The 114659-nt window shown below is 72.0% G+C and carries 98 protein-coding genes, 1 tRNA gene, 3 pseudogenes and 1 riboswitch (2 of these 103 running past the window's edge); of the genes and pseudogenes, 35 read left to right on the top strand and 67 right to left on the bottom strand.

Translation table 11 applies throughout. The features are described 5' to 3' along the window. The 3 genes from ACFY6S_RS24785 to ACFY6S_RS24775 form a co-directional block, all read right to left on the bottom strand. Positions 1-4, bottom strand: the start of a protein-coding gene (locus tag ACFY6S_RS24785; protein WP_388814944.1) for an STAS domain-containing protein. Its footprint begins 320 nt before the window's first position; the window shows 4 of its 324 coding nt (coding positions 1-4); the start codon lies at positions 2-4; its stop codon lies beyond the left edge, outside the window. Positions 5-159: 155 nt separating this feature from the next. Further along, positions 160-1008 carry a 3-hydroxyacyl-CoA dehydrogenase family protein gene (locus ACFY6S_RS24780; RefSeq protein ID WP_388814946.1) on the bottom strand — a complete coding sequence of 283 codons (849 nt, stop codon included), beginning with the start codon at positions 1006-1008 and terminating at the stop codon, positions 160-162. Between the two features lie 358 nt (positions 1009-1366). After that, positions 1367-1993, bottom strand: coding sequence for a TetR-like C-terminal domain-containing protein (locus ACFY6S_RS24775; RefSeq protein WP_388814948.1), 627 nt, complete (start codon positions 1991-1993; stop codon positions 1367-1369). Positions 1994-2136: 143 nt separating this feature from the next. Here ACFY6S_RS24775 and ACFY6S_RS24770 point away from each other — a divergent pair, with 143 nt between their 5' ends. The 3 genes from ACFY6S_RS24770 (at position 2137) to ACFY6S_RS24760 (ending at position 4607) form a co-directional block, all read left to right on the top strand. Continuing rightward, complete coding sequence (locus ACFY6S_RS24770) at positions 2137-2886, top strand: SDR family oxidoreductase (protein ID WP_388814950.1); 750 nt, start codon at positions 2137-2139, stop codon at positions 2884-2886. Between the two features lie 100 nt (positions 2887-2986). Next, entirely contained in the window at positions 2987-3889 is a 903-nt protein-coding gene (locus ACFY6S_RS24765) for an alpha/beta hydrolase (protein WP_388814952.1), read from the top strand. A 145-nt stretch (positions 3890-4034) separates the two neighbouring features. Continuing rightward, positions 4035-4607 (top strand): cob(I)yrinic acid a,c-diamide adenosyltransferase, encoded by a 573-nt coding sequence (locus ACFY6S_RS24760; RefSeq protein WP_388814954.1) that lies wholly within the window; start codon positions 4035-4037, stop codon positions 4605-4607. 48 nt (positions 4608-4655) lie between these two features. On the opposite strand, the gene ACFY6S_RS24755 is transcribed toward ACFY6S_RS24760, so the two are convergent. Beyond that, positions 4656-5240, bottom strand: coding sequence for a hypothetical protein (locus tag ACFY6S_RS24755; RefSeq protein WP_388814956.1), 585 nt, complete (start codon positions 5238-5240; stop codon positions 4656-4658). Between the two features lie 157 nt (positions 5241-5397). Between ACFY6S_RS24755 and ACFY6S_RS24750 the strand changes: the two genes are divergently transcribed. From ACFY6S_RS24750 to ACFY6S_RS24740, 3 genes are all read left to right on the top strand, one after another. Further along, positions 5398-6627, top strand: a complete 1230-nt coding sequence (locus tag ACFY6S_RS24750; protein ID WP_388814958.1) for a sensor histidine kinase — start codon at positions 5398-5400, stop codon at positions 6625-6627. Beyond that, positions 6624-7274 carry a response regulator gene (locus tag ACFY6S_RS24745; protein ID WP_388814960.1) on the top strand — a complete coding sequence of 217 codons (651 nt, stop codon included), beginning with the start codon at positions 6624-6626 and terminating at the stop codon, positions 7272-7274. Before ACFY6S_RS24750 ends, ACFY6S_RS24745 begins: the two co-directional genes overlap by 4 nt. 126 nt (positions 7275-7400) lie before the next feature. Then, positions 7401-9257, top strand: coding sequence for a glycosyl hydrolase family 18 protein (locus tag ACFY6S_RS24740; protein ID WP_388814962.1), 1857 nt, complete (start codon positions 7401-7403; stop codon positions 9255-9257). A 70-nt stretch (positions 9258-9327) separates the two neighbouring features. Here ACFY6S_RS24740 and ACFY6S_RS24735 read toward each other — a convergent pair whose 3' ends face one another. From ACFY6S_RS24735 to ACFY6S_RS24675, 13 genes are all read right to left on the bottom strand, one after another. Further along, positions 9328-9774, bottom strand: coding sequence for a DUF2550 domain-containing protein (locus tag ACFY6S_RS24735; protein WP_114624149.1), 447 nt, complete (start codon positions 9772-9774; stop codon positions 9328-9330). A gap of 125 nt (positions 9775-9899) precedes the next feature. Next, positions 9900-10274, bottom strand: coding sequence for a F0F1 ATP synthase subunit epsilon (locus ACFY6S_RS24730; RefSeq protein ID WP_388814964.1), 375 nt, complete (start codon positions 10272-10274; stop codon positions 9900-9902). A gap of 123 nt (positions 10275-10397) precedes the next feature. Then, positions 10398-11846 carry a F0F1 ATP synthase subunit beta gene (gene atpD / locus ACFY6S_RS24725; protein ID WP_388814966.1) on the bottom strand — a complete coding sequence of 483 codons (1449 nt, stop codon included), beginning with the start codon at positions 11844-11846 and terminating at the stop codon, positions 10398-10400. Then, positions 11847-12779 (bottom strand): F0F1 ATP synthase subunit gamma, encoded by a 933-nt coding sequence (locus ACFY6S_RS24720; RefSeq protein ID WP_388814968.1) that lies wholly within the window; start codon positions 12777-12779, stop codon positions 11847-11849. Positions 12780-12799: 20 nt separating this feature from the next. Then, complete coding sequence (gene atpA, locus ACFY6S_RS24715; protein WP_388814970.1) at positions 12800-14395, bottom strand: F0F1 ATP synthase subunit alpha; 1596 nt, start codon at positions 14393-14395, stop codon at positions 12800-12802. A gap of 187 nt (positions 14396-14582) precedes the next feature. Beyond that, positions 14583-15404: a F0F1 ATP synthase subunit delta gene (locus ACFY6S_RS24710; protein WP_388814972.1), complete on the bottom strand. Its 822-nt coding sequence runs from the start codon at positions 15402-15404 to the stop codon at positions 14583-14585. Next, positions 15401-15946, bottom strand: coding sequence for a F0F1 ATP synthase subunit B (locus ACFY6S_RS24705; RefSeq protein ID WP_388814974.1), 546 nt, complete (start codon positions 15944-15946; stop codon positions 15401-15403). The genes ACFY6S_RS24710 and ACFY6S_RS24705 overlap by 4 nt, the downstream gene beginning before the upstream one ends. 44 nt (positions 15947-15990) lie before the next feature. Beyond that, the gene (gene atpE, locus ACFY6S_RS24700; protein WP_329063369.1) at positions 15991-16224 is read right to left on the bottom strand and encodes an ATP synthase F0 subunit C; all 234 of its coding nucleotides are present in this window, start codon (positions 16222-16224) and stop codon (positions 15991-15993) included. 81 nt (positions 16225-16305) lie between these two features. Beyond that, complete coding sequence (atpB, locus tag ACFY6S_RS24695; protein ID WP_388817842.1) at positions 16306-17163, bottom strand: F0F1 ATP synthase subunit A; 858 nt, start codon at positions 17161-17163, stop codon at positions 16306-16308. A gap of 183 nt (positions 17164-17346) precedes the next feature. Continuing rightward, positions 17347-17784 (bottom strand): hypothetical protein, encoded by a 438-nt coding sequence (locus tag ACFY6S_RS24690; protein ID WP_388814976.1) that lies wholly within the window; start codon positions 17782-17784, stop codon positions 17347-17349. Positions 17785-18060: 276 nt separating this feature from the next. After that, positions 18061-19509, bottom strand: a complete 1449-nt coding sequence (locus tag ACFY6S_RS24685) for an MraY family glycosyltransferase (RefSeq protein ID WP_388814978.1) — start codon at positions 19507-19509, stop codon at positions 18061-18063. 145 nt (positions 19510-19654) lie between these two features. Further along, a complete protein-coding gene (gene glyA / locus ACFY6S_RS24680; protein ID WP_388814980.1) occupies positions 19655-20932 on the bottom strand; it encodes a serine hydroxymethyltransferase in 1278 nt (425 codons plus the stop codon). Positions 20933-21220: 288 nt separating this feature from the next. After that, positions 21221-21481, bottom strand: coding sequence for an ATP-binding protein (locus ACFY6S_RS24675; RefSeq protein WP_388814982.1), 261 nt, complete (start codon positions 21479-21481; stop codon positions 21221-21223). A gap of 22 nt (positions 21482-21503) precedes the next feature. On the opposite strand from ACFY6S_RS24675, the pseudogene ACFY6S_RS24670 reads away from it, so the two are divergent. Then, positions 21504-22349: pseudogene (locus ACFY6S_RS24670) on the top strand (transcriptional regulator); the annotation flags it as partial. A 311-nt stretch (positions 22350-22660) separates the two neighbouring features. On the opposite strand, the gene ACFY6S_RS24665 reads toward ACFY6S_RS24670, so the two are convergent. Next, entirely contained in the window at positions 22661-23155 is a 495-nt protein-coding gene (locus tag ACFY6S_RS24665) for an alpha/beta hydrolase (protein WP_389462593.1), read from the bottom strand. Here ACFY6S_RS24665 and ACFY6S_RS24660 point away from each other — a divergent pair. Together ACFY6S_RS24660 and ACFY6S_RS24655 are read left to right on the top strand one after the other, a co-directional pair. Next, positions 23154-23711 carry a GNAT family N-acetyltransferase gene (locus ACFY6S_RS24660; RefSeq protein WP_388814986.1) on the top strand — a complete coding sequence of 186 codons (558 nt, stop codon included), beginning with the start codon at positions 23154-23156 and terminating at the stop codon, positions 23709-23711. The two genes, ACFY6S_RS24665 and ACFY6S_RS24660, sit on opposite strands and share 2 nt — an antisense overlap. A gap of 22 nt (positions 23712-23733) precedes the next feature. Further along, complete coding sequence (locus ACFY6S_RS24655) at positions 23734-24399, top strand: YdcF family protein (RefSeq protein WP_388817845.1); 666 nt, start codon at positions 23734-23736, stop codon at positions 24397-24399. 111 nt (positions 24400-24510) lie between these two features. Here the strand turns inward: ACFY6S_RS24655 and ACFY6S_RS24650 are convergent, their stop codons facing one another. From ACFY6S_RS24650 to ACFY6S_RS24590, 13 genes are all read right to left on the bottom strand, one after another. Then, positions 24511-25161, bottom strand: a complete 651-nt coding sequence (locus ACFY6S_RS24650) for a protein-tyrosine-phosphatase (RefSeq protein WP_388814988.1) — start codon at positions 25159-25161, stop codon at positions 24511-24513. Further along, positions 25158-25805, bottom strand: coding sequence for an L-threonylcarbamoyladenylate synthase (locus ACFY6S_RS24645; RefSeq protein ID WP_388814990.1), 648 nt, complete (start codon positions 25803-25805; stop codon positions 25158-25160). Before ACFY6S_RS24645 ends, ACFY6S_RS24650 begins: the two co-directional genes overlap by 4 nt. A gap of 101 nt (positions 25806-25906) precedes the next feature. After that, positions 25907-26791: a peptide chain release factor N(5)-glutamine methyltransferase gene (gene prmC, locus ACFY6S_RS24640; protein WP_388814992.1), complete on the bottom strand. Its 885-nt coding sequence runs from the start codon at positions 26789-26791 to the stop codon at positions 25907-25909. A 77-nt stretch (positions 26792-26868) separates the two neighbouring features. Next, entirely contained in the window at positions 26869-27948 is a 1080-nt protein-coding gene (gene prfA, locus ACFY6S_RS24635) for a peptide chain release factor 1 (protein ID WP_388814994.1), read from the bottom strand. 138 nt (positions 27949-28086) lie between these two features. Then, the gene (gene rpmE / locus ACFY6S_RS24630; protein ID WP_388814996.1) at positions 28087-28308 is read right to left on the bottom strand and encodes a 50S ribosomal protein L31; all 222 of its coding nucleotides are present in this window, start codon (positions 28306-28308) and stop codon (positions 28087-28089) included. A 155-nt stretch (positions 28309-28463) separates the two neighbouring features. Then, positions 28464-29582, bottom strand: coding sequence for an LCP family protein (locus tag ACFY6S_RS24625; protein ID WP_388814998.1), 1119 nt, complete (start codon positions 29580-29582; stop codon positions 28464-28466). Positions 29583-29961: 379 nt separating this feature from the next. Continuing rightward, positions 29962-32025 carry a transcription termination factor Rho gene (gene rho, locus ACFY6S_RS24620; RefSeq protein ID WP_388815000.1) on the bottom strand — a complete coding sequence of 688 codons (2064 nt, stop codon included), beginning with the start codon at positions 32023-32025 and terminating at the stop codon, positions 29962-29964. A 413-nt stretch (positions 32026-32438) separates the two neighbouring features. Next, entirely contained in the window at positions 32439-33359 is a 921-nt protein-coding gene (gene thrB, locus ACFY6S_RS24615) for a homoserine kinase (protein ID WP_388815002.1), read from the bottom strand. 270 nt (positions 33360-33629) lie between these two features. Beyond that, positions 33630-34715, bottom strand: coding sequence for a threonine synthase (thrC, locus tag ACFY6S_RS24610; protein WP_388815004.1), 1086 nt, complete (start codon positions 34713-34715; stop codon positions 33630-33632). Positions 34716-34722: 7 nt separating this feature from the next. Continuing rightward, complete coding sequence (locus ACFY6S_RS24605) at positions 34723-36024, bottom strand: homoserine dehydrogenase (RefSeq protein WP_329063403.1); 1302 nt, start codon at positions 36022-36024, stop codon at positions 34723-34725. A gap of 133 nt (positions 36025-36157) precedes the next feature. Continuing rightward, entirely contained in the window at positions 36158-37552 is a 1395-nt protein-coding gene (gene lysA / locus ACFY6S_RS24600; protein WP_388815007.1) for a diaminopimelate decarboxylase, read from the bottom strand. 21 nt (positions 37553-37573) lie between these two features. After that, a complete protein-coding gene (gene nrtL / locus ACFY6S_RS24595) occupies positions 37574-38584 on the bottom strand; it encodes an ArgS-related anticodon-binding protein NrtL (protein WP_388815009.1) in 1011 nt (336 codons plus the stop codon). A gap of 170 nt (positions 38585-38754) precedes the next feature. Continuing rightward, positions 38755-39276 (bottom strand): response regulator, encoded by a 522-nt coding sequence (locus ACFY6S_RS24590; protein WP_388815011.1) that lies wholly within the window; start codon positions 39274-39276, stop codon positions 38755-38757. An 11-nt stretch (positions 39277-39287) separates the two neighbouring features. Here ACFY6S_RS24590 and ACFY6S_RS24585 point away from each other — a divergent pair, with 11 nt between their 5' ends. Continuing rightward, positions 39288-39668 carry a hypothetical protein gene (locus tag ACFY6S_RS24585; RefSeq protein ID WP_388815013.1) on the top strand — a complete coding sequence of 127 codons (381 nt, stop codon included), beginning with the start codon at positions 39288-39290 and terminating at the stop codon, positions 39666-39668. 126 nt (positions 39669-39794) lie between these two features. Here ACFY6S_RS24585 and ACFY6S_RS24580 read toward each other — a convergent pair whose 3' ends face one another. Further along, the gene (locus tag ACFY6S_RS24580; RefSeq protein WP_388815015.1) at positions 39795-40166 is read right to left on the bottom strand and encodes a MerR family transcriptional regulator; all 372 of its coding nucleotides are present in this window, start codon (positions 40164-40166) and stop codon (positions 39795-39797) included. 62 nt (positions 40167-40228) lie between these two features. On the opposite strand from ACFY6S_RS24580, the gene ACFY6S_RS24575 reads away from it, so the two are divergent. Next, positions 40229-41443, top strand: a complete 1215-nt coding sequence (locus tag ACFY6S_RS24575; protein ID WP_388815017.1) for an MFS transporter — start codon at positions 40229-40231, stop codon at positions 41441-41443. 47 nt (positions 41444-41490) lie between these two features. On the opposite strand, the pseudogene ACFY6S_RS24570 reads toward ACFY6S_RS24575, so the two are convergent. From ACFY6S_RS24570 to ACFY6S_RS24525, 10 genes and pseudogenes are all read right to left on the bottom strand, one after another. After that, positions 41491-41774: pseudogene (locus tag ACFY6S_RS24570) on the bottom strand (DNA-binding protein); the annotation flags it as partial. Continuing rightward, positions 41771-43069 (bottom strand): MFS transporter, encoded by a 1299-nt coding sequence (locus ACFY6S_RS24565; RefSeq protein WP_388815019.1) that lies wholly within the window; start codon positions 43067-43069, stop codon positions 41771-41773. The gene ACFY6S_RS24565 and the pseudogene ACFY6S_RS24570, both read right to left, overlap by 4 nt. Then, a complete protein-coding gene (locus ACFY6S_RS24560) occupies positions 43066-44889 on the bottom strand; it encodes an ABC transporter permease subunit (protein ID WP_388815020.1) in 1824 nt (607 codons plus the stop codon). The genes ACFY6S_RS24565 and ACFY6S_RS24560 overlap by 4 nt, the downstream gene beginning before the upstream one ends. Before the next feature lie 3 nt (positions 44890-44892). Then, positions 44893-46392 carry an ABC transporter substrate-binding protein gene (locus ACFY6S_RS24555; RefSeq protein WP_388815022.1) on the bottom strand — a complete coding sequence of 500 codons (1500 nt, stop codon included), beginning with the start codon at positions 46390-46392 and terminating at the stop codon, positions 44893-44895. Positions 46393-46503: 111 nt separating this feature from the next. Beyond that, positions 46504-46980, bottom strand: coding sequence for a GNAT family N-acetyltransferase (locus tag ACFY6S_RS24550; RefSeq protein ID WP_388817848.1), 477 nt, complete (start codon positions 46978-46980; stop codon positions 46504-46506). Between the two features lie 125 nt (positions 46981-47105). Further along, entirely contained in the window at positions 47106-47900 is a 795-nt protein-coding gene (locus ACFY6S_RS24545) for an ABC transporter ATP-binding protein (RefSeq protein WP_388815024.1), read from the bottom strand. Further along, positions 47897-48934: a FecCD family ABC transporter permease gene (locus ACFY6S_RS24540; protein ID WP_388817852.1), complete on the bottom strand. Its 1038-nt coding sequence runs from the start codon at positions 48932-48934 to the stop codon at positions 47897-47899. Before ACFY6S_RS24540 ends, ACFY6S_RS24545 begins: the two co-directional genes overlap by 4 nt. Before the next feature lie 80 nt (positions 48935-49014). Next, positions 49015-50091, bottom strand: coding sequence for an ABC transporter substrate-binding protein (locus ACFY6S_RS24535; RefSeq protein ID WP_388815026.1), 1077 nt, complete (start codon positions 50089-50091; stop codon positions 49015-49017). A 65-nt stretch (positions 50092-50156) separates the two neighbouring features. Next, positions 50157-50341, bottom strand: a riboswitch (cobalamin riboswitch). A gap of 355 nt (positions 50342-50696) precedes the next feature. Continuing rightward, a tRNA-Arg gene (locus ACFY6S_RS24530) sits at positions 50697-50768 on the bottom strand. 74 nt (positions 50769-50842) lie between these two features. Continuing rightward, positions 50843-51847: a Ku protein gene (locus ACFY6S_RS24525; RefSeq protein WP_388815028.1), complete on the bottom strand. Its 1005-nt coding sequence runs from the start codon at positions 51845-51847 to the stop codon at positions 50843-50845. Positions 51848-51888: 41 nt separating this feature from the next. Between ACFY6S_RS24525 and ligD the strand changes: the two genes are divergently transcribed. From ligD to ACFY6S_RS24495, 6 genes are all read left to right on the top strand, one after another. Beyond that, a complete protein-coding gene (ligD, locus tag ACFY6S_RS24520; RefSeq protein WP_388815030.1) occupies positions 51889-52773 on the top strand; it encodes a non-homologous end-joining DNA ligase in 885 nt (294 codons plus the stop codon). 217 nt (positions 52774-52990) lie between these two features. Further along, positions 52991-54049, top strand: coding sequence for a hypothetical protein (locus tag ACFY6S_RS24515; RefSeq protein WP_388815032.1), 1059 nt, complete (start codon positions 52991-52993; stop codon positions 54047-54049). Continuing rightward, positions 54046-55347 (top strand): histidine kinase dimerization/phospho-acceptor domain-containing protein, encoded by a 1302-nt coding sequence (locus tag ACFY6S_RS24510; RefSeq protein WP_388815033.1) that lies wholly within the window; start codon positions 54046-54048, stop codon positions 55345-55347. Before ACFY6S_RS24515 ends, ACFY6S_RS24510 begins: the two co-directional genes overlap by 4 nt. Before the next feature lie 161 nt (positions 55348-55508). Beyond that, complete coding sequence (locus ACFY6S_RS24505; protein ID WP_388815035.1) at positions 55509-55892, top strand: SH3 domain-containing protein; 384 nt, start codon at positions 55509-55511, stop codon at positions 55890-55892. Between the two features lie 124 nt (positions 55893-56016). After that, entirely contained in the window at positions 56017-57363 is a 1347-nt protein-coding gene (locus tag ACFY6S_RS24500; RefSeq protein ID WP_388815037.1) for an FtsW/RodA/SpoVE family cell cycle protein, read from the top strand. Continuing rightward, positions 57360-58817, top strand: a complete 1458-nt coding sequence (locus ACFY6S_RS24495; protein WP_388815039.1) for a penicillin-binding transpeptidase domain-containing protein — start codon at positions 57360-57362, stop codon at positions 58815-58817. The genes ACFY6S_RS24500 and ACFY6S_RS24495 overlap by 4 nt, the downstream gene beginning before the upstream one ends. Positions 58818-58992: 175 nt before the next feature. On the opposite strand, the gene ACFY6S_RS24490 is transcribed toward ACFY6S_RS24495, so the two are convergent. Next, complete coding sequence (locus ACFY6S_RS24490; protein WP_388815041.1) at positions 58993-59931, bottom strand: ADP-ribosylglycohydrolase family protein; 939 nt, start codon at positions 59929-59931, stop codon at positions 58993-58995. Positions 59932-60068: 137 nt separating this feature from the next. On the opposite strand from ACFY6S_RS24490, the gene ACFY6S_RS24485 reads away from it, so the two are divergent. Then, complete coding sequence (locus tag ACFY6S_RS24485; protein WP_388815043.1) at positions 60069-61064, top strand: alpha/beta fold hydrolase; 996 nt, start codon at positions 60069-60071, stop codon at positions 61062-61064. Positions 61065-61191: 127 nt separating this feature from the next. Beyond that, complete coding sequence (locus ACFY6S_RS24480; protein WP_388815045.1) at positions 61192-62160, top strand: diiron oxygenase; 969 nt, start codon at positions 61192-61194, stop codon at positions 62158-62160. A 60-nt stretch (positions 62161-62220) separates the two neighbouring features. Here ACFY6S_RS24480 and ACFY6S_RS24475 read toward each other — a convergent pair whose 3' ends face one another. Then, a complete protein-coding gene (locus tag ACFY6S_RS24475; RefSeq protein WP_388815047.1) occupies positions 62221-62433 on the bottom strand; it encodes a helix-turn-helix domain-containing protein in 213 nt (70 codons plus the stop codon). On the opposite strand from ACFY6S_RS24475, the gene ACFY6S_RS24470 reads away from it, so the two are divergent. The 3 genes from ACFY6S_RS24470 to ACFY6S_RS24460 all read left to right on the top strand — a co-directional run bounded on the left by ACFY6S_RS24470 (position 62434) and on the right by ACFY6S_RS24460 (position 65670). After that, a complete protein-coding gene (locus tag ACFY6S_RS24470; RefSeq protein ID WP_388815049.1) occupies positions 62434-62631 on the top strand; it encodes a DUF397 domain-containing protein in 198 nt (65 codons plus the stop codon). It begins immediately after the preceding gene. 1361 nt (positions 62632-63992) lie between these two features. After that, positions 63993-64271, top strand: coding sequence for a hypothetical protein (locus ACFY6S_RS24465; protein ID WP_388815051.1), 279 nt, complete (start codon positions 63993-63995; stop codon positions 64269-64271). Between the two features lie 112 nt (positions 64272-64383). Next, positions 64384-65670 carry an NlpC/P60 family protein gene (locus ACFY6S_RS24460; RefSeq protein ID WP_388815053.1) on the top strand — a complete coding sequence of 429 codons (1287 nt, stop codon included), beginning with the start codon at positions 64384-64386 and terminating at the stop codon, positions 65668-65670. Between the two features lie 59 nt (positions 65671-65729). Here the strand turns inward: ACFY6S_RS24460 and ACFY6S_RS24455 are convergent, their stop codons facing one another. The 5 genes from ACFY6S_RS24455 to ACFY6S_RS24435 all read right to left on the bottom strand — a co-directional run bounded on the left by ACFY6S_RS24455 (position 65730) and on the right by ACFY6S_RS24435 (position 71799). Beyond that, positions 65730-66971, bottom strand: a complete 1242-nt coding sequence (locus tag ACFY6S_RS24455) for a styrene monooxygenase/indole monooxygenase family protein (protein WP_388815055.1) — start codon at positions 66969-66971, stop codon at positions 65730-65732. 65 nt (positions 66972-67036) lie between these two features. Further along, a complete protein-coding gene (locus tag ACFY6S_RS24450; RefSeq protein ID WP_388815057.1) occupies positions 67037-67738 on the bottom strand; it encodes an ATP/GTP-binding protein in 702 nt (233 codons plus the stop codon). Next, positions 67719-68132 carry a DUF742 domain-containing protein gene (locus tag ACFY6S_RS24445; RefSeq protein ID WP_388815059.1) on the bottom strand — a complete coding sequence of 138 codons (414 nt, stop codon included), beginning with the start codon at positions 68130-68132 and terminating at the stop codon, positions 67719-67721. The genes ACFY6S_RS24450 and ACFY6S_RS24445 overlap by 20 nt, the downstream gene beginning before the upstream one ends. Continuing rightward, the gene (locus tag ACFY6S_RS24440; protein ID WP_388815061.1) at positions 68129-68617 is read right to left on the bottom strand and encodes a roadblock/LC7 domain-containing protein; all 489 of its coding nucleotides are present in this window, start codon (positions 68615-68617) and stop codon (positions 68129-68131) included. The genes ACFY6S_RS24445 and ACFY6S_RS24440 overlap by 4 nt, the downstream gene beginning before the upstream one ends. Further along, a complete protein-coding gene (locus tag ACFY6S_RS24435) occupies positions 68614-71799 on the bottom strand; it encodes a nitrate- and nitrite sensing domain-containing protein (RefSeq protein ID WP_388815063.1) in 3186 nt (1061 codons plus the stop codon). The genes ACFY6S_RS24440 and ACFY6S_RS24435 overlap by 4 nt, the downstream gene beginning before the upstream one ends. Before the next feature lie 428 nt (positions 71800-72227). On the opposite strand from ACFY6S_RS24435, the gene ACFY6S_RS24430 reads away from it, so the two are divergent. Beyond that, positions 72228-73010, top strand: a complete 783-nt coding sequence (locus ACFY6S_RS24430; protein ID WP_388815065.1) for a protein phosphatase 2C domain-containing protein — start codon at positions 72228-72230, stop codon at positions 73008-73010. 68 nt (positions 73011-73078) lie between these two features. Here ACFY6S_RS24430 and ACFY6S_RS24425 read toward each other — a convergent pair whose 3' ends face one another. Further along, on the bottom strand, positions 73079-73573 hold the full coding sequence (locus ACFY6S_RS24425) for a MarR family winged helix-turn-helix transcriptional regulator (protein WP_388815067.1): 495 nt from the start codon (positions 73571-73573) through the stop codon (positions 73079-73081). Between the two features lie 289 nt (positions 73574-73862). Here ACFY6S_RS24425 and ACFY6S_RS24420 point away from each other — a divergent pair, with 289 nt between their 5' ends. Next, complete coding sequence (locus tag ACFY6S_RS24420; protein WP_388815069.1) at positions 73863-74870, top strand: GH25 family lysozyme; 1008 nt, start codon at positions 73863-73865, stop codon at positions 74868-74870. A 61-nt stretch (positions 74871-74931) separates the two neighbouring features. On the opposite strand, the gene ACFY6S_RS24415 is transcribed toward ACFY6S_RS24420, so the two are convergent. From ACFY6S_RS24415 to ACFY6S_RS24405, 3 genes are all read right to left on the bottom strand, one after another. Continuing rightward, positions 74932-77028 carry a CDP-glycerol glycerophosphotransferase family protein gene (locus ACFY6S_RS24415; RefSeq protein WP_388815071.1) on the bottom strand — a complete coding sequence of 699 codons (2097 nt, stop codon included), beginning with the start codon at positions 77026-77028 and terminating at the stop codon, positions 74932-74934. Between the two features lie 206 nt (positions 77029-77234). Then, the gene (gene lon, locus ACFY6S_RS24410) at positions 77235-79670 is read right to left on the bottom strand and encodes an endopeptidase La (protein ID WP_388815073.1); all 2436 of its coding nucleotides are present in this window, start codon (positions 79668-79670) and stop codon (positions 77235-77237) included. 201 nt (positions 79671-79871) lie between these two features. Further along, entirely contained in the window at positions 79872-80924 is a 1053-nt protein-coding gene (locus ACFY6S_RS24405) for a sodium:calcium antiporter (protein WP_388817856.1), read from the bottom strand. A gap of 478 nt (positions 80925-81402) precedes the next feature. On the opposite strand from ACFY6S_RS24405, the gene ACFY6S_RS24400 reads away from it, so the two are divergent. The 6 genes from ACFY6S_RS24400 (at position 81403) to ACFY6S_RS24375 (ending at position 90182) form a co-directional block, all read left to right on the top strand. Next, positions 81403-82131, top strand: a complete 729-nt coding sequence (locus tag ACFY6S_RS24400) for a spermidine synthase (protein ID WP_388815074.1) — start codon at positions 81403-81405, stop codon at positions 82129-82131. A gap of 103 nt (positions 82132-82234) precedes the next feature. Further along, positions 82235-82972 (top strand): response regulator transcription factor, encoded by a 738-nt coding sequence (locus ACFY6S_RS24395; protein WP_388815076.1) that lies wholly within the window; start codon positions 82235-82237, stop codon positions 82970-82972. Continuing rightward, positions 82969-84252, top strand: a complete 1284-nt coding sequence (locus tag ACFY6S_RS24390) for an ATP-binding protein (protein ID WP_388815077.1) — start codon at positions 82969-82971, stop codon at positions 84250-84252. The genes ACFY6S_RS24395 and ACFY6S_RS24390 overlap by 4 nt, the downstream gene beginning before the upstream one ends. 279 nt (positions 84253-84531) lie before the next feature. Next, positions 84532-88404 carry a multifunctional oxoglutarate decarboxylase/oxoglutarate dehydrogenase thiamine pyrophosphate-binding subunit/dihydrolipoyllysine-residue succinyltransferase subunit gene (locus ACFY6S_RS24385; RefSeq protein WP_388815079.1) on the top strand — a complete coding sequence of 1291 codons (3873 nt, stop codon included), beginning with the start codon at positions 84532-84534 and terminating at the stop codon, positions 88402-88404. Between the two features lie 456 nt (positions 88405-88860). Further along, on the top strand, positions 88861-89403 hold the full coding sequence (locus ACFY6S_RS24380; protein WP_388815080.1) for a GntR family transcriptional regulator: 543 nt from the start codon (positions 88861-88863) through the stop codon (positions 89401-89403). Then, positions 89403-90182, top strand: coding sequence for a GntR family transcriptional regulator (locus ACFY6S_RS24375; protein WP_388815082.1), 780 nt, complete (start codon positions 89403-89405; stop codon positions 90180-90182). Before ACFY6S_RS24380 ends, ACFY6S_RS24375 begins: the two co-directional genes overlap by 1 nt. 98 nt (positions 90183-90280) lie before the next feature. On the opposite strand, the pseudogene ACFY6S_RS24370 reads toward ACFY6S_RS24375, so the two are convergent. From ACFY6S_RS24370 to ACFY6S_RS24320, 11 genes and pseudogenes are all read right to left on the bottom strand, one after another. Beyond that, positions 90281-90463, bottom strand: a pseudogene (locus ACFY6S_RS24370) (tetratricopeptide repeat protein); the annotation flags it as partial. Positions 90464-90466: 3 nt separating this feature from the next. Next, complete coding sequence (fxsT, locus tag ACFY6S_RS24365; RefSeq protein ID WP_388815084.1) at positions 90467-93484, bottom strand: FxSxx-COOH system tetratricopeptide repeat protein; 3018 nt, start codon at positions 93482-93484, stop codon at positions 90467-90469. Between the two features lie 78 nt (positions 93485-93562). Further along, positions 93563-94966: an aKG-HExxH-type peptide beta-hydroxylase gene (locus ACFY6S_RS24360; RefSeq protein ID WP_388815086.1), complete on the bottom strand. Its 1404-nt coding sequence runs from the start codon at positions 94964-94966 to the stop codon at positions 93563-93565. Beyond that, a complete protein-coding gene (locus tag ACFY6S_RS24355; protein ID WP_388817858.1) occupies positions 94963-96126 on the bottom strand; it encodes an FxsB family cyclophane-forming radical SAM/SPASM peptide maturase in 1164 nt (387 codons plus the stop codon). The genes ACFY6S_RS24360 and ACFY6S_RS24355 overlap by 4 nt, the downstream gene beginning before the upstream one ends. Before the next feature lie 382 nt (positions 96127-96508). Further along, positions 96509-96982 (bottom strand): ATP-binding protein, encoded by a 474-nt coding sequence (locus ACFY6S_RS24350; RefSeq protein ID WP_388815088.1) that lies wholly within the window; start codon positions 96980-96982, stop codon positions 96509-96511. A gap of 437 nt (positions 96983-97419) precedes the next feature. After that, the gene (locus tag ACFY6S_RS24345) at positions 97420-98595 is read right to left on the bottom strand and encodes a helix-turn-helix domain-containing protein (protein ID WP_388815090.1); all 1176 of its coding nucleotides are present in this window, start codon (positions 98593-98595) and stop codon (positions 97420-97422) included. A gap of 286 nt (positions 98596-98881) precedes the next feature. After that, entirely contained in the window at positions 98882-99154 is a 273-nt protein-coding gene (gene fxsA / locus ACFY6S_RS24340) for an FxSxx-COOH cyclophane-containing RiPP peptide (RefSeq protein WP_388815092.1), read from the bottom strand. Between the two features lie 29 nt (positions 99155-99183). Further along, on the bottom strand, positions 99184-102639 hold the full coding sequence (locus ACFY6S_RS24335; RefSeq protein ID WP_388815094.1) for an SAV_2336 N-terminal domain-related protein: 3456 nt from the start codon (positions 102637-102639) through the stop codon (positions 99184-99186). A 7-nt stretch (positions 102640-102646) separates the two neighbouring features. Then, positions 102647-103684 (bottom strand): AAA family ATPase, encoded by a 1038-nt coding sequence (locus ACFY6S_RS24330; protein WP_388815096.1) that lies wholly within the window; start codon positions 103682-103684, stop codon positions 102647-102649. An 85-nt stretch (positions 103685-103769) separates the two neighbouring features. After that, positions 103770-105875 carry a trypsin-like peptidase domain-containing protein gene (locus ACFY6S_RS24325; RefSeq protein WP_388815098.1) on the bottom strand — a complete coding sequence of 702 codons (2106 nt, stop codon included), beginning with the start codon at positions 105873-105875 and terminating at the stop codon, positions 103770-103772. Beyond that, complete coding sequence (locus ACFY6S_RS24320) at positions 105872-106342, bottom strand: CU044_2847 family protein (RefSeq protein ID WP_388815100.1); 471 nt, start codon at positions 106340-106342, stop codon at positions 105872-105874. Before ACFY6S_RS24320 ends, ACFY6S_RS24325 begins: the two co-directional genes overlap by 4 nt. A 163-nt stretch (positions 106343-106505) precedes the next feature. Here ACFY6S_RS24320 and ACFY6S_RS24315 point away from each other — a divergent pair, with 163 nt between their 5' ends. Then, positions 106506-106691: a DUF6104 family protein gene (locus tag ACFY6S_RS24315; RefSeq protein WP_388815102.1), complete on the top strand. Its 186-nt coding sequence runs from the start codon at positions 106506-106508 to the stop codon at positions 106689-106691. Positions 106692-106798: 107 nt separating this feature from the next. Here ACFY6S_RS24315 and ACFY6S_RS24310 read toward each other — a convergent pair whose 3' ends face one another. Then, positions 106799-107605, bottom strand: coding sequence for a hypothetical protein (locus tag ACFY6S_RS24310; RefSeq protein WP_388815104.1), 807 nt, complete (start codon positions 107603-107605; stop codon positions 106799-106801). A 206-nt stretch (positions 107606-107811) separates the two neighbouring features. Here ACFY6S_RS24310 and ACFY6S_RS24305 point away from each other — a divergent pair, with 206 nt between their 5' ends. Together ACFY6S_RS24305 and ACFY6S_RS24300 are read left to right on the top strand one after the other, a co-directional pair. Next, complete coding sequence (locus tag ACFY6S_RS24305) at positions 107812-108765, top strand: DUF4097 domain-containing protein (RefSeq protein ID WP_388815106.1); 954 nt, start codon at positions 107812-107814, stop codon at positions 108763-108765. Between the two features lies 1 nt (position 108766). Continuing rightward, positions 108767-109858 carry a helix-turn-helix transcriptional regulator gene (locus ACFY6S_RS24300; protein WP_388815108.1) on the top strand — a complete coding sequence of 364 codons (1092 nt, stop codon included), beginning with the start codon at positions 108767-108769 and terminating at the stop codon, positions 109856-109858. Between the two features lie 125 nt (positions 109859-109983). Here ACFY6S_RS24300 and ACFY6S_RS24295 read toward each other — a convergent pair whose 3' ends face one another. Both ACFY6S_RS24295 and ACFY6S_RS24290 read right to left on the bottom strand, forming a co-directional pair. After that, positions 109984-110937: a zinc-binding dehydrogenase gene (locus ACFY6S_RS24295; RefSeq protein ID WP_388815110.1), complete on the bottom strand. Its 954-nt coding sequence runs from the start codon at positions 110935-110937 to the stop codon at positions 109984-109986. Between the two features lie 143 nt (positions 110938-111080). Then, the gene (locus ACFY6S_RS24290; protein ID WP_388815112.1) at positions 111081-112394 is read right to left on the bottom strand and encodes an NADP-dependent malic enzyme; all 1314 of its coding nucleotides are present in this window, start codon (positions 112392-112394) and stop codon (positions 111081-111083) included. 563 nt (positions 112395-112957) lie between these two features. On the opposite strand from ACFY6S_RS24290, the gene ACFY6S_RS24285 reads away from it, so the two are divergent. Together ACFY6S_RS24285 and ACFY6S_RS24280 are read left to right on the top strand one after the other, a co-directional pair. Next, positions 112958-113920: an ABC transporter substrate-binding protein gene (locus tag ACFY6S_RS24285; protein WP_388815114.1), complete on the top strand. Its 963-nt coding sequence runs from the start codon at positions 112958-112960 to the stop codon at positions 113918-113920. A gap of 27 nt (positions 113921-113947) precedes the next feature. Next, positions 113948-114659 carry the 5' portion of an amino acid ABC transporter permease gene (locus tag ACFY6S_RS24280; RefSeq protein WP_388815116.1) on the top strand. 227 nt of this gene lie beyond the right edge of the window, so 712 of the gene's 939 nt are visible here — the first part of the coding sequence; it begins with the start codon at positions 113948-113950; its stop codon lies off the right edge, out of view.

Below are 114659 nucleotides of genomic sequence, written 5' to 3'. Positions count from 1 at the left end.
GCATATGCGCTCCCCGAGAGTGCTTTTCCGTGCTCGGTCCCTGAATCCGTCTTTGCCGTACGTCAACAAGTGACTGTCCGACGGCCGCGGAAGTTGCCGTCCGTGAGCCAACCGATACCGAATTCACCCGGTGGGGTGAGAGAAACCGACCGATTCGGCTCAGTGCTTGTAGAAGCCCTGCCCGCTCTTGCGCCCGATGTCACCCGCGTCCACCATCCGGCGCATCAGCTCCGGCGGGGCGAACTTCTCGTCCTGGGACTCGGTGTAGATGTTGTCGGTCGCGTGGAGAAGGATGTCGACACCGGTCAGGTCGGCGGTGGCGAGCGGCCCCATCGCGTGACCGAACCCCAGTTGGCAGGCGACATCGATGTCCTCGGCGGACGCGACGCCCGACTCGTAGAGCTTGGCGGCCTCGACGACGAGTGCGGTGATCAGCCGGGTGGTGACGAAGCCCGCCACGTCGCGGTTGACGACGATACAGGTCTTGCCCACGGACTCGGCGAACCGCCTTGCGGTGGCGAGCGTTTCGTCGCTGGTCTTGTAACCGCGCACCAGCTCGCAGAGCCGCATCATCGGAACGGGTGAGAAGAAGTGTGTACCGACCACCCTTTCGGGGCGCTCGGTGACGGCCGCGATCTTGGTGATGGGGATGGCTGAGGTGTTGGAGGCGAGCACCGCGTCGTCCCGTACGAGTGTGTCGAGCGCGCGGAAGATCTCGTGCTTGACGTCGAGCTGTTCGAAGACGGCCTCGACGACGATGTCCGCTTCGGCCACGGCGTCCAGATCGGTGGTCGTGGTGATCCGGGACAGCGCGGCGTCGGCGTCGGCCTCCTCCAGCTTGCCCTTCGCGACGAACCTGCCGTACGAGGACCTGATCCCGTCCATCCCTCTGGCCAGCGCGGCGTCGGTGACATCCCGCAGCACGACGTCCCAGCCCGCCTGGGCGGACACCTGCGCGATCCCGGATCCCATGAGTCCGGCTCCGACGACGGCGAGCTTCCCTGCCACGACGCACCCCACGATTCTCGAACGGCTTCTGTTCAGCCTCGACATCTGTTTCACGTTTCCGTGCTGTGCCGGAGGTTAGCGGTCGTGGACGGCCGTGCGCCGGTGAAGAGATGCGCGTCACGTCTCACATGACGGACATCACACCGGAGCGGCCGATCAGGCGCCGCAGGGCGCGTACTTGGGCCCCCGGACGCCCGGGGACCCCGGGGCCGGGCTCCGTACGGTGCGACGGTCACGGGGCCGCCCGACGCCTGCGCCCCGACCCCGGGTTCCGGCGACGCGCCGTCAGCGGGGCTTTTCCGGAAGGGGGTTCGCGGTCGCCGAGGCGCGCCACCGGGCCGGACCCGGCTGTCCGTCGCTAAGCGGCGGGGTCCGGAGAGGCCGGGGCGACGCCCTCGAAGAGGTTGGCGAGCAGCTGATCGACGAACTCCGTGGTCAGCGGACGCGCGGGCAGGAGCAGCCGGTGGTAGACGGCGCCCCAGAGTTGGTCGACGATCGCCTCCAGGTCGACTCCCGCCCGGATCTGACCGGCCTGCCGCGCGCGTGTGAGGCGCTCGACGGCGAGGGCGCGGCGCTGGGTGACGTAGTGCGTCGAGAGCGCCTTCGCCAGGTCGGGGTCGCCCTGGGCGGCTCCGATGATCCCGGCTATGACGGAGCCGTTGCGGTTCAGGAGATCGACGAACACGTGCAGCTGTGTGGTCAGATCCCGCCTGATGTCGCCTGTGTCGGGGAAGGCGAGGCTGGCCTGGAAGGCGTTGAAGTAGGCGTCGAAGGCCAGGGCTCCGGGGGAGGGCCACCACTTGTAGAGGGTCATCTTGCTGACGCCCGCGCGGGCGGCGACCTTCGAGAAGGTCAAGGCGCGCACCCCCTCGGCCAGCAGCAGCTCCCCTGCCGCGGCCAGCGTCGCGCGGCGGACGTCCTCCGCCCGGCGGCGCCCACGCCCCGGCTTGAGCGGGCCGGGCCCCTCCGCGTCTGTTCGCTCCATGCGTCCACTCCTCGTCCGGCGCGGCCGGCCCGTTCGGCGCGGCCTCCACGGACAATTATATGGACTCACGGGCCACATATATATGGACGCTCGGTCTACATACTGTTAATGTACTCATCGTCCACAAAACGAGAGAGGTCACCATGACCAGCACTGAGCAGTCCGCCACCCGTGTGGCGATCGTGACCGGGGGCTCGGGCGGGATCGGCGGCGCCGTCGCGCACGTCCTGGCCTCGCGGGGCACGGCGGTCGTCGTGCACTACTCCGGCAGCGCCGGGCGCGCGGAGAAGGTCGTGGCCTCGATCCGGGAGGCGGGCGGCGCGGCCGTCGCCGCGCCCGGCGATGTCGCGGACGAGACGGCGATGACGGCCCTGTTCGACGCCGCCGAGGAACGCTTCGGCCGCGTCGACGTGGTGGTGAACACCGCCGGGATCATGACGCTGGCCCCGCTGGCGGAGATGGACCTCGACGCCTTCGACCGGATGCACCGGGTCAACGTGCGCGGCACGTTCGTCGTCTCGCAGCTCGCGGCCCGGCGGCTGCGCCCCGGCGGCGCGCTGGTCAACTTCTCCACCTCCGTCACCCGGCTCCAGCAGCCGACCTACGCCGCCTACGCGGCGACCAAGGGCGCGGTCGAGGCGATGACCCTGATCCTCGCCCGGGAACTGCGCGGCCGGGACGTCACCGTCAACGCCGTGGCGCCCGGGCCGACCGCCACCCGGCTGTTCCTGGACGGCAAGAGCCCCGACCTGGTCGAGCGGATCGCCGCCGCCTCCCCGCTGGAGCGGCTCGGCACACCCGAGGACATCGCGGGCGCGGTCGCCTTCCTGGCAGGTCCCGACGGCCGGTGGGTCAACGGCCAGGTCCTGTTCGCCAACGGCGGCGTCGCCTGACCGCCTGGAACCGCCGCCCCTCCCCCGTATCTGCCTCTCCCCCCTGCCTCCGCGGACGCCTCCGCGAACGCACCGAGGAAACCGAGAAAGCGAGACCGCCATGGCCGAGTCCCCGCTCGACGCGATCATCGACCTGCTCCGCACCTCCCCGCTCGACATGGGCGGCGACCCGCACAAGATGCGCCTCGTCTTCGACGAGATGATCGGCGCCCACCCCGTCCCCGAGGACGTCCGCGCCATACCCGTCCGGCTCGGCGGCGTCAGCGCCGTCGAGGTCACGGCGGGCAGCGGCGAGGCGCGGGGAGCGGTGCTGTTCCTCCACGGCGGCGGCTACGCCCTCGGGTCCGCCGCGGCCAGCGTCAACCTGGCCGCCGACGTCGCCCGCCGCGCCGGCACCACCGTCCACACCGTGGACTACCGCCTCGCGCCGGAGAACCCGTTCCCGGCGGCGGTCGACGACGCCCTCGCCGCCTACCGGGGGCTGCTCGACCGCGGCGTCCCGGCCGAGGAGATCGCCGTCTGCGGCGAGTCCGCCGGCGGAGGACTCGCGCTGGCCCTGCTGGTCGCGGTCGAGGAGGCCGGACTTCCCCGGCCGGCGGCGGCCGCCGTCCTCTCCCCGTGGGCGGACCTCACCCAGTCCGGCCGCAGTCACGAGACCAGAGCCGCCCTCGACCCGGCCCTCACCCGGCAGGCGCTCTCCACCCGCGCCGACGACTACCTCGCGGGCGCCGACCCCCGCTCCCCCCTCGCCAGCCCCCTCTTCGCCGACCTGCGCGGACTGCCCCCGCTGCTCATCCAGGTCGGGACCTACGAGGTCCTCCTCGACGACGCCGTCCGGCTGGCCGCGAAGGCCGCAGCCGACGACGTGGCGGTCACCCTGCGGACGTTCCCGGGCGCTCCCCACGTCTTCCAGGGATTCGCCGCCGTCCTCGCCGAGGGCGCCCGGGCCCTGGACGAGGTCGGAACCTTCATCCGGACCCACCTCGACCGGCCGGCCGTCTGACGGGACGGCCAGGACCCGGCCGGACGCGTCGGCGCGCCTCGTACCCGTTCCGCCCCGGCACCCCCCGCGACAGCCACCCGGGGTCCTCCGGACGGCGGGTCCGGGCGCACGGCGCGCCCGTCGCCACACGGCCTAGGCTGGCCCCATGGTCAATCTGACGCGCATCTACACCCGCACCGGCGACAAGGGCACCACCGCGCTCGGTGACATGAGCCGGACCGCCAAGACCGACCTGCGGATCTCCGCCTACGCCGACGCCAACGAGGCCAACGCCGTCATCGGTACGGCGATCGCGCTGGGGCAGCTCGCTCCGGAGGTCGTCAAAGTGCTGGTACGGGTGCAGAACGATCTCTTCGACGTCGGCGCCGACCTGTCCACACCGGTCGTGGCCGACCCGGAGTATCCGCCGTTGCGCGTCGAGCAGTCGTACATCGACAAGCTGGAGGGCGACTGCGACCACTTCCTGGAGACGCTGGACAAGCTCCGCAGCTTCATCCTCCCCGGCGGCACCCCCGGCGCCGCCCTGCTGCACCAGGCGTGCACGGTGGTACGACGGGCCGAGCGCTCGACCTGGGCGGCGCTCGAAGCGCACGGCGCGTCCATGAACGCGCTGACGGCGACCTACCTCAACCGCCTCTCCGACCTGCTGTTCATCCTGGCCCGGGTGGCGAACAAGGAGGTCGGGGACGTGCTGTGGGTGCCGGGCGGCGAGCGCTGAGCGACCCCGCCCGTCAACGCCCCGCCAGCGCTCCCGTCAACGCTGCCGTCAGCGCTTCGTCAGTGGCGCGGAGTGCTCCGCGCGGGCGGGTTCACCGTCCCTCGGGGGTTTCTTGGGCCAGAGCAGATACGTCAGCGCGATGACCCCGTGGATCCCGGTGGCCCGGACCGCGGTCAGCTGCCAGTCGGTCAGCGGCCCGGTCCTGGCCGCGTCGCCCACGTACAGGATCGCGAGCTGGAGCAGCGCGACGGCGACCGCTGCCGCCACGGCGGTGCGCAGCCACAGCCCGCCCTCGTAGCGGGCGCGGGCCATCCCGTGGCGCGGCGGTTTCACCGGGGGCGGCCCGCCGGCGAGGCGGTGGGCGGCGTGGGCGTCGATCCGCTGGACCGTGTAGTGGCCGTAGCCGACGGTGAAGCCGATGTAGAGCGCGGCCAGACCGTGCTTCCAGTCCGGCTCGGCGCCGTTCTTGAGGTCGACGACCGTGGCGGTCAGCAGGACGACCTCCAGCAGCGGTTCGAGCAGCAGGACCGCCGCGCCGAGGCGCGGCTTCCCGGCCGGGTGGCGCAGGGCCAGCCCGGCGGCCAGCAGTACCCAGAAGCCGGCCTCGCAGACGACGATCAGTGTGACGATCACGGCGCCTCTCCTTTCGCTCTTCCGCCCTTCCAGCCTCCCGCCCGCGCGGGCGTGTCACCTCGTCGCCGGTGACGAAACGCGGCTGCGTCTTTCGATGTAGCCGCGCTCCCCCGTGGTGCCGACGCCAGGGGCCGGGCCCGCCGTGTTGGATGGTGCGGTGACCGCTTCCCTCCGCTCCCTCCGGCCGCACCGTGACGGCGTACTGCTCGCCGCCGCCGGGCTGCTGGGCGGATTGACGCTGTGGGCCGTCGGCGTAGGCACCCAGGGCACCGCACCGCTGCTGCCCGGGGCGTGGGTGCTGGCGCCGCTCGTCGTCACGGCCGGTCTCGAACTGCTGCGCAGGACGGCGCCACGGACCATCCTGCTGGTCGGCACGGTGGCCCTGATCGCGAATCAGTTCACGACGGGCAGTCCGGCGACGATCCTGATGTACACCGACCTCATGTACGCGGCGGTGCTGTACGGGAGCCCGGCGGCGGCCCGCCGTATCCCGTGGGCGACCGGGCTGTGCACGGTGGGGGCGGCGATCGGGTTCACCGCCTGGCTCCAGCGGGCCGACGGTCTGCTGCTGGGGCTGGCCGTCGGCCTGGTCGGCTTCCTGCCTGCCATCACCGGGGCCCAGGTCCGGGGCCACCGCGACGCCGCCGGGGCCGCGCGGCTGCGGACCGAGCAGATCGCGCTGCTCGCCGAGATGGACCGTGCCCAGGCCGTGACCGCCGAGCGGGCGCGGATGGCCCGTGAGCTGCACGATCTGGTCGCCAACCATCTCTCCGCCATCGCGATCCACTCGACGGCCGCCCTCTCGCTCGACGACGCGCGCACCACCCGCGAGGCGCTCACCGTCATCCGGGAGAACAGCGTCGACGGTCTCGCCGAGATGCGCCGGCTGATCGGTCTGCTGCGGGACGGCGGCGACGAGGCCCGGCGGCCGGACCCCGCCCCGAGTCTCGCCGCGCTGGACGCGCTGCTGGAACAGGCCCGCGCGAACGGCGCTTCCAGCGGACTCGGCTTCACCCTGGACGACCGGCGCGGTACGGCGACGACGCTGCCCGCCCCGGTGGAGCTGGCCGCTTACCGCATCGTCCAGGAGTCGCTGACCAACGCGCTCAAGCACGCGGCCCCCGGTACCGTCGCGGTCGAACTCGGCTCCGCGGCGGGCGCGTTGACGGTACGGGTGACCAGCCCCTACGGCGCCCGGCCCGGCCCGCGCGCCCCCGGCTCCGGCGCCGGGCTCATCGGGATGGGCGAGCGGGCCGCCCTGCTGGACGGGGTGTTCGAGGCGGGCCCGGTCTCCGGTGGCGACGGCGGCCATGAGGTCTGGGCGGTACGGGCGGAGCTGCCCGTGTCGCGGAATCACCGAGGACCGGAAGGAAGCGGTACGTCATGACGATCCGGGTGCTGGTCGCCGAGGACCAGGCGGCGGTCAGGGCGGGGCTGGTACTGATCCTGCGCAGCGCCCCGGACATCGAGATCGTCGGGGAGGCGGCGGACGGCGAGGAGGCGCTCGCGCTGGCCCGCGAGCTGCGCCCCGATCTGGTGCTGATGGACGTGCAGATGCCGCGCCTGGACGGGGTGTCGGCGACCCGCGCGGTGGTCGCCGAGGGGCTGGCGGACGTGCTGGTGCTGACCACCTTCGACCTGGACGCGTATGTCTTCGGCGCGCTGCGGGCGGGCGCGGCCGGGTTCCTGCTGAAGGACGCGGAGGCCGGGGAGCTGCTCACGGCGGTACGCACGGTGGCGCGCGGCGAGGGGTTGATCGCGCCGGCCGTGACCCGCCGGCTGATCGCGGAGTTCGCCGCGCCCGCACCCGGGCGGCCCGACGACGGGGCGGCCCGCGCGGCGCTGGAGACCCTCACGCGCCGGGAGCGCGAGGTGCTCTCCTGCCTCGGCGAGGGACTGTCGAACGCGGAGATCTCCGGCCGGCTGGAGATGGCCGAGGCGACGGTGAAGACGCACGTGAGCAGGGTGCTCGGGAAACTGGAACTGCGCAGTCGGACCCAAGCGGCGGTGCTCGCAAGGGACTTGGGCGTCTGACCCGACGGGTCGGCTTTGGTCTGGACCTATTGACGGGTGGTCCAGACCTTTCTACTCTCACCGCACACACTGCGGTGAGAGCCGTCGCAGGGTGAGCAGTCCCCCACTCACCTCTGAGGAGCACGCGTGAAGACCCGACTCGCCTCCCCCAGACCCCGCTTCAAACACAGAACCGTCGCAGGACTGACCGCGCTGCTGCTGCCGTTCGCCGCGCTCGTCGCCCTCGCCACCCCCGCCCAGGCCGCCGAGTCCGCCACCGCGACCTACACCAAGGTCTCCGACTGGGGCACGGGCTTCGAGGGCAAGTGGACGGTGAAGAACACCGGCACCACGAGCATCTCCGCCTGGTCCGTGGAGTGGGACTTCCCCTCCGGCACGGCCGTCACCTCGGGCTGGGACGCCGACATCACCGGCTCGGCCAACCACTGGACCGCGAAGAGCAAGAGCTGGAACGGCGCACTCGCCGCCGGCGCGTCGATCAGCTTCGGCTTCAACGGCAGCGGCACGGGCTCCCCGTCCGGCTGCAAGATCAACGGCGGCTCGTGCGACGGCGGCCCCAGCGTGCCCGGCGACAACCCGCCCTCCGCGCCCGGCACCCCGACCGCGAGCGACCTCACCAACACCTCGGTCAAGCTGACCTGGTCCGCCGCCACCGACGACAAGGGCATCAAGAACTACGACGTCCTGCGCGGCGGCGCCAAGGTCGCCACGGTCACCGGTACGACGTACACCGACACCGGCCTGAGCGCCGGCACGGACTACTCGTACACCGTCCAGGCCCGCGACACCGCCGACCAGACGGGACCGGTCAGCGGCGCCCTCGCGGTGCGCACCACCGGCGGCGGCACCGACCCGGGCCCCGGCACGGGCGACAAGGTCAAGCTCGGCTACTTCACCGAGTGGGGCGTCTACGACCGCAACTACCACGTCAAGAACCTGGTGACCTCCGGCTCAGCGAGCAAGATCACCCACATCAACTACTCCTTCGGCAACGTCACCGGCGGCAAGTGCGCCATGGGTGACAGCTACGCGGCCACCGACAAGGCGTACACCGCCGACCAGTCCGTCGACGGCGTCGCCGACACCTGGGACCAGCCGCTGCGCGGCAACTTCAACCAGCTGCGCAAGCTCAAGGCGAAGTACCCCGGCATCAAGGTGCTCTGGTCCTTCGGCGGCTGGACCTGGTCCGGTGGCTTCGGCCAGGCCGTCCAGAACCCGGCCGCCTTCGCGCAGTCCTGCTACGACCTGGTGGAGGACCCGCGCTGGGCCGATGTCTTCGACGGCATCGACCTGGACTGGGAGTACCCCAACGCCTGCGGTCTGTCCTGCGACACCAGCGGTCCCGCCGCGTTCAAGAACATGATGCAGGCCATGCGGGCCAAGTTCGGTACGGGCAACCTGGTCACGGCGGCCGTCACGGCGGACGGCTCGGCCGGCGGCAAGATCGACAAGGTCGACTACGCGGGCGCCGCGCAGTACATGGACTGGTTCAACGTCATGACGTACGACTTCTTCGGCGCCTTCTCCGCCCAGGGCCCGACGGCCCCGCACTCCCCGCTCACCTCGTACCCGGGCATCCCGCAGGAGGGCTTCAACTCCGCCGACGCGATCGCCAAGTTCAAGGCGCAGGGGGTACCGGCGAAGAAGCTGCTGCTCGGCATCGGCTTCTACGGGCGCGGCTGGACCGGAGTCACCCAGGCCACGCCGGGCGGCACCGCCACCGGAGCCGCACCCGGGACGTACGAGGCGGGCATCGAGGACTACAAGGTCCTGAAGAACACCTGCCCGCCCACCGGCACCATCGCGGGCACCTCGTACGCCAAGTGCGGTTCGAACTGGTGGAGTTACGACACCCCGGCCACCATCACGTCGAAGATGGCGTGGGCCAAGCAGCAGAGCCTCGGCGGAGCCTTCTTCTGGGACTTCACCGGTGACACGGCCAACGGCGAGCTGGTGACCGCGATCAACAGCGGCCTCGGATAGCCGGCAGCGGACCGACGGAAGGGGCGGCGCCCGCGGGCGCCGCCCCTTCTCGCTGCCGTACGCCGCTCTCTCAGGCCACGTTCACGCGCTGTCCGGGAGGCGCGGCCTCCAGCCAGGCCAGGAAGCCGGTGAGCGCGTCGTCGCTCATCGCCAGCTCCAGCCGGACGCCACCGTGCGTACAGCCCAGGATGACCGCGTCGGAGAGCAGGGCCAGCTCCTCCTCGCCCTCGGGCGCCCGCCGGGCCAGCACCTCGATCGCGGAGCGCTCCAGGGTGCGGCGCGGGCGCGGAGCGTAGGAGAAGACGCGGAACCAGTTGATCCGGTCGCTGTTGTAGCGGGCCACGCCGTACACCCAGCCCTTGCCGGACAGATCGGGCTCCTCCGGCACGTTCCACCGCAGACTGCAGTCGAAGGTGCCGCCCGAGCGCTGGATCAGCCGCCGGCGCAGCCCGAAGACGAAGAGCCCCACCGCAACCAGTACGACGACCAGTCCGCAGACAAGCAGAGCGAGGACCATCAACACCGACCTCCTCGCCTCATCCAGTATCGGAACAACCGCAGCCGCATCGCCTCAGCCGCGACCCGGTCCGGAAGGGTTCCGGAACGAGCCGCGGCTGAGGGTGAATCCGTGGTGGCAGCCCCTTATCGGGCCGCCACCGCGCGCAGTCGGACGTCGGCACGGCGCCCGGCGGCGTCGTCGTCATCCGATTTCGCGCGGTCCAGCGCACGCTCGGCGCGCTGGGGGTCGATCTCATCCGCCAGCTCGGCGGTCTCCGCCAGCAGCGAAAGCTTGTTGTCGGCGAACGAGAGGAAACCACCGTGTACGGCGGCCACCACCGTTCCGCCGTCGCTCGTACGAATGGTCACCGGGCCCGACTCCAGCACACCGAGCAGCGGCTGGTGACCGGGCATGACACCGATGTCGCCGGACGTGATGCGCGCGACGACGAGAGTGGCCTCACCGGACCAGACCCTGCGGTCCGCGGCGACCAGCTCGACATGCAGCTCAGCAGCCATGGGTGGCTCCTCGGGTCACCACCCGGCCGTATCGCCGGGTGTTGGCTTCAATTCTATGGGGTGTCGATGGGAGCGTCGGACGGGGGGCGGGCGGAACCCGCCCCCCGTCCGGAGCCGAACGGCTCAGGAGACGCCCAGCTCCTTGGCGCTGGCCTTGAGGTCGTCCAGGCCACCGCACATGAAGAACGCCTGCTCGGGGAAGTGGTCGTAGTCCCCGTCGATGATCGCGTTGAACGCGGCGATCGACTCGTCCAGCGGCACGTCCGAACCGTCCAGGCCGGTGAACTGCTTGGCGGCGTGGGTGTTCTGCGACAGGAAGCGCTCGACGCGACGGGCCCGGCTGACGACGAGCTTGTCCTCCTCGCCGAGTTCGTCGATACCGAGGATCGCGATGATGTCCTGGAGGTCCTTGTACTTCTGGAGGATCCCCTTGACGCGGCTGGCCGCGTTGTAGTGATCCTGCGAGATGTAGCGCGGGTCCAGGATGCGGGACGTCGAGTCCAGCGGGTCCACCGCCGGGTAGATGCCCTTCTCCGAGATCGGACGCGACAGCACGGTCGTCGCGTCGAGGTGCGCGAAGGTCGTGGCCGGGGCCGGGTCGGTCAGGTCGTCCGCCGGCACGTAGATCGCCTGCATCGAGGTGATCGAGTGACCGCGGGTCGAGGTGATGCGCTCCTGGAGCACACCCATCTCGTCCGCCAGGGTCGGCTGGTAACCCACCGCGGACGGCATACGGCCGAGCAGCGTGGAGACCTCGGAACCGGCCTGGGTGAAGCGGAAGATGTTGTCGATGAAGAGCAGCACGTCCTGCTTCTGCACATCGCGGAAGTACTCCGCCATGGTCAGCGCGGAGAGCGCGACCCGCAGACGCGTGCCCGGCGGCTCGTCCATCTGGCCGAAGACCAGCGCGGTCTTGTCCAGCACGCCCGAGTCGGTCATCTCGTCGATGAGGTCGTTGCCCTCACGGGTGCGCTCACCGACACCGGCGAACACGGAAACACCGTCGTGCAGCTTGGCCACACGCATGATCATTTCCTGGATGAGGACCGTCTTGCCGACGCCCGCACCACCGAACAGACCGATCTTGCCGCCCTTGACATACGGGGTCAGCAGGTCGACGACCTTCAGGCCGGTCTCGAACATCTCGGTCTTCGACTCGAGCTGGTCGAAGGCCGGGGCCTTGCGGTGGATCGGCCAGCGCTCGGTGATCTGCGACTCGGCCTCGGGCTCGTTCAGGATCTGACCGAGGGTGTTGAACACCTTGCCCTTGGTCACGTCCCCGACGGGCACGGTGATACCGGCGCCCGTGTTGACGACCGGGGCCTGGCGGACCAGACCGTCGGTCGGCTGCATCGAGACGGCACGGACCACGCCTTCGCCCAGGTGCTGGGCGACTTCGAGGGTCAGCGTCTTGAGCTTGCCGTCCTCGGCGGGGTCAGCCACCTCGACGTGCAGCGCGTTGTAGATCTCCGGCATCGCGTCGACGGGGAACTCCACGTCGACGACCGGGCCGATGACCCGGGCGACGCGGCCCGTGGCTGCGGCCACAGCGTTCTCGGTAGTCGTCGTCATTTACCTGTCACTCCCCGCGGTCGCGTCGGCCAGGGCGCTGGCGCCACCGACGATCTCGCTGATTTCCTGGGTGATTTCGGCCTGGCGGGCCGCGTTGGCAAGCCGGGAGAGGCTCTTGATGAGATCCCCGGCGTTGTCGGTCGCCGACTTCATCGCGCGGCGGGTGGCAGCGTGCTTGGAAGCGGCGGCCTGGAGCAGCGCGTTGTAGATACGGCTCTCGATGTAGCGCGGCAGCAGGGCGTCGAGGACGTCCTCCGCCGACGGCTCGAAGTCGAACAGCGGCCGGACCTCGCCACCGTTCTTGAAGACCTCGGCCGACTCCTCCGCGCTGCTCGGCGCGAGGGTGAGCGGCAGCAGCCGCCTCTCGACCGGCGTCTGCGTCATCATCGACACGAACTCGGTGAAGACGATGTGGACCTCGTCCACCCCGCCCTCCGCCGTGTCCTTGGTGATCGCCTCGATGAGCGGGGCGGCCACCACCTTCGCGTCGGCGTAGGTGGGGTTGTCGGTGAAGCCCGTCCACGAGTCCGTGACCGGACGGTCACGGAAGCCGTAGTAGGCCAGGCCCTTGCGACCCACGATGTAGGTCACGACGTCCTTGCGCTCACTGCTCAGCTGGCTGGTGAGATGCTCGGCCGCCTTGATGGCGTTCGAGGAGTAGCCCCCGGCCAGACCGCGGTCGCTCGTGATGAGCAGGACCGCGGCCCGGGTCGGGTTCTCGACCTCGGTGGTCAGGGCGTGCTTGGTGGAGGAGCCGGTCGCCACCGCCGTCACCGCGCGGGTGAGTTCGGTCGCGTACGGCTCCGACGCCGCCACCTGGCGCTGCGCCTTGACGATGCGCGAGGCGGCGATCATCTCCATCGCCTTGGTGATCTTCTTGGTCGCGGTGACGGATTTGATGCGACGCTTGTAGACCCGGAGCTGGGCTCCCATGAGTCAGGTCCCTTCCGTCGTCACTTGGAGACGTTGGCGGCCGGGGCGTCGTCTCCGAGGAGCTGGCCGTCCGAGGTCTCGAACTGCTGCTTGAAGGCGGCGATGGCGTCCCCGATGGCCTGGATCGTGTCGTCGTTCATCTTGCCGCCCTCGGCGATGCCGGTGAGCAGCTCCTTGCGCTCGCGGCGCAGGTGCTCCAGCAGTTCGCTCTCGAAGCGGCGGATGTCCTCGACCGGGACGTCGTCCAGCTTGCCGGTGGTGCCGGCCCAGACGGAGACGACCTGCTCCTCCATCGGGAACGGCGCGTACTGCGGCTGCTTCAGCAGCTCGACGAGACGCTTGCCGCGCTCCAGCGACGCCTTGGACGTGGCGTCCAGGTCGGAACCGAAGGACGCGAACGCCTCCAGCTCGCGGTACTGGGCGAGGTCCACGCGCAGTCGGCCGGAGACCTGCTTCATGGCCTTGTGCTGGGCGGAGCCGCCGACTCGGGAGACCGAGATACCGACGTTCAGCGCGGGCCGCTGGCCGGCGTTGAACAGGTCGGACTCCAGGAAGCACTGGCCGTCGGTGATGGAGATGACGTTGGTCGGAATGAACGCCGACACGTCGTTCGCCTTGGTCTCGACGATCGGCAGACCGGTCATCGAACCGGCGCCCAGGTCGTCGGAGAGCTTGGCGCAGCGCTCCAGCAGACGCGAGTGCAGGTAGAAGACGTCACCCGGGTACGCCTCACGGCCCGGCGGGCGGCGCAGCAGCAGGGACACGGCGCGGTAGGCGTCGGCCTGCTTCGAGAGGTCGTCGAAGATGATCAGGACGTGCTTGCCCTGGTACATCCAGTGCTGGCCGATGGCCGAACCGGTGTACGGCGCCAGGTACTTGAAGCCGGCCGGGTCGGACGCGGGGGCGGCGACGATCGTCGTGTACTCCAGCGCGCCGGCCTCCTCCAGCGCACCGCGTACGGACGCGATGGTGGAGCCCTTCTGGCCGATGGCGACGTAGATGCAGCGGACCTGCTTGTTCACGTCGCCCGAGCGCCAGTTGTCGCGCTGGTTGATGATCGTGTCGACGGCCAGCGCGGTCTTGCCGGTCTGCCGGTCGCCGATGATCAGCTGACGCTGACCGCGGCCGATCGGCACCATGGCGTCGACAGCCTTGTAGCCGGTCTGCATCGGCTCGTGGACCGACTTGCGGACCATGACGCCGGGAGCCTGGAGCTCCAGGGCGCGCCGGTCCTCGGTCGCGATCTCGCCGAGGCCGTCGATCGGGTTGCCGAGCGGGTCGACGACACGGCCGAGGTAGCCCTCGCCGACCGCCACGGAGAGGACCTCGCCGGTACGGGTGACCGACTGCCCCTCCTCGATACCGCTGAACTCGCCGAGGACGATCGACCCGATCTCGCGCTCTTCGAGGTTGAGAGCGAGACCGAGGGTGCCGTCCTCGAACTTCAGCAGTTCGTTCGCCATGGCCGAGGGCAGTCCCTCGATCCTGGCGATACCGTCTCCGGCCACGCTGACCGTACCGACCTCCTCGCGCGAGGCCGCGTCCGGCTTGTACGACTGGACAAAGTTCTCCAGCGCATCCCGGATCTCCTCCGGCCGGATCGTGAGCTCCGCCATCTGGGTTCCCTGCTCTCCTTGTTGGGCCCGAAGTTTCTTTGGGGGGCTGCCATGTTCCGGGGGCGGCCCCCAGAAAAATCTTCTGCAATCTCTGCACGGCCCAACCGGGCCGCTGGTCTTGCTCTGTTCTGTTGCCGGCGCCGGCCGGTCTCCCGGCTGGGGCCGGCGGCTGTCCGTCGCGCTGCCGTCAGCCGGCCAGCCGCCGTTCCGCCTCTTCGAGGCGGGCCGCGACCGTACCGTTGATGATCTCGTCGCCGACCCGAACCGTGATCCCGCCGAGGACCTCGGGGTCCACGTCCAGGTTCAGGTGCATGGTGTGCCCGTAGAGCTTCGCCAGGGCGGCGCCGAGGCGCTGCTTCTGTACGTCGGTCAGCGGCACCGCCGAGGTGACCACGGCCACCCTGCGGTCCCGGCGTGCGGCCGCGAGCCGGGAGAGGGTCTGGAGACCCGCTTCCAGGCTACGTCCCCGGGGCCGGGTCACAAGGCGCACTACCAGACGCTCGGTGACCGGATTCGTCCGGCCGCCGAGCAGAGTGCTGAGCAGCTCGGTCTTGGCGGACACCGTCGCCGACCGGTCGGTCAGCGCGGCGCGCAGTCCGGTGCTGGACTCGACGATCCGGCCGAACCGGAACAGCTCGTCCTCCACGTCGTCCAGCGTGCCGGCCCGCTGCGCGGCGGTCAGCTCGGCGAGGGCCGCCAGCTCCTCCACCGCGTCGACCAGGCCGCGCGGGCCCGACCAGCGGGCCCGGACCATGCCGGAGACCAGGTCGGCGGTGGTCCCGCTGACCTGTCCCGCCAGCAGCTGCCCGGCCAGCACGGCCTTGGACTCACCGGTCCGCGCGGGGTCGGTGAGGACCCGGCGCAGCGACGCCTCGCGGTCGAGCAGCGCGGTGACGGCTGCCAGCTCCTCCGCGAGCTTCGCCGCGTCGACCGACGTGGAGTCGGTCAGAGCCTCGAGCCGCTCGCGGGAGGCGGCCAGCGCCGCACGGCTCGCTCCGTGAGCAGTCACCGGCCCGCCTCGGCCTTCACGGCGCCGTCCTCGAGCTCATCGAGGAAGCGGTCGATGGTGCGGCTCTGCCGGGCGCTGTCCTCAAGGGACTCGCCGACGAGCTTGCCGGCCAGGTCGGTGGCGAGCTTGCCCACGTCCTGACGGAGCGAGCTGGCGGCGGCCTTGCGGTCGGCCTCGATCTGGGCGTGACCGGCGGCGATGATCTCTTCGCGCTGCCGCTGGCCTTCCGCCTTCATCTCGGAGATGATCGCGGTGCCCTGCTCGGTCGCCTCCTGGCGGAGACGCGCGGCCTCGTGCCGGGCTTCGGCGAGCTGGGCCTTGTACTGCTCAAGGACGCTCTGCGCCTCGATCTGAGCCGCTTCGGCCTTCTCGATACCGCCTTCGATCGCCGCGTGACGCTCGTCCAGGGCCTTGTTGATGGCCGGGAGAAGCTTCTTGGCGAAGACGAAGTAGATAATGCCGAAACAGATCAGACCGATGACGACCTCGGGCCAGACCGGGAGCAGCGGATTCTGCGGCTCCGTGGATGCCAGGTACATCATGGTGGACCTTTCGTCGAAAACGGCTGTGTCCGGACCCTCAAGGCTTACTTGAGGATGAACGGAACGACGAAGCCGATCAGGGCGAGGGCCTCGACGACCGCGAAGCCGAGCAGCATGTTCTGACGGATCAGACCGGCCGCCTCGGGCTGCCGGGCGATCGCCTGGACACCGTTACCGAAGATGATGCCGACGCCGATGCCGGGGCCGATCGCGGCGAGGCCGTAACCAATGGTGCCGATGTTGCCGCTGATGGCCGCGGTGGTCTCGAGAGCAGACATTGCGTGGTTCCTTCTCTTGGTGGGCCGGTGGGTGGTTGGTCCACCGGACGTGTGGGGTTCCGCGAGGTGGGCCCGTGGGGCTCAGTGAGCCTCTTCGAGCGCCTGGGAGAGGTAGGTGGCGGTCAGCACGGTGAACACGTACGCCTGGAGCGCCTGGATGAACATCTCGAAGACCGTGAGGACGAGAGTCAGGGCGAAGGACGCGGTGGCGTAGACGGTGCCGAGCAGCGTGCCGAGCATGTACCAGGTGGCGGTCGTGAAGATCAGGATCAGCACGTGGCCGGCGAACATGTTCGCGAACAGTCGGACGGCGAGCGTGAACGGCCGCACGAAGATGTTCGAGATGAACTCGATCGGGGTCAGGATGACGTAGATCGGCTTGGGCAGCCCGGACGGGACGCAGAGGTTGCGGATGCCGCCGACGAACCCGTTGGTCTTGAAGGTCACCGTCATGTACGTGATCCAGACCACGACCGCCAGGCCCGCCGGGAAGGCGATCACCGAGCTGACCGGGAACTGGGCGAGCGGGATCAGGGCCCAGAGGTTCAGCATCCAGACGAAGAAGAACAGCGAGACCAGCAGCGGGATGAAGGGCTCGGCCTTCTTGCCGATGACCTCACGGCCGATGCCGCGCCGGACGAAGTCGTAGAGCACCTCGGCGACCATCTGCGTCTTGCCGGGCACGACCTTCGGCTTGGCGAAGGCCAGCCAGAAGAAGACCATGATCAGGATCGAACCGATGACGGCCAGCAGCATCGGCTTGTTGATTTCCACCGGGCCGACTTTGGCGATCGGTTCGAAGATGAACGACCACACGCTCGGTCCCTCGAAACCACACCCCTTGAAGAGGTGGCAGTCGGTCTCGAAAGCGAGCACCTGCGTCGGGTCAGCACTCACCGGGGGCTCCTTCAGCGTGGCGCATAGGTACGGCAACCTCATGGTGTCGGCGCGGCGCGCAGCCACGATTCGGCACTGGACTGGTGAAACGGATGTGGGGACGACGGACGGGCGGTGAGCCTCGCGTGAGAACAGGCGTCAGCTCGGATGCCCGCGTCCGCAATGCCGCAGTTGGCACCGGACGATAGCAGGGTCCCGAACAGGCACTTATCCCGGCCCTACCTCTCACGTCGAGGAACCGCTCTTCCCGGCCTTGTCGGCCGTCGCGGACTCGGGTTCGACATAAAGGGTCTTGGCTGTCATGTACGCACGAGCCTGTGCGGCGATCCAGACGAGGACCGTCGCGACCAGCGTGAACGCGAAAGACTTGGGGTTGAACAGGGTGGTGTCCTTGACCGCCGCCATGAAGACGAACAGCAGGAGCAGCTGCGTGGTGTAGAGCAGCAGTCCCATCCCCTGGAACAGGTGCGGCATTGACTTCGCCACTCGTTCGAGCACCACGAGGCCGATGCCCATGAAGACGATGACCACCGCCGTACCGATGACGGCTCCCAGGACCCCCTTGCCACCAGCGACCACGCCGCTGATCACAGCGGCGACACCGCCGGCCGCGGCGGTGGGCACAACTGTGTGAAGGAGGGTCCGGACGTCATTGGACGGCATGGCGGCAGCTCCGCTGAACTGGGTGGGGCAGATGGTGTCGTCATGGACGAGCGTAAGGCCCGGTTCGAGAGGTGATTTCTCGGGCCAACGGACCGTCGCTCCAAGGTCCTTCGGCTCCGTCGTCGGGCTTAGTGAACAGTATCACAAACTATTTGATGAGGTCTTTACCATGACGGTGTGCTTACTGTCACACGTGAGCGTTAGCGCGCGCGTGTGTGCGGGACAACTGGGCGTCTTGTCTGGTATTGCGCATCGGTACGAAAAATGCCCCGCCGGTCACGGACGGGAACCAGCCTTCCGGGGATCAGTCGAACGCGAACGGGCGCTGAGGGCGGTCGCCCCGTTGACGCCGGCGGGAACAGGCGTACGCCCCTCGGTCGCTCCGGACGGCTCCTGGCCCTCCCCCGGCCCCGGGGCGCCCTGAGCGCCCTCGGGGTCCCGCACCACCTCGTGCTCGGGCTCCGAGGCACCCCGCGCGGGCGCTCCGGCCGCCTCCCCCGGTGCCGTGCCCTCCGATGCCGCGGTCGCCTGCCGCGGCGCCGGCGACTGCCCCCGGCCGCGCCGCCGGTAGCGCGGCGGCACGAAGGACTGCGCCCAGAGCGGTGCACGGGGGGTGAAGCGCGGCAGCAGCAGGAGCACCAGACCCACCGCGCTCAGCCCGACGACGACGAACACGATCCACATCGACGCCGAGTGCACCGAGTACGCCACGACGCCGAACGCGATCAGCGCCGACCAGAAGTACATGATCAGCACGGACCTGCTGTGCGAGTGCCCGATCTCCAGCAGCCGGTGGTGGAGATGGCCCCGGTCGGCGGCGAACGGGGACTTGCCGTTCCAGGCCCGCCGGACCACCGCCAGCACCAGGTCCGTGAACGGGATCGCGATGATCGTCAGCGGCAGCAGCAGCGGGATGAAGACCGGCAGCGCCGCGTGGGTGGCCTGCCGGGTCGAGCCCTCGAAGATCTTCAGCGCGTCCGGGTCCACCTGGCCGGTCACCGAGATCGCGCCCGCCGCCAGCACCAGGCCGATCAGCATCGATCCCGAGTCGCCCATGAAGATCCGGGCGGGATGCATGTTGTGCGGCAGGAAGCCCACGCACATGCCCATCAGGATGGCCGCGAACATGGTCGCGGGGGCGGCGGCCTCGATGCCGTAGCCGTACCACATCCGGTACGCGTACAGGAAGAACGCCGCCGAGGCGATGCAGACCATCCCGGCGGCGAGGCCGTCGAGACCGTCCACGAAGTTGACCGCGTTGATCGTGATGACGACCAGCGCCACGGTCAGCAGCGTCCCCTGCCCGGAGGTCAGCGAGACCGTCCCGACACCGGGCACCGGAATCCACAGGATCGTCAGACCCTGCATCACCATCACACCGGCGGCGATCATCTGCGCGCCGAGCTTGATCAGGGCGTCCAGTTCGAACTTGTCGTCCAGGACACCGATCAGCCAGATCAGCGCCGCCCCGGAGAGCAGGGCGCGCGGCTCGTTCGACAACTCGAAGACCCCGTTGAGGTTCTGGAGGTTGTCGGCCACGAGCAGTCCGGCGCACAGGCCGAAGAACATGGCGATGCCGCCGAGTCTCGGCGTCGGCTCACGGTGAACGTCACGGGCGCGGATCTCCGGCATCGCGCCGGTCGCGATGGCGAACTTCCGCACCGGGCCGGTCAGCAGATAGGTCACCGCAGCCGTCACGCAGAGCGTCAGCAGGTAATCACGCACGGGCTGCCCCACAGGAATCGCTGGCCATCTCAGCCCCACACCCTAGCCCTCGCGGAAGCTTCAGGTGGAAACGGAGTCGGCATATGGGCAAGGACACCTGGGTAGGCCGGTTGGTTGCACTGCCACCCGTCCGTCGTCGTTTCTCCTAGGAAAGCGTCGCATACGGCGGAAACCGGCCCACCAGTTCCCGCACCTCGGCGCGGACCGTACGCGCCCCGTCAGCGCCCTCCCGCAGCACGGAGGCCATCGTGTGCCCGATCCACTCCATCTCGGCCTCCCGCATGCCCTGAGTGGTCACGGCGGCGGTCCCCAGCCGGACGCCGCGCACCTCCCCGTACGGCAGCGCGCAGGCGTCCAGCACCAGCCCCGCCGCGGCGAGCCGACCGCGGGCGGCCCGGCCGTCCGTCCCCAGCGGCGTGGTGTCCGCCGTGATCAGATGGGTGTCCGTACCTTCCGTGATGACCCGGACGCCCTCCGCCGCCAACGTCCCGGCCAGCACACGGGCGTTGGCGACGACCTGACGGGCGTAGCCGGTGAAGCCGGGAGCCGCCGCCTCGCCGAAGGCCACGGCCTTGGCGGCGACGGTGTGCATCTGCGCGCCGCCCTGCGTGAACGGGAACACCGCGCGGTCCACCCGCTCCGCGTACCGGTCGCCGCACAGGATCATCCCGCCGCGCGGCCCCCGCAGCACCTTGTGCGTCGTCGCGCACACGACATCCGCGTACGGCACCGGACTGGGCGCCGCGCCCCCGGCCACCAGCCCGATCGGGTGAGCCGCGTCGGCGATCAGATAGGCACCCACGTCGTCGGCGATCTCCCGGAACGCCGCGTAGTCGATGTGGCGCGGATACGAGATCGACCCGCAGACGATCGCCTTGGGCCGCCGCTCCCGCGCCAGCCTCCGCACCCGCGCGTAGTCGATCAGCCCGCTCGCCTCGTCCACCCCGTACCCGACGAAGTCGAACCAGCGGCCGGAGAAATTGGCCGGCGAGCCATGGGTGAGATGGCCGCCGTACCGCAGCCCCATCGCCAGCACCGTGTCCCCCGGCCGCAGCAGCGCCGCGTACGCCGCGAGCACGGCGGACGAGCCGGAGTGCGGCTGCACATTGGCATGCTCGGCGCCGAACAGCGCCTTCGCCCGCTCCACCGCCATCCGCTCGGCGGCGTCCACCAGCTCACAGCCCCCGTGGTGGCGGGCGCCCGGATACCCCTCGGCGTACTTGTTGGCCAGCGGCGACCCCAGCGCGGCGAGCACGGCGGGCGAGGTGAAGTTCTCGGCGGCGATGAGCTGAAGCCCGTCGCACTGCCGGCGCGCCTCCCCGAGGATCACCTCGGCCATCTCGGGATCCTGGCGGCGCAGGGCGTCGAGCGTGTCGGGCTGCTGCGGATACGCGGTGGGGGTGGGCGTGGGAGTGGCGGGCATGGCGGGCTCCTCGGGCGAGACGTCCCTTCTCCAATGTAGGGCGGAGGGGGGCGGGGAGCGCGGGGGCGGGGGCGGGGCGGGTGTGGGTGCGGGGCGGCGGGCCTTCGGTGGATCGTGGTGCGGGTTCACGACGTCGCTGGTGCGGGGGCCGGGGGCTCCGGAGGCGCATGTCCGGATTCCAGGGGTGGGGGGGGTGGGTGGGGAAGCGTCCGCCGCACTGACCGGTCGAGGCGTTCATGTGCCGAAGTGACCGCTGACGAGCGTCACGAGGACCCTCGGATCAACCGGTCAACGGGCCGGCTCCGCCCAGATCCTCTTGCCGAACGGCCGGTCCTCGACGCCCCACCGCTCGGCCGGCGCCGCCACGATGAACAGCCCCCGCCCACGGACGCATTGACCGGAGGCGGTGGCACGGAAGCGTGGCCGCCGCCGCACCGGATCGTGGACCTCCACCCGAACCAGCGCGGGCAGGACGGCCAGGACGACGAGCACGCTGTCCCCGGGCTCGCTGCCGTACCGGATGGCCTGGGTGACCAGCTCGGAGACCACCAGCTCGATGTCGCTCGCCCGAGTCCTCCAAGGCGGTGGATCGGGCCGCCTGGTCCTCACCGAGTACATGACGCAGCGCGTCTATCCGCTGCTGCGTCGCACCCACGGCTCCGATGTGCGCGGTGCGCTGTGCGACGCCGCGGCCGAGCAGACATATCTGCTCGGATGGATGGCGTACGACAACGGCGAACACGGCACCGCACAGAGGTACCTCATCCAGTCGCTGCGGCTCGCTGAGGAGTCGGGCAACCCGGCGCTCGGCGCCCATGTACTTGCCGGCATGGCCGATCAGGCAACGCTGCTCGGTGACCCCGCCGAAGGGCGCCGCCTCGCCCAGGCCGGGCGCCACGGGCTCTCACGGGTGGACTCACCCGCCTGCCTGGCGGACCTGTGGTGCCTCGAAGCACGGGCCCTCGCCCTGCTCGGGGACAAGACAGGCGCCGCGCACGCGGTGACACAGTCCGAGGAAGCGTTCGAGCGTGCGCGGCCGGAGACGGAACAGGAATGGGCCGCCTTCATCGACCCCGCCTACCTCCACGGCGAGCACGCGAACACCTTCCGCGACCTGGGCGACTCACAGACCGCCGAGGAGCACGCGCGCCACTCCATCGACCACGCGAAAAGGCAGAAGCGCGCGCGACGAGGCGCGATGTCACAGGCCGCGCTCGCGGTCTCGCACCTGCAACGGCAGGACCTCGATTCCGCTCACTCGGCCGGGCTGCACACGCTGGCTCTGGCCCGCCAGGTGAAGTCGTCACGCTGCGTCGAAGCGGTACAGGACCTACAGCAACGCATGCGACCCTTCGGTCGCCACCGCCTTGTGGCGGACTTCAACGAACGCGCCAGGGACCTGGTCAGCGCCGCTTAGAGAGGAATGCCATAGCCGTCTATGGCAGCCCCGAAGCCACGGCCCGCGTGACGGATGATCCAGTCGGCCACCGACTGGATCACATACGCTTGCCACTCCTGAGTCTGTGGCTGCCGGTACTCCGGGTCGTCGTGAACCGCGAATCCGTGCTGTGCCCCAGCGATCTCCAGAAGCTTGGCTTCCGACTCAGGGCGCCGACGGCGGTTCGTGAACTCTCCACCGGAATGAAAGTGTCCAGCGTTCCGTGGGCAAAGAGGGCCGGAGAAGTGATATCGCCCAGGGCTCTATGTGGCTGAAGGTAGAAGAGTTCGTTAAGGAAACCGCGTCCCACCCGAAACGTAGGCGAGTGCTCCAGGAATCCACGGGAGGCCAGCTCCCTGCCAGCTGATTCGTCGATCGTGGCGTTCCTCAAGTACGGCTTCCCCGATGAACCGCTTCTTGTAGTTCAAAAGAGGGTTCATAAGGGTCAGGCTCTTTACCTCCCGCGGGTGGCGTGCCGCGAAGAGGGCACTGATTCCACCGCCGAAACTCGTTCCGATCAGGTGCACAGGACCACAGTCGAACAGCTGGCGGACATGATCTGTGGCGGCCTGAATATCGTTGAGGACTCCCGCGATCGTCAGTTCCTCCTGACGCCCTTCGCTCTCTCCGTGCCCCCGGAGGTCAAAGCGCAACGAGCCGACGCCCACCGTCGCCGGGCCATCGGCAAGACGGCTGAAGAATCCGCCCTCCTCACGTGTCACCTCACCCACCGTGCGGGCGAAGATGCCCGGGAGGAGCACTGGAGCACTAGCATCACGTGGCATGCATCCGGTCAATCGCCACGGCGCACGGCTCTCGCTCCGCGAACTCACCACCGATGACGTGGACGCGGTCCTCTCCATCTACGGCAGCCCCGAAGCGACCGAACATCTCAGTTTCACCCCGCGCTCGCGCGACGACGTCGACGGCATCGTCGCCCGGTCCATGGCGTCGGCGACAGCCTCCCCACGGGACGAGTACGCGCTCGCCCTCACGCGGAAGGACAGCGACGCGCTGATCGGATTCGCCCACCTGGCACTCGACCCGCACCAGCAACGCGCGGCAACGATCGGAGGCGCCCCGCGCGCCGACTCCTGGGGCCTCGGCTACGGCCGGGAGACCGTCCGGCTGCTGCTCGCTCTCGCCTTCGCCGACCTGGACCTCCACCGCGTATGGGCGGCCCGCTCCCCGCTCAACGACGCGGCGGCCAAGACGCTGTCGGCCGCCGGGATGACCGAAGAAGGACGCATCCGGGGGCACGTCCACGTCCGCGGCGCCTGGCGCGACTCCATCACGTACGGGATCCTCCGCGAGGAGTGGGCGGCCGATGGGGACGCATAGCGCGGAACGGGAAGCAGACGCGGTGATCCCGGCACAGGCATGGTCCGACGCCCGGCGGTTGTGGGACTTCCACCAGATGCGCCACGAGGCGCGCCCGTGTTCGGTCGGGGTCGGGCTCGGCAGCCACGATCTCGGGGTGGCCGACGCGGCGGTCGAGTTGTACCGGCGCGGGATGGTGCCGCTGATCGTCTTCACCGGTGCGACCAGCCGGACGACGCGGGAGCGCATGCCGCGTGGGGAGGCCGTCCACTACCGGGAACGGGCACTCGAACTCGGCGTTCCGCGTTCCGCCGTGCTCGTGGAGCCGCGCGCCCGCAATACCGGCGAGAACATCCGCTTCACGCGGGCACTGCTGGAGCGGGCCGGGGTGGACGTGGCGTCCGTGCTGCTGATCAGCAAGCCGTACGAGGAACGTCGCGCCTACGCCACCGCGCGCCGGCTCTGGCCCGGGGCCGAGATCGTCTGCGCGTCCGCGCCGATGCCCTTCGAGACGTACGTGGAGTCCATCGGGAGCCCACGCCTCGTGATCGACATGCTCGTCGGCGCCCTGCAACGGCTGCTGGTCTACCCCGCGCGGGGATTCATGATCAGCCTGCCCGTGCCCGACGATGTCACCGAGGCTTACGAACGGCTGTGTCGCGCGGGCTTCACCAGCCGCCTCGTACCGCCCGCCGGGCCCGTGGCCTGAAGCTGGGGAGGGGTGGCGGCGCGGGTGCTGTTCCCCGGTTCGGCCGTCCTCGCTCGGCCGCCGCGCGCGGACCTGTCGCCGCCGGGCCCCGCGCGGCCCGGCCCGGCGGGGTCAGAGCGCCGCCGGGACGCCCGTCAGGGCCGTCACCACCGGGTCCAGGGCCTGGTTGATCTCCTCGCCGATCGACCGGAAGAAGGTCAGGGGCGCCCCGTACGGGTCGTAGACCTCGTCCGCGTCCGCCGTGGGGGCCAGCAGCCAGCCCCGGAGGGCGGCTGCGGCGCGGACCAGGGCCTGGGCGCGTTCGACCACGCCGTCGTCCAGCGGGTCGGGCAGGGTGGCCGGGTCTATGGCGCGGACCAGCCGGGTGAACTCCTTGAGCGTGAAGGTGCGCAGGCCCGCCGAGTGGCCCATGGAGATCACCTGGGCGCGGTGGTCGCGGGTCGCGGTGAGGACGAGGTCGGCGCGGATGACGTGCTCGTCGAGCAGTTCACGGCCGACGAAGCCGGAGGCGTCCGCGCCGAAGTCGGCGAGGACGGCCTCGGCGTTGGCTTCCATCGGGGCGCCCTCGTGGCCCCAGGTTCCCGCGCTCTCCACGATCAGGCCGCCCGGGAGCCGTTCGCCCAGGCGGACGCTCAGGGCGTGCCGGTTCAGCCGCTCGGTGATGGGTGAGCGGCAGACGTTGCCGGTACTGACGTGGAGGATGCGGAAGGGAGTGCCGGTGTGTGCGGTCTCCGCTATGCCACGCCCCTGCGGGGCGGTCAATTGGCCACCTCAAGGTCGGGTACCACCTTGCGCAGCTCCTCCGCGTCGAGGGCGCCGGCCCGCAGCAGCACCGGGACCGGGCCGGTGACGTCGACGATGGAGGACGGGATGTTGGCGGGCGTGGGGCCGCCGTCGAGGTAGACGGAGACGGAGTCCGCGAGCATCTCCTGCGCCGAGTCGCAGTTCTCGGGAGCCGGGTGTCCCGTCAGGTTGGCGCTGGAGACGGCCATCGGGCCGACCTCGGTGAGCAGTTCGATGGCGACGGGGTGCAGCGGCATCCGGATCGCCACGGTGCCCCGGGTGTCCCCGAGGTCCCACTGGAGGGACGGCTGGTGCTTGGCGACCAGGGTCAGCGCGCCGGGCCAGAAGGCGTCGACCAGTTCCCAGGCGTGCTCGGAGAAGTCCGTGACGAGGCCGTGCAGGGTGTTCGGGGAGCCGATGAGGACCGGAGTGGGCATGGTGCGACCCCGGCCCTTCGCCGCCAGCAGGTCGGCGACCGCGTCGGCGCTGAAGGCGTCCGCGCCGATCCCGTACACCGTGTCGGTGGGCAGCACGACCAGCTCGCCGCGGCGTACGGCCGACGCGGCCTCGCGCAGACCCGTGGCACGGTCGGTCGCGTCGTTGCAGTCGTATCGCCGAGCCATTTAACGGGCCCTCCTCGTGTGTGCTGCCCGGTTCGCCGCCGGGGCGCCTTTCGCCCCTGCCCGCGGCCGACCGTGCTGGATTCGTTCGTTGGGCCGCAACCTCACGGCAGGGCCTTGCGCGCCGTCGCGAAGCGCGGGCGCTTGTTCAGGTCGGGGTGGTCGGCGGCGTCCGCCCAGCCGGATTCCTCGCTGAAGATCCACGGGACCTGTCCGCCCTGGGTGTCGGCGTGCTCGATCACGACGAGACCGCCGGGGCGCAGCAGCCGGTGCGCGGTGCGCTCGATGCCGCGGATGGTGTCGAGGCCGTCCTCGCCGGAGAAGAGGGCCATCTGCGGGTCGTGGTCGCGGGCCTCGGGCGCCACGTACTCCCACTCGGTCAGCGGGATGTACGGCGGGTTGGAGATGACCAGGTCGACCTGGCCGTCCAGCTCGGGCAGGGCGCTCAGGGCGTCCCCCCGGTGCACGGTGACCCTGGACCCCTCGGCGTTCTTCCGTGTCCAGGCGAGGGCGTCCTCGGACAGCTCGACGGCGTGCACGCGCGAGCGCGGCACCTCCTGCGCCATGGCGAGGGCGATCGCGCCGGAGCCCGAGCACAGGTCGACGACGATCGGCTCGACCACGTCCATCGCGCGCACGGCGTCTATCGCCCAGCCGACGACCGACTCGGTCTCCGGACGCGGTACGAACACGCCGGGGCCGACCTGGAGTTCCAGATAGCGGAAGAAGGCGCGTCCGGTGATGTGCTGGAGCGGTTCGCGGGCCTCGCGGCGGGCCACGGCCTCCCAGTAACGGGCGTCGAAGTCGATGTCCTTGACGCGGTGCAGCTCACCTCGTTTGACGCCGTGCACGTACGCGGCGAGTTCCTCGGCGTCGAAGCGCGGTGAGGGCACGCCCGCGTCGGCCAGCCGCTGGGTGGCCTGGGCCACCTCCGCGAGCAGCAGGCTGCGCCGCTGGGAGTCGCTGGTCCCCCCAGAATGTGGCTGCACGGCTGGTTCCTCCGAGTGCGAGAGTGGTTGCTGAGGGAGTGCACGGCCCGGTGCACGATAGCGAGTGGATCAGGCCGTCACTGCGCGGCTGCCAGCTTGGCGGCGGAGTCGGCGTCCACGCATGCCTGGATGACGGCGTCCAGCTCTCCGTCGAGCACCTGGTCCAAGTTGTACGCCTTGAATCCGACCCGGTGGTCCGAGATCCGGTTCTCCGGGAAGTTGTACGTGCGGATCTTCTCGGACCTGTCGACGGTACGGACCTGGCTGCGCCGGGCGTCCGCCGCGTTGCGCTCCGCCTCCTCCTGCGCGGCGGCGAGCAGCCGTGAGCGCAGGATACGCATGGCCTGCTCCTTGTTCTGGAGCTGGCTCTTCTCGTTCTGGCAGGAGGCCACGACGCCGGTCGGCAGGTGGGTGATGCGGACGGCGGAGTCGGTCGTGTTGACGGACTGGCCGCCGGGGCCCGAGGAGCGGTACACGTCGATGCGGAGGTCGTTGGCGTGTATCTCGACATCGACCTCCTCGGCCTCGGGCGTGACGAGCACGCCGGCGGCGGAGGTGTGGATGCGGCCCTGGGACTCGGTGGAGGGCACTCGCTGCACGCGGTGCACGCCGCCCTCGTACTTCAGCCGTGCCCAGACGCCCTGCCCGGGCTCGGTGGCGCCGTTGCCGCCCTTGGTCTTGACCGCGACCTGGACGTCCTTGTAGCCGCCCAGCTCGGACTCGGTGGCGTCGATGATCTCGGTCTTCCAGCCGACGCGCTCGGCGTACCGCAGGTACATGCGCAGCAGGTCGCCGGCGAAGAGGGCGGACTCGTCGCCGCCCGCGCCCGCCTTGACCTCCAGGATCACGTCCTTGTCGTCGCTGGGGTCCCGGGGCACGAGCAGCAGGCGCAGCTTCTCGGTGACCTCTTCGCGCCGCTTCTCCAGCTCCTTGGCCTCGGCCAGGAAGTCGGGGTCGGTGGCGGCGAACTCGCGGGCGGTCGTGATGTCCTCGCCCAGCTGCTTCCAGGAGCGGTACGTGGAGACGATCGGGGTCAGCTCGGCGTAACGCTTGTTGAGCTTGCGCGCGTTGCCCTGGTCGGCGTGGACCGACGGGTCGGCGAGCTTCTTCTCCAGATCGGCGTGCTCACCGATCAGTTCCTCGACCGCCTCGAACATTCGGGGGCTCCTGGTTTCGTACGTAAGAAGTACTGCGAAAGTGCTGCGAAGGTGCTGCGGGACGCCAAAGCGCCGGTCCCGGCGCCCCGGGCCCAGGACGGGCCTGGCGGGGCACCGGAAACCGGCGCGGAAGGCTCGCTACTTCTTGGCCGCGGCGGCCTTGCCGAAGCGGGCCTCGAAGCGGGCCACGCGGCCACCGGTGTCGAGGATCTTCTGCTTGCCCGTGTAGAACGGGTGGCACTCGGAGCACAGGTCGGCGCGGATGCGGCCGCTCTCGATGGTGCTGCGGGTGACGAACGACGCGCCGCAGGTGCAGCTGACCTCGGTCTCGACGTACGTGGGGTGGATGTCGCGCTTCAAGGGGTTCTCCTAGATTCGGGAGGGCGCCGGGTCGTACGCGCGGATTGCTCGTACGTGAACCGGGGCCGACGTACCAGTCTGCCAGGACCGGCCGCATCTGCCCAAACCGGGGTGCGGCCGAAAGTATTCCGGGGCCCGGTTCCGGGGCGCCGGGCTCAGCCGCCGCCGGCCGTGCCGCCGTCCGGGACCACGCTGTGCGCGGCGCCCTTGTCGCCGGCGGAGTCCCTGGTCGCGGCGGCGGGGATCGGCTGGTCCTGCTTGAGTGCCGTCCAGACCTGCCGGGCGGCGGCGGGCAGGGGCAGGACGCGGTTCGGGTCGGCGGGGTCGTACCGCACCGGCAGCGTGATCATGTCGACGTCCCGGGAGCCGAGGTCCTTCAGGCCGTCGGCGAAGTCGACCAGCTCGTTGACGGAGTCGAGCTGCGAGTCCGGGGTGATCGCCTTGGTGGCGGCGTCGGCCAGGTCGTAGAGCTTCTTGGGGTTGCTGAACACGCCGACGCTCTTGACCTGCTCGATCAGCGCTTTGATGAACGCCTGCTGGAGCTGTATCCGGCCCAGGTCGCTGCCGTCGCCGACGCCGTGGCGGGTGCGCACCAGGCCGAGGGACTGCTCGCCGTCGAGGGTGTGGGTGCCGGGCGCCAGCGTGAGATGGCTCTTGGGGTCGTCGATGGCCTGGCTGGTGGTGATCCTGACGCCGCCCAGTTCGTCGACGAGTTTCTTGAAGCCGGTGAAATCGACCTCGATGTAGTGGTCCATCCGGATGCCGGACATCCGCTCCACGGTCTTGACCGCGCAGGCGGGCCCGCCGACCTCGTACGCCGTGTTGAACATCGCGAGACGCTCCCCGGCGACCCGGCCCCCGTCGGCGTCGGTGCAGTCGGGCCGGTCGACCAGGGTGTCACGCGGTACGGAGACGACGCTGGCCTTCTTGTGGCCCTTGTAGACGTGCACGACCATCGCCGTGTCGGAGCGGCCGGCGCCGTCGTCCTTGCCGTACGAGGAGTTCGCGCCCGCGCGGGAGTCCGAGCCGAGTACGAGGATGTCCTCGGAGCCGTTGTCGGGGTTGGCCGGGCGGTCCCTGCCCAGCTGGGAATTGATGTCGATTCCCCTGATGTTGCCGTCGAGCTTGAAATAGACGTATCCGAGCCCGGATCCGCCGACGAGCACCAGTCCGGCGACCGACCAGGCCGCGACGGTCGTCGCCCGGCGCCGCTTGCCCGCCGTCGTGCGGCGCTTGCCGCCGCCGCGTATTCGGCCGCTGATCCGGTCGCCCATGTCCGTCCCTCTGTCCGTCTTCTTCGTCCCTGGCCCCCGGCTGCCTCCTGCCGTGGTGACGAGGCGCGCTATGTCGCCACTTGTACAGACAGTGAAGCATCCGGAAGGGTCGCACACCATGCCGTGCCGGGCACCCGCGGCGGACGCGCGCGGGCACAGGCCCGGTACGGGCCGCTGCCCGGCCTCCCCCGCCCCGACCTGCGGCTCGGCCGTGCCGGGCCGCTCAGCGGGCACTCAGGGACCGGCGTGCGGGGTGTGGCGAAGGTCTCCGGGCGACGGTCTCCGGGCGACGGTCGCGGGCGGGGCACGAAAAATCCGCCCCGTCGCCGTGGCGGCGGGGCGGATCTCGCGTATCTCCGGGGTGCGCGGTCGGCGCCGGTCAGTCGTTCCCGTTGCCCGATCCGGGGGTGGTCTTCTGGATCTGGAGCAGGAACTCGGCGTTCGACTTCGTCTTCTTCATCTTGTCGACGAGCAGTTCGATCGCCTGCTGCTGGTCGAGCGCGTGCAGCACCCGGCGCAGCTTCCAGACGACGGCGAGTTCGTCGCTGCCGAGCAGGATCTCTTCCTTACGGGTGGAGGACGCGTCCACGTCCACCGCCGGGAAGATGCGCTTGTCCGAGAGCTTCCGGTCGAGCCGCAGCTCCATGTTGCCGGTGCCCTTGAACTCCTCGAAGATGACCTCGTCCATGCGCGAACCGGTCTCGACCAGCGCGGTGGCCAGGATGGTCAGCGAACCGCCGTCCTCGATGTTGCGCGCCGCGCCGAAGAAGCGCTTCGGCGGGTAGAGCGCGGTCGAGTCGACACCACCGGACAGGATGCGGCCGGAGGCGGGGGCGGCGAGGTTGTACGCGCGGCCCAGACGGGTGATCGAGTCGAGCAGGACGACCACGTCGTGGCCCAGCTCCACCAGGCGCTTGGCGCGCTCGATGGCCAGCTCGGCGACGGTGGTGTGGTCCTCGGCCGGACGGTCGAAGGTCGAGGAGATGACCTCGCCCTTGACCGACCGCTGCATGTCGGTGACCTCTTCGGGACGCTCGTCGACGAGGACGACCATCAGGTGGCACTCGGGGCTGTTGACCGTGATCGCGTTGGCGATGGCCTGGAGGATCATGGTCTTGCCGGTCTTCGGCGGGGCCACGATCAGACCGCGCTGGCCCTTGCCGATAGGGGCGACCAGGTCGATGATGCGGGTGGTCGTCACCCCCGGGTCGGTCTCCAGGCGGAGCCGGTCCTGCGGGTAGAGCGGGGTCAGCTTCTGGAACTCGGGACGGCCCCGGCCCGAGTCCGCGCCCATGCCGTTGGCGGAGTCCAGCCGGACCAGCGCGTTGAACTTCTCGCGGCGCTCGCCGTCCTTGGGCTGGCGCACGGCGCCGGTGACGTGGTCGCCCTTGCGCAGACCGTTCTTGCGGACCTGGGCGAGCGAGACGTACACGTCGTTGGGGCCCGGCAGGTAGCCGGAGGTCCTGATGAACGCGTAGTTGTCGAGGATGTCGAGGATGCCCGCGACGGGGATCAGCACATCGTCGTCGGCGACCTGCGGCTCACCGGGGCCGAACTCGTCGCGCCCACGGCGTCCGCGGCGGTCGCGGTAGCGACCGCGCCGGCCGCGACGGCCGCCCGCCTCGTCGTCGAAGTCGTCCTGCGGACCGTTGTTCGGGGCGTTCTGACCGCTGTTCTGGCCGCTGTTCTGGCCGCCGCCGCGGTTGTCGCGCTGCTGGCGGCCGCCGCCCTGCTGGCCGCCCTGACCGCCCTGCTCGTCGCCCTTGCCCCGGCGGTCGCGCTGGCGGTCCCTGCGGTCGCCCCGGTCGCGCTCGCCGCGCTCACCGCGCTGGCCGCGGTCCTGGCGGTCGCCGCGGCGGCCCTCGGTCTCGCTCTGGGCGGTGCCGGAGGCGGAGACGGCGGCCTCGGTCTTGGTGTCGGGCTGTGCCTCGACCTTGACGTCGGCCGGCGCGTCGGCCTTGGCCTCCGTCTTGGTCTCGGGGCTGCCGGCCTGTGCGGTGGCCCTGCGACGGCGGCGCTCGCCCGCGGGCTGGTCGTCACTGGCGGGCTGGCCGGGAATGTCGATCTGCTGCTGGGCCACGGCCTGCTCGGCCTTGCCGGCCTTCGCCTCGGCGGCGGCCTCGCCCGTACGGGCCTTGGAGGTCGCGCGGCGCTTGGGCTTGGTCTCGGCGCCGTCGGCGCTGTCGGCGGCCTTGGCGGCGGGCGAGGAGCCGGCCTGCGCCTCCTTGATGACCTCGATCAGCTGGCTCTTGCGCATCCGCGCCGTGCCCCTGATCCCGAGGCCGGACGCGACCTGCTGCAACTCGGCCAGGACCATGCCGTCGAGGCCGGTGCCGGAGCGGCGGCGCCGCGCGGTGGTGCCAGTGGCAGCACCTTCGGCGGGCGCGTTGGTGTCGACACTGCTGTCGGCAGTCACGCCCATCAGATCGGTGGTGTCGCTCACGAAGGGTCCTTCCCTGGAGCGGACGTCGGCCTTCTGGCTCGGCGACCGGTTGTGCTGTCCGGCTGCGGTCCCATCTTGTGGACCGGGCCGGGGCGGTGGTCCCGCCGGGTGCGGCGGAGAAATCTGCATACGTGCATACGTGCTGTCTGCGAACGTGCATACGTGCCATGGGTCCGGCCCGAGGTCCCCCTGCTCGCCCACCGTGGGGAAAGACGGGGGGTGTCGTGCCGGTTCCGGTGCGTGCTCAAAACTGCTCAGGCAGGCTGCTCAGGCAGTTGGGGAGGCTCCCGGAAGAAGGGTGGTCCCGAAGCGGGACACGAAGCACCGCGCCTCAAAGACGTCGGTTGCAGACTTGAGGTTAACACTACCGGCTCCAACAAACATTCCCCCTCTCACTCACCGGCAATCACTTGTCACTGCGAGCCGAGCGGCAGAACGCTCGTACCCCCGGCGTCGAGAGAGAGCCGGTTCGCCGCCCATCCCTCACCCGCCAGCCGCGCGACCTTGTCGGCCGCACCGTCCTCGACCAGCGCCAGGACCGTGGGTCCCGCGCCGGAGATGACCGCCGGGACGCCGTCCGCGCGCAGCCGGTTGACCAGGGCGACGCTCTGCGGCATCGCCGGTGCCCGGTAGTCCTGGTGGAGCCGGTCCTCGGTGGCCGGCAGGAGCAGTTCGGGACGCCGGGTGACGGCTTCCACGAGCAGCGCCGCGCGACCCGCGTTGGCGGCCGCGTCCACATGGGGGACGGTGCGCGGCAGCAGCCCGCGCGCGGTCTCCGTGAGCACCGGCCTGCCGGGGACGAAAACCACCGGAACGATGGAACCGGCGGGATTCATCCGGATCGCCCGCGCCGCTCCCCCGTCCATCCAGGCGAGGGTGAAGCCGCCGAGCAGACAGGCCGCGACATTGTCGGGGTGTCCCTCGATCTCGGTCGCCAGCTCCAGCAGCGCGGCGTCGTCGAGCCGCGCGTCGCCGCCTATGGTGACCGCCCGCGCGGCGACGATCCCGGCGCAGATCGCGGCCGAGGACGAGCCGAGGCCACGCCCGTGCGGGATGCGGTTCGCGCAGACGACCTCCAGGCCGCGCGGCTGACCGCCGAGCAGGTCGAAGGCGATGCGCAGGGACCGTACGAGCAGATGGTTCTCGTCGCGGGGCAGCGTCCCGGCGCCCTCGCCCGCGATGTCGACGTGCAGCCCGGAGTCGGCGACCCGGACGACCACGTCGTCGTAGAGGCCCAGCGAGAGTCCCAGGGCGTCGAAGCCCGGACCGAGATTGGCGCTGGTGGCGGGGGTGCGCACCCGTACGGCGGCGGCGCGGAACGCGGGACCGGCCATCGCTTCGACGACTCTCCTTGACTGCGGGTTGGATTCCCGCGCGGGGTGCGGGACATACGGAACGCCCGGGGGCGGACAGAGGCATCAACACCACGCGGCATATGCGGCGGGCGGGATTGAGTACAGCCTATCGAAGGTTGGTTCCGCCGCGACATAGGGCGCACAGGAGGCGCACGATGCGTGTCGCGGGACCTCCTGTGCGCCTTTGTCGCTCTTGCCGTACTTCGGGGGCCGCCGCCGGGCCGCTCCCAGGGCGGGCGGCCCCCTGTGTCAGGACGTGAGCCCGAGCCGCTGCGCCGCGGCGACCGCGTCGATCGGCACGGTGACCGGCTGCGGCGCGCCCGCGACCGCCCAGTCCGGGTCCTTGAGGCCGTTGCCGGTGACGGTGCAGACGATGCGCTGACCGGGGTCGACCTTGCCCTCCTCGGCCGCCTTGAGCAGCCCAGCCACGGAGGCGGCCGAGGCGGGCTCCACGAAGACGCCCTCCTGGGCGGCCAACAGCCGGTAAGCGGAGAGGATCTGCCGGTCCGTCACCTCGTCGATGAAGCCGCCGGACTCGTCACGGGCGGCCAGCGCGTACTGCCAGGAGGCCGGGTTGCCGATCCGGATCGCGGTGGCGACGGTGTGCGGGTCCTTGACGATCTCGCCGCGCACGATCGGCGCGGAGCCGGACGCCTGGAAGCCCCACATGCGCGGCGCGCGTCCCGCGACGCCGTCGGCGGCGTACTCGGTGTAGCCCTTCCAGTAGGCCGTGATGTTGCCGGCGTTGCCGACGGGCAGCACATGGATGTCGGGGGCGTCGCCCAGCGCGTCCACGATCTCGAAGGCCGCGGTCTTCTGCCCCTCGATACGTGCCGGATTGACCGAATTGACCAGCGCCACCGGGTAGTTGTCGGAGAGCGAGCGGGCCAGCGTCAGGCAGTCGTCGAAGTTCCCCTCGACCTGGAGGATCTTCGCGCCGTGGACCAGCGCCTGGCCCATCTTGCCCAGCGCGATCTTGCCCTGGGGCACGAGGACAGCGCAGACCATCCCGGCGCGCACCGCGTAGGCGGCGGCCGAGGCGGAGGTGTTGCCGGTGGAGGCGCAGATGACCGCCTTGGCGCCCTCCTCCTTGGCCCGGGTGATGGCCATGGTCATGCCGCGGTCCTTGAAGGATCCGGTCGGGTTGGCGCCCTCGACCTTGAGATGCACCTCACAGCCGGTCCGCTCGGAGAGCACCTGCGCGGGTACGAGCGGCGTACCGCCCTCGCGGAGTGTGACGACCGGCGTCGTGTCCGTCACCGGCAGGCGGTGCCGGTACTCCTCGATGATGCCGCGCCACTGGTGGGTGCCCTCGCGGGTGCCATTGCTGGTCATGGGTCCCTTACTCCCCTTCAACACGCATGATGCTGGCGACACCGCGCACGGTGTCGAGCTTGCGCAGCGCTTCGACGGTCCCCGAGAGGGCGGCGTCGCGCGCGCGATGGGTGACGACGACGAGGGAAGCCTCGCCGTCTCCGTCCGGCCGGCCTTTCTGCCGGACGGTGTCGATGGATACGCCGTGCTCGGCGAAGACCGCCGCGACCTGGGCGAGCACACCCGGTTTGTCGGCCACGTCGAGGCTGATGTGATACCGCGTCACCACGTCGCCCATGGGGCTGACCGGCAGCCGGGTGTACGCGGACTCACCGGGGCCCGTCGCCCCGGCCAGCTTGTTGCGGCAGACGGCCACCAGGTCGCCGAGGACGGCCGAGGCGGTGGGTGAACCGCCCGCGCCGGGACCGTAGAACATCAGCTGTCCGGCCGCCGCCGCCTCGACGAAGACCGCGTTGTACGCCTCGCGCACGGAGGCCAGCGGATGGCTGAGCGGGATCATCGCCGGGTGGACGCGGGCGGTGACGGACCGGCCGTCGGCGGCGCGCTCGCAGATCGCGAGGAGTTTGACCGTACAGCCCATGCGTTTGGCGGAGGCGAGGTCGGCGGAGGTCACCTCGGTGATGCCCTCGCGGTGGACGTCGTCCAGCCGCACCCGGGTGTGGAAGGCGATCCCGGCGAGGATGGCGGCCTTGGCGGCGGCGTCGAAGCCCTCGACGTCCGCCGTCGGGTCGGCCTCCGCGTAGCCGAGGGCGGTGGCCTCGTCGAGCGCCTCGGAGTAGCCGGCGCCCGCGGTGTCCATCCGGTCGAGGATGAAGTTGGTCGTGCCGTTGACGATGCCGAGGACGCGGTTGACGGTGTCCCCGGCGAGGGACTCGCGCAGCGGCCTGATCAGCGGGATCGCCCCCGCGACGGCCGCCTCGAAGTACAGGTCACGGCCGTGCCGCTCGGCGGCCTCGTAGAGGGTGGTGCCGTCCTCGGCGAGCAGCGCCTTGTTGGCGGAGACCACGGAGGAGCCGTGTTCGAACGCGGTGGTGATGAGCGTACGGGCGGGCTCGACGCCGCCGATCACCTCGACCACCACGTCGATGTCCCCGCGCTTGACCAGGGCGGTGGCGTCGGTGGTGATCAGCGCGGGGTCGATACCCTCGCGCACCTTGGCGGGGCGCCTGACCGCGACCCCGGCCAGCTCGACCGGGGCCCCGATCCGCGCGGCGAGGTCGTCGGCGTGCGTCGTCATGATGCGCGCCACCTCTGAGCCGACCACACCACAGCCCAGCAGCGCCACCTTCAGCGGACGCGTACGCATCATCCGACCTACGCCTTTCATCCAACACAGCCGTTCGAGCACGAGAGATACAGCAAGCGGTACAGGATCAGTGCGATCCAGTCTCACTCACCGGACGGGACTTTCTGTCCTTCGTCCAGATTGCGAGATGTTTATTTCATTCTCCGACATCCAGACGCAGAAGATCTTCCTCCGTCTCGCGCCGGACGATCACCCGCGCCGCACCGTCCACGACGGCCACGACGGGCGGGCGCAGGGCGTGGTTGTAGTTGCTCGCCATGGCGCGGCAGTACGCGCCGGTGGCGGGGACGGCGATCAGGTCGCCGGGCGCCAGGTCGGCGGGCAGGAACGCGTCCCGTACGACGATGTCACCGCTCTCGCAGTGCTTGCCGACGACGCGGGTGAGCATCGCCTCGGCGTCGGAGCTGCGGGAGACGAGCGCGACGCTGTACTCGGCGTCGTACAGCGCGGTACGGATGTTGTCGGACATGCCACCGTCCACACTGACATACGTACGGAGTCCTTCGAGCGGCTTGATGGTGCCGACCTCGTACAGCGTGAACGCCGTGGGTCCGACGATCGCGCGCCCCGGCTCGACGGAGATCCGGGGGGTGCGCAGCCCGGCCGACTCGCACTCGCGGGTGACGATGTCGCTGAGCGCCTTGGCGATCTCGTGCGGTTCGCGCGGGGTGTCCTGCGGGGTGTACGCGATGCCGAGGCCGCCGCCGAGGTCGATCTCGGGCAGCTCGACGCCGTGCTCGTCGCGCACTTCGGCGAGCAGCCCCACGACGCGGCGGGCGGAGACCTCGAAGCCGGCCATGTCGAAGATCTGCGACCCGATGTGCGAGTGGATGCCGATCAGTTCCAGCCCGTCGAGCTGGAGGGCCCGCCGGACGGCTTCGGCGGCCTGGCCGTCGGCGAGCGCGATGCCGAACTTCTGGTCCTCGTGCGCCGTCGCGATGAACTCGTGCGTGTGCGCCTCGACGCCGACGGTGACCCGGATCTGGACGGGCTGGCGCTTGCCGAGGCGCCGCGCGACATGGGCGACCTGGACGATCTCCTGGAAGGAGTCGAGGACGATCCGGCCGACTCCGGCGTCGACGGCGCGCTCGATCTCGTCGGCGGACTTGTTGTTGCCGTGGAAGGCGATGCGCGAGGCGGGCATCCCGGCGGCCAGCGCGGTCGCCAGCTCGCCGCCCGAGCAGACGTCGAGGTTGAGGCCCTCCTCGTGCAGCCAGCGGACGACGGCGCGGGAGAGGAACGCCTTGCCGGCGTAGAACACGTCGGCGCCGGGGCCGAAGGCGTCCGCCCAGGCGCGGCAGCGGGCCCGGAAGTCGGCCTCGTCGAGGAAGTAGGCGGGGGTGCCGAACTCCTCGGCCAGCCGCGTCACCTCGATGCCGGCGACGGTCGCCACCCCGTCCTCGTTCCGGCGGACCGTGCGCGACCAGACCTTCGGGTCGAGGACGTTGAGGTCGGCGGCGGGGGCGGTGTAGTGGCCCTCGGGCAGCACGTCTCCGTGGCGGGGGCCTGCGGGGTGTGCGGAACGGCTCATGTTCGTGGCTCTCTTGCTTGTTCAGAGGTGTTCTGGGGCGTCGATGCCGAGCAGGGACAGGCCGCCGGCCAGCACGGCCCCGGCGGCGACGGCGAGCGCGAGCCGGGAGCGGTGGGCGGCCGAGGGTTTCTCGTCACCGAGCGGCAGCGGACGGGCGGTCTCCTGGAAGCGCAGGAAAGCCTCCGCGGTGTGTTCGAGATGGCGGGCGAGCCGGTCGGGCGCGCGGAGCCGGGCGGCGGCCTCAAGGACGCCGGGGTGGTCGTCGAGGGCCGTGAGCAGATCGGTGTGCGCGGGCTCGCTCCCCTCGTAACCGGGGGTGAGACGGAGCTGCCGCGCGCCCCGTTCGAGGGCCCGGGCGCGGGCGTACGCGTAGCGCACCCGGAAGAGGGGGTTGCTCTCGCGCTGGACGAGCAGCTCGGGGCCGGTGTACGGGCGGTCGTGCGCGGCGGGCCGCAGCAGCGCCCAGCGGGCGGCGTCGGGCCCGAGCCGGAGGAAGAGGTCGCGGCCGGCGGGGGCGTGGGTCACCCGGAGCGTCTCGGCGGCTCCTGGTACGACGTCCGCGTCGGCGCCCTGGGAGTGGAGCAGCGCGACGACGGTACGGGTCCAGAGGTCGGCGCGCTCCTCGGCGGCGGGCGCGAAGCGCGCGGTCGTACCGGCGAGGGCGTCGCCGTGACCGTAGCGCCTGCCCTCGCGCAGGACCGTACGGACCAGCCCGACACGCGGCCGTTCGCGGCTGCCGGGGGCCAGGGTGAAGTTCAGGAAGCCGGGGCCGGTGATCTCGACGCGTTCGACGGCCCCTTCGGCTCCGGGGGCCGAAGCGACGCGGGCGCGCAGGATCTCGGCGACCTCGCGGGGCGGTCGCCCGGCCGGGCCGGCCAGTCGCAGCGCGATGCCGGTGGCGTAGTCCCCGCTGCCGCCGGGGCGTGGCCGTTCGATCTCGACCCGGTCGGGCACGGGCCCGGGCAGGGCGTCGTCCTCGACGGCGCGGCGCACGGCGTGCCGCACGGTCCGGGAGAGTTCTGCGGGGGTCACGGGTCCAGCGTATGGGAGGGGGGTGGGCTCTTGGCGAACCGGTTTCGCGATACGGGCAGCCGCGGGCGGTCGGCTCCCGGTACGACCGGATGGGCCGGCGTCGCGTCGGGGTCGCGTCGGGGTCGGCCGCGGGCGCTTCGGGACGGCTGCGCGCGGTCGGCTGCGGGCGGTCAGCTCCGGGCTGAGCCGGCCCGCCCGGCGCCGTACCGCTCGTCGCGCGCGGGCGGTGCCTCCTGGCGGGTCAGCCGCCGCACGAGTCCGACCAGCTCCGACGGCTCGAAGGGCTTGGAGAGGAAGGCGTTCGCCCCGGCGGCGAGGCCCGCCTCCACCTCGTAGAGCGTGCAGGCGCTGACGATGGCGATGGGCAGCCTGCGGGTGCGGGGATCGGCGCGCAGCCGGGCGGCGGTGCGCACCCCGTCGAGCCGGGGCATCCTCATGTCGAGGGTGATGGCGTCGGGCCGTACGTCGTGCACCACGTCCAGGCATTCGGCACCGTCGGCCGCGGTCACGACCTCGAACCCCTCCAGTTCAAGGTTGACCCTGATCAGCTGCCGGATGACTCTGTTGTCGTCGACGACGAGCACCCGGCCCGATGCCCCGGACACCATTCGAGAGTAGGTCCGAACGCGGTGCCGCGTCCGGGTTTTGCCCACTTCCACCCGGCGCGGACGGCGGGTGTGCGCCCCGGGCATAGTCTCTGCGGATGGAGCAGAACGAAGTTGTCCTCAGAGCCATCGGGATCCTGACGCAGTCGGCGGAGTGGGTCAGGACGGCGGGCTCGGAGGCCCCGGAAGCGGCGGGCGCCGCCGGGGGCCCGGAGCCGGACGGCACGCCGGGAGCCGGGCAGATCGGTTCGCTGCTCGCCGAGGTCTTCCCCTCCTTCACGGTCTCCCCCGAGGCGACCCCGCTGGAGGCGGCGCACGCGGTGACCGAGGCGGCGCTGCCCGCCGTGATGCGGCTGATCGGCGCGTTCTCGTACATCTACGCGGAGCTGGCGCGGGTCCATGACAGCGGGCGTACGGACATCACGTCGGAGGAGCTGCTGCGGGAGCTGGCGCTGCGGATGTCGCGGCCGGGCGAGTAGGCGGCGCGCCGGGGCGCGGGCGCCCGGGCCGACGGATGGCCCCTCGCGGCGTGCGGCCGGGCCGACGGATGGCCGCTCGCGGCGTGCGGCCGGGCCGACGGATGGCCGCTCGCGGCGTGCGGCCGGTCAGCTGTGGCCGGGCCGGACGGCTTCCAGGTAGGCGTAGATGGCGTCCCGGTTGCGGGCCAGGCACTCGACGCGGCGGTGGATGCGCTCCGCCTCCTCGCGCAGCAGGGCGGCCGTCTCCGGGGTCAGGCACTCCGGGTGGAGATGGATCTGGTCCGGCCTGTTCAGGAAGGGGAGAATCCGGCGGATGATCTCGGTGGTGAGGCCGGAGTCGAGCAGACCGCGGATCTGCTGGACGCGGTGGACCGCCGCTTCGTCGTAGGCGCGGTAGCCGTTGTCGGCCCGCTCGGGGTGGAGCAGGTCCTGCTCCTCGTAGTAGCGCAGCATGCGGGTCGGGACGCCGGTGCGGCGGGACAGTTCACCGATGCGCATCGCTCACTCCCCGCTGGGACAGGCTTGCCTTCACACTGATGTGAAGGTCTCACGATGGTCGCATGTCCACCGCGTCGAGCGACAGCGGCACAGCCCTGTCCACTCCGTCCCCCGCCCCCGCCCGGTCGACGAGGCTGCCCCTGGCGGGGCTGCTGGCCCTGTTCACGGCCGCGTTCACCGCCGTCATGACCGAACTGCTGCCCGCCGGGCTGCTGCCCGGGATGAGCCGGAGCCTCCAGGTGTCCGAGGGGCGGGTGGGATTTCTGGTGACGGGATACGCCGCCGCCTCGTTCGTCGCCGCGATCCCGCTGACGGCGGCGCTGCGCGGGGTGCGGCGGCGTCCGGTGCTCATCGGGGCGCTGGCCGGTTTCGCGCTCTGCAACGCCGTGACCGCTCTCTCCTCCGCGTACTGGCCGACGTTCGGCGCCCGGCTGCTGGCCGGGGTGATGGGCGGCACGCTGTGGGCGATGCTCGCGGGGTACGCGGCGCGGATGGTCCCGGCGGAGCGGCGGGGGCGGGCCATCGCGATCGTGCTGGCGGGGATCACCGTCGCGCTCTCCCTCGGCATCCCGGCGGGCACGGCGCTGGCGTCGCTGGCCGGCTGGCGTGCGGCCTTCGGGACGGTGGCGGTACTGGCGGGCGCGCTGGTGCCGTGGGTGGTCCGGCGGGTCCCGGACTTCCCGGGCGAACCGGCCGCCGAGCGGGTGCCGTTGCGTGCCATCGCCGCCGTACCGGGCATCGCCGCGGTGCTGGCCACCACGCTGCTGCTGCTCCTGGGGCACCAGACGATGTACACGTACATGGCGCCCTTCTCCGCGCACGCGGGCTTCGGCCGTACGGGACTGCTCCTGCTCGTCTTCGGCGCCGCCACGGTGGCCGGGATCTGGCTCACCGGGGCCCTCATCGACCGCCACCCGCGCGCGACGCTGCTGGCCGCGCTGGCCGCCATCGCGGCGGCACAGCTCGCGCTGGGCCTCTTCGGCGCGCGTCCGGCGGTCCTGCCGACCGCCGTCGCGGCCTGGGGGGTCGCCTTCGGCGGGGCGCCGACCCTGATCCAGACGGCCCTGGTCCGGATCTCCGGCCCGTCCCGCGCGGACGTGGCGACGGCGATGCAGACGACCGTGTACAACGCGGGTATCGCGGCGGGCTCCCTGGCGGGCGGTCTGGTCCTGGAGTCCACCGGCGCCGGCGCCCTCCCCTGGACGGCGCTGCCGCTGATCGCGGCGGCGCTGGTGGTGGTCGGGACGGCGCGGCGGCACGCGTATCCGGGGCGCTGAGAGGGCGTTACCGAGCGGTACGGGGCGCGGGGTGGGCGAGCGGATCGGACCTTGGCGACCATCGCGCGCGTTCCGCACAGGGCGGCGATGTCATCGGGCTCCGAGGTGAGCACGGTGACCGGGCCGGGGGCCGGGAGGACGGTCGCGGAGCGTACGGCGTCGATGGCGTATCTGTGGCCGTGCGGGTTCGCGGCGGCCGGAAGCGCGGCTGCCCGGCGGGCGATCTCTTCGGGGACAGGCGCGATGGCCGAGCGGGACAGTGTCCGTTCGAGGGCGGGACGCTTCATCTGCGCGTGGACGACCTCGACGAGATGGCCGCGCTCGTGATCACGTCCCCCGGCCCCGCCCCGGCAGCACCCCGATCGCCGCCACCGGGATCGCCGCCAGGGCCAGCCACACCAGCGGCCCCGGCAGCCCCGCGTCCGCCAGCGCCCCCGTCGCCGCGCTGCCCGCCAGGACGATCAGGCCGGAGGCGGAGGACAGCGCGCCCGTGTAGAGGCCGAGGCGGCCGGGGGCGGCGAGGTCGGGGAGCCAGGCGCGGGCGGCGGGGGCGATGAGCATCTGGCCGAGGGTGAGCAGCGCCACGAAGCCCGCCGCCGGGAGGAGGCCCGCCGGGCCCGTGCGGTCCGCCGGGAGCGTGGCGGCCACCAGCGCGAAGCCCGCCGACAGGAGCAGCAGCCCGGCGGCCAGCGAGCGGCGCAGGCCGAGGCGGTCCGCCGCCCAGCGGGTGACCGGGAGCTGGGTGGTGACGACGAGCAGCGAGGAGAGGGCGAACAGCCAGGCCAGCGGCGCCTGGGAGCCCGCGGCGCGCTCCACCTCCGCGGGGAGGGCGAGGTAGAGCTGGTTGTACGCCAGCAGGTAGGTCCCGTACACGGCGCACAGCGCGAGAAAGGGCCGGTCGCCGAGCATGCGCCGCACTCCGCCCCGCCCGCTCGCCCGGAGGCGGCCGGGGATGTGCTGCGGCAGCAGCCACGCGTGTCCGGCCAGGACCAGGACGAAGATCCCCGCCCCGGCGAGGCAGACCGTACGGAAGTCCACCGCCAGCAGCAGCGCCCCCAGCAGCGGTCCCACGAACGCGCCCGCCTGCCCGGCCGCGGTGAACAGCGCCAGGACCCCGGTGCGCGGCCCGCCGCCCGCCTCCTCGCGGGCCACCGCCTGCCGGGCCACCTCGGACTCGACCGCGGGCGAGAACAGCGCGGCGGCGAAGCCGATCAGCAGGACGGCGCCGATGACCGATCCCGTACGGTCCGCGTAGCCGAGCCACGCGAACCCGCCGATCCGCAGCGCGCAGCCCGCCAGCACCACGGGCCGTACGCCGTACCGGTCGGTCAGCGCGCCGCCGACCACGAACAGTCCCTGCTGGCTGAACGTCCGCAGCCCCAGGACCAGACCGACCAGCCAGCCGGCCATGCCGATCCCCGCGCCGAGGTGGTCGGCCAGGAACGGCAGTACGGCGAAGAAGCCGATGTTGAAGGCGAGTTGGGTCAGGATGAGCAGCCGCAGCAGCGGGGACAGTTCGCCCCGGAGCCCCGAGCGGGCCGGCCGCAGCGACCACGGCCACGGCCTCGGCCGGGACGCGCGGGCGCCCTCGGCCTCGCCGTCCGTCACCGCCCGGGGGCCGGTCATCCGGCGCTCCTGGGGGCCGCCGTCCCGTAGCCGCGCGGGGAGGGCTCCGGGCGCCGGTCCGGCCGCCGGCGCCACGGCCGGCCGCTGCCCGCTCGTACCCCGCCCGCCGCCGAGACCGCCAGCGCGCCCAGCAGCGCCAGTACGGCGGCCGGCGCCAGCACCGCCCAGGGCGCGCGTTCCGCGTAGGGGAGGTTCTCGGCGAGCAGCAGTCCCCACTCCGGCGACGGCGGCTGCGCGCCCAGGCCCAGGAAGCCCAGGGAGGCCAGCGCGAGCGCCACGGCGGGCAGCCGCACCAGCGCGTGCCGGGTGACGGGCGGGACGACGGCGGGCAGCAGTTCGTACCGCAGCAGATACAGCGGGCCGGCGCCGAGCGCGCGGGTGGCGCTGAGATGGGTGGTGGCGCGTTCCTGCACCAGCAGCCCGGCGGTGTGCGCGGTCAGCGGCGCCCAGGCGACGGCGGCGACCGCCAGCGCCGGGGTGTACGGGCCGCTGCCCGCGACCCCGGCGACGAGGAGTCCGGCGAGCACGGGCGGCACGGCGTTCACCGTGTCGACGGCCGCGCCCGACACCCTCGGCACCAGCCCGAGCACCACGCCGACCAGCAGCGCGGCGGCGCTCACCGCGAGGGCCACGGCCAGCGTGGTGAGCGCGCCGTGCCCCACCCGGGCCAGTACGTCGCGGCCCAGCGCGTCCGTGCCGAAGGGGTGCGCCCAGGACGGCGGGCGCAGCCGGGCCCCGGTGTCCAGCGCCAGCGGATCGCGGGTCAGCCCCGCGACGACGACGCCGAGCAGCGGCATCCCGTACCAGAAGGGCAGCAGGGAGCGGGCCGGCGCCGCCGGCCGGTGCGGTGAGGTGAGCGCGCCGTCGCGCAGGACGGGGCCCAGCAGCAGCCGGGCCGCGCCCCTGGTGGCACCGCCCGCGGCGGCGGCGAGCAGCAGGAGGGCCAGCGTGCCCGTCTGGAGCACCGGCAGGTCCTGGGCGACCGCCGCCTGGAGTGTGAGCCGGCCGAGGCCGGGAATGTCGAAGATCCGCTCCACGGCGACCGACCCGCCGGTCAGGCCGACGACGAACAGCCCGAGGTTCGGCAGCAGTCCGGGGAAGCAGCGCCGCAGCGCCTGGCGGGCGATCCGCCGTCCCGGCAGGCCGCGCGCCCGCGCCGCCAGCGCCCACGGTTCGGCGAACGCGCCGGGCAGCGCGTCGTCGACCAGCCGGCCGAGCAGCGCTCCGGCGGGCACACCGAGCGCGAGCGCGGGCAGCACGAGCCAGCGGGGCCCGTACCAGCCGAGCGCGGGCAGCCAGCCCAGCTGTACGCCGACCACGGTGGCCAGCACGGACGCCGTCAGGAACTCGGGGAGCGCGGCCAGCATCGCGGCCACACCGCCGGCGCGCGGCCCGACCGGCCGCCCCGCGGCGCCGCGCCGCAGTGTCCGGGCGCACACCAGCGCGGCCGTCACCAGCGCCGCCACCATCGCCACGCCCATGAGCAGCAGCGATACGCCGAGGGCCTGGCCGACGGCGGGCAGTACGGCGCTCCCGGAGATCCAGGAGTGGCCGGCGTCGCCGTGGGCCAGGTCGCCGAGCCACTGCCCGAGCAGCCGCAACGGCCCGGCGTCCAGGCCGAGTTGGTCGCGCACCGCCGCCAGCGCCTCGGGGCTGGGGTCGCGGTCGGCGGACCGTGCCCGCAGGACGGTCAGCGCGGGGTCGGTGCGCGCGAGCCACGGCAGCAGGCCGATGGCGCACAGCAGCCCGCCCGCGAGCACGGCGCGCCACAGGGCCGCAGCGCCCGGCCGGGATATGCGGGCCCGGGAGGTACGGGACACGGCTCAGCGCCGGGTGCCGGTGGCGACGACGGTGCGCTCGTACGGGTCGAGGAGGACACCGCTCACCGCGGCGGAGACGCCGAGGATGTTGCGCTGGTGCACGAGCGGGACGACCGCGTCCGTGCCCAGGATGGTGGCCTCGGCCGCCATCGCGGCGTCCTGCCGCTTCTCCGGGTCGGCGATGGCTGCGGCGGTGGCGACGGCCTTGTCGACGGCCTTGTCGCAGAGCCGCGCCAGGTTGTACGTGCCGTCGCAGGTGTAGTCGCCGGCGAGGACGGAGACGGGGTCGCCCGTGTCGAGCATGGTGTTGCGCGCGCCGACGAACGCGTCGAACTTCCCGGCCAGCGCGTCGCCCTCGATGCGTGAGGACTCCCGTACGGTCAGCGTCACCTTGAAGCCGGCCTTCTCCAGTTGCTGCTGGAGCACCTGCGCGACCTCGGGCAGTTCCGGCCGGTTGTCGTAGGTGGCGAGCCGGACGGTGGTGCCGTCGGCCCGGGCGGCCGAGGCGCGTCCGGTGGGCGGCAGACGCTTGGCCGCCGCCCAGTTCAGCGCGGGTCCGAAGATGCCCTGGCCGGGGTCGGCGTATCCCTCGTAGACGTTCTCGGCGAGGACGGAGGTGTCGATCGCGGCGCGGGCGGCGGCCCGCAGCTTCGGATCGGTGAAGGGGCCGGAGGCGGTGTTGAGATGGAGGCTGGTGGTGCGGGCGGTGGGGATTTCCCGGCCGGTGCCCTTGGCGAGGGAGGAAGCCTGCGCGACCGGGAGCGCCTCGGCTATGTCCTGCTCGCCGGTGCGCAGCGCGTTGGCGCGGGCGGTGCCGTCGGCGATGAACGTGGCGTCGATGCCGGACGCCAGGGCCAGGCCGCCCCAGTAGTCGTCGTAGCGGTCCAGGGTGGCGGAGGAGGAGCCGTTCACCCGGGTGAGGGTGAAGGGGCCGGTGGCGTGGCCGACCGGGTCGGCGGCGCCCTTCGCGCCGTACGCCTTCGGGGACAGGACGGCGAGGCTGGGCCCGGCCAGCCGCAGCGGCAGTACGGGGTCGGGCTGCGCGGTCGTGACCCGGATCCGGCGGTCGCCGTCCGCGCGGGCGGTCAGGGTGGTCCCGGCGAGCGCGGCGGGCGCGGGGCCGGCCTGCGCGGCGTGGGTGAGGGCGGTGGCCGCGGCGGACGCGGTGACCGGCGTCCCGTCCTGGAAGCGGGCGTCGCGCAGCGTGAACAGCCAGGTGCGGGCGGACTGCTTGGTCCAGGACTCGGCGAGCGCGGGGGCGGCGGCGCCGTTCCCGTCGAGCTTCGTCAGCCCCTCGGTGACGCCGAGCCGGCTGAGGAGGGTCGCGTCGGCTCCGTACGGGGAGAAGGACTCGGCGGGCGGGAAGGCCAGCGCGACCCGCAGCCGTTTGCCGCCGGCGGAGTCCGCCGCGGGGTCCGAGGAGCCGCCGGAGGCGAAGCAGCCGGAGAGCAGCGGGGCGAGCAGCAGGCCGGCGGCCCACCGGTGGCGTCGGACGGAGCGCATGATCCTCGTTCTCTGTTCTCTGCGGGTCTGTGCGTGACACACCGGCCACGGGAGCGTGGCGCGAGCGGCCACCGGCGGAACGAACGAGAGATTACATGGCAACCGTTTTCATCAGCTGATCGGTACCTCGAAGTGCACGATCCCCTGCCCGCCGCCCGCGATCTCCTCGCGCTCATCACACACCGCCTTGCCCATCGAGCGCCAGAACGCCTCGGCGCCGGGCACCGCCGGATCGGTGTGCAGATAGACCGAGCGGTATCCGCCGTCCGCCGCCGCGAACGCCACCAGTTCACGCACCAGCGCCCGGGCGAGACCCTGGCGGCGATGGCCGGGACGGGTGTAGACGCGGCGCAGCTGAGCCGTCTCGCCGGACGGGTAACGCTCGGCCATCCAGGGCGGGTTGGGGGGATGGACCGGTCCGCGGGAATCGAGCGCGGCGACGGCGGCGACTTCGCCGTCGCTCTCGTCGAGGGCGACGAGCAGGGTGTGCCGGGGCGGGGTCAGATACGCGCCGGCCAGGTCGATGATGTCGGCGTGCCAGCGCGGCACGTAGCCGGTTTTGAAGTCGCGGTAGACGGTGTCGAGCATGACGGCGCGCGCGGCGTCGATGTGGTCGGCGGCGGCCGTACAAATGCGGTAGCTGGGCACTTGCGCATCATACGCATTAAGCCTCGGATGCCTGCGGGTGCCCTCGGCCGGACGGCGCGGAGCCGTCAGCCGGCCGCCCGGACCGTGCCGAGGAAGCGGACGTGCGGCCGGCCGTCGGGACCGTCCGGGGTGACGGTGGCGCGTACGCCGTAGACGGCCGCGATGAGCTGCTCGGTGAGGGTCTCCCGTGGCGTGCCGCCGGCCACGACGCGGCCGTGCTGGAGCACCACGACCTGGTCGCAGTACATCGCCGCGAGATTCAGGTCGTGCAGGGCGATGACGGTGGTGACGGGGAGCGTGGCGACCAGGTTCAGCAGGTCCAGCTGGTGCTGGATGTCGAGGTGGTTGGTCGGCTCGTCCAGCAGCAGTTCCCGGGGCTCCTGGGCGAGCGCGCGGGCGATCTGCACGCGCTGGCGCTCGCCGCCGGACAGGGTGTGCCAGGACTGGCCGGCCCGGTCGGTGAGTCCGGTCCGTTCCAGGGCCGTACGCACCGCCTCGTCGTCACCGGCCGACGCCGGCGTCCACGCGCGGCGGTGCGGGACACGGCCGAGGCGTACGACTTCACGCACGGTCAGCTCGACCTGCGTACCGGCCTGCTGCTCGACGACCGCGACCTGGCGGGCGATCGCCCTGCGGCCGATGTCGGGGAGCGGGCGGCCGTCCAGGGTGACGACGCCGGAGGCGGGGGCGAGGACTCCGGCGAGCAGCCGCAGGAGGGTGGACTTGCCGGAGCCGTTCGGCCCGAGCAGCCCGAAGGTGGAGCCGGGCGCGGGCGCGAGGCCGACGCCGTCGAGGATGAGCCGGCCGCCGGCGGTACGGGAGACGCGCTCGGCGCGCAGACCACTGCGCGGGGCGTTCATGACGCGACGCGCCGCCCTCGGTAGAGGACCAGTACGAACGCCGGTACGCCGATCAGGGACGTCACCACGCCCACCGGTACCTCCTGCGGGTCGAGCACGGTACGGGCCAGGGTGTCGACCCAGACCAGGAACACCGCCCCGGCCAGGGCCGTCACCGGCAGCAGCCTGCCGTGTCCCGGGCCGACCAGCGCGCGGGCGGCGTGCGGCAGCACGAGACCGACGAAGCCGATCGCCCCCGCCGAGCTGACCAGCGCCGCCGTCAGCAGGGCCGTCACGCAGAGCAGCACCAGGCGGGTACGGGCGACGGAGACGCCGAGTGTGGCGGCGGCCTCCTGCCCGAACGCGAACGCGTCGAGGGTCCTGGCGTACCCGCCGCACACCAGCAGCGCGAACGCGAGCACCGCCGAGCAGACCCACACATCGGTCCAGCCCGCGCCGCTGAGCGAGCCGAGCAGCCAGAACAGCACGCCGCGCGTGGTCTCCGCGCTGGCCGACGTCATGACGACGAAGGAGGTGAGCGCGGAGAACAGCTGCATCGCCGCGACCCCGGAGAGCACCACCCGGTCCGTCGTCCCGCCGAGCGTGTGGCTGAGCACCAGCACCATCGCGAACGAGCAGAGGGCGCCCAGGAACGCGCCGCCGGAGACGGACAGCGCGCCGCCGCCCGTCCCGAGGACGACGACGAGCACGGCGCCGGTGGAGGCGCCCGAGGAGACGCCGAGGACGAACGGGTCGGCGAGCGGGTTGCGCAGCAGCGCCTGCATGACCGCCCCGCACACCGCGAGCCCGGCGCCGCACACGGCCGCGAGCAGGGTGCGCGGCAGCCGCAGGTTCCATACGATCCCGTCGCGGATCGGGGAGAGCCGGGACTCGCCCCAGCCGAGATGCCCGGCCACCACGGACCAGACGTCACCGACGCGGATCTGCGCCGGACCGATGGTGATGGCGACCGCGACGGAGGCGACCAGCGCGGCGAGCCCGCCGAAGCACAGGAGCAGCGCGCGCGGGCTCCCCGGCCCCCACAGGCTCCGCAGGCCGCGCGCGGGCACGCCGGTCACGGCCGTACCGGCGCCGGGGTCCAGGACGGCGTCCCGCTCCCGCTCCCGCTGGGCGGTCACTTCGCGGGCACGTACGAGCGCAGGGCGGCGGCGACCTTCTCGACGCCTTCGACCGTGCGGATGCTCGGGTTCATGGCCTGGCCGCTGAGCAGCACGTACCGCTTGTTCCTGACCGCGTCCATCTCCTTGGTGACCGGATTGGACTCCAGGAACTCGATCTTCTTGGCGGCCGTCTCCGCGGTCTGCGACTTGCGCGTGAGGTCGCCGATCACCAGGAAGTCGGGGTCGCGGTCGGCCACCGTCTCCCAGTTGATCTGCGGCCACTCGTCGTGGGTGTCGTCGAAGACGTTCTTCGCGCCGACGGCGTCGGTGATGATGCCGGGGGCGCCGCAGCAGCCGGCCATGTACGGGGAGTCGGAGTTGGCGAACCAGTAGAGCAGGGTGACCTTCCCGGTCTTCGCCGCGTCCAGCCCCGCCGTCGCCTTCGCCATCCGGGCCTCAAGACCGGCGACGACCTTCTCGCCGCGCTCCTCGACGCCGAAGACCTCGGCCAGGTCCCGTACCTCGCCGTAGATGCTCTCCATGGCCAGCGGGGTGGACCGGGCGCCGTCGGTGCCCACGGTCTTGTCGTTCTTGGTGCAGTCGGCGGGCGAGATGTACGTGGGCACCCCGAGCTTCTCGAACTGCTCCCGGGTGGCCACGCCGCCCTTGCCCAGCGTGGACAGGAACGAGGAGGCGACGAAGTCGGGCTCGGTGTCGAGGACCTTCTCGAAGGAGGGGTTGTTCTCCGCGATCCTGGGGACCTCGGCGTTGGCCTTCTCCAGCCCCTTCATCAGCGGGTCGGTCCAGGTGGCGGTCCCGGCCATACGGTCCGCCAGGCCGAGGGAGAGCATGATCTCCGTCGTGCCCTGGTTGAGCGAGACGGCACGGCTGGGCGGCGCGTCGATCCGTACCTGCTGTCCGCAGTTCTCGACGGTACGCGGATACCCGGCCGCCTCGCCCTTGGCGCCCTTCCCCGTGGCCGCCGCTTCGCCCTGTCCCTGACCGCCTCCCCCGCAGGCGGTCAGGGACAGGGCTCCGGCGAGGAGCAGGGCGCTGAGAGCGACGGGACGGAGCGGGCGCGCGATCGGCACGGTGGTTCCTCTGCGTTCGAGGGCCCATGCGCGGAGCCCGTTCGTACGGTGCTCCCCCGCCACCTGAAAGGACGGGGGTGGCCAGCAGGTCTTCGGACTCGGGTTCCCCCGGACGCGACGCCTTCCCGGACGGCTGCCGCCCAGTGGCCGATGCCACGCCCGTCACCCTCACCGCTGCGCGTCAGCTCCGGATTCCCACCGGATTCCCTGACCCACGTACATGGGTTCGACTGGCCTCGGCAAGCTATCACAGCCGAAAAACACCCCCGCCGAGCCTGTTTCCACAGGTGATCCGGGTTGCCGGGCGCCTCCGGCCGCCGCCCGTCGGAGGCGTGGCCGAACGCGGGCCCCTCTGTCGGAGGACCCGGCGTCTCCCCCGGCCGGACTGTGGATGACGGACGTGGGCGCCGGGCCCTGCCGCAAGTTCTCGCCGCCGCAGCCGAGTTGACGGCGCCGCGCCCGCGTCGGCGCTCCAGGGCCGCGCCCGCGCCCGCCCGCGGAACCTGGCGCGCGGTCACTCGCGGCCACACCCGCCCGCGCATACGCGAAGACCCCGGCCTCAGCGTTTCCGCTGGTGACGGGGTCTTTGGGCACCTCATACAAGGTGCCCCCGGCAGGATTCGAACCTGCGCACACGGCTCCGGAGGCCGTTGCTCTATCCCCTGAGCTACGGGGGCGCTTCGCCGTCTTGCCTGGCGACGTGGGAAACCTTACCAGCTTCGACGGGGTGGCCGTGAACAGGTATTTCGGCTCAGGCGGAGGCGCGTTTGGCGCGGGTGGTGGGGGCCTTCTTCGACGTGGTGTTCTTCTTGGCCGCAGCCGTCTTCCCGGTGGACTTGGCGGCGGTCTTGCCCGCCGTGCGCTTGGCGGACGCCGTCTTCTTCGCGGGGGTCTTCTTCGCCGCCGCCTTCTTGGCCGGCCCCCGCTCGCGGTCCGTGAGGTGGGTGACCTCGGCCTCGGCGGATCCGCCGTCCTCGCCACGGGACTTCTGGGCCGCGCGGACGCTGTTCTCCAGGGCGGCCATCAGGTCGATGACCTTGCCGCCCCCGTCGTCCGCCGGAGCGCGGCGCGGGGCCGGTTCGCCTTCGGACTTGGCCGCGATGAGTTCTTCCACGGCCTCGCGGTAGTCGTCGTGCAGGGAATCGAGGTCGACCGAGCCGAGGGTGTCCATCAGGGCGTCGGCCAGGTCGAGTTCGGCGTCGCGCACGGTCACGTCGGTCTCGGGGGCGACGCCCTCGGGGGCGCGGATCTCGTCCGGCCAGAGCAGGCCGTGCATGACGATGACGTCGTCGACCACCCGGAGCATGCCGAGCCGCTCGCGCCCGCGCAGCGCGAACTTGGCGATCGCGACCTTCTCGCCGCGCTTCAGCGCCTCCCGCAGCAGCGTGTACGGCTTGGCCGCGGGCACACCGCTCGCCGAGAGGTAGTACGCCGTGTCCATCTGGAGGGGGTCGATCTCGCTCGCGGGGACGAACGCGACGATCTCGATCGTCTTCGCCGTGGGCAGCGGCAGGGCGGCGAGGTCCTCGTCGGTGATCGGGATCATGACGCCGCCCGCGTCCTCGTACGCCTTGCCGATCTCCGGCGCCGTCACCTCCTCCCCGTCCAGTTCGCAGACCTTGCGGTAGCGGATCCGGCCGCCGTCCTCCTTGTGGATCTGGCGGAAGGAGATCGAGTGGTTCTCGGTGGCGTTGACCAGCTTGATCGGGATGCTGACCAGCCCGAAGGAGATCGCGCCGTTCCATATGGATCGCACGTTCCATCCCTTTCCTCACGTAATCATGGGATTCTCATCGTATGACGCCTATCACAGAGGTGGCGGGGCGAAGCCTGGCGCTCAGCAATCTGGAGAAGGTCCTGTACGCCGCCACCGGCACCACCAAGGGCGAGGTCCTGCACTATTACGCCCGTACGGCGGCCCCTCTGCTGGCCCATCTCGCGGACCGGCCCGTCTCCTTCCTGCGCTACCCCGACGGCCCCGACGGCCAGCGTTTCTTCACCAAGAACCCGCCGCCCGGCACCCCCGGCTGGGTACGGATCGCGGAGGTGCCCAGGAAGTCGGCGGACACCGGCAGACAAGTGGTGGTGGCGGATCTGGCGACGCTGATGTGGGCGGCCAACCTGGTGGTGGAGTTCCACACCCCGCAGTGGCTCGCGGACGCGCCGGGCGTCGCCGACCGGCTGGTCCTCGATCTGGACCCCGGCGCGCCCGCCGATGTCGTCGAGTGCTGTGCGGTGGCCCGCTGGCTGCGCGGGCGGCTGGGCGAGGACGGCCTGAGCGCGTATGTGAAGACGTCGGGCTCGAAGGGGCTGCATGTGCTCGTACCGCTGGTGGGGACGCCGTCCCCGGAGGTCTCCGCGTACGCGAGGGAGCTGGCCGTCGAGGCACAGGAGGCGATGCCGGAGCTGGTCGTGCACCGGATGAAACGGGCGCTGCGACCGGGGAAGGTCTTCGTCGACCACAGCCAGAACGCGGCCGCGAAGACGACGGCGGCGCCCTACACCCTGCGCGCCGGGCCGGAACCGACCGTCTCCACCCCTCTGACCTGGGACGAGATCGAAGGCTGCACGGACGCCCGGCAGCTGGTCTTCGGGCCTGCGGAACTCGCGGACCGGCTGGAACGGTACGGGGACCTCCTCGCCCCGCTCCTCGCCCCCGACCGGGCCGGGCGGCTGCCCTGACGCGTCACCCGCCCGGCGACCGGGAGCGCGAGCGCGGCGCACCCGGCGGCGCGGCGGGGCCCCGGGCGCGGTGGCGGGCCCGGAGGCGGGGCCCCTGGGCACAGGGCGGGCACCGGGGCACGACTGTGCGACTACCACCGGCCATGAAATGCGACTTAATGCAAGTTTCTCACCATAAAGTGACAGAACTGCATAGATCGTTCGGCCCAGGAGCGTCTTGCCCCCTCGCCTCGTCGTAGCCGGAACAGCGCTGGCCGCCACCGCCGCGCTGGCCCTGGCCCTGTCCGCGTGCGCCGGGCAGAGCGGCCTGCTCAGCGCGGGTCCGACGCCGACCGCGATCGGACCGGTACGGCTGTGGCCCGCGCTGCCCCCCATCTCGGCGCCGCCCCTCGACTTCGGGGAGAGCACCCGCGAGCGCGTCCCGGGCGTCACGGTCGCCCACCAGGACATCGGCGCCGTGAGCCCGGTCGCCGTCGTACGGGCGGAGGCCGCCGCCCACCCGGACGACCTCACGGGCGTCGACGGGCTCCCCCGGGAGACCGTCGCGCGGCTGGCCGACTGCGCGGAGGACCGGGAGAACGCGCGGGCCGGGGAGGGGGCGCGACGCGGGAAGGGGTGCCCGGTCCTGCGGGCCTACCACCACGATCTGACGGGGGACGGCCGCGACGAGCTGATCGTCGGGATCGAGCTGCCCTACCAGCAGCTCGCCGTGCGCTGCTACACCGCCGAGAAGGGCGGGCTCATCCGGATCATGTCCACCTCCGACCAGGTCGTGGGCGCCGAACTGGCCGGCCGGGACCTGGTCCTGCGCGTCGTCTCGGCGGGCATCCCCGGGTACGAGTACCGGACGGCCTGGTCCTGGGACGGACACCGGGGGACGATGCTGCCCACCCGGGACGAGATCGTCCCGGCCGCGACTCCCGTGCCCCGGCGCGGGGGCGGTCGGCCGGGGCCGTCCCGGTCGGCAGGACCGGGGGATCGCCCGGCCGGGCCGGGCCAGAGCACGGCACCTTCCGGGCCGGGAGCCCACGCGGCACCACCAGGACCACCAGGACCACCAGGACGGCCCGGGCGGCCCGGACGGCCCGGACCCGGCGGACCGCCCGGACCCGCTGGACCCACAGCCCCCGCAGGACTCGCCACGCCCACAGCCCCCACAGCGCCCACGGATCGGCAGGGCACGGCCCAAGGCCGGCCCAGCGTCGGTGGCCCCCCGCTGAGCCATGTGGGCCACCACGCCCTCCTCGCCGGCTCCGACCACGTGAGCCGCCCATGAGGCCCCGGCCGCGCGTCCGGCTGCCCGCCTGGAGCGCCACCCTCACCTGGAAGGCCGCCGTGTTCATCACGGTGATGTGCTGCGCGCTGGCGGCGCTGCTCGGCGCGCTCGTCCATGTCTCCGTCACCCGTCAGACCGTCAGTTCCGCGCGCGACAAAGCTCTCTCCCGGCTGAACCTGGTCACACAGACGTACGAGGCCGGTGAGCCGCTCCCCCGCTTCGCCGGGCTGGACGCGCCGGGGCTGCCCCGGCCGCTGCGCGCGCTCGCCCTGAAGGGCCGGCGCGGCACGATGGTCGCGGAGTTCGACGGGCACCCCACCATGTGGGCGGCCGGGCCGGCCGACGGCAGGGCGCTCGCCGCCCGGGTCGACTACACACTCAGCCAGAGCACCATCACCAACCTGGACCGGGCGATCCTCGGCTCCTCCGCCCTCGCCATCGGCGCCACGCTCCTCGTCGGCGCCTTCGCCGTCACCCGGGTGACCCGGCGGCTGCACCTGACGGCGCGGGTGGCGCGGCGGATCGGCGCGGGCGATCTCGACGCACGGGTCAACGACCCTCGCGCGAAGGGCCGTTCACGCCAGGACGAGGTGACCACGGTCGCGGTGGCGCTGGACACGATGGCCTCGACGCTCCAGGACAAGCTGCTCAGTGAGCAGCGCTTCACCGCCGATGTCGCCCACGAGCTGCGCACCCCGCTGACCGGGCTCTCGGCCGCCGCCGAACTGCTGCCCGAGGGCCGGCCGACCGAGATGGTGCGGGAACGGGTACGGACCATGCGCACGCTCACCGAGGACCTGCTGGAGATCTCGCGCCTGGACGCCCGTACGGAGCAGGTGGATCTCGCCGTCCACCCGCTCGGGCCGCTGGTCGAGGGGGTGGTGCGGGCCTCGGGCGCGCGGTGCGAGGTACGGATCGTGCGCGACGCCTCGGTGGAGACCGACCGGCGGCGGCTGGAGCGGGTGCTCGGCAACCTCGTCGCCAACGCGGACCGGCACGGCAGGCCGCCGGTGGTGCTGACCGTGGACGGGCCGACCGTGACCGTACGCGATCACGGCGCGGGCTATCCGCCGTATCTGCTGGAGCACGGGCCGCAGCGGTTCCGCACGGAGGGCGGCGCCAAGGGGCACGGGCTGGGGCTGACCATCGCGGTCGGCCAGTCGGCGGTGATCGGGGCCGAGCTGGTGCTCGGCAACGCGCCGGACGGCGGGGCGCTGGCGCGGCTGACGCTGCCCGAGTACGCGTCCGGTCGCGGTGGCGCGCGGGACCCGGCCGGGCCGGGGGACCACCCGCCGTAAAAAATGCGGACCTTGGACACCCGACCTAGCGTGAACCCGCGAGGTCGGCCCACCGCACGGCCGTCGTCCCGCACCGCAGGTCCCAGACACACAGACACACAAACACACAGGCACTCAGGCACACAGGCAACCCAGGACACACCAAGGACACAGGAGTCCCCATGCACGTGCGTTCCCTCGGCCGCACCGCCGCCACCCTCGCCGTCACCACCCTCGCGGCGACGGCTCTCGGCCTCACCGCCGTCGCCCCCGCGAACGCCGCCCCCGCGAACGCCGCACCCGCCACGTCCGTCCGGGCGGCGGCGCCCGGCGAGTACCTGGGCGAGGTCACGGCCAGGACCGGACTGCTGCTCCACGACAAGCCGTACCGCAGCGCCCGGATCGTCGGCTCGGTCGAGTACGGCCAGATCGTCCACATCTTCTGCCGGGTCCAGGCCGACGACGTCGAGGGCAACAGCAACTGGTACCTCCTCGCGGACGGCCGCTGGGCCTGGGCGTCGGCCAAGTACATCCGCAGCATCGGCGCGGTCCCGCACCTCTGCTGACCGCGCTCCTCCCCACCCGCACCAGCACCCCGCGCCCGCCGGGGCGGCATGCCTTACGCGCCCACGCGACCGGAAAGCCCGCATAGCCGGGCATAAGGCATGCCGCCTTGCTACGTTGCCGGACATGACCGCAACGACGGCGGACGCTCCCCCGCCCGCGCCACGCCTGCGCAAGCGTCGCGGCGTCGAACTCTCGCTCCTCGTCTGCGCCGTCCTCATCTCCGTCTTCGGCTACATCAGCGTCGGTCTCGGCGCGAACCACGCCCTGCCGCCCGACGCGGCCGCGTACGGCGCTGGCCTCGGGGCGCTGGCCCTCCTCGCGCATCTCGCGGTCCGGCTGCGCGCCCCCTACGCGGATCCGCTCCTGCTGCCCATCGCGCTCCTGCTCAACGGCCTTGGCCTGGTGCTCATCTACCGGCTCGACCTGGCGACCCCGGGCGACCGGGCCGCGCCCACCCAGCTGATCTGGTCGACGCTGGGGGCCGCGCTGTTCATCGCCGCCGTCGTCTTCCTGCGCGACCACCGGGTCCTCCAGCGCTACGCCTACCTCTCGGTGGCCACCGCGCTGGTCCTGCTGATCGTGCCGATCTTCTTCCCCGCCGTGAACGGCGCGAAGATCTGGATCAGGGTCGGTGGATTCTCCATCCAGCCGGGCGAGTTCGCCAAGGTGCTGCTCGCGGTCTTCTTCGCGGCCTATCTCGCCGCCAACCGCAACGCGCTGGCGCACACCGGCCGCAGGATCTGGCGGCTGCAACTGCCCACGGGGCGGGTGCTCGGCCCGCTCGTGGCCATCTGGGCGCTCAGTGTCGTCGTCCTCGTGCTCGAACGCGACCTGGGCACCTCGCTGCTCTTCTTCGGACTCTTCGTGATCATGCTGTACGTCGCGACCGGCCGCACCGGGTGGATCGCGGTCGGGCTGCTGCTCGCGGCCGTCGGGGCGTTCGCCGTCGGCTCGCTCGAACCGCATGTGCACAGCAGGGTCGAGGACTGGCTCGACCCGTTCGCCTCCATCGAGGCGGGGCGCGGGCCCGGTCAGCTCGCCCAGTCCCTCTTCGCGTTCGCGGCCGGCGGGATGCTCGGCACCGGTCTGGGCCTCGGCCGGTCGATCCTGATCGGCTTCGCCGCCAAGTCGGACTTCATCCTGGCGACAGCGGGCGAGGAGCTGGGGCTGGTCGGGCTGACCGCGATCTTCATGCTGTACGCGCTGCTCGTCGCGCGCGGCTTCCGTACCGGGCTCTCCCTGCGCGATCCGTTCGGCCGGCTGCTGGCGATCGGCCTCTCCTCGATCCTCGGCCTCCAGGTCTTCGTCATCGCGGGCGGGGTGATGGGGCTGATCCCGCTCACCGGCATGGCGATGCCCTTCCTGGCGCAGGGCGGCTCGTCCGTCGTCACCAACTGGGTGATGGTGGCGCTGCTCATCCGGCTCAGCGATTCGGCGCGCAGACCGTGCCCGCAGGAGGACGCGCGATGACCCGATACATCCGGCGGACCGCCGTCTTCTTCCTGCTCCTGCTGGCCGCCCTGCTGGTCAACTCGGCCCGGATCCAGGTGCTCGACGCGGACTCGCTCGACCACAACCAGGGCAACCGCCGCGACACCGTGGCCCGTTACGCGCGACCGCGCGGCCCGATCCTGGTGGACGGCGAGCCGGTCACCGGCTCCCGGGACACCGGACAGCCGCTGCGCTACGAGCGCACGTACCGGCACGGCCCGCTGTACGCGCCGGTCACCGGCTACGCCTCCCAGACGTACGGCACGACGCTGCTGGAGTACGCCGAGGACCCCGTCCTGTCCGGTACGGACCCGCTGCTCGCCCCGTTCCCCTTCTGGAACGACCTCACCCGCGGCCGCAGCCCCGGCGGCAAGGTCGCCACCACCATCAGGGCGTCGGCGCAGCGCGCCGGATACGAGGGGCTCGCGGGGCGGCGCGGCGCGGTCGTGGCGATCGAGCCGTTCAGCGGCCGGATCCTGGCTCTGGTGAGCAGTCCGTCGTACGACCCGGAACTGATCTCGGGTACGGGTACGGCGGTCACCGACGCGTGGACCGGGCTGAACGACGAGGCCGCGCAGCCGATGCTCAACCGGGCGATCCGGCAGACGTATCCGCCCGGCTCGGCCTTCAAGATCGTGACGGCGGCGGCGGCGCTGGACGCCGGGACGGTCACCGATGTCGACGCCCCGACCGGCATCCCGGAGCCGTACGTCCTGCCCGGGACCGGCACCACCCTGCCCAACGAGGCGGAGGGGTGCGACGAGGCGTCGCTGGAGTACGCGATCAGATGGTCCTGCAACACGGTGCTGGCCGGGCTCGGGGTGGAGACCGGGCTCTCCGCGATGGTGAAGTCGGCGGAGAGGTTCGGCTTCAACGACTCCGGGATCAGGATCCCGTCCGGAGTGGCGGCCTCGAACTTCGACACGAAGATGAGCGACGACCAGCTGGCGCTGTCCTCGATCGGGCAGTTCGACACCCGGGCCACCCCGCTCCAGATGGCGATGGTCGCCTCGGCCGTCGCCAACGGCGGGGAGCTGAAGTACCCCTTCCTGGTGGACCGCACGCTCGCCTCGGACGGCGACACACTGACCCGCACCGGGGAGCGGACCTACCGGCGGGCGATGAACCCGCTGACCGCGAACCGGCTGCGGCGGATGATGATCGACGTCGTCGAGAACGGCACGGGTGCCAACGCGGCGATCGACGGCGCGACGGTGGGTGGCAAGACGGGGACGGCGCAGCACGGGGTGAGCAACTCCGGTACGCCGTACGCCTGGTTCATCGCCTGGGCGCAGGCGGGCGACTCGGGCCGGCCCGCCGTGGCGGTGGCGGTGGTCGTGGAGGACGCGGAGGCGGACCGGGCGGACATCAGCGGCGGCGGCGACGCGGCGCCGATCGCGCGGGCGGTGATGGAGGCGGCGCTGGACGGCTGATGCGGGCGGGGGGGTGTACGGGGACGGGGGCGGAGGGGTGTACGGGGGCGGGGGTACGGGGGGGCGGGGGTACGGGGGTACGGGGGTACGGGCACGGTCGTGGGCGCGGACACAGTGGTGTGCGGCCGGGCGCGGGCACGGCCGCCGGGGCGTGGTCGGCCGGTTCCCGGGTCGCCTACCCCAGCGGCTCGCGGCGGGCGCGCCATATCGCCGGGACACCGCCCAGCCCGGTGCGGGCCGCGACGATGCCCCCCGTGATGGCGCAGGTGGTGTCGGTGTCGCCCCCGCCCTCCGCCGTGGCCCAGAGCGCCGCCGCGAGGTCGTCGCGGTGCCTGGCCGCCGTCCACACCGCGAAGGGGACGGTGTCGTCGGCGCGGATGCGGCTTCCGCTGCCGAGGAGTTCGGCGGCGGCTCGGGGCTCGGTGGTGAAGGGGAGTTCCGCGGCGCGTGCCAGACCGTCCCGTACCGGCCCCTCCGGGGTGGCCTCGGCGACCGCCGCGACGGTCAGCGCGGACCGTACGGACAGGGCGGCGGCCGTCGCGACCGCGACCGCGCCCGCGACGGCCTGCGGGTGGGCGTGGGTCACCTCGGCCGAGCGCGCGGCCTGTTCGGCGACGAGGCCGAGGTCGGCGGCGAACCGGGCCCCGAGGGGCGCGACCCGCATGGCGGCGCCGTTGCCGAGGCTGCCCTCGCCGTCGAACAGCCCACCGGCGAGGGTGCGCCAGCTCTCCGGTTCCCCGAGGAGCGCGGGCAGCAGCAGGTGCATGCCGTATCCGTAGCCACGGCCCGGATCGGCCTCGAAGGTGAGGGCGAAGGCGAGCGCCAGCCGGTCCTGATCGATGGCGCCGCACTCGTCGAGGACCCGGTGGACCGCGAGGGCCATGGCGGTGTCGTCCGTCCAGGGCCACTCACCCTCCGGCGGGGTCTTCCTGGCTCTGATCTCGGCGTACGCGCGCTCGGGCGTACGGAAAAGGGGGAACCAGCGTTCGCCGAAGGCGTCGCCCAGCGCGAGCCCTTCGAGGCTGCGCAGGGCGGCGGCGCGGTCGGCCGGATGGCCACCGTGGCGGTGGCCGTGGCCGGAGGCGCTGTGGGGGTCCGGGTTTCGGGCGGTCATACCGGCCATCGTGTCGCGTACCGACGTCTCCGTGCCGCACCATTCCCTCGCATATCCAGTGTAGGGGTGCGGAAGGGCCGATTCCGTCCTCCTGGTGGACGATTTCCCGCCGTGCGGGGGCAGTTACCTTGTCTTCCATGCCAACTCCCCTCTCCTTTCCCTCACTTCTTCATGCCCGCGACCACGGCGGCGACGGCCCGCCGCTCGTCCTCCTGCACGGTGCGGGCCGCTCGCTCGCCGACTGGGACGCGGTGGCGCCTCTCCTCACGCGCCGGCACCGGGTGCTCGCGGTCGACCTGCCGGGCCACGGGGGCTCCGAACACGCCGAGGGGCCCTGGTCGTTCGATACCACCGTCGCCGCGATCGAGCGGCTGCTCGTCGCGTACGGCGTGCCGGAGGCCGTCCCCGTGGGTCACTCCCTGGGCGGCCTGGTCGCGCTGCGGTACGCGGCCCGGCACGGCATCGGCAGTGAGCAGTCCGGAGGCAGTGAGCGGTCCGGGGACGGCGAGCGGTCCGGGGACAGCGAGCGGTCCGGGGACAGCGGCGGCTGCGGCGGCTCCGGCGTGTCCCCGGGCGCGGTCGATCTGGACGGCTACTGGTGGGGCCGGCCCGAGCAGTACCCGGAGCAGGACCGGGAGACGGTGACCGCCGGCCTCGCCCGGGTCGGGGAGATGGTCCGGGCCGCCGCCGGGCAGGTCGCCGAAGCCGACCACATCGCACAACAGGCTGCTTACGCGGTCCTGTTCGGCATTCCGTACGCCCGCGCGGAGGCCGCGGCGCGCGGTGCGGTCCGGGAGCTGCCCGACGGCCGCTTCCAGACCCTGCCCGTACGCCAACGGGCGCTGGAGATGTACGCGGCGATGGACGACCTGGACCTGATGGCGCTGATACGGAGCGTGCCGTGTCCGGTCCTGTGCGTACGGGGCCGCCGGGCGCAGCCGCCGACGCCGGGCCTGGAGTGGTTCGAGGAGCTGACCGACGCCCACGCGAAGATGCTGGACCGGGGGCTGGCGGCGGCGCGGGCCGAGCGGGACTCGCTGACCGTCGAGGACATCGACGCCACCCACGCGATGCTGCTGGAGGAGCCCGAGGAGGTCGCCGCGCTGGTGCTCGCCTTCACGCGCACCCTGTGACGGCGGTATCCGCGAGGGCTGTTGGACAAGGAGTCAACAACTGTCGCTGCGGGGATTGACGTCCCTACTGACGCGCAGTCTCATAGGGAGTGACCGCCGGTAACCCAGCCATGAGGTGCACTCGTCCATGACGCCGCCGCTCCCGCCTCCAGCCACATCGCCGACACCTGTCACCCCCGACGACATACAGCTGCTCCGCGACGCGCTCGGTCCGCTCCGGGACCGTGAGCAGGTCGCCGCCCGGCTGCTCGAATCCTCCGCCAAGCACTCGTTCGACCCGGACACGGAACTCGACTGGGACGCGCCCTTCGAGGACGGGAAGTGGTTCTGGCCGCCGGAGCTGGTCTCGCTCTACGACACCCCGCTCTGGGAGAGGATGTCCGAGGAACAGCGGATGGACCTGGCCAGGCACGAGGCCGCGTCACTCGCCTCGCTCGGCATCTGGTTCGAGATCATCCTGATGCAGCTGCTGGTGCGGCACATCTACGACAAGCCGGTGACCAGCAATCACGTCCGTTACGCGCTCACGGAGATAGCGGACGAGTGTCGGCACTCGATGATGTTCGCCCGGCTGATCCAGCGGGGCGGCACATCCTCGTACCCGGTGCCGAGTCGCTACCACAACCTCGCACGCGTCCTGAAGACCGTCTCGACCACTCCGGGCTCCTTCGCCGCGACTCTCCTCGGCGAGGAGATCCTCGACTGGATGCAGCGGCTCACCTTCCCCGACGAGCGCGTCCAGCCGCTCGTGCGCGGTGTGACCCGTATCCACGTCATCGAGGAGTCACGCCATGTCCGGTACGCACGGGAGGAGTTGCGGCGCCAGATGGTCACCGCGCCGCGCTGGGAGCGGGAGTTCACCCGGCTCAGCTCCGGCCAGGCGGCGAAGGTCTTCTCCGTCTGCTTCGTCAACCCGCAGGTGTACGAGGACATCGGCCTCGACCGTCGCGAAGCCGTCGCGCAGGTACAGGCCAGCGGGCACCGGCGAGAGGTGATGCAGTCGGGCGCGAAGCGGCTGACGGACTTCCTGGACGACATCGGCGTGCTCCAGGGCGCCGGGCGCCGGCTCTGGCGGGCTTCGGGGCTGCTCGCCTGACGAGGTGGGCGGGGCGCCTCGCCCCGCCGCCCGGGGCCCGGCGGCCTCCCGCCGCCCGGGCTACGCCGCGTTCAGGTGGGCCGCGTGCCGGTAGTCGGCGGGCGGTACGCCGTAGGCGGCGCGGAAGGCACGGCTGAACGCGGCCGGGTGGCCGAAGCCCCAGCGGGCGGCGATGCCGTGGACAGGCACGGTCCGCAGCGCGGGGTCGGCCAGGTCGTGGCGCGCGCGTTCCAGGCGCTGGTGCCGGATGGTGGCGGAGACAAGGGAAGGCACGTGTCCGCCTTCCACTGGCAGAAGTCCTCATACAGCGGCGACGGAAACGGCTGCGTCCACCTCGCCGCCGCCGATGACGGCACCATCAAGCTCGTCGAGAGCGACGACCCCAACCTCATCGTCACCACCACCCCCGCCAAACTCCACGCCTTCATCCAAGGCGTCAAAGCCGGAGAGTTCGACCACTTCGTCGCCTAAGCGTGGCGGTACGTGGACAGCGTCCGGGCGTCCGCCCCGATCACCGCGAGCGGAGGGGGCACGGAACTCTGCCCGGTGGGTGGTGCGCACACTTTGCATGGGGTGGCCCGGCCCCGGTTCGGCGGCTGACGGTCTGCTGCTAGCCGGGATTCATGCCCCGCTGGTCGCCATCCGCACCACTCTGCGGGTCAGTACCGAGAGGTAGGCGTGGTGGACGGGGCCGTTGATGGCGGGTGGGGGCCGCCCCTCTCGGTGTGAGTTTCGCACCTCCGGACCGGGTGTAAAGGGCGCTCCTTCGTCGCGTCGGCTGCGCCGATTACGCTGCGCTCCACCCTTGACACCCGCCCCTGCGGCGCAAGTGCGGGTACTCGGGAGGGGCGGCCCGGGGGAAGGGTTCCCAGGGACGCAAGGATCGCTGCGCGGGCCGGTCCCTGGCCGCCGGGTCGGCTTGCCCTGCGGGGCGCGCGACAGTGGTGTGGGGCGGCCCGGCCCCGGTTCGGCGGCTGACCATCCGCCGCTGGCTGGGATTCATGCCCCGCTGGTCACTGAGGCGGGGTGGGTGGGGTTACTGGGGTTGGCGTGACTCCAGTGGGCATCCGCCGAGGGGTCGTGTGTGGTGCGGTGCGTTCTTCGCACTCCAGGACGCAAGAGCTGAGTGAGAGGGGCTTCAACCACCCCCCATACATGGACATATGGGGCATTTTGGCAGGAGTGTGGGCCTTGATTCTTCGGCATCGACGCTATGGCCACTCGGCCTCCTCGTCATGGCTCTCATGTCGCACTCGACAGCCCGAGCCCCCTGGCCGGGCCGCCAGGACTCCCCTGGGCGCCGGGACCCCGGGACGGCAGTGACCAGCGGGGCATGATTCCCCGCACACACCCGGTCGACGGACGCTTGACGAAACGCGCCACCACCCCACACCACTGTCGCGCGCCCCGCAGGGCGGGCCGACCCGGCGGCCAGGGACCGGCCCGCGCAGCGATCCTTGCGTCCCTGGGAACCCTTCCCCCGGGCCGCCCCTCCCGAGTACCCGCACTTGCGCCGCAGGGGCGGGTGTCAAGGGTGGAGCGCAGCGTAATCGGCGCAGCCGACGCGACGAAGGAGCGCCCTTTACACCCGGTCCGGAGGCGCGAAACTCACACCGAGAGGGGCGGCCCCCACCCGCCATCAACGGCCCCGTCCACCACGCCTACCTCTCGGTACTGACCCGCAGCCCCTGGAACTCCTCGGACAGGCCGCCCGGACCAGGACATGGCCGCTCGCAGTGTCATGGTGGGCTCACCGGCGAGCCCACCGAAACGCCACACCCGCGTACCCCGGCCATCCGCACCCCCTCCCGAACTGCGCGAGACTGTGACGCGTGAGAAGCGAAGACACACCTTTTGTCGGCGGGCCGCTGGACGGGCGCGTGCTGCCCGTGCTGACCGGGCCCACCGGGCATCCGCCCAAGTGGTACGAGGTGCCCGTGCCGGACGCGGACGGCGGGCCGCCGACCGTGTTCGCGTACCGGCGCGTGCCCGCCGGGTTCAGCAAGCGGCTCGGGATCCAGCGCGGCTGGAAGTACGAGTACGCGCCCGAGGGGCGGGTACGGGAGCCGCTGAGGTGGCCGTGGTCGAAGCCGAATCGCCCGGAGGAGTGACACCGCTGGGCCAGTCCGCCCATTAGTGCGTTATTCAGACGGGCGATCACCTTCCGCCGCCGCATCATCCCGTAGGGCTGGAACCGCCAGTCCGCGACACGGAGGTGATGGCATGTCAGGCACAGTGCTGCGGGCCGTCTGCACCAGGGCGGCGGTGCTGACCGCCGCGGTTGTCCTCGCCGGGGTGCCGCTCGCTCCGTACGCCACGGCGGAGCCCGCCCCACCCGAGACCGCCACCGCGCCGGCCGCCGAACCCGAACCCGGCGTCGCACCCGCGCCCGCCTCCGAGCCGGAGATCGCGACCGCAGCCACCAGCGTCTCCTCCCTCCTCTCCCGCCTCCAGCTCCTCTACCAGCAGACCGAGGAAGCCACCGAGACGTACAACGCCACCGCCGTCGACCTGGCCCGGCAGCGCGCCGAGACCAAGAAGCTGACCGCCGGCCTCGACCGGGCACGCAAAGCCCTCACCCTCAGCCGCGGCGACGCCGGGGAGCTGGCGCGCGCCCAGTACCGGGGACAGTCGGAACTCTCCGGCTATCTAAGGCTGTTGCTCGCCCGCGACCCGCTGAGCGCCATGGACGAGAGCTATCTGCTGGAGCGCGTGGCACGCGACCGGGCGGCCGCGCTGACCCGGCTGACGGGCGGCGAGAAGCGCGCCGCCGCCCTGACCGAAGCCGCCCGCGCCGCGCTCGACCAGCAGCAGGCCCTGGCCACCAAGCAGAAGAAGCAGCGCGACATGGTCACCTCCCGGCTCCGGGAGGTCGAGAAGCTGCTCGCCTCCCTCAGCGGTGCGCAGATCGCGGCGGTGACCGCGCTGGAGCGGGACGGTACGGACAGGGCCCAGCGCGAACTGATCGAGTCCGGCGCCCTCGGCCCGACCGGTACGGCGGGCGCACCCGGCGCCGCGGGCGCACCCGGCGCACCCGCGACCGGGGTGCGGAGCGCCGTTCCCTCGGCCGCCGGTTCCACCGCCCTCGCCTACGCCGTCGCGCAGATCGGCAAGCCGTACGAGTGGGGCGCCGTGGGCCCCGGCTCCTTCGACTGCTCGGGGCTCACCTCGCGCGCGTGGGCGAGCGCCGGCCGCACCATCCCGCGTACCAGCCAGGAACAGTGGAGCGAACTCCCCCGGGTCTCGCTGCGCGAGCTGCGCCCCGGCGATCTGGTCGTCTACTTCCCCAAGGCCACCCATGTCGCGATCTACCTCGGCGACGGCCTGGTGGTCCAGGCGCCCCGGCCGGGCAGCCAGGTCAAGGTCTCCCCCATCGCGGCCAACCCGCTGCTGGGTGCCGTACGGCCGGACCCGGAGGCCGCCGCGCTGGACCCGGCCGCGTACGAGCCGCCCGAGCTGCCCCGGGGCGCGAGCGACGGCTCGGACGCAGGCAACGACGAGGAGGGCTGACGAGGGCGGGGACGGCGGGTCGGCCGGCGGGTCGGCCGGCCGGTCAGGCGATCAGGTGCTCAGGCCGTCGCCGCCACGTCCGCCAGATAGGCCGCCGTCCGTTCCGGTTCGAAGAAGTAGTTCCCGAAGTCGCCCGGATTGTCGAAGCCGTTGGCGATCCGGTCGGCGACCGGCTGGAGCTTCTCCGCCGCGCCGAGCAGGCCGAGGATGTGCGGGGGCGGCGTGGGCGCGAGCATCGCGTTCGTCCATCTGGTGGCGTGCTGCGCCGTGTGCCAGTAGCGGTCGAATGCCGAGCGCATCCACGTCTCGTCGAAGGGCCGGTCGCCGTGGTCGAGGATGGCGGTGAGATACGCGGCGGCGCACTTGGCGGCCGAGTTGGAGCCCTGCCCGGTGACCGGGTCGTTGGCGACGACGACATCCGCGACACCGAGGGCCAGCCCGCCGCCCGGCAGCCGCCCGACCGGGTCGCGCACCGTCGGCGTGTACCGCCCGGACAGGGTGGCGCCCGCGTCCGTCAGCTCGACCTTCGTGGCGCGGGCGTACTCCCAGGGCGTGAAGCGCTCCATCAGTTCCAGCGTGAGCGAGAGATGCTCGTCGGGGTCCCGGACGCCCCGGAAGACATCGAGGGGGCCGCCGGGCACGCCCTCCCAGAAGAGGATGTCCGCGCGGCCGGAGGTGGTGAGGACCGGCATCACGAACAGCTCGCCCACGCCCGGCACCAGATTGCAGCGGATCGCGTCGAAGTGCGGGTGCTCCGGGCGCGGGGCCAGGCCGTACACGTACGCGACGGCGAGGGAACGCCGCGGGGTGTCGTACGGGGAGCGCGTGGCGTCGCGGGCGAACATCTCGACCAGTTCGCCCTTGCCCGCCGAGACCAGGACCAGGTCGTAGGTGCGGGAGAAGTAGTCCAGGTCGGAGACCGCCGTGCCGTGGATCACCAGCCGGCCGCCGCGCTGCGCGAACGTGTCCATCCAGCCGGCCATCTTGACGCGCTGGTCCACGGACTGGGCGTAGCCGTCCAGCCTGCCCACCCAGTCGACGGCACGGGTCGAGTCGGGCGCGGCGACGGAGATGCCCACGCCCTCTATGCGCGGCGCCTGGGACTCCCAGAAGCCCAGCTTGAGGTCGCGCTCGTGCTGGAGCGCGGTGCGGAACATGCACTGCGTGGACATCACCCGCCCGGACCGGATCTCGTCCGCCGTGCGGTTCGCCATCAGGGTGACCCCGTACCCGTGCGACTGGAGCCCCAGGGCGAGCTGGAGCCCGGACTGGCCGGCTCCGACGATGAGTATCTTCCGCATGGGCGGGGCTCTCCGTTTGCGTACGTGGTACGGCCCGGGGCCGGCCCGCCCGGGGCCGGCCCGTTCTACTCGGGGGTGACGTCGAGGGCGTGCCGCACGAGCGTGAGCAGCGAGTCGACGGCCTTGATCTTCTGCCGGGCGTCCATGATCAGCACCGGGATCTCCGGCGGGATCGTCAGGGCGTCCCGTACGTCCTCCGGGCCGAACGCGGGGGTGCCCTCGAAGTGGTTGACGGCGACCACGTACGGCAGTCCGCAGCTCTCGAAGTAGTCGAGTGCGGGGAAGCAGTCCGGCAGCCGGCGGGTGTCCACCAGGACGACCGCCCCGATCGCGCCGCGCACCAGGTCGTCCCACATGAACCAGAAGCGCTGCTGGCCGGGGGTGCCGAAGATGTACAGCACGAGGTCGTCGTCGAGCGTGATCCGGCCGTAGTCCATCGCGACGGTCGTGGTGACCTTGTCGGGGGTCGCGCTCAGGTCGTCGGTGCCCTCGCTCGCCTCGGTCATCATGGCCTCGGTCTGGAGCGGCGGGATCTCGGAGACGGCCCCGACGAAGGTCGTCTTGCCGACGCCGAAGCCGCCCGCGACCACGATCTTGGTGGCGATGGGCGCCCGCGTGCGGTCCATCTGCCAGGGCTTCAGCTCCTCTTCGGGCTCGGCCGGGGGCCATGTCCCGGCCGGGCGACCTGCCCCGGCCGGGGGGTGGCCGGTCGCGGCCCGGACGGCCGTCACCGGCGCTTCGGTGACGTCAGAGACGGCGGAGTCCACTCAGCACCCTTTCCAACAGTGCGTGGTCGGGCTGGCCGGTGCCGTGCCCGGTCCCGTACACACGGATCTTTCCCTGGTCGGCCAGGTCGCTGAGCAGCACCCGGACCACACCCAGTGGCATCTTGAGCAGCGCCGAGACCTCGGCGACGGTACGCATGCGGCGGCACAGCTCGACGATGGCCCGCATCTCCGGCATGCCGCGCGGCGCGGTTCCCCCGTCCGTCAGCTCCCTGGGCTGCTCACCGGCTTCGAGGGCGGCGACGAACGTCTCGACCAGCAGGACGTGCCCGGAGCGGGTACGGCCGCCGGTGAGCGAGTACGGCCGGACCCGGGCGGGTCTGCGGTCCGCGCCCCGTAGGGGGAGCCTGCGGGCCGGCTCGACGGCCGGCGTCACCGCGGGCTCTCCATCGAGGTGCGCAACTCGTCGCGCAGTTCGGGGGTGAGCAGATGTCCGGCGCGGCCGACGAAGAGGGCCATGTGGTAGGCGACCACGCTCATGTCACAGTCCGCCGTGGCGTGCACGCCGAGGAGCGAGCCGTCGCTGATCGACATGACGAAGACGCTGCCGTCGTCCATGGCGACCATGGTCTGCTTGACCGCGCCGCCGTCGATCAGCTTGGACGCGCCGCGGGCGAGGCTGCCGATGCCCGAGACGATGGCCGCGAGGTCGGCGCCCGCACCGCGCGGGCCTTCCCTGGGGGCGGTGGCGGGCTCGGCGGCCTCGGCGTTCCGCTCCGGGTCGGAGGAGAGCAGCAGGAGTCCGTCCGACGAGACGACGGCCACCGCGTGGACTCCTGGCACCTCCTCGACGAGGTTGCTCAACAGCCAGTGCAGGTTACGGGCTTCGCTGCTCAGTCCGAATGTGCCGGTCGCAGTCAACTGCGTGCCTCCTCCACTGTGTCCCCCGTCTCTCCGGTCTCCGGTTCCGACCGGCGCGGGGGTGCCGTCCGCCCCGGAGGGTCGGTGTTCTCCCGCTGCTCGCCTTCCCGCTGATCGCGCTGATCGCGCGGGTCCGGGGCAGCGGTTCCGTCCTGCTTTGCGTGTCTGTCGCGTGCTCCGCCTCTGCCGTGCTCGTCGCGTCTGCTGTCTTCGTCGCGTCTGTCGTGCTCGTCGCGTACGTCGCCCGCTTCGTGTTCCTCGCGTACGGCGTGTTCCTCGCGCTCGGTCAGCTCGGCCTCGACATCGCGGCGGCCCTCGATGGCTCCCTGGTGGAAGCCGCCGAGCCGGCGGCGCAGGGCTTCCGCGTCGACGCTGCCGGTGCGCCCGGTGGGCGCCTCGGTGGGCTTGAGGATTCTGGGGGTGCGCTTGGGAAGACCCTTGTCGGTGACGCGTTCCCCGGCGGGGGACTCGGCGGCTTCGGCGGGCTCGGCGGGCTCGGCCGCCGGCGCGGGCCGGGCCGCCGCGAGCGGCTCAGCGGGGTCGGGGGACGCGGCGGGGCTCACGGCCTCGGCCGTCCCGGCGGGCTCGGCGGGGAGCCGCATCACGAAGGTGTCCTGGTCGGTGCCGGTGGTCTCCGGCGCTCCGTCGTCGGCCCGGTCGTGCCGGTCCGGCTCGGCCCCGGCGGGCCCGGCCGCCGGGGCCGGCGCCGCCTCCGCCCGCGCGGCTTCCGCCTCGGTCTCGGCCTTGAGGATCGCGGCCTCGGCGGCGACCACCATCGGGTCGACGTCCGGACGTCCGGGCAGCGCGTTGGAGTTGGCCTCCGCCGCCGACCCCGGCAGGGTGATGGCGGGCGCGGCCCCCGCCGGCCGGGTCTGGTGCGGTACGGCGGGCGGTGTGGCCGTGGGGAGCAGCGCGGACGGCAGGACGACGACGGCCGCCACCCCGCCCTGCTGGTGTTCCCGCAGCTCGACCTCCACGCCGTGGCGCGCGGCGAGCAGCGCGGCGACCCGCAGCCCGAGCCCCTCGCCGTCCACGGCACCGGGACCGGCGGCGCCGCCCGTACCGGCGCCGTACGCCCGCGCCCCGGCGTCGCGCGGCAGCTTGTCGTACGTCTCGGCGCCCTCCGGTTCGGCGAGCCGCGCGTTGAGCTGGGCGAGCCGCTCGGCGGACATGCCGATGCCCTGGTCCTGTACGGAGAGCACCACCTCGCCGCTCTCCAGCGTCCAGCCGGAGAGCTGCACCTCGGCGTCCGGCGGCGAGAACGCCGTGGCGTTCTCCAGCAGCTCGGCGACGAGATGGCTGAGGTCGTCGGCGGCGAAGCCCGCCACCTGGGCGTGGGCGGGCAGGGACTGGATGGTGACCCGCTCGTACCGCTCGATCTCGCTGACCGCCGCGCGCAGCACGTCCACCAGCGGCACGGGGCCGGTGGAGCCGTGGCCGTGCTCGTGGCCGGCGAGCACCAGCAGGTTCTCGCTGTGCCGGCGCATCACCGTGGCCAGGTGGTCGAGCTTGAAGAGGGTGGCGAGCCGCTCCGGGTCCTGCTCGCGGTCCTCCAGACCTTCGATGACGCCGAGCTGACGCTCCACGAGACCGAGGTTGCGCAGGGAGAGGTTGACGAAGGTGTGGTGGACGGTGTGCCGCAGCCGCTGGAGCTGGGCGGCGAGTTCGCCCGTGCGTTCCTGGAGTTCGGCGCGCTGGGAGGCGACCTTCTCGCGTGCGCCGATCAGGTCGGTGCGGTCGCCGGACAGTTCCTCGGCGCGGGAGGAGAGGTCGAGCAACTGGCCGTGCAGCTGGTTGACGGAGCGTACGACCTGGGCGAATTCGTCGTTGCGGCCGGTGAAGCGGAGCGGCTCCTCGGTCGCGGGGGCCGTGGCGATCCTGGCGGCGCCGATGCGTACGACGGCGAGCGGCCGGGTGAGCGTCCGGGCGACGGCGGTGGAGACGCCGACGGCGATCACCAGGCAGCCGCCGAGCAGGGCGAGGCTCAGTTCGAGGGCGGTGACCTCGTCGTCGCGCAGCTTCTCCAGGCGCTCGACCTGGCTGGAGCCGAGGCCGGACTGGACGCCGCGCATCTGGTCGATCCGGGAGGAGAGCGCGGACTCGACTTTCTCCGGGTCGGCCTCGCGGTCGGAGTCGGACAGCTCGGGCCGGTCGGTGAGCCGGGTCAGATACGCCTCGGCGGTCTTGACCTCGGGGCCGGTGACGGTCGCGGTGAGGGACTCGCGGGCGGCGGCGTTCGCGCTCTGGTCGAAGTCGGCGAGGGCCGCGAGTTCGCGGACCCGGGACTTCTGGGCCTCGGCGCTGAGTTCGTCGCGGAGCTGCTCGTACTTCTTGCTGTCGGCGTCGGCCCCCGACTCGACGGGCAGGCCCGTGATCGGGTCGTACGCCGGCCCCGCGTCGCTGGGCTTCGGTACGGCGAGCGCGGCGAGCAGCAGGCCCCGGGTGGCGGACGCCTGCTCGACGGCGCGGCCGAGCGCCGCGGGCGCGCGGGTGCTGTCGGCGGCCTCGGCCGGGGTCCGCTCGGCGAGCTGGTCGGCGAGGGCCTGGAGCTTGGCGATGACCTCGGAGTACGCGCGGTACGCCTCCAGCGCTGAGCCCTTGCCGGTGAGGGCGGTACGGCGGATGGAGGGGACGGTGGCGAGGTCGCGCAGCAGACCGGCGGAGGCGGTGGAACCGGCGCGGATCTCCTCGATCTGCCGGTCCACGCGGGCGCTGCGGGTCTTGGTGATCTCGTACCTGCCCTTGCCGCCCTTCCCTCCGCCGCCGCCTGCGGAGCCCTCGTCGGCGGGCTGCTCGTCGCGGCCCGCAGCGATGTGGACGACGACCTCGTCGCGCTCGTCCGCGAGGGACTGGGAGAGGGTGATCGCCTGCTGGTCGAGTGCGGCGAGGTTGGCCAGGTTCTGGGCGTCGTTGAGGTCCTCGGAGGCGCGCAGGATCGCGGGGGATCCGGCCGCGACGACGGTGACGCCGACCAGGGCGACTCCCAGGACGAGCCGGTTGCGTACCCGGGCCCGGCGTCCTCTGCCTTCCTCGGGGGGCGTCGTGCCCTTGTCGGGGCGGGCCGTGCCTTCCCCTGGCACGACGGCGCCGCCGGAGCCGGCCGGCGTCTTCACCGCTTCACCGGCCTCACCCGGGGATCCGCTCTGTGTGCCGCCATTGCCCCGAGGCCGCTTCTTCTGCACCGGTGCTCACATTCTTGACTCGTCCGCCCATGAAGCAGAGGTGACAACCGGTCACTAACGAGAGAACCCCCACCCCTGGTACGGCGTTCGACCATTCCAGCGCTTCCTGGAGAGAGGCGCACATCGGCCGTCCCGCCACTTGAACGAGTGAACATCACGAAGGAGTTGACGAACAACTCTTCCCTCATGGCCCGGAGCTTGAACATGGCGTGCCAGGTGGACCTTCGGGTCGGCCTTTGGGAAGATGCCCGCCCGCAGCTCCCGGGCGCCGTGGACGGCCGTTCGCGCACGGTTGCGCTCCGGCCGTCCCCCGGCGGGATTCTGACCGAATGACAGCGGTTGACCTGGGCGTACGGCAGGATGACACGGTATGGAGGCTCGGTGAAGGAGCCATGTCGACGGTTGGCCGTTCGGGCACACTGAGCCCTATGCGCATCGAACTCACCACCGTCCCCGGCAGCCCTTCCCGCCCCAATGAGGACTGGACCTCCGTGGCCGTCCCCGCAGGCGGCACGGGCGGAGTTCTGGTGGCCCTGGACGGGGTGACCCCGCCGGCGGGTGACGACGGATGTGCGCACGGTGTGCCCTGGTTCACGACGAGACTGGGCGGGGCGCTCGCGGAACTGTCCGGTTCACGACGGGATATGACTCTGGCCGATGTCCTGGCGGTGTCGATCTCGCGGACGGCGGACGCCCATCGCGACACATGTGACCTTTCTCACGTACGCACACCCCAGGCCACGGTCGTCCTGGCGCGCTGGGACGCGGACGAGGTGGAGCATCTGGTGCTCTCCGACTCCACGCTGCTGCTGGAGTCCCCCGAAGGGGAGGTACGGGCGGTCCTCGACGACCGGCTCGACCGCGTCCCGCGCGAGGTGCTGCGCTCGGTCGCCGCGACGGACGCGCTGCGCAACGCGAAGGGCGGCTTCTTCACCGCGGCGGCGGACCCGTCCGTCGCCGCGCGGGCCGTGACGGGCCGCACGCCCACCGCGCGGGTCCGCTCCCTGCTGGCCATGACGGACGGCGCGACCCGCTGGGTGGAGGTCTTCCGGGAGGGCGGCTGGGCCGACTGCCCGGCGCTGGTACGGAAGAACGGCGCGCGGGAGCTGATCGACCGGGTGCGGGCGGCGGAGTCGGCTGATCCGGACGGCGTGGCCTTCCCCCGGGGGAAGGCCAGGGACGACGCGACGGTGACCTACGTGGAGCTGTGAGGCCGTACGGGGAGCGATGAGCGGCCCTGCGCGGAACGGGCGCCGCGGTCGGCCCCGCTGTCGCCCCGTCAGCTCTCGGCGGTGACGTTGAGCTGCCGCAGCAGCCGGGCCAGTTCCGCGATCTCGGCGCGGTCCCAGTCGGCCATCCTCCGTACGTACCGCTCGCGGCGCGCGTCACGCACCCGGCGGAAGCGGGCCCGGCCTTCGTCGGTGATGCGGACGAGAGAGGCGCGGCCGTCGGCGGGGTCCGGCTCGCGGACCAGCAGCCCCAGCTCCTCCAGCGCGCGCAGCTGACGGCTCATCGTCGCCTTGCCGACGCCGAAGTAGGCGGCCAGTTCGGTGGCCCGCTGGGAACCGCTCTCCTCCAGCCGTACGAGCAGTCCGTACGCGGCGGGTTCCAGCTCGGGATGGACCTCGCGGGCCATCTCGCCGGAATTGGCGCGGGCGCGGCGCAGAAAGACCGCCAGTTCCCGTTCCAGGGCCAGGAACTCGTGGTCCACACCACTTCCCCGGTTCGGCTCGGAGTCATTCGTCGTACCGCTCCTGTGCACGTCAGCACCCATCGCGCGCTTTCCCGCTCCTGAAAGTTTCTTTCGCAGGCGGCCATTGCCGCAGCTCGGTCAGTATTTCGCAGGTTTATACCAACGGCGGCAGCGTGGCTCTCTTCCCTGGTGCGGGTCTACGTGCGTAGCGTCGGTGTGGGCAGCTCTTTCGTATCCCCACTCCTGCCCGGCTCCCGCCCCACGCTCCCCCTCGCGGGCCCCCCGGTCATCCCCTGCACGGCCAACACGCCGGACACACCCGCGGGGCACGTCATGAGTTCCCCCCACCGAGGTCTTCGGAGGCACGCCAATGCCCGCGCACAGATCCGGACCGTACCGCCGCCGCCCGCTCGTCGCGGCGGCCACCGCTCTCTCCGCCACCCTCGCGCTGCTGCTCACCCACCCGGGAGCCGCGAGCGCGTCCGACACTCCCGCCGACCCGGACCCCACGGTCGGCGCCCCCGCCGACCCGGACCCGACCGCCGGCCTCCCCGCCGACCCGGACCCGACCGCCGGCCTCCCCGCCGACCCGGACCCGGTGCCCGGCGCCCCCGCCGACCCCGACCCCGTCAAAGGCACCCCCGCCGACATCGACCTGCCTGCCGGTACCCCCGCACGCGGCACCGCCCACATGGGCATGGGCGTCATCGAACACGACGGCCAGGGGGGTACGCCCCGCTCCGAGCGCGTCGCGCAGACGGAAGGCGTGGACGTCTCCAGCCACCAGGGCAACGTCGACTGGGCGGCCCTGTGGAGCAGCGGGGTGAAGTGGTCGTACAACAAGGCCACCGAGGGGACCTCCTACAAGAACCCCTACTTCGCGCAGCAGTACAACGGCGCCTACAACATCGGCATGATCCGGGGCGCCTATCACTTCGCGACCCCGAACGACTCCAGCGGCACCAGCCAGGCCAACTACTTCGTCGACGGCGGCGGCGGCTGGTCGCGGGACGGCAAAACCCTGCCGGGGGTGCTGGACATCGAGTGGAACCCGTACGGCGCGTCCTGCTACGGCAAGACGCAGGCCCAGATGGTGCAGTGGATCCGGGACTTCCTCGGCACGTACAGGTCCCGTACCGGCCGCGATGCCGTGATCTACACCGCGACCAGCTGGTGGAAGGACTGCACCGGCAACTACACGGGCTTCGGCGCGACCAACCCGCTCTGGATCGCCCGCTACGACACGACGGTCGGCGAACTGCCGGCGGGCTGGGACTTCCAGACGATCTGGCAGTACACCTCGACCGGGCCACTCGTCGGTGACCACGACCGGTTCAACGGCGCCCTGGACCGGGTCCTCGCGCTGGCGAACGGCTGATACCGCCCGTCTCGCCGATACCGGCCCGGACGGCGCTCGTACGCGCCGTCCGGGCCCTCGTTCAGCCCGCGTGGACCTCCAGCGGCTCGACCGCTGGCGGCGCCACGCGCTGCGCGGGAAGGGCGGCCAGCGCCGCCGCCGCGGCGTCCTCGGCCCGCTCCGCATCGGCCTTCGCGGCCAGCGCCCGCACGGCCGTGTTGAACCGCTCCATGGAGCTGGGCCGGTCGGTCCCGAGCACGTACTCCTTGAGGATCTGGCGGTCCGGGGCCATCGGGTCGTGGCGCGGCTCGCGCACCGACCGCAGGATCTCCGGCAGCCGGGTGCAGTCCCGGTCCAGCAGGTAGGCCCCGCCCGCCGTGGTGTAGGCGGCCCGGAACTCGTCGTCGGGGAGGTCGTGGGCGTTGGTCAGGACATACGGCTTGAGGCTGGCCACGAAGTCGGCGACCACCGAGGAGACATCGCTGACCAGCATGTCCGCCTCGTTGAAGCAGCTGTACAGCGTCGGCATCCGGCCCGTGATCACCTGGTGCCCGGCGTCCTGCCGGCTCGCCCAGAACTCCCGGTGCCACGCGTCGTGCAGCTCCTGCCACGCGTCCCCGCCGGTGTCGCCGGGCACCCGCGCCTCCCGCATCCGCCGGGCGTCGTCGCCCTCCTGCTTCCCGGACAGCGCGTCCATCTGCTCCCGGATGTCCCGCAGCAGCGGCTCGGCCGCCGACATGGCGGCGCGGGCGCCGGCCGCCGCGCGGCGTTCGTTGTCCTCCTGGAGCAGTTCCCGGACGACGCGGTCCGCCTCCGCCGCCTCAGCCGAGCGCTTCCCGGTGAGCGGGTGCGGCTTGTAGAGGACGCGTACGTCCTGCTCCAGCAGTCCCTTGACGAGGGTCGGGCCCATCGGGATCAGGGACGTGTGGCAGTCGTCGTCGCTCCAGCCCTCCCAGGTGGGCGCGTACAGGACGACCGGGCGCCGGCCGGGGACGCGCTCGGCGTGCGGGCGGATCGGCGCCAGCTGCGGCCGGCCCACCTCCACGATGGCGCTGTCGCTGATGGCGTGCCGGACCCGCTGGTAGCGGTCGCGCCCGGCGCGGCCCGCCACCCAGATCTCGTCGTACACCTTGCTGACCCGGTTGCTGCTGGCGAGCTTGTCGCTGTCGCCGTGGCCGATGAAGACGTGCTTGGCCTCGGCCACCCGCAGCATGTGCACGTTCTTGCCGGCGTTGCCGGGGTAGAGGACCACGCGGACGTCGGACAGTTCCAGTTCGGCCAGGTCGTCGGCCTTGGGGACGCAGACCACGGGGAGCCGGGTGCGGGCCAGGTAGCGGAACGAGGGCCGCTCGCGCAGCAGGATGACCGGGCGCAGGTCGAGCCGCTCCAGGGTCTCGATCCACATGTTGACCTGGTACATGAAGTCACGGGAGACCGCGGCGAAGCTGAAGTACAGGGCGACCTGCGGCCGGTGGGCGGCCAGCTGGCGGTTGACCTCGGCGAACACCTGCTCGCGCGACGGCATCCGGCGGGCCCGCCGGTACTGCCAGGCCAGGGCCAGCACCGCGAGCACCGCGAGGGCGCCGGTGAGGGCGAGACCGGCGTACGCGGGGGCCCAGTTGTCGCCCGAGGACCACGTGCCGGTCGTCACCGCGGCGAGCAGCCCCAGGTGCGCGGGCAGGTCGAGGTGGAGCAGCTTGCGCAGGGCGCGCCGGTAGAGCAGCGTGGGCGGCTCCGCGGGGATGCCGAGCGCGCTCATGTCGAGGTTGCGTACCACCAGGGGGAGCGTCCGGTGGGACCGGACGGCGTGGCGCAGCGCCATGTAGAGGGCGACCAGCACGAGATGGGTGGCGAGGACGGCCACCGCGGTGACGATCAGCGTCTCGGGCGCGCCGCTGCGGGCGGCCAGGGCCAGCAGCAGGACCGAGCGGACCGCGAAGCGCAGGGTGCGGTCGAGCTGGAGCGTGGCCAGTCGGCGCACGAACCTCGGTGCCCGGGAGTGCAGCAGCTCGTCCAGCAGGTACGTCAGGGCGGAGGCGGCGACGAAGCCCCAGACCGACGGCAGCAGTGCGAAGACGGGCAGCGCGAAGAATGACGCCCCGAACAGGAGCACGAGGATCAGGTCGGTCGCCGCGCGCACGCGCAGCGTTCCCGACAACCGACGGATGAGGTCAGGCAAGACGTTCCCCCATGGGACGACAGGTGCGGACGGCCACAAGGCCGCGATTCACCTGTTCGACTCGGAACACGGGGTGAGGGTTGTACACGTTCACACATGAAATATTCACCTACGATTCACCTCCGCGCGCGAAAAGGTCACAGGGGCCGTGGGTGTGACCCACGGCCCCTGTGACCGTCTCTCCGGCCGCGCTCCGGCGGCGTCCGTCACGCCGCCGCCGGAACCTCCGGCGCCTCGGCGGCGGTGGCCGGGGCGAGTGCCAGCTCCAGCACCTGCCGTACATCGGTGACGGCGTGCACGTCGAGCCCGGCCAGCACCTCGGCCGGGACGTCGTCCAGGTCGGGTTCGTTGCGCTTGGGGATGACCACGGTGGTCACCCCGGCCCGGTGCGCGGCCAGCAGCTTCTGCTTCAGGCCGCCGATGGGCAGGACCCGTCCGGTGAGGGAGACCTCGCCGGTCATGGCCACATCCGTACGGACCAGCCTGCCGCTGAGCAGGGAGGCCAGCGCCGTCGTCATGGTGATGCCGGCGCTCGGACCGTCCTTCGGGACCGCGCCCGCCGGGAAGTGGATGTGGATGCCCCGTTCCTTGAGGTCGGCGACCGGGAGTTCCAGCTCGGCGCCGCGCGAGCGCAGGAACGAGAGCGCGATCCGCGCCGACTCCTTCATGACGTCACCGAGCTGTCCGGTCAGGGTGAGTCCGGAACCACCCGTCTCGGCGTCGGCGAGGGACGCCTCCACGTAGAGGACGTCGCCGCCCGCGCCGGTGACCGCGAGGCCGGTGGCCACGCCCGGCACCGCCGTGCGCCGCTCGGCCGGGTCCTGTGCGGACTCCGGCACGTGGTGCGGCCGGCCGATCAGCCCGCGCAGGTCGTCGGCGCCGAGGGTGAACGGCAGCTCCCGCCGGCCGAGTTCGTGCTCGGCCGCGACCTTGCGCAGCAGCCGGGCGACGGACCGCTCCAGGTTCCGTACGCCCGCCTCGCGGGTGTACTCGCCGGCGAGCTTGCGCAGGGCGTCGTCCGCCAGGGTGACCTCGCCGGGCTCCAGGCCCGCGCGCTCCAGCTGCCGGGGCAGCAGGTGGTCCCGGGCGATGACGACCTTCTCGTCCTCGGTGTAGCCGTCCAGCCGGACCAGCTCCATCCGGTCGAGGAGCGCCTCGGGGATGGATTCCAGCACATTGGCGGTGGCGAGGAACACCACGTCGGACAGGTCGAGTTCCACCTCCAGATAATGATCGCGGAAGGTGTGGTTCTGTGCCGGGTCGAGGACTTCGAGCAGCGCGGCGGCCGGGTCGCCCCGGAAGTCGGAGCCGACCTTGTCGATCTCGTCGAGCAGGACGACCGGGTTCATCGAGCCGGCCTCCTTGATCGCCCGGACGATACGGCCCGGCAGCGCGCCGACGTACGTACGCCGGTGGCCGCGGATCTCCGCCTCGTCCCGTACGCCGCCGAGCGCGACCCGGACGAACTCGCGGCCCATGGCGTGCGCGACGCTCTCGCCCAGCGAGGTCTTCCCGACGCCGGGCGGACCGACGAGGGCGAGCACGGCGCCGCCGCGCCTGCCGCCGACCACGCCGAGGCCACGCTCGGCCCGGCGCTTGCGCACCGCCAGATACTCGGTGATGCGCTCCTTCACGTCCTCCAGTCCCGAGTGCTCGGCGTCCAGGACGGCGCGCGCGCCGCTGATGTCGTACCGGTCCTCGGTCCGCTCGTTCCACGGCAGTTCGAGGACGGTGTCCAGCCAGGTGCGGATCCAGGAGCCCTCGGGGCTCTGGTCGGACGAGCGCTCCAGCTTGTCGACCTCCTTGAGGGCGGCCTCGCGCACCTTCCCCGGCAGGTCGGCGGCTTCGACGCGGGTGCGGTAGTCGGCGGACTCGTCCTCCTCGCCCTCCCCGTTCAGCTCGCGCAGCTCCTTGCGCACGGCGTCGAGCTGGCGCCGCAGCAGGAATTCGCGCTGCTGCTTGTCGACGCCCTCCTGGACGTCCTTGGCGATGGACTCGGCGACGTCCTGCTCGGCGAGGTGCTCGCGCAGCTGGTCGGTGGCGAGCTTGAGGCGGGCGACCGGGTCGGCCGTCTCCAGCAGCTCGGCCTTCTGGGCGGTGGAGAGGAACGGTGAGTACCCGGAGTTGTCCGCGAGCGCGGAGACGTCGTCCATCTGCTGCACCCGGTCGACCACCTGCCAGGCGCCGCGCTTCTTCAGCCAGTCGGTGGCGAGCGCCTTGTACTCCTTGACCAGCTCGGTGACGGAGCCGGGCAGCGGCTCGGGCGTGACTTCGTCGACGCCGGTGCCCTCCACCCAGAGGGCCGCGCCGGGCCCGCTCGTACCGGCACCGATCCGGACCCTGCGCCGCCCGCGGATCAGCGCGCCGGGGTCGCCGTCGGAGAGCCGGCCGACCTGCTCGACGGTGCCCAGCACGCCGGTGGCGGCGTAGGTCCCGTCGATCCGCGGCACGAGCAGCACCTCGGGCTTGCGCGCACCGGCCTCGCCGCCGTCCCCGTGGCCGCGCACGGCGGCCTGCGCGGCCTCCACGGCGGCGCGGACCTCGGCGTCGGACAGGTCGAGGGGCACCACCATGCCGGGCAGGACGACCTCGTCGTCGAGCGGCAGCACGGGAAGCGTGAGCGATGTGGACGTGACAGCCATGGTCTCCCCTTCGGCAAAGCAATCGGCATCAAGCAAGTTGAGCTATACCGACTCAATGCTTATGAGCCTCCGGATGTTCCCCCGGTCGCGTTCGCTCTGAGCGATCAGCGGCGGGCGGGGTACGGGCCCCCCGCCGCGCCCGCCGTCCCGGTCAACGCTCGGGGGTGGCGGCGTCATCCCTCCTGGGCGGGCCGGGACGGATCAGCCGAGGAGGGGAACGAGTCCGGCGGCGAACACCACGTAGAACAGGCCGGCCACCGCCAGCCGGGCCGGGGTCAGCCGGCGGGCGCGCATGGTCAGCAGCAGATAGATGATCGCGGCCATCGTGATGATCCCGGACCACAGGAGGGCGCCGTCGAAGTGCCAGCGGGTGAAGATCAGCCCGATGCCGCTGGGGACGGTGGCCTGGATCATCATCGAGCCGGAGATATTGGCGAGCGCCAGCCTGGTCTTGCCCTGCCGGACCCAGATCACCGCGTTCATGATCTCGGGCAGTTCGGTGGCGATCGGTGAGAGCAGCAGCGCGGTGACCGTCGTGGACAGGCCGAGCGTCGGACCGATCACATCCAGCTGCTTCACGAAGAGGTCCGCGGCGAAGAAGATCACACCGAGGGTGACCAGGGTCTGGACGACCACGGCCCAGGTGGCCGGCGAGGCGGCCCGGGGCTGGAGCTTCAGCGGCTCCAGCCGCTCCTCGTCGTCCGGGTCGTCGGCCGCCCGGCTGCTGCGGATCTCGCGCCAGAAGTAGACCGCGTACGCGGCGAAGAACAGCACCCCGAGCGCGGGCTTGAACGCGAAGGCGACCAGGCCGAGCGCGACCTTGACGGTGAAGATCGGCAGGAACCACTTCTGGTCCTTGGCCAGCCGTTTCATGTCCCGCGCGTCGCCCAGCGCCTCGCCCGCGGGGGCGCTGGGCGCCGCGCCGACAGCGGCCAGGGCCTCTCGGCGTTCCCTGCGGCGCTTGAGCAGCAGCATCGTGCCGGTCACGCCGTAGGCGACGGTGGCGAGGGCGAGCGGTCCGCCCATCGCGGCGCCGACGCCGATGTCCTTGGCCTCGTCGGTGGCGCCGGTGGTCACCGCGACGAGGGTCACCACGGATTCGGGCAGGGCGGTACCGAAGGCGGCCAGGATCGTGCCGACCGCCATCCTCCCGACCCGGAGGCGCTCACCCAGCCACTCCACGGCGTTGACGAACCACTCGCAGGAGAGGTAGATCGCCACCGCGCACACGATGAGCAGTACGAAATGGATCACGGGAACCGTCCGGCTTTCCCACACCGGCGGGGCTTCGAGGACGACCGGCGCGAGGGGCGGCGGCAGCTTCGACCCCGCCGACGCGAACTCAGTGTCGTCGACAAATGGGCCGAAGGTCTCGCCCGCCCACATCCTCATCGGAGGCGGGCCCGGCCACCGGGAACCCGAGGGCTCCAGTGTGTCGACGACCGGTATCGCGGGGCTACTCCCCTTCGCAGCGGCTCAGTGTAGCCGCGCACGTCACGGGCCCGGCCGCGGGCGCGCACGGGCCCGGCCTACGCGACGTGGTTCAAGGCGGCCGGCTTCGGCCCGGCCGCGGGCGCGCACGGGCCCGAGCGGACCGGGGGCCGCCCCCGTACCGTCGACCCGGCCGGGAAACGGGTTGGCCCGGCCGATCCGGCGCGGCCAGGATGGCGTCGGCATCCGCCGACATCAGCCACCAGCGACATCAGCCACCAGACGGAGAGGCCCCGACACCATGTCCGCACCCGCGTCCGCGTCCCCGACCCCGACCGGCCACCCCGACGATCCCGGCGCCGGGCCCGTCACGCTGGACCGCCGCGACGGTCCGTACGGCGAGGTCGTGCTGCGCCGCCGGGGCGCGCGTCTGGAGATCATCGCCAACGGCTGCTTCCTGATGGACACCTCGGACGGGCGCTCCGAACGGCTGCTGATCGACGCCGCGCTGCACGCCCTGCCCGGCGCCGGGACCGGGACGCGGCCGTCCGTGCTGGTCGGCGGCCTCGGCGTCGGTTTCTCCCTCGCGCACGCCGCCGCCGACCCGCGGTGGGGGCCGATCGTGGTCGTGGAGCGCGAGGAGGCGGTGATCGACTGGCACCGCGAGGGGCCGCTCGGCGAGATCTCGGGGGCGGCGCTGGCCGACGCGCGCACTGTGATCCTGCACACCGATCTCGTGGAGCATCTGCGGACGACCACGGACCGTTACGACGCGCTCTGTCTGGATATCGACAACGGGCCCGAGTGGACCGTCACCGAGGACAACGGGGACCTCTACTCGGCGGCCGGACTCGCCGCGTGCCGGGCGCGGTTGAATCCGGGCGGTGTCCTCGCCGTGTGGTCGGCGAACCCCTCGCCCGCCTTCGGCGAAGCGTTGCGGAATGCCGGGTTCACCGGGGTAAGGGCGGAAGAGGTGCCGGTTGCCCGAGGCGTACCCGACGTGGTCCATCTCGCCGTTCGCACTGCGTAGCCGTAAGGCTCCCGGTGCATCTACGCTGCTCCCGACACATGTATCTGCATACTTCGTGCAGATCGCGGAACAAGGATCGCGGAACGCGTACCAGGGGCGGGCGATGGAGCAGACACAGACCAGCCACAGCGGAGTCGCCGCGACGCCCGGCGCGCAGCGCCGGATTCTCGTCGTCGAGGACGACCCGACGATCGTGGACGCCATCGCCGCGCGGCTGCGGGCCGAGGGCTTTCTCGTGCAGACGGCGGTGGACGGCCCCGCGGCCGTCGACGCGGCCGAGGGATGGCAGCCGGACCTGATGGTCCTCGACATCATGCTGCCGGGCTTCGACGGTCTGGAGGTCTGCCGGCGTGTCCAGGCGCAGCGCCCGGTGCCGGTGCTGATGCTCACGGCGCGGGACGACGAGACCGACATGCTGGTCGGGCTCGGCGTCGGGGCCGACGACTACATGACCAAGCCGTTCTCCATGCGGGAGCTGGCGGCCCGGGTGCATGTGCTGCTGCGCCGGGTGGAGCGGGCGGCGCTCGCCGCGGTGACGCCGCGCAGCGGCATCCTGCGGCTGGGCGAGCTGGAGATCGACCACGCGCAGCGCCGGGTACGGGTGCGCGGCGAGGACGTCCATCTGACGCCCACCGAGTTCGATCTGCTGGTCTGCCTGGCGAACACGCCGCGCGCGGTCCTCTCCAGGGAGCAGCTGCTCGCCGAGGTGTGGGACTGGGCGGACGCCTCCGGCACCCGTACCGTCGACAGCCACATCAAGGCGCTGCGCCGGAAGATCGGCGCGGAGCGCATCCGTACGGTGCACGGCGTGGGGTACGCGCTGGAGACGCCCGCTCCATGACCAGGCCGGCGTCCGAGCGGCTCCCGACCGACCAGAACCCGCCCGACCGGCCCGAACACCGGCGACCCCGCTCCGCCCCGCCCGCGCGCGGGCGGGGCGGGGCGGCCACGCGCTGGGAGGACCGCCGCCGTCAGCGCGCCGGGGCGGCCCCGCGTTCCGGCGCGCGTCTCGCGGCCCGTGCCGGAGCGCTGCTGGGCCTCGACCCGGGCGGCGCCCGGCTCCGGCTCTCCATCAAGGCCAAACTCGGCGCCCTCGTCGTCATCTCCGTCCTCATCACCACCGGCCTGCTGCTGGTGGCGCTGCGCACGGAGACCGAGCTGCGTTTCATCACGGTCTTCTCGATGATCGCCACGCTGCTGATCACCCAGTTCGTGGCGCACGGGCTGACCGCGCCCCTGGACGAGATGAGCACGGTCGCCAAGAGCATCTCGCACGGGGACTACACCCGCCGGGTGAGCGGCTCCGACCGCCGCGACGAGCTGGGCGACCTCGCCGCGACGATCAACCGCATGGCCGACGACCTGGAGGCCGAGAACCTGCACCGCAAGGCGCTGATCGCCAATGTGTCGCACGAGCTGCGCACGCCCATCGCGGCCCTGCGCGCCCTGCTGGAGAACGTGGTCGACGGGGTGACGGCCGCCGATCCCGAGGTGATGCTGACGGCGCTGCGGCAGAGCGAGCGGCTCGGCCGGCTGACCGGGACGCTGCTCGACCTGTCCCGGCTGGACAACGGGGTCGTGCCGCTGCGGGCGGGCCGTTTCGAGGTGTGGCCGTACCTGTCCGGGGTGCTCAAGGAGGCCAATCTGGCGGCCTCGCAGCGCCGGCCGGTCTCGGGGGTGTCAGGTGCGGTCAGTCACACCCGTACGGACGTCCATCTGCATCTGGACGTCTCGCCGCCCGAGCTGACCGCGCACGCGGACGCCGAACGCCTCCACCAGGTCGTCGCCAACCTCATCGACAACGCCGTCAAGCACAGCCCGCCGCACGGCCGGGTCACCGTGCGCGCCCGGCGCGGCCCGGAGCCCGAGTCGCTGGAGCTGGAGATCCAGGACGAGGGGCCCGGCATCCCTGAGCAGGAGCGGCACCAGGTCTTCGAGCGGTTCAACCGGGGTACGGCGCCCTCGGCGCAGGGTCCCGCCAGCGACGGCGGTACGGGGCTGGGCCTGGCGATCGCCCGCTGGGCCGTCGATCTGCACGGCGGGGACATCGGCGTGGCCGAATCGGAGCGCGGCTGTCTGATCCGGGTCACGCTGCCGGGAGCACCCCGGCCGCGCGGTTGACGTAGAGTTCGAAGAGTTCGAAGCGAAAACGCACGATCTCCGGGTACGGAGTCGGGGACCGGCGGGGCTACGGGCCGTGTACCGGCCGTGGCCGGGACGAGTTGTCTTCCCGGCACAGCGGAACCTGGCTTGTTTCCCGCCAATTCATACGCTGAAACCCGCCGTCCGATGTGACTTGCACGACGATGGCACGCCCGGTCTGCATGTGTCGGCCCGGTAGGCGTAGCCTTGATTCCCGCTGTCCATCACCTTGTGAAGCGGAAGAGGGCGGTTCACGCCGTGTCGTCTCAGTCCCCCAGTAACGCGAGCATCTCGACCGACGAAGACGGGCAGGGCAAGAACCCTGCCGCGGCCTTCGGAGCCAATGAGTGGCTTGTCGACGAGATCTACCAGCAGTACCTCCAGGATCCGAATTCGGTCGACCGTGCCTGGTGGGACTTCTTCGCCGACTACAAGCCGGGCACCTCCGGCACGGCGGAAAAGTCCGGCGACGCGTCCGCGGCCGCGGGGGCCGCGGCACCCGCCTCGCCGGCCGCTCCGGCCCAGGCACCGGCCGCACCCGCCGCGAAGCCCGCCGCCGCCGCACCGGCCCCGGCGCGGGCCGCCGCTCCGGCGCCCGCCCAGGCGCCGGCCCCGGCCGCGGCGCCCGCGCAGGCGGCCCCGGCGAAGGCGGCTCCGGCGCAGGCCGCCCCGGCGCCCGCCGCGAAGCCCGCGGCCGCCGCTCCGGCACCGGCCAAGGCGAAGCCCGCCGCCGGCGGCGGTGACGCCGCCGAGGCGCCCGCCGGTCCGGAGTTCCTGACGCTGCGCGGCCCGTCCGCCGCCGTCGCGAAGAACATGAGCGCCTCCCTGGAGGTGCCCACCGCCACGTCGGTGCGCGCCGTCCCGGTGAAGCTCCTCTTCGACAACCGCATCGTCATCAACAACCACCTGAAGCGCGCGCGGGGCGGGAAGATCTCCTTCACGCACCTCATCGGGTACGCGATGGTGCAGGCGATCAAGGCCATGCCGTCGATGAACCACTCCTTCGCGGAGAAGGACGGCAAGCCGACCCTGGTCAAGCCGGAGCACATCAACTTCGGTCTCGCCATCGACCTGGTGAAGGCCAACGGCGACCGTCAGCTCGTCGTCGCCGGCATCAAGAAGGCCGAGACGCTCAACTTCTTCGAGTTCTGGCAGGCGTACGAGGACATCGTCCGCCGCGCCCGCGGCAACAAGCTGACGATGGACGACTTCACCGGCGTCACCGTCTCGCTGACCAACCCCGGCGGCCTCGGCACCGTCCACTCCGTGCCGCGTCTGATGCCCGGTCAGTCGGTCATCATGGGCGTCGGATCGATGGACTACCCGGCCGAGTTCCAGGGCACCTCGCAGGACACCCTGAACAAGCTGGGCATCTCCAAGGTCATGACGCTGACGTCGACCTACGACCACCGGGTCATCCAGGGCGCCGCCTCGGGCGAGTTCCTGCGGATCGTCAGTCAGCTGCTGCTCGGCGAGAACGAGTTCTACGACGAGATCTTCAAGGCGCTGCGCATCCCCTACGAGCCGGTCCGCTGGCTCAAGGACATCGACGCGTCGCACGACGAGGACGTCACGAAGCCCGCCCGGGTCTTCGAGCTGATCCACTCCTACCGGGTGCGCGGCCACGTCATGGCCGACACGGACCCGCTGGACTACCTCCAGCGCAAGCACCCCGACCTCGACATCACCGAGCACGGGCTCACGCTGTGGGACCTGGAGCGCGAGTTCGCGGTCGGCGGCTTCGCCGGCAAGTCGATGATGAAGCTGCGCGACATCCTCGGGGTGCTGCGCGACTCGTACTGCCGCACCACCGGCATCGAGTTCATGCACATCCAGGACCCGAAGCAGCGCAAGTGGCTCCAGGACCGCATCGAGCGCGGCGCGCACGCCAAGCCGGAGCGCGAGGAGCAGCTGCGGATCCTGCGCAGGCTCAACGCGGCCGAGGCGTTCGAGACGTTCCTCCAGACGAAGTACGTCGGCCAGAAGCGCTTCTCGCTGGAGGGCGGCGAGTCCGTCATCCCGCTGCTCGACGCGGTGATCGACTCCGCCGCCGAGTCGCGTCTCGACGAGGTCGTCATCGGCATGGCCCACCGCGGCCGGCTGAACGTGCTGGCGAACATCGTGGGCAAGTCGTACGCCCAGATCTTCCGCGAGTTCGAGGGCAACCTCGACCCGAAGTCGATGCACGGCTCCGGCGACGTCAAGTACCACCTGGGCGCCGAGGGCACCTTCACCGGTCTGGACGGCGAGCAGATCAAGGTCTCGCTGGCCGCGAACCCCTCGCACCTGGAGGCGGTCGACCCGGTCCTGGAGGGCATCGCCCGCGCCAAGCAGGACATCATCAACAAGGGCGGTACGGACTTCACGGTCCTGCCGCTGGCGCTCCACGGCGACGCGGCCTTCGCGGGCCAGGGCGTCGTCGCCGAGACGCTCAACATGTCGCAGCTGCGCGGCTACCGCACCGGCGGCACCGTCCACATCGTGATCAACAACCAGGTCGGCTTCACCGCCGCCCCGGAGGCGTCCCGCTCCTCCATGTACGCCACCGACGTGGCCCGCATGATCGAGGCGCCGATCATCCATGTGAACGGTGACGACCCGGAGGCCGTCGTCCGCGTCGGACGGCTCGCCTTCGAGTTCCGCCAGACGTTCAACAAGGACGTCGTGATCGACCTCATCTGCTACCGCCGCCGCGGTCACAACGAGGGCGACAACCCGCAGTTCACCAACCCGCAGATGGTCCGCCTGATCGATAAGAAGCGCTCGGTGCGCAAGCTCTACACCGAGTCGCTGATCGGCCGCGGCGACATCACGCTGGAAGAGGCGGAGCAGGCGCTCCAGGACTTCCAGGGCCAGCTGGAGAAGGTCTTCGCCGAGGTCCGCGAGGCCACCTCGCACGCCGGTCCGACCCATATCGCCGATGTCCAGGCGGAGTTCCCGGTCGCGGTGGTCACGGCGGTCTCCCAGGAGGTCGTCAAGCGGATCGCCGAGTCGCAGGTCAACATCCCCGACACGGTCACCGTCCACCCCCGGCTGATGCCGCAGCTGCTGCGCCGCGCCTCCTCCGTGGAGGACGGCACGATCGACTGGGGCATGGGCGAGACCCTCGCCATCGGCTCGCTGCTGATGGAGGGCACCCCGGTCCGGCTCTCCGGCCAGGACACCCGCCGCGGCACGTTCGGCCAGCGCCACGCGGTCCTGGTCGACCAGGGCACCGGTGAGGACTACACCCCGCTCCAGTACCTGACGGAGGAGCAGGCCCGTTACAACGTCTACGACTCGCTGCTCAGCGAGTACGCGGCGATGGGCTTCGAGTACGGCTACTCGCTGGCCAGGCCGGACGCGCTGGTCATGTGGGAGGCGCAGTTCGGTGACTTCGTCAACGGCGCGCAGTCCGTCGTGGACGAGTTCATCTCGTCGGCCGAGCAGAAGTGGGGCCAGACCTCCGGCGTCACCCTGCTGCTGCCGCACGGCTACGAGGGCCAGGGCCCGGACCACTCGTCCGCGCGCCCCGAGCGCTTCCTCCAGATGTGCGCGCAGAACAACATGACGGTCGCCGTGCCGACCCTGCCGTCGAACTACTTCCACCTGCTGCGCTGGCAGGTCCACAACCCGCACCACAAGCCGCTCGTCGTCTTCACCCCGAAGTCGATGCTGCGTCTGAAGGCGGCGGCGTCGAAGGCGGAGGAGTTCACCACCGGCGGCTTCCGCCCGGTGATCGGCGACGAGGGCGTGGACCCGAACGCGGTCCGCAAGGTCGTCTTCTGCACCGGCAAGGTCTACTACGACCTGGACGCCGAGCGGCAGAAGCGCGGGATCACGGACACCGCGATCCTGCGTCTTGAGCGGCTGTACCCGCTGCCGGGTACGGAGCTCCAGGCCGAGATCGCCAAGTTCCCGAACGCCGAGAAGTACCTGTGGGCGCAGGAGGAGCCGGCGAACCAGGGTGCGTGGCCGTTCATCGCGCTCAACCTGATCGACCACCTGGACCTGGCGGTCGGCGCCGACATCCCGCACGGCGAGCGGCTGCGGCGCATCTCGCGCCCGCACTCCTCGTCGCCCGCGGTCGGCTCGGCCAAGCGTCACCAGGCGGAGCAGCAGCAGCTGGTCAGCGAGGTCTTCGACGCCTGACCCGCGCCCGTACGACCGGAGGGCCCGGCCCCGCGAACTGTTCGCGGGGCCGGGCCCTCCGGCGTACAGCGCGTTTACCGGCCCCTGTACGGAACGGAGCAAGCCGCCTGTACCAGGCGACAGCCTCCCGCCCCGGCGGCACATGGGCGTGCCGTACGGCGTTGGTGACCAGCTCGGAGAGGACAGCACCGCCGACTCTTCCAACACGCCCGGCCCCCAACCCTCCAGCGCCTTACGCAACTCCGACCGCGCCGACCCCACCGAGGCGGCATGTCGTTTCCACCGCGGCACCACAGCGCCACTCACCTGCTCCGGAACCCGGCTCATCGAGCCGCCTCAGCGATCCACAGCTCGCGCCGACGCTGCCGACGACGGCACTGCGCGACACGCTCGGAGCGCTCGAATACCGTGAAAAGCAGCAAGGCCGGAACAGCACCGGCAGCACAGGAGGACGTCATGAGCAGCGACGCATGGGTCAGCACCTCGATGCCGTATCTGACACCGCGACGCGAAGGCCAACCCGACGCATGGGCAGCGGAGTTGGCTGCACAAGGAAGGCGGGGCGGCCAGCGCGTCGTCCACGCGGGCGAGGTCGGGGCACCGGCCGAGGTGGCGGAGGCCCTCGGCATCGCCGAGGGGGACACGGTCGTCGTACGGCGGCGGGTGATGTATCTGGAGGACCGGCCCTGCGAGCTGACCGACACGTACTATCCCGCCTCCATCGCACGCGGCACGCCCCTCGCCCGGACGGCGAAGATCCCCGGCGGAGCCGTCACCCTGCTGACCGAAATGGGTCACGCCGGAACGCGCGTACAGGAGAATGTGACCGCCGCGATGCCCGACGGGGCGGAGCGCGAGGCCCTGGACATGGGGGCGGGCGAGCCGGTGCTCCGACTGACCCGCGTCACTTTCGACGGCGGGGACCGGCCCGTCCAGGTGGACAGCATGACCATGCCCGCCGACCGCCAGCGGTTGCGCTACGAACTCAGGATTCGGTGATGACCGTGGACGCGGCCCAAGAGGACACGTACGACCGGCGGTCCCTCCACGAGCGGATCGCCGCCGATCTGCGCGACGAGATCATGACCGGCGACCTCGCGCCGGGCGCGGCGCTGCCGTCCACCGTGCGGCTCAAGGAGCGGTTCGGCGCCTCGAACGCCACCATCCAGAAGGCGCTCCAACTCCGCAAGGACGAACGGCTGGTCATCGGCCGCGCGGGCGCCGCTGTGACCGTACGGGAACACCGCCGGCGGACGGTACGGCCCGCGTCGTCCTTGGCGACGGGCGGTCCCGGGGAGCCGTACCCCTGGCTGGCCGATGTCGCGGAGCACGGCGCGCGGGCCCGCGGCGAGCTGCTCGCCGTCGGCGAGACCGCGCCGCCCGCCGACGTCGCGACGGCGCTGCGGCTGCCCGTCGGCGGTACGGCGCTGCTCCGCCACCAACCGCTCACCCTCGACGGCGAACCGGTGGAACTGGTCCACTCCTACTACCCGCTGGACATCGCCCGGGGCACCACCCTCATGGAGCACCGGAAGATCCAGGGCGGCACACCCACGCTCCTGAGCGCACTGGGCCACCCTCCCCGTACCGGCGTCGACCACGTCTCCGCGCGCGTACCCACCCGGGAGCGGTACGAGGCGCTGCGCCTGCCGGGCAGTCTGCCCGTACTCCGGACACTACGCGTGGTGTACGGCGCCGGCGAGCGGCCGATCGAGGCCACGGTGATGGCGAAGGCGGGCCATCTGTACGAGCTGCGCTACGCGTTCACCCCGGAGTAGGAAGGGGAGCTATGCCGGAGCCGTCCTCGCCTTCAGGGAAATCTCCCGGGAGCGTTCGTAAACCTGACGCGCAATCGGGTTGACCAAAACTGATCGGGCGACGAGGGAAAGCCCGCCTCAGCGTGCGTGACGGGTCGTCGCAGCCTTCGGGCGAACGCTTCCAGGATCAGGGGGCGAACGGATTCCTTGGGTAACTGCCCGTTCAGCCACTGACTGACGGATGGTTGCTGGTACTTGAGAGGGGTTCCCCGTTCGGTTCCGATGCGATTGACCTCCTGGGCGAGTCAGACGATGGGCGGTTCGAAGTCCCAGTACGGCCGGTTGCGGGAGCGGGCCGAGACCGTGTGGGCGTGCTGCGCGCCCAGCGTCGCCGCCAGGTCGTCCAGCGCCTCCCCCTCGGTCTTCTCGGCGCGCTGCGTGTCCCGCAGCGCCCGCAGGTCCGCCGCGTGGGCGATCCGGGCGGAGAGCGTCAGCGGATGGGTGCGGCCGAGGGTCTCGGTGGCGCGGGCGATGGTGTCGCCGGTCAGGGTGGCGGCGCCCTCCGGATCGCCCACGATGTTGCGCAGCGCCGAGGCGTTGATGGCGCAGCCCAGCGTCCAGGGGTGGCGCTCCCCCACCGCCCGCTCCATGTCGGTCAGGGAGTTCTCCATCAGGACATGGGCCTGGCCGCGTTCGCCGACGTTGCGCAGGATCAGCGCGTGGTTGGCACGGGCGCCGGCCAGGAAGGGATGTCCTTCGCCGAGCATGTCCAGATAGCCGGAGACGACCTTCTCGCTTATCTCCCTGGCCCGGTCGATGTCGCCGTGCTCGCGGGCGAAGCAGCTCTGGGAGGAGGCGAACATCATGGTGAGCGGGTCGTGTTCGCCCAGGACCCGTTCGCAGCTCTCCAGGACCTGGGTGAACAGCGCGGCGGCCCTGCCGCGTTCACCGGAGCGGTAGTGGCACAGCGCGAGGTTGTACTCGGCGCGCAGCGTCTGCGGGTTGTCCCGGCCCATCACGATGCGGTGCACCCGGACGCTCTGCGACTGGAGCGACTCGGCTTCGCTGTAGCGGCCGAGGAGCCGCAGGTCGGTGGCGTAGTTGATCTCCGAGAAGAGGGTCCAGCTGTGGCGCGGGCGCAGCAGCGCCCGACGGGCCTCCAGGGTGCGCCGGTTGAGGTCGAGGGACTCCGCGTAGCGGCCGAACAGCCGCAGGGTGACGGCCAGGTTGTTCTGCGCGTTGAGGGTGCGGGAGTCCTGCTCGCCGAGGAGTTCGCGGTACGAGGCGACGAGCCGGCCGGAGATCTCGTACGCCTCGTCGTAGCGGCCGAGGCCGCGCAGGTCGGCGGCGAGTCCGCCCGCCGCGCGCAGGTACTCCAGGTCCTGCGCGCCGCGTTCGGCGCGCAGATGTTCGACGGCGGCGCGTTCGATGGCCTCGGTGCCCGCGTAGTCGCCGACGGCGCGCATCAGATTGGCGTAGTGGTAGCTGAGGTCCCAGATCCTCGGATGGGTGTCGCCGAGAAGTGGCTTCCACGCCGTCATGGCGCGCCTGCCGAGGTTGATCCCGGCCCGGTACTCGCCGGAGAGATACATGTAGCGCAGGCAGTTGAGGACCAGGGTGTGCACCCCGGGGTCGGCGCTCTTGAGGACGTCGGCCCATTTCAGATGCGGGGTGATCTCCGCGTACCGGGGCCACAGCCGGGTGTCGGTGGGACGGCCGGGGTCAGCGGCGACCAGGGCGCGGCGCACGACCTCGATGAAGTCCTGGTGGTCCTGCGGGGGCATGTCCTGGTGGACGATCTGGTGGACCATGCGGTGCATGTAGAGGGTGTCGCCGGCCGAGCCGAGGCCGCTCTCGCCCACCTGGTCCCTGACCTCGCGCTCACCGACCCCGGCGGCGCGCACCACCGCGTACTGCCGGAGTTTGTTGATCGCGCGCGTCCAGCGCACCGGGTCGTCGACCAGACCGCGCAGCTTCTCCGGGAGGGTGTCGGCGGGCAGGTCGCGCACCAGCCGGACCGGGATGGCGCCGGGTGCGAAGAACGTGCACAGCCGCAGCAGGTCCACGGATTCCGGGACGGTCTCGCGGAGCTTGTTGAGCAGTATCGACCAGCCGGTCTGGAAGGCGAGCGGGAAGTCGGCGGAGACCCGTACGACGTCCTGGTCGATGCCGCCCCTGAGCAGCTCGATGTACTGGTCGACGGACATGTCGGAGTCGTTGAGCCAGCCGGCCGTCTGGTCGAGGAGCAGCGGCAGGTCCTCCAGCGCGACGGCGAGCTGCGCCGCCTCCCGGTAGGTGAGTCGCGGGGCGCGGCGGCGGACGAACGCCACGGACTCCTCGCGGTCGTAGACCGGGACTTCCATCAGGGTGCTGTTGTGTTCGCCCCACTCCGGGTTGCGCGCCGTGATCAGCACATGGCCGGGGCCGGTGGGCACCAGGTCCCAGATCTGGTCGGGCTCGTCGGCGCCGTCGAGGACCAGCAGCCAGCGGCTGTACGGGTCGCCCCGGCGCAGCGCGTCGCGGGCGGCGCGCAGCCGTTCGCCGTACTCGACGCCGGTGGACAGGCCGAGGGCCGGGGCGAGTTCGGCGAGCCGCTGACGGCAGGTGACCCGCTTGTCGGCGGCGACCCACCACACGACGTCGTACTCGGCGCCGAAGCGGTACACGTACTCGGCGGCGAGCTGGGTCTTGCCCACGCCGGACATGCCGTGCAGGGTGACCACTCCGGCGCCCCGGCCGGCCCGCTGGAGCGCGTCGTAGGCGTCGCCCAGCAGCGTCTCGCGGCCGGTGAAGCGGGTGTTGCGGCGGGGGACGCCGCCCCACACGTCGGGGATGTCGGCCGGGTAGCGCGGTCCGCGCCGGGAGTCGGCGTGCGGTGGCGGCGGCTCGGTGGACAGCCCGAGGCGGGTCAGCACGCGCCGCTCGGCCTCGCTCTCGCCGACGGTGGTCAGGTCGGCGGCGGCGAAGACGGTGGTGGCGCTGGGCAGCGCGGAGGTGGTGACGGTGACGGCGGCGAACCGGCCGGGATCGGCCGCCACCACCTGGCGCAGCGCGCTGTTCCACTCGTCGTGGCTGCGCGGCCCGAGCTGGAAGTACCAGTCACTGAGGACGACGAGGACGGGGCCCGGCGCGAGCAGCAGATCGCGCAGGCACTCCTCCAGTGTGATGTCGTCCGGCGGGTCCCACCGCTGGTAGACCACCGAGAGCCCGCGCCGCTCCAGGCGGTCCCCGATCCAGGCCGCCCAGGCCCGGTTGAACCCGGCGAAGCTGATGGTGACAACCTGCGGCCCGGTGGCGCCAACTTGCTTGTCTGCTCCGGGCATTCAACCGTCTCCCTGCATCGTCATACGCCCTTTTAACATACCCCGCCACCCCATGGATCGATCCTGTCGCGCGCCGCTTCACGTTCCGTTCCTTTGGCGCCAGATCATCCGCGCGGTGCGCACGTACGCCTCGGCCCTGGCCCGGTGTCCGGCCGGTGGCGGGCTGTCGGAGAGCCGGTGGTAGACGGCGATCATCTCGTTGACGAGCACGCGTCCCTCGCGGGTCAGGGCGCCGGAGCCGGCGAGTACGGGCAGCACCGCGCCGACCTGTTCGCGGCAGCGGGCGTGCTCGGCCCAGGCCAGGTCGCGCCGGGAGAGCTGTTCGGCGCCGAGGGCCAGCCGCTGCCAGTAGTCGGCGAGCGCGAGATGGGAGTAGGCGCCTTGGAGGAGCCCGTCGAAGGGGCGCAGGTCGGAGCGCCAGGGGGCGAAGTGGCGCGGGGTGGCGTCCTCGTGGTGCAGCGGGGCGAGGGCCGCGAGTGCGGCGAGTTTGGTGTGCTGGAGTTCGTGCACGAGGGTCGAGGCGAGGTGAGCGGGGGTGGCGGGCCTGCTGCTGAGGACCGCGCCGAACGCCTCGCGCCGGGTGCCGCTGCACTGCGCCGGCCCCTCCCCGGAGGGCGCGGAGCCGGGCGGCGGACACAGCGGTACGAGGCAGCGCAGCAGGGCCGCGGCCTCGGCGGAGCGCTGCGCGCCGCCGGCCGCCAGCGCGGACCCGGTCCGCGCCCACAGCCGCGCCCAGGCGGCGCGCTCGGCCGGGTCGGGGCGGGCGGCGGCGGAGAGCCCGTGCCCCTGCGGGCCGGGGGCGGCGACGCGGTACGGGTCGAGGTCGTCCAGGCGCACCGGCGGCGCGCCGTCCCGCAGCGGCGGCAGGGTGTGCGCGGGAAGCCAGCGGGGGTCGTCGGAGCGCAGGCCGTCGTCGTGGGTTTCCAGGGCGACAGGGGACTCATGACACTGACGTACCGTCACCGTGCCTGACGTCATGGCGAGGTGAAGGACCGAGGACGGCCCCGGTGCGGTGCGCAGGGCGCCCAGGGTGGGCAGGACGAGTGGTCCGGCGGGCGCCGTGAGCCGCGTGGTGAACGGCAGCCGGGCCCGGATCGCGGCGGCGGCGGCCAGCGCGCCGAAGTGCCCGAGGTCGGCGGCGAGTTCCGGGGTGGGCGCGGCGGTGGTGAGCCCGCGCAGGCAGCGCTGGGCCCAGGGCCCGGCGAGCGGGTGCAGCAGGACGGTCCGTACGGCGGCGCGGTCGGCGCGGTCGGCCTCCTCCAGCAGCGCCCAGTGGTCGCGCGGCCCGGCGGGCGGCCCGGCCCCGGCCCCGGCCCCCGCCGCGCGGACGGCCGCCGGGGCGTCGTCCGCCGCGTCGAGCAGGGCGCGCAGCAGGATCAGCCGGCGGGTGTGCTGGTCGCGTACGAGCAGCCCGAGGGCGTCCGTGCCGCCCTCGGTGCGGCCGAGTTCGCGCAGCGTCCGCTCGGGGACGGCCGGGCTCACCGGACGGCTTCCGCGAGGGCGGTGGCGACATGGCGGATCAGCCGGTCGAGGTCGGCGCAGTAGACGGAGGGGTGCGCGAAGCCGTGTCCGGCGCGGTAGCGGTGGGCGTAGTGGCCGCCGCCGCACACGGTGAGCAGCGGGCAGGCGCGGCAGCCGGCGGCGAGCGCCGCCGCGCCGGCCTGCCGGGCGGCGATCCCCGGGTGGCGCAGCGCGTCGTCGAAGGTGTGGTGGAAGACGTCGAGTCCGGTGGCGGCGGCCGTGTCGTAGGCGGACTTGAGGGAGTCGACCTGTTCGATCGCGCCGTCCGTCTCGACCACGACGGCGTTGAGCGGGTCGAGTCCGAGCGATTCGGTGGCGGCGGGCAGTCCGAGCAGCAGCGCGAGGCACTCCTCGAAGATCCGTATCCGGGTCTCCCGGTGTCCGGCCCGCCACCAGCGGTCGAAGACGGTGATCAGCCAGTCGCCGTACGGGGTGGGCCGTCCGGGGTCGCCGAGCCGGTGTGCGGGCAGACCGGGCGGCGGGCTGGTCCAGTTGCCGTGCGGGAGCAGCAAGTCGATGGCGGGCGGGCGCAGTTCGAGGAGGGACTCGTACATCTCGACGGGGTCGGTGCGCGGGTCGACGACGGTGAGGAGGCCCGCGTACGCCTCCGGGTGGCGGGTGGCGAGCAGCCGGGCGCCGCGCGCGGCGGCGGGCCAGGAGGGGCGGCCCGCGTGGTCGGTGCGCAGGGTGTTGTGGGCGGCCCTGCCGCCGTCGAGGCTGATGCCGACGCGGATCGCGTGCCGCGCGAGGGCGGCGGTGCGGCGCTCGGTGAGCAGGGTGCCGTTCGTCTGTACGGTGACCGCGACCGTACGCCCCGTTCCGGCCCGCTCCCGTACGGTCCGCGCGAAGCCGGCCAGCCGCTCGGCGCCCGCGAGCAGCGGCTCGCCGCCGTGCAGGACGAGGGCGAGCCGGCGCAGCCCGTGGGCCCCGGCGTGCTCGGCGATCCGGGCGGCGGTGCGCTCCAGCACCTCGGGCGAAGCGGCGGCGGGCCGGTCGCGCCAGGTGCGGTCGGGACCGGCGTACAGGTAGCAGTAGCGGCAGGCGAGGTTGCAGCGGCCGTGGACCTTCACGATGAACTGCCCGAAGGGCACGGGTCCGGTTGGGATCGGCCCGTTCGGCATCGTTGTCAGCGGTCGTGACACCGCGCGTCTCCCCTCCAGGCCGGTCACACCGCGGGCGAGTGTCCCCGCGTGTGTTCCTGTTATGCCCAGGGGGCAAACACGGAGTGCCGCAGATTGTCCTGTGTGACCGCCTCCGTGCCGGAGAAAGGCCGGCAATGCGCGAGCGCCGGGAGGTGGTCGACCGCGTGGCCGACCACCTCCGAGCGGGGCAATGTGAGGGGCTCTCGTGCCTCAGCCGGACCGCAAGAGAGTCCCACTCTGCCAACTCGGTAACCCGAGAGCCGTGTTGGCGCGACGAGAGTCGACCATGAGACCGCCTGTCACATACCGATCCGTACACGCGGAGGCCACTTCGTGCCAACGGCCCCGGACGTACACCCAGTCAGCGACGGTCACCCGCACCGCACACTGACTCCGCATCCCCATCAAGTGAGGCCGCCAACACGGGCAGGCACAGCAGTGCCCACACCGCCTTGCCCACACCGGGACGGTCCGCCACACCCCACGTGTCGGTCAGCGCCTCCACGATGGTGAGACCCCGACCCTCACATGCTTCCTCAGACACCGGCCTCCGCTCCGGCTGTTCGGAGCAGGCGTCGTGCACCTCGATGCGCAAGCCCCGGGGCACCATGTGGAACCGGGTCTCGATCTCCCGTCCCGGCGGGACATCGGCGTGACGCACAGCGTTGGTGACCAACTCGGAAACGACCAGCACGGCCGAGTCCTCCAGTGCGGCCAGTTCCCAGCCCGCCAGCGTCTTGAGCAACGCCTCGCGCGCCAGCCCGACGGAACGCGGATGACGCTTCCACCGTAGGACCACGGGATCCCCTTCCCGGCCTTCCTCGTGGCGCTCCATCACGCCACTCCCAGACAGGGAGCCGTCAGCGGCCCGGGATCGCCACCCTGCTGAGCAATCCAATTCGCCCGCCGCCGACCTCGGCGCTGCCTCTGCTCGCACCGCTCCCAGCGTCCGAACTCCGCCTTCGAGACAAGTCGCACGGTCGGCGGGCTGAGAATCAGCACAACCTCGGCCACGGGATGACGATGAACGGAGACCGAAGGAAGGGGCCTGATCGGGGCACCGGCTTCGGCTGGAACCAAAGGTTGTTCCGCCCGTTTGACCATGCGGGCGATATCCTGACGCATGTTGACGCTCCAAGCTGGCGTTGACCACGCCCCCGAACCGAAGCGCATCGGTTGCGGGGGTCCTCTGTGGTTACGCTACGTAGATCGCCATTAGCTGTCAGTTGCACCTCGCGTGTCCGTCAGTTCGAAGTGCCACAAAGGTGTTGATCATACTTCCAGGTGAATCGCCGTAGCCATGGCCCGCATTTCTGGTGTCAGCGTTCGCCGGCCCTCGACGATGCGCTTCAACACCCGCCGTCCATAGGGCTGGTTGGGCAACCACTCAGGCGCCTTCTGACTCAGAGCTGCCATTCGCTCGAAAGCGTCTGCGTAGTGACCCGTTTTGGCCAACGCGTCTGCCACATCCAGGTGATGCCGATTCCTGCTACCACTTGTGGGGCGCAGTGCTGACCGAGGAACTTGCCTGGCAAGCGTGAGGACCGCGTCAGGACGGTCCAGAACACCAGCATTCTCCACCCGCATCAGCTGGACGCGGATGGGGCCAAAGGTACTGACCGAGTCGGCCGCAATGACGCGTTCACGCCCCAGCGCGATAGCTGCGGCTTTCGCAAAGCGCAATGCGTCCATTGCCTTGCTCGGTTGGTTGTTCCGAATCGCTGCCCCCGACATCCGCAGAAGCAACACGCCCCACATGCTCAACTCGCCGGGCGTCGCCCGAGAGATACGCGGTTCGGTCTCGTCCGCCCATTTCTCAGCGAGCGCAAGCGCCTCATCCAGCTTCCCGAGGCGTAGCAGCAGCCAACACCGCGTATTCGCAGCGGCAGCCGCTTCGAGCCGCCCGGAGGAGTCATCCATGGCACGCGTCAGCGCCAGATCTGCTGCCTCGAACTGCCTTGTGGAGACCATGAGGAAGCCGACGAATTGCATGACTCGGGCCCGAATCTCCCGTCCCTCAGAACTCAACGCCTCGGCGTCTCGCATCAACGGAGGCAGTAATAGAGCAAGCTCCCGAAACCTGTCCTGCCCATAGTAGGGATTGTCCGTCAGGTCGGTAAGCGCCTGGGAGACGCCGCTTACGGTCGGCGGCTCGTCTCCCAACACGGCGGTTCCCGGAGGGCGTTCGAGCATCCTGCGAACGGCCTTCCACTGTTCCTCCGCCCCTGCTGGGGGGCCTTCCGTGCGAGGACCATGCGACAGGCGCATGGTCGGAACACGGAGGGCGACTGCCAATTTGTGGAGGGTCTCCAGACGTGTGTGCTCGCGATCTCCCTGCTCCAGTTTCCTGACCAATGAGATCGACACGCCCGCCGCCTCGGCGAGTTCCGTTTGATTCAGCCCTCGAAGCTTACGGACTTCCTTGATGTGCTTCCCTGATTCGCTCATATCACGAGCGTACGGGGTCCCGTCAACTACGTCTCGTGTGTTCTTGGCAATGATCGCTGAACTGTCGCCGACCTGCCCGGATGCGCTACCCGCATATGGCGGCCCACCGGAGGCGGTGCCGACCCCACCGCGCCGGGCGGGCCGAATTCGGCCGGACCCACCGGCTACGACACCCGGGGCCACACAGCCCAAGCGGGACGACGCCAACGCCCGGTCATGCTCGACACCTGTCGTTCAGTACCGCCAGTGGCTGCGACCTTGGAACAAGCCAAAATCCGATGCCTACTCAGAACGCGTTGGTGAACCCCCAGAGCGTCTCCATCGGCTGCTCGCTGCGGCCGCGCAGGTCCGTCAGGATCTCCGCCAGTACGGGATGGTCGAGGGTGCGCAGCGCCGCCAGGTCGAGGGCGAGCAGATCGGGCAGGGCCGGCGGGGGTGGCGCCGCGTCCGGCCGGTCCGCCGTTTCCCGCCGGTCCGGCCAGTGGGCTCCGTCCGGTCCTTGTGCCGCGTCCTGCCACCCGCGACGTGTCGTCCCGCCGCTCTCCGCGCTGTCGTTCATGACGCTTCCCCCGTCCGTCCCGGTCCTGGTCAGTGCTCCAGCCCGGCCAGCCGGGCCGTGGTCGCCCGCCCCGCCTCGCCGCCGCCGTCCGGCAGCCTGCGCCACTGCGCGTGGGCCGCCCGGTACGCCTCGCGCGCCGCCCGGGGGCGGCCCGCCTCCTCGTAGGTCATACCCCGTTCGTGGTGCGCCTCCGCACGCAACCGCACAGCGTCCAGAAGTTGCCGCGGACTGTCCAGATCCGCTTCCGCCGTCCTGGCCGCGTCCGCCGCGTCCCGGAACGCATCGGCCGCGTCGTCGAGCCGGGTGGGCCGGCGCAGGCTGCGGTGCGCCTCGACGTGCGAGCGGCCCAGCTCCAGCCAGCAGCGGGCGGCGGTCAGCGGATCGCGGGCCTCCTGGGCGGCCAGCCCGAAGAGATGCTCCGCCTCCCGCAGGTCGACCCGGTCGTCGTTGATCCGGTGGCGGAGCATCAGCGCCTGACCGAGCATCAGCAGCCGCTCCGCCTGCCGGGCCGTGCCGGACGGTGTCTCCGTACGGCAGTCGCGCAGCACCCGCACCGCCGCCCCCGTGCAGGAAGCGCCGTCCGGGAGTCCGGCGCGGGTCAGCAGGGCGCTGCCCCACTCGGCGAGCAGATCGGCGTGAGCCCGGGAGTCGCGCGCGGTGCCGCGCGCAGCGAGGGCGAAGTACTCGGCGGCCTCCTCCAGGTCCGTGGCGTCCCCGGCGCCGCCCGCCTCGCCCGCGCGCTGGTAGCGCGCGACCCGCAGCCGGGCCGCCCGGGTCCTGAGCGAGGCGGTCAGCCGTTCGTCCCGTACGGTCGCCAGCGACTGCTCGATCAGCCGGCCGGCCTCGGCCAGGCCCTCCCCCGAACGCAGCAGCGCGTCGACCAGGTCGAGTTGGATACGGGCCTGGCTGCCGATGGTGTGGTCGCCGGGGGCGAGCGCCGTGCGCAGCGAGCGCGCGGCCTGCTCGGCGTAGAGCTGCGCCTGCTCGGAGTCGCTCGTCGCGCCCGAGAGCCGCAGCAGGGTCCTGCCGTGGGCCAGCGGCAGCCCGGCGGGCCGGTTCCGCTGGTCGGGCCAGACGTCCGCGAACGCCTCCAGCATCCCGATGGCGCTCTGCAGCAGCGCGGTGTCGCCGCCGAGGAGCCACTGGGTCTCCAGGGCCCGTACCCGGTCCAGGGTGAGCCGCAGCACCTCGGCGGGGTCGAGTCCGAGCGCCGCGCCTGCGACGGTGTACTCACGGTCGGCGCGGCGCAGCAGCTCCAGCGCGCCGCGCCGGTCGCCGCGCCTGCGCCGGTCGTCGGCCGCCGCGTGCAGCACCTTGGCCAGGACGGCCCGTTCGCGTACGGCGCGGGGGTGGGCGACGGCCCGCTCGGCCGCGCGCTCGGCCTCGGTGAGCAGTTCGCCGCTGCCCTGGACCTCCCAGAGCCGCAGCAGACAGCGGGCCAGCTCCGCCCACAGCGCCGGGTCGAAGCCGCCGGGCTCCTCGTGCGCGGTGGCGGAGCGCAGGAGCTGCACGGCGTCGATCAGGTACTGCACCATGCCGTCGGACTCGAACTGGCGCAGCAGTTCGCGGGCGCTCTCGACCGCCACGTTGACGACGGGTTCGGTCTCGCCGGGCGGCGCCGCCGGGATGAACTGGTCCAGCACCCGCCGGGCGACCTCGGCGAAGGGGTGCGGGACGCGCTGCCGGTGGTCGCCGTCGCGGTCGCCGTCGAAGGTGGCGCTCTCGTACAGCTCGTCGAGACCGTCGACCTCCTCGCCCGTGCCCGGGTGGATCGGGCCGCGCCTGGCGTCCTCCAGCTGGGCGAGGACCATGGCGGGGAAGTTCGGGCCGCCCCTGCCGAATCTCTGCTCTATGTACTCCGAGCAGTGTTTGAGTACGAGCACCGCCTCGTCGCGGCCCAGCGGTCCGAGCAGCGCCTCCTGGACGCCCGGGGCGAACTCGTACCAGGGCTCGTCGTCGGGGCTGTTGCCCTTGGCACGCGAGAGCAGTCCGCTGAGCAGCACCTCGGCGAGTTCGGAGGGGCCCGAGTCGGGCAGCATCGTCCGCTGGACGAGCTGCATCACCGGCAGATAGAGGGGGGCCGCCGCGAGGTAGACGGCGAGCTGGCCCGCGACCGGCGAGGCCGCCGAGCGGAAGCGGCTGACGAGCTGGAGCGAGGACAGCGGGCTCCCCGGGCGCGGCGCCGGTGCCGGAGGCTGGTCGGCGCGCACCCAGCCGACCGCGCCGGAGATCCGTCCCGCGCCGGTGCCCGACAGCAGCCGCGCCCAGGCGCCGAGCGCGCCGGCGACGGGCGGCAGTACGGGGATGGCGAGCGAACCGGGCGGTACGGCGGGCGCCGTGGCGTCGTCGACCTTGAGTACGGCGGCGCCGCCCGGTCCTTCGCCCCGGGAGAGCAGCCCGTAGGTGACGGGCAGCCGGGTGCGGTTCCACATGCGCTGCGGCAGCGGTTGCAGGACGGCGATGGGCGCCTGGCGGCCCAGCTGGTGCAGCAGCCGGTGCGCGCGTCCGCTGTGCCACAGCGGACCGGCGCAGTCGCTGACGACGACGGTGACCCGGCGGCCGGTCGGGTCGCTCAGCCGGTCGGCGGAGCTGAGCGGCGCCGAGGCGGGGTCGGGACTCCGGCTGACGGCGGGCGCGCCCTCGGGCCCCTGGTGCAGATAGCGCACCTGGACATCCCGGAAGGCACCCAACTGGCCGAAGATCTCTTCCAGTTCGGTGAACAGCCGCTCCCACACCCGCATGGAGGACGACGCGTCCAGCACCAGCTGAAGCAGCGCGTCCGCCCGCGGGACTCCGCGGAACACCGGGATGATCAGCCCGCCGGCTCGGGCGCTCAGCTCTACGGTCGCCACCTCGTCAAGGGTACGGCGCGAGGGAGGCACGGCGGGCCGGTATCGCTGGAGCGGGCGGAGCGCGCGCTGGAGTTCGAGCGGCGCGGGCAGCGCGGGCGCCACCGGCACACCCAGCGGACATCCCGTCAGAGCGCCCGCCGGCCGCGCCCTTTTACGGCCGGGGCGGGGCATGGGATAGAGCGTGACGGGGCGCTCGTCGTCGCCGGAGCGCTCCGGCCCCGCCGGCTCGTCCGCCGGGCCGCCACCGGGCCCGGCACCCGGATCGCCGCCGGACCCGGCGCCGCCGGCGGCCGGCGGCGCGCCCGGTACCCGGCCGGGCCCGGTGCGCGGCTCGCCCCGGACGCCGTCGCCGTCCGCTTCGTCGCCCGCAGGCGCCGGCCGGCCGCGTCCGGTCCAGCCGGCCAGCCACAGCGCGTCGCAGAGCTGTTCGGCGTCCGGGTCGAGCCCGGCGTGGCGCAACCGCTCGACCAGGGCGGTCAGCGGGGACAGCAGGGTCGGCGGCGTCGCGTCGTACGGCGGGAGCGGCCCGGCGCCGCCCGTCAGCGAGGGGTGGCGTGCCCCTTCGGCCCGGGCGTGCCCGCGTCCCGGTTCCGGCTCGCTGTCCGGGCCGGGCCGTACCGTGACGTCGGGCATCAGCGCATCACCTCGGCCGGTCGAGTCGCTGGATGATCAGGTCGGCGAGACGGTCCCGGCCCGCCGGGGCGGCGGCGTCGGTGAGATAGATCGCGTTCAGCAGCTGGTCGGTGGAGATGAGTTCGCTGCGCGAGCGCTCCAGGAAGTGCGCGATCAGGTCGTTGCCGACCCGCGCGGCCTCGTCGCCGAGGTGCGCCCGTACGAAGGTCGCGAGCCGCTGGTGGTCGGGGCGGCCGAGCCGCAGATGGATGCAGCGGCGCATCAGCGGCGCCGGGAAGTCCCGCTCGCCGTTGCTGGTGAGGACGACGAAGGGGAAGGCGCGGCACTGCACCCGGCCGCCCCTGACCTTCACCTTCCTGCCGTCGTCGGTGAGGACCTCCGCCTCGCCGTCCGGCAGCCGGTCGGCGATCCGCTCCAGCTCGGGAATGCCGAACTCGCCCTCCTCCAGCACGTTGAGGAGGTCGTTCGGCAGATCGATGTCGCTCTTGTCCAGCTCGTCGATGAGCAGGACGCGCGGCTGGTCGGAGGGGAGCAGCGCGGTACCGAGCGGGCCGAGCCTGATGTAGCTGCCGATGTCCGCCGACGGGTCCTGGCCCGCTGCCGTGTCCGTCCCGGCCGCCGCGCCGTGTGCGGCGAGCTGGACGTCCTGGAGGCGGGCGATGGCGTCGTAGTGGTAGAGGCCGTCCTGGAGGGCCGACCTGCTGACGATGGGCCAGCGCAGCACCCGGCCGAGTCCCAGTTCGTGCGCGACCGAGTGGGCCAGGGTGGACTTGCCGGCGCCGGGGCTGCCGGTGACCAGCAGCGGGCGCCGCAGATAGAGCGCCGCGTTGATCATCTCCAGCTCCTCGGCGCCGGGCCGGTGCAGCTCCGCCTCGTGCCGGTAGCCGCCGAGCCGGCGGTCGGCGGAGCCGTCGGCGGCCCCGTCGGCGTGGGCGGCGCCGCGGCCCGCGAAGTCACGCCAGGGCGGCGGCGGGGGCAACTGGGTGATGCCGCCGTGCGGTTCGCCCGCTCCTCGGTAGATGAGCCACTCGCTCGGTTCACTCATAACGGGTTCCTCGTCCTCGTCACTCGTCCGGCAGGGGCGGCGGCCGTCGAACGGGCCTGTGCGTGGTCGTCGGGTCCCGAGCCGCTCACGGCGCCTCCAGCAACTGGCCGGAGCCGGGCAGCGGGTGGGTCGGATCGTCGTAGAACAGCGCGACCCCGTCCGACCAGTACGTCTCCGCACGGCCGGCCCAGACGCCCCGGCGCAGTTCCAGGACCGTACGCGGCAGCTGATCGGCGCCGCCCGCCTCGGCGACGGTGGCGACGGCCCGGCGGTGGAAGTCGGCGCAGACGGCGTGGGAGCCGTCCCGGCCCCGCCGCAGCAGAGCGATGTGGAAGCCGCCGTTCACCAGCCGGGTCAGCCCGGCGGCGGTCTCCGCGTCCGGCCGGTCCGCGTAGCGGCAGAGCACGGGCACGGTCTCGTGCGCCAGCGTCCGCAGCTCGTCCTCCAGCGGTACGGGTACCCGCAGCCCGCCCTCGCAGTCGACGATCCTGGCCCGTACGGCGGCGCTCCTGACGCGGTCCCAGCGCGACCGCCGCTCGCGCGCCTCGTCCTCGGTGAGCGGTGGTCCCTGGTCGGAGGGGCGGACGACCACGGGCCGCAGGGCGCCGAGCGGGGGCTCGTCCGCCGACAGCTGCCAGCCGTCCACCTCAAGCCCCAACTGGGCCTGTACGACGGCGACCTGGAGCACGGCGGGACTGTCCGGCTCGTCGCACCGCCGGAACGCCTCGGTCAGCGGGGCGCCCAGCCGGGTGGGCAGCTCGTGGCCCTGGGTGCCCCGGCTGTCCTCGCCGACCGGCAGCACCTCTCCGGTGTGCCGGGCGACACCGACCCGCCAGTCGTAGCTGTCCCGTTCCCAGCCGCGCGGCTCCAGCTCCAGCAGGACGAACGGCCGCTCGCCCTCGCGGGGCCGCTCGCCGTAGGCCGGGGAGGCACGCCGCTGCTCGCGGTCGGTGCGGTGCCTGGCCGCCGCCCTGAGCAGGAAGATCTCATTGCGGAAGTCGCGCGGGAGCCGGTCGGCGGCGACGCCGTCCACCCAGTTCCACAGGCTCTCCTCGGCCGCCGCGGTGGCCCGGGTGACGTAGGGGCGCTCGGCGGATATGACGCTCACGCAGTAGCTCAGGACGAGCCTGAGCGCGGCCTCCCCGCCCCTGCTCTCGTACAGCGCGCCGAGTCCGTCGCGCCAGCCGCGCGGCGCCGGATAGCGGTCGACCGCGTGCACGCCCGGCAGCCGGACCAGCAGATCCAGCAGGCTGTGGGTGGAGACCGGGGGCGGCAGCTCGGCGAGCCTGCCCAGCAGGGCTATCCGCTGCTGCGGGCTGAGGACCCGCCCGGCGCCCGCGCCGAGGCCGTCCTGCACGTCGACCCAGGTGGGCCCCTGGCCGACCCGGCTGGCGTGCTGGTCGGCGTGGTAGCGGTCGTGGGCGTGGAACACCGCCTGGTAGTCGTCGTCGGCCTCGGCTCCGGCCATCGTGCCGGGCACCGGCAGCGACCGCAGCCGCTCGATGCCGATCGAGGTTCCGCCCATGCCGCCGACGAGCTGCGACTTGAGCACCCCGACCACCTCGCCCCGGGTCAGGTCGACGGTCGGCCCGCCGGACACCCCCGGCGGCAGGACGTCACCGCCCAGGCGCATCTGCTCGTCGGGGTCGGCCCAGCCGCCGACGGTGCCCTGGACGGTGCACCGCCCGGTCAGCCGCTTGATCCGGCCGCCCACCTCCGTCCACCCGGTGTAGAGCACCTGGCCGCCGCCGAAGAACGGGGCCGGTCGCTCCGCCACGTACACACAGGCGTGGTCGACGGGCCGGCCCAGCCGGATCAGCGCGAGGTCCGGCGCCGGCCAGCCGCCGCGCGGCGGACCCGGCGGCTCCGCGCCCGGCTCGCGCCCCTCGGGAAGGGCGGCGACAACGGTGCCCACGACCGACGTCAGGCCGCTCTCGGGGCCGGATTCGAAGACGACCGCCACGTCCCGCCCCTCCCCCTGCATCGCCACATGCGCACACGTGAGAACCCAGCTCGGGGCGATGAAGAAGCCGCTCCCCAGGAAGCTCCCACCCGGCCCACGAGGGTCATACCCGCGCTCCACGGCATGGATGCGCACGGTCGCCGCCATGACGAGGTCCACGAGCGCACGCACGCTGTCGTTCGGGACGCCCGGAGCGCCGCCGCCGGGGCCGCCGTACGGGTCGATCACCGGCCGCTCCCGGCCGGGGGCCTGGGCCCGTCGGGATGCGCCGGTGCGCCGGGGGGTGCGCCCCTGGAGCCCGGGGCGGCCCTGGGCGGTACGACGGCGGGGCCGGTCAGATCGGCGGGCGGACCGCCGCCGCTCCAGGTGAGCGTGACCTTGATGGCCCCGTTGGCCTCGCCGTCAGCGAGCAGCCCCACGATCCGGCCGGCCTTGGCGGTCAGTTCGATGCCGAACTCGACGCTCACCTCGTCGGGCCGTACCGCGCGCAGCGGCCCGACCAGGGACCGCGCCACGCCGGTCACCACCGACTGGAGGCTCTCCACCCGTGCCTGCACCTGGTCGGCGAACCCGGTGTCCGTGTACTCCAGCCCCCCGGAGGGCTGCTCCAGCTCCGCCGCGCCGCTGATCCTGGCCCAGACGGGTGTCCCGTCCGGCAACTCGATCCGTGTGACCGTCGCACCGCCATCGTCCATGACATCCTCATTCCCCCAAGTCCCCGCAGGCTAGCGGCAGTACGGCGCGCACGCGAGGTTCACGGCGGAGGACGGCGATTGGCCCCCGGCCGGTTCTGCCGGGCCCGGTACGGTCGGCTCCCGGCCGCTGTAAGGGGCCTCACCAGGGGTTAGTCTGGTCCGCATGTACTTCACCGACCGAGGGATCGAGGAGCTGGAGAAGCGGCGCGGCCAGGAGGAGGTCACTCTTGAGTGGCTGGCCGAGCAGCTGCGTACGTTCGTCGATCTGAACCCCGACTTCGAAGTGCCGGTGGAACGCCTGGCGACCTGGCTGGCGCGGCTGGACGACGAGGACGAGGACGACGACTAGAGCGACGGCCGGGGCGGCCGGGGCGAGGGCCCGAACGGTTCGGGGGGACCGGAGACGCCCCACGGGCCCGGCTCAGCTCCGGCTCAGCCGGCGCTCCGCTCGGCGGCTCAGATCTCGACGCGGAGCCGCTCGTAGGTGAGTTCCAGGACGCCGTGCGCGATCATCAGGGCGCCGGCGAAGGCCCAGCCCGCGCTGCGGCGCCGGACGGCCCACACGGAGAGCGGGATACCGGCCGCGAGCTGGAAGGTGCCCAGCAGACGGGCCCGGGGGCCGCGGAGCCAGGGGCCCAGCGGCCCGTCCTCCACCGCGTTCAGCTCGGCCCGTACCGCGTCGCGCCGCCCCGCCCACGCGATCTGCCCGGCGGCGGGCTGCACACGGGCCACCTCGCGCAGCCGGTCGGCGGGTTCGCCGGGGGTCAGACCGGCCGGCAGGGCGAGCCCGGTCCTGGCCAGGAAGGCGGCCAGCGCGAGCAGCCGGGTCCTGGAGTCGGTCTCCGGGTCCGGCCGGGTCAGCGGCCCCAGCGCCTGGAGGTCCAGTACGGGATCGAGGCCGAGCCTGGCCACGAAGGTCCGCATCGCCTCGTCCTCGCCCGCCGGGGTCCCGTCCGCCAGCCAGACATAGCCCACGGCGCGGCGGAAGCCGGCCGCGAGTGTGAAGCCCGCCCGGTCGCCGTCCCACCAGAGCGCGAGCACCGGCCATCCGGCGCCGACAGCGAGCGCGCCGGCCCACCCGGCGACCACCCGGTCGACCGGATCCGCCCCGTCCAGCCAGGGCTTGCCCTCGGGGACGAGCACGCTCCAGCCGTCGCCGGCCGGGGCGAGCAGCATCCGCTCCCGGAGCAGATGGGCGGCGGGCGAAACCACCGCCGGCTCGGCCCGGCACAGCAGCAGCGCTCCCACGGATGTCGCGTTCATGGCTCTCACGCTAGGACACTTTGCCCCGGTATGGGCACCAGACCCTTCGGGGTGGCCTCCGGGTGCACCCTGCCGTCACCCCGGCTCGGACCCCGGATCCACCCCACCCCTCCCCGGCCGGCCTTGACTTCACCCGACCGCGATATATCGTGTTCACCAAGAGACGCGATATGTTGCGTCATGCCGGTCTGTGGGAGGTCAGCACCATGGCAGAGACGACATGGGAAGTCACCGAGCCGGAGAAGCTCGCCTTCGACGGCCCGATCACGGCGCTCAATGTGCGCATCGCCAGTGGCACGGTGAACGTCTTCGGCACGGACCGGGACGGCGCCCGGCTGGAGGTCTCCCGGCTGGAGGGACCGCCGCTGATCGTGACGAGAAGCGGCTCCACCCTCACCGTGGCCTACGAGGATCTGCCCTGGAAGGGCCTGCTCAAATGGCTCGACCCCAAGGGCTGGCACCGCCGGGCGGTCATCTCCCTCGCCGTCCCCGCCGATACCTCGGTCGGGGTCGGGGTGGTGGACGCGGGCGCCGTGGTCTCCGGGGTCCGCGGGCGTACGGATGTGCGCGGCGTGAGCGGTGACACAACGCTGGTCGGGCTCTCCGGCGAGGTCAGGGCCGACACGGTGTCAGGCGGCCTGGAGGCCCAGGCCGTCACCGGCGATCTGCGCTTCCACTCCGTCTCCGGCGATCTGACGGTGATCGAGGGAGCGGGCTCCTCCGTACGGGCCGAATCGGTCAGCGGTGACATGGTGATCGACCTCGACCCGGCGGGCAAGCCCACCGACATCCAGTTGACGACGGTCTCGGGGGAGGTCGCGATCCGGCTGCCGCACCCGGCGGACGCGCGCGTCGAGGCGAACACCGCGAGCGGGTCGGTGTCCAACGCGTTCGACGATCTGCGGGTGAGCGGCCAGTGGGGCGCGAAGAGGATCACCGGCAATCTGGGCACGGGCACCGGCACCCTGAAGGCAACGACCGTCTCCGGCTCGATCGCCCTGCTGCGCCGGCCACCGGCGGACGAGGGCCCGCACACCGCCCCACCGACCGGCGCACCCTCCGCCGCCACGGACACCGACAACGCCGCCGCCGGCGGTATCGACATCGCCGCCGATGCCGATGCCGCCACCGGCGCGAACACCGACTCCAAGGAGCTGTGACATGCCTCCGGTCTTCGCCCACGGTCGCCTCCGCCTCTATCTGCTCAAACTCCTGGACGAGGCCCCCCGCCACGGCTACGAGGTGATCAGACTGCTGGAGGAGCGTTTCGAGGGCCTGTACGCACCGTCGGCCGGCACGGTCTATCCCCGGCTGGCCAAGCTGGAGGCCGAGGGCCTGGTCACCCACGCGACCGAGGGCGGTCGCAAGGTGTACTCCATCACCGACGCGGGCCGCGCCGAGCTGGCCGGACGGACGGGGGAGCTGGCCGACCTGGAGCTGGAGATCCGCGACTCCGTCTCGGAGCTGGCCGCCGAGATCCGCGACGACGTGCGCGGCGCGGCGGGCACGCTGCGCAGCGAGATGCGCGCGGCGGCCTCCGAGACCCGGGACGGCGGCGGGCACACGGAGTGGGACAGGACCTTCGGGGACAGCGAGTCCTGGCGCACGGCGAAGGAGGAGCTGAAGCGCGCGAAGCACGAGTGGAAGGAGCAGGCGCGCCGGGCAAAGGACGAGTCCCGTCGCGCCCGTGAGGAGGCGCAGCGGGCCCGCCGCCAGGCGAAGGAGGCCCAGGAGACGGCCCGTCAGGAGATGCAGCGCATCGCCAAGCAGGTCCAGGACCAGGTCCAGGATCATTTCGCCCGGGGCGACTGGCCCACCGGGGTCAGGGAGGGCCTGTCCGAGCTGGCCGGACAGCTGGGCGGTCTGGCGGGGTCGTCGTGGCCCCGCCCCGCGAAGGAGGACCCGAAGTCCCAGGAGCAGGAGCAGGAGCAGGAGCAGGAGCAGGAACGGGAGCAGGAGCGGGAGCGGGAGCGGGAGCGGGAAGTCTGGACGGACTTCCAGGCGCCCGTGGTGGACATCTACGCGGATCTGCCGACCACGGGCGATCCGGCGCGCGATCTCGACCGTCTGCTGGACCGCTTCCGCGACGACATCCGTGACGCCGCGCGGGACAACGGCGTCACGGACACCCAACTGGACGCGGCCCGCCGCCATTTGGCCACGGCGGCGACCCGGATGGGCTCGCTCCTGCGGGAGACGCCGCAGGACGGCGCCACGCCGCCGGGCGGACGGGAGGCCGACGGGAAGCCCTGATGGCTGTCCCGTAATTGGACCAGGAAGCCCCGGTTGGACGAGGTGTCAGGGCGTCGCCGCGTCAGGGCGTGAGGGCGTGACGGCGTGACGGCGTGAGGGCATGACGGCGTGAGGGCGTCAGGGCGTCAGGGCGTGAGCACGACCTTCCCGAAGATCCCGCCCGCCGCCATGCGTTCGAAGCCCTCGCGCGCCCGGCCCAGGGGCAGCACCTCGTCGATCACCGGCCGAAGGCCCTTCACGGCGCAGAACGACAGCAGGTCCGCCAGCTCGCCGAGCGATCCCATGGTCGAGCCGACGACCCTCAGCTCCAGGAAGAAGATCCGGGTCAGCTCCGCGTGCGCGGGGCGGTCGCCGCTGGTGGCGCCCGAGATGACCAGGGTGCCGCCGCGCCGCAGGCACTTGATGGAGTGCGACCAGGTGGCGGCGCCGACCGTCTCGATGACGGCGTCCACCCGGTACGGCAGCCGGGCGCCCGGCTCGTACGCCTCCAGCGCGCCCAGTTCGATGGCGCGCGCCCGCTTGGCCGCGTCACGGCTGGTGGCGTACACGCGCAGTCCGGCCGCGCTGCCGAGGACGATCGCCGCGGTGGCGACGCCGCCGCCCGCGCCCTGGACGAGGACCGAGTCGCCGGGCCGTACGCCCGCGTTGGTGAAGAGCATCCGGTACGCGGTCAGCCAGGCGGTGGGCAGACAGGCGGCCTCCTCGAAGCTCAGCCCGGCGGGCTTGCGCAGCAGGTTCGCCCGCGGCACGGCGACCCGTTCGGCGAAGGTCCCCTGGTAGTGCTCGGTGAGGATGGAGCGGGGCTCGGTGCCGTGGTCGCCGCCGCCGATGACGGAGTGCACGACGACCTCGTTGCCGTCCTCGTCGAGCCCGGCGGCGTCGCAGCCGAGGATCATCGGCAGCTTCTCCTCGGCGAGGCCGACCCCGCGCAGCGACCACAGATCGTGGTGGTTGAGGGAGGCGGCCTTCACGGTGACGGTGGTCCAGCCGGGGCGGGTCCCGGGTTCCGGGCGTTCGCCCAGTTCGAGGCCCTTGAGGGGATCGGTGGCGTCGGTATGTGCGGCGTAGGCGGCGAACATGGACCCGACGATAGGGCGAGGGCGGCGCCTCGGGAACCGTGCGCGCGTGTGACACACCTCAACGGCCGTCAACGGCCACGGGCCGCGCCCCACCCCCCTGCGAGGGGGTACGACACGGCCCGCACCAGCCGGGAGAGCGCGGATCAGCGCCGCGCGACCCCCTCCGCGCGCGCCGCCTCCGCGACCGCCGCGGTGACCGCCGGGGCGACCCGTTCGTCGAACGGCGACGGGATGACGTAGTCGGCCGCCAGCTCGTCCCCGACGACATCGGCCAGCGCGTTCGCCGCCGCGATCTTCATGGACTCGGTGATCCGGGAGGCCCGCACCTGGAGCGCGCCCGCGAAGATGCCGGGGAAGGCGAGCACGTTGTTGATCTGGTTCGGGTAGTCGGACCGCCCGGTGGCCACCACCGCCGCGTACCGGTGCGCGATGTCGGGGTGCACCTCGGGGTGGGGGTTGGCCATGGCGAAGACGAAAGCGCCGGGCGCCATCGAGGCGATCGCCGGCTCCGGGACCGTACCGCCGGACACCCCGATGAAGACGTCAGCGCCGAAGAGCGCGGCCTCCAGCGAACCGGAGAGCCCGGCGCGGTTGGTGAGTTCCGCCAGTTCGCGCTTCACCTCCGTCAGATCGTCGCGGTCGGCGCTGACGATGCCCTTGCGGTCCGCCACGGCCACATCGCCGAGCCCGGCCGCCAGCAGGAACTTGGCGATGGCGACGCCCGCGGCGCCCGCCCCCGAGATGACCGCGCGCAGCTCGCCGAGGGTCCGGCCGGTCAGCTTCGCCGCGTTGCGCAGGGCGGCGAGGGTGACGACGGCCGTGCCGTGCTGGTCGTCGTGGAAGACGGGGATGTCGAGGCGCTCCTGGAGCCTGCGCTCGATCTCGAAGCAGCGGGGCGCCGCGATGTCCTCCAGATTGACGCCCCCGAAGGAGGGCGCGAGCCGGACGACGGTCTCGATGATCTCGTCCGTGTCCGTGGTGGCGAGCGCGAGCGGCACCGCGTCGACGCCGCCGAACTGCTTGAAGAGGATCGCCTTGCCCTCCATCACCGGCAGCGACGCCTCCGGGCCGATGTCACCGAGTCCGAGCACCGCCGTCCCGTCCGTCACGACGGCGACGACCTGCGACTTCCAGGTGTAGTCGTACACCAGCTCGGGCCGCTCCGCGATCGCGCTGCACACCTTGGCGACGCCGGGGGTGTAGGCGAGGGACAGGTCGTCCTTGTCCCGCACCGGGACCGTGGCGCTGATGGCCATCTTGCCGCCGCGGTGCAGCGCGAAGGCCGGATCGAAGGGCTCGTCCGCGCCGCTGCCGGCGTCGGCCGTGGCGGGCGTGGCACTGCCCTTCGCACGGGCCGTGGCACTGCTCGTCGCGCTGCTTGCCGCACTGTCCGTGGCGCTGTTCGTCGTGCTGTCCGTGGCACTGTCGCCGCGAGGATTGACGATCTCCGCTGCCATGTAGGTGACCCCTTAGGTCTTCATCAGTTGAGGGTGTCCACTCCTGGTTGAGGAGGGGTGGGTGGGCATCGCGCACGTCTCCCGCGTCGCGGTCGGCCTGCCCGGCAGGGTGTGTCGGCCGGCCCCGCGGGGGTACGTACGTACGCGCGGGCGCGCCGCACACGCGCCCGGAGCCCCGGATGAGGGGTGTGATCGTCCTTCATACCGGACGGACCGCATCGTTCACGAGTCCATTCCCTCCGGTGGTCCAGGGGCGGTCCGCGCGGTGAGATGACTCATGGCGGACCAAATTCGGGCGCATCCGTCAAGCACCACGATTCACACCCAAGGAGGGAAACGGACCGGAGATCCTCCGGCCGGAAGAAGGCATTCCCACAGATGGTCCGGATTGATGTACCGCCACACTGGGGTCGGGGGGTGTCCCGTTACCCGATTTTGACATGCCCGGTCGCCTGAATGGGCCAGTCCAAATGGCAGGATGCCGTAATCACACTCGGTCGCGACACTCGAAGAAGCGTGCTCGGCCATTTGGCAGCTCCCTCACCCGCCGGAGGACCCTGATCATGACCGCACGCACCACCCGCCGTACGACCGCCGCGAAGTCCCGAATCGCCGCGGCCGGCGCGATCGCGGTCGCCGGCACCCTGCTGCTGACCGCCTGCGGTGACCAGACCCAGGGCGGCAAGAAGCCCGCCGAGTCCTCGGACTCCACCCAGGCGCCCCTCTTCGACCAGCTGCCCAAGGCCATCCAGGACAAGGGTGTCATCAAGGTCGGCTCGGACATCTCGTACGCCCCTGTCGAGTTCAAGGACAAGTCCGGCAAGACGGTGGGTATCGACCCGGACCTCGCGGACGCGATCGGCAAGCAGCTCGGCGTCACGTTCGAGTTCGAGAACGGCACCTTCGACTCCCTGCTCACCGGGCTGCGCTCCAAGCGGTACGACATGGCCATGTCGGCCATGACGGACACCAAGGACCGTCAGAACGGCGTGGACAGCGACACCGGCAAGAAGGTCGGCGAGGGCGTCGACTTCGTCGACTACTTCACGGCCGGCGTCTCGCTGTACACGAAGAAGGGCGCGGACACCGGCATCACCACCTGGTCGGACGTCTGCGGCAAGAAGATCGTCGTGCAGCGCGCCACCGTCTCGGAGGACCTCGCCAAGTCCGAGAGCAAGAAGTGTACGAACGACGGGAAGGGCAAGATCTCCATCGAGTCGTTCGACAACGACCAGCAGGCACAGACCCGGCTGCGCAGCGGTGGCGCCCCGGTCGGCTCCAGTGACGCCCCGGTGGCCGCCTACGCGGCCAAGACCTCGGGCGGCGGCAAGGACTTCGAGGTCGTCGGCGAGCAGGTCGAGGCCGCTCCGTACGGCATCGCCGTGGCGAAGGGCAGCCCGCTGGCGAAGGTGCTCAAGGACGCCCTGGACACGATCATCGAGAACGGCGAGTACGCCAAGGTCCTCGACAAGTGGGGCGCCGGCGAGGGCGCGGTGAAGGAAGCCAGGATCAACGGTGGCTCCTGACCTGCCCGGCGAGGAAAGGCGGCTCCCGTGAGCGTTGAGACCGACAAGCCGAGCGACCCCCGGGGCACGCCCTCCCCCGTCTCGGAACCCATCGCGGCCATCCCCGTACGGCACTACGGGCGTTACGTCACCGCGGTGGTCGCCATCGGGCTGCTCTGCGCGATCGTGTACGCGTTCGCCCAGGGCAACATCAACTGGGGCGCCATCCCCGACTACTTCTTCGACGACCGCATCCTGGAGGGTGTGGGCCAGACCATGCTGCTCACGGTGGTCTCGATGCTGATCGGCGTCGTCGGCGGCATCGTGCTGGCGGTGATGCGGCTGTCGAAGAACCCGGTGACCTCCTCGATCGCCTGGTCGTACATCTGGTTCTTCCGCGGTACCCCGGTCCTCGTCCAGCTGATGGTCTGGTTCAACCTGGGGCTGGTCTTCGAGTACATCAACCTCGGGCCGATCTACAAGGACTACTGGTCCAGCTTCATGACGCCCTTCCTGACGGCCCTGCTGGGTCTCGGGCTGAACGAGGCCGCGTACATGGCCGAGATCTGCCGGGCGGGTCTCCTCTCGGTCGACGAGGGCCAGACGGAGGCGTCGCACGCGCTGGGCATGAGCCACGGCAAGACGCTGCGCCGTATCGTGATCCCGCAGGCGATGCGGGTGGTCGTGCCGCCGACCGGCAACGAAGTCATCAACATGCTCAAGACGACGTCGCTGGTCTCGGCCGTCCAGTACTACGAGC

Origin of the sequence: Streptomyces sp. NPDC012835 (genome assembly GCF_042900885.1) — a bacterium.
In the GTDB taxonomy this organism is placed as follows: Bacteria; Actinomycetota; Actinomycetes; order Streptomycetales; family Streptomycetaceae; genus Streptomyces.
The sequence above is the reverse complement of the archived record's forward strand: the minus strand, read 5'-3'. Positions and strand labels throughout refer to the sequence as shown.

Coding starts and splice junctions, on each gene's coding strand:
- ACFY6S_RS24345 (WP_388815090.1), bottom strand. CDS start 98,595: ATGAGCGAATCAGGGAAGCACATCAAGGAAGTCCGTAAGCTTCGAGGG.
- ligD (WP_388815030.1), top strand. CDS start 51,889: ATGACGCCTATCACAGAGGTGGCGGGGCGAAGCCTGGCGCTCAGCAAT.
- ACFY6S_RS24545 (WP_388815024.1), bottom strand. CDS start 47,900: ATGAACGCCCCGCGCAGTGGTCTGCGCGCCGAGCGCGTCTCCCGTACC.
- ACFY6S_RS24315 (WP_388815102.1), top strand. CDS start 106,506: ATGTACTTCACCGACCGAGGGATCGAGGAGCTGGAGAAGCGGCGCGGC.
- ACFY6S_RS24455 (WP_388815055.1), bottom strand. CDS start 66,971: ATGCGGAAGATACTCATCGTCGGAGCCGGCCAGTCCGGGCTCCAGCTC.
- ACFY6S_RS24355 (WP_388817858.1), bottom strand. CDS start 96,126: ATGCCGAACGGGCCGATCCCAACCGGACCCGTGCCCTTCGGGCAGTTC.
- fxsA (WP_388815092.1), bottom strand. CDS start 99,154: ATGAACGACAGCGCGGAGAGCGGCGGGACGACACGTCGCGGGTGGCAG.
- fxsT (WP_388815084.1), bottom strand. CDS start 93,484: ATGCCCGGAGCAGACAAGCAAGTTGGCGCCACCGGGCCGCAGGTTGTC.
- ACFY6S_RS24645 (WP_388814990.1), bottom strand. CDS start 25,805: ATGGCTCGGCGATACGACTGCAACGACGCGACCGACCGTGCCACGGGT.
- ACFY6S_RS24745 (WP_388814960.1), top strand. CDS start 6,624: ATGACGATCCGGGTGCTGGTCGCCGAGGACCAGGCGGCGGTCAGGGCG.
- ACFY6S_RS24285 (WP_388815114.1), top strand. CDS start 112,958: ATGACCGCACGCACCACCCGCCGTACGACCGCCGCGAAGTCCCGAATC.
- ACFY6S_RS24335 (WP_388815094.1), bottom strand. CDS start 102,639: ATGCCCGACGTCACGGTACGGCCCGGCCCGGACAGCGAGCCGGAACCG.
- glyA (WP_388814980.1), bottom strand. CDS start 20,932: ATGCCCGCCACTCCCACGCCCACCCCCACCGCGTATCCGCAGCAGCCC.
- ACFY6S_RS24550 (WP_388817848.1), bottom strand. CDS start 46,980: ATGCTCGACACCGTCTACCGCGACTTCAAAACCGGCTACGTGCCGCGC.
- ACFY6S_RS24625 (WP_388814998.1), bottom strand. CDS start 29,582: ATGGGCGACCGGATCAGCGGCCGAATACGCGGCGGCGGCAAGCGCCGC.
- ACFY6S_RS24425 (WP_388815067.1), bottom strand. CDS start 73,573: ATGGGTGCTGACGTGCACAGGAGCGGTACGACGAATGACTCCGAGCCG.
- ACFY6S_RS24380 (WP_388815080.1), top strand. CDS start 88,861: ATGAGCAGCGACGCATGGGTCAGCACCTCGATGCCGTATCTGACACCG.
- ACFY6S_RS24770 (WP_388814950.1), top strand. CDS start 2,137: ATGACCAGCACTGAGCAGTCCGCCACCCGTGTGGCGATCGTGACCGGG.
- ACFY6S_RS24350 (WP_388815088.1), bottom strand. CDS start 96,982: ATGGAGCGCCACGAGGAAGGCCGGGAAGGGGATCCCGTGGTCCTACGG.
- atpE (WP_329063369.1), bottom strand. CDS start 16,224: ATGTCTGCTCTCGAGACCACCGCGGCCATCAGCGGCAACATCGGCACC.
- ACFY6S_RS24605 (WP_329063403.1), bottom strand. CDS start 36,024: ATGATGCGTACGCGTCCGCTGAAGGTGGCGCTGCTGGGCTGTGGTGTG.
- ACFY6S_RS24420 (WP_388815069.1), top strand. CDS start 73,863: ATGCCCGCGCACAGATCCGGACCGTACCGCCGCCGCCCGCTCGTCGCG.
- ACFY6S_RS24310 (WP_388815104.1), bottom strand. CDS start 107,605: ATGAACGCGACATCCGTGGGAGCGCTGCTGCTGTGCCGGGCCGAGCCG.
- ACFY6S_RS24305 (WP_388815106.1), top strand. CDS start 107,812: ATGGCAGAGACGACATGGGAAGTCACCGAGCCGGAGAAGCTCGCCTTC.
- ACFY6S_RS24760 (WP_388814954.1), top strand. CDS start 4,035: ATGGTCAATCTGACGCGCATCTACACCCGCACCGGCGACAAGGGCACC.
- ACFY6S_RS24730 (WP_388814964.1), bottom strand. CDS start 10,274: ATGGCTGCTGAGCTGCATGTCGAGCTGGTCGCCGCGGACCGCAGGGTC.
- atpB (WP_388817842.1), bottom strand. CDS start 17,163: ATGAGGTTGCCGTACCTATGCGCCACGCTGAAGGAGCCCCCGGTGAGT.
- lon (WP_388815073.1), bottom strand. CDS start 79,670: ATGGCTGTCACGTCCACATCGCTCACGCTTCCCGTGCTGCCGCTCGAC.
- ACFY6S_RS24505 (WP_388815035.1), top strand. CDS start 55,509: ATGCACGTGCGTTCCCTCGGCCGCACCGCCGCCACCCTCGCCGTCACC.
- prfA (WP_388814994.1), bottom strand. CDS start 27,948: ATGTTCGAGGCGGTCGAGGAACTGATCGGTGAGCACGCCGATCTGGAG.
- ACFY6S_RS24400 (WP_388815074.1), top strand. CDS start 81,403: ATGTCCGCACCCGCGTCCGCGTCCCCGACCCCGACCGGCCACCCCGAC.
- ACFY6S_RS24430 (WP_388815065.1), top strand. CDS start 72,228: ATGCGCATCGAACTCACCACCGTCCCCGGCAGCCCTTCCCGCCCCAAT.
- ACFY6S_RS24300 (WP_388815108.1), top strand. CDS start 108,767: ATGCCTCCGGTCTTCGCCCACGGTCGCCTCCGCCTCTATCTGCTCAAA.
- ACFY6S_RS24555 (WP_388815022.1), bottom strand. CDS start 46,392: ATGCGCTCCGTCCGACGCCACCGGTGGGCCGCCGGCCTGCTGCTCGCC.
- ACFY6S_RS24720 (WP_388814968.1), bottom strand. CDS start 12,779: ATGGGAGCCCAGCTCCGGGTCTACAAGCGTCGCATCAAATCCGTCACC.
- ACFY6S_RS24565 (WP_388815019.1), bottom strand. CDS start 43,069: ATGACCGGCCCCCGGGCGGTGACGGACGGCGAGGCCGAGGGCGCCCGC.
- ACFY6S_RS24510 (WP_388815033.1), top strand. CDS start 54,046: ATGAGGCCCCGGCCGCGCGTCCGGCTGCCCGCCTGGAGCGCCACCCTC.
- ACFY6S_RS24495 (WP_388815039.1), top strand. CDS start 57,360: ATGACCCGATACATCCGGCGGACCGCCGTCTTCTTCCTGCTCCTGCTG.
- ACFY6S_RS24665 (WP_389462593.1), bottom strand. CDS start 23,155: ATGCCACGTGATGCTAGTGCTCCAGTGCTCCTCCCGGGCATCTTCGCC.
- ACFY6S_RS24480 (WP_388815045.1), top strand. CDS start 61,192: ATGACGCCGCCGCTCCCGCCTCCAGCCACATCGCCGACACCTGTCACC.
- ACFY6S_RS24295 (WP_388815110.1), bottom strand. CDS start 110,937: ATGTTCGCCGCCTACGCCGCACATACCGACGCCACCGATCCCCTCAAG.
- ACFY6S_RS24490 (WP_388815041.1), bottom strand. CDS start 59,931: ATGACCGCCCGAAACCCGGACCCCCACAGCGCCTCCGGCCACGGCCAC.
- ACFY6S_RS24500 (WP_388815037.1), top strand. CDS start 56,017: ATGACCGCAACGACGGCGGACGCTCCCCCGCCCGCGCCACGCCTGCGC.
- ACFY6S_RS24775 (WP_388814948.1), bottom strand. CDS start 1,993: ATGGAGCGAACAGACGCGGAGGGGCCCGGCCCGCTCAAGCCGGGGCGT.
- ACFY6S_RS24485 (WP_388815043.1), top strand. CDS start 60,069: ATGCCAACTCCCCTCTCCTTTCCCTCACTTCTTCATGCCCGCGACCAC.
- ACFY6S_RS24765 (WP_388814952.1), top strand. CDS start 2,987: ATGGCCGAGTCCCCGCTCGACGCGATCATCGACCTGCTCCGCACCTCC.
- ACFY6S_RS24375 (WP_388815082.1), top strand. CDS start 89,403: ATGACCGTGGACGCGGCCCAAGAGGACACGTACGACCGGCGGTCCCTC.
- ACFY6S_RS24330 (WP_388815096.1), bottom strand. CDS start 103,684: ATGAGTGAACCGAGCGAGTGGCTCATCTACCGAGGAGCGGGCGAACCG.
- ACFY6S_RS24580 (WP_388815015.1), bottom strand. CDS start 40,166: ATGCGCATCGGTGAACTGTCCCGCCGCACCGGCGTCCCGACCCGCATG.
- ACFY6S_RS24395 (WP_388815076.1), top strand. CDS start 82,235: ATGGAGCAGACACAGACCAGCCACAGCGGAGTCGCCGCGACGCCCGGC.
- atpD (WP_388814966.1), bottom strand. CDS start 11,846: ATGACGACGACTACCGAGAACGCTGTGGCCGCAGCCACGGGCCGCGTC.
- ACFY6S_RS24290 (WP_388815112.1), bottom strand. CDS start 112,394: ATGGCAGCGGAGATCGTCAATCCTCGCGGCGACAGTGCCACGGACAGC.
- ACFY6S_RS24690 (WP_388814976.1), bottom strand. CDS start 17,784: ATGCCGTCCAATGACGTCCGGACCCTCCTTCACACAGTTGTGCCCACC.
- ACFY6S_RS24460 (WP_388815053.1), top strand. CDS start 64,384: ATGTCAGGCACAGTGCTGCGGGCCGTCTGCACCAGGGCGGCGGTGCTG.
- ACFY6S_RS24390 (WP_388815077.1), top strand. CDS start 82,969: ATGACCAGGCCGGCGTCCGAGCGGCTCCCGACCGACCAGAACCCGCCC.
- ACFY6S_RS24585 (WP_388815013.1), top strand. CDS start 39,288: ATGGAGCAGAACGAAGTTGTCCTCAGAGCCATCGGGATCCTGACGCAG.
- ACFY6S_RS24590 (WP_388815011.1), bottom strand. CDS start 39,276: ATGCCCGGGGCGCACACCCGCCGTCCGCGCCGGGTGGAAGTGGGCAAA.
- atpA (WP_388814970.1), bottom strand. CDS start 14,395: ATGGCGGAGCTCACGATCCGGCCGGAGGAGATCCGGGATGCGCTGGAG.
- ACFY6S_RS24660 (WP_388814986.1), top strand. CDS start 23,154: ATGCATCCGGTCAATCGCCACGGCGCACGGCTCTCGCTCCGCGAACTC.
- lysA (WP_388815007.1), bottom strand. CDS start 37,552: ATGAGCCGTTCCGCACACCCCGCAGGCCCCCGCCACGGAGACGTGCTG.
- ACFY6S_RS24320 (WP_388815100.1), bottom strand. CDS start 106,342: ATGGACGATGGCGGTGCGACGGTCACACGGATCGAGTTGCCGGACGGG.
- thrB (WP_388815002.1), bottom strand. CDS start 33,359: ATGGCCGGTCCCGCGTTCCGCGCCGCCGCCGTACGGGTGCGCACCCCC.
- ACFY6S_RS24705 (WP_388814974.1), bottom strand. CDS start 15,946: ATGATGTACCTGGCATCCACGGAGCCGCAGAATCCGCTGCTCCCGGTC.
- ACFY6S_RS24575 (WP_388815017.1), top strand. CDS start 40,229: ATGTCCACCGCGTCGAGCGACAGCGGCACAGCCCTGTCCACTCCGTCC.
- ACFY6S_RS24735 (WP_114624149.1), bottom strand. CDS start 9,774: ATGGTCCTCGCTCTGCTTGTCTGCGGACTGGTCGTCGTACTGGTTGCG.
- thrC (WP_388815004.1), bottom strand. CDS start 34,715: ATGACCAGCAATGGCACCCGCGAGGGCACCCACCAGTGGCGCGGCATC.